Here is a 115343-nt window from a genome sequence, read left to right as displayed (position 1 = left end):
TAGTAGATATACCATCATTTGATGTATTTACAAAAATAACATCTGCTTCATTTGGTGAAAACCTTGGATCTAAATCATTTGTTCCATCATCTTTCCCTGTTGATATATCTGTAACAGACGCTGCTGCAAAATCATAAACAAAAATATGAGTATCTAATTGTCTATTATTTGAATTCTGATATTCGGAGATATCATAGGTATATAATAATAGTTTATTGTTAATAGAAATATTGAGTCCACCAGCAGCACCATTTATACCTGATAAAACTGTATCTATTATATTTCCTGAAATATCTATAGTAAATATGGAAACATTATAACCTGTAATATCGTTTGTTTTAAGCGCAATTAAACTTTCATCATTACTCCAATCGCATTCAGTAATAAAACTTCCATCAGATGTCTGATAAATTTTTCTAAGTCCGCTACCATCTTTATTGATCAAATATAGTTTATCATAATGTGAATATATTAGTCTATCTCCATTTGAAGCCCAAGCATAATCAATTTCATTTAAATTATATCCTGTAACAGATACCGCTGACGTAACCTGAGAAGCATTTGAACCATCTTGATTCATCGTAAATAAATGAGTTTCATTATTTGCTGTTCTTAAAAAGGCTATCAAATTAGATGCTTGGTTTTTTCTAGGTCTCCAACTATTTTGATCTTCGGTTGTTAATTGTATTTCATTTTCTTGGGTATCATCATCCTCATTATATCCTGAAGAATAAATTATATTGTTATTATTATCAGCTTTTTTAACATAAAAATATCTGTTTTCAGGATTAACTTTAGTTTTAAAAGTACTAACTGTACTTAATACTTCCGGATTGATATCATCATTAGCTGCAACTTGCCAAAAATATTTGGTTCCATATCTTAAATCAGATACTACATATGTAGTGTCTGTTAAATCTTGAACCTCAATAATTTCGTTATTGTAATCGTTTTTTATTTCTATTCTATATGTAATTGGATCTTCTTCAGGGTCAGTCGATTCCCATATTAACTCTACAGAAATTTCTTGCTCCTCAATTCCATCGGTTGGTGTAACTAAATTAGGAGTAGTAGGAGGTCTATTTAAAGCTGTTTCAATCTCCATCTCAAAAATTACATTTATTTCTAAATTTGCAGTTACTGTTGCTGCTTCGAAAGTAGTTAGATAACCTTCTTTTGTAGCGCTGACTGAATACTCACCTTCTTCAACATTTTCCATAATAAAATAACCGTCTGCATCTGAGAATACAGTATTGTTCGAAGGGCTCAGAGATACTTTTGCATTTGCAATTGGTTCGAAACTTTTTGCCATTACAACTCTACCTGTAACAGTTCCTAAACCTACATAATCGACAGTATCTTCACCGCAACTTATAATTAAACTAAAAGCGACTATAATTAATATTTTAAATGTTTTTTTCATTTTTATTTTTTTAATTATTCGAACATTACTGACTTTACTCTCTTATAAGGTTTCCCAAAATAAAAATTTAGTCCAACCCCTACTCTCCAAAAATAATCATCTCTTTTCCCATTTTCAAAACCATCTAATTTATCACTAACTAATAAATTTTGTTCACCAAAAATTTTAATTCCAACATTATTTACCGGTAAATATTCAAGTCCTAAACCATATTGAAATTTAAAAAATGGATTTTTTATATCTAAGTCTGATACTGTTCCTAAACCGCCGTAAATAAAAGGGGACAAATCATCATAAGGTAACATATCATATTCTAAATTTATATCAAAAGACATAAAATCTTCTTTAAATACTCTTTCATTTTCCAATTGAAAATATCCTAATCCAACATTTAAATTTAAAGTTGGTTGATTAAAATAAAATTTATACGCAGCACTACTACTTATTTTTCCATTAGGATCAGAATAATCTCCAGCTATAAAAGCAGAACCTCCAGAAATACTAATTGCTGTTTTTCCTCTTCTATCTTCTAATTTTCTATCCAGTAAAACTGTTGATTCAGCCTCCTCATTTTCCTTTTCATATCTTTCTTTTATAGCATCAACTACAGGCTGTCCACCTTGAGGTTTCCATAAACCATCAATTATGCCTTCAACAATTAATGTTTCAACTGCCTTATCTATAGCTTCTTTAACAGCTAATTGTGTTGGTTCATTTCTTGTAACTCCTGTTTCAACTTCAAGCAATCGTTTTAAAGATACATATCTAAATAAGTTTGCTGAAATACCTTGTGAAAGAATTGTTTTTGAAGTATAAACTGTTTTAAGTATTTGTCCGTTAGAAGTAGAAACAGCTCTTAGATATATAGTAATTCTATCCTCTCTATATTCTACAGAACCACCTGCTCCAAAATACCTAGCTCCAGAGCCTCCTGTAATAATATTTGAATCGTAAGAAACAACTCCTCCTTCTAAAAGAACACCTGCAAATAATAAAGGCGGTATTGAGGTTACCTGATCACTATCATTATTTTTTGTGTACTCTTGCCTTGTAGATCTAATTATTTGTCTTTCATTTAATAAATTACTAACATTTTCCCTTTCTATTGGTGTAAACCACTTAGAATCTTCAAGGGATTTTAATAATATTGAGGTACCTCCTTGAGTTATTGCAGTACTCCAACTTGTACCATTTTCCACTAATTTATACTGCCCGGTTTGATCTCTAAATTTATAAACACCAACAATTGTAGGTGTTATTGGTAATACACCTTTCAGAATTTCGTTATTACTACTGGTATTTTCACCTAACCTTGCTCTACTAATTTTTAATGGTTGATTAAAATATGCTCCACAACTTGAAAATAATAAAAATAAAAAGAGGGAAAGTAATACACCAACATTTATCTTATTCATAGAATATTTAGTTATTTGGGATTATAATTTGAGTTTGATCGCCTGTTTCTGTATCTAATACATTAATAGACAGACCTCCAGTTGTAGGTGTAATATCAACAACTAAACTCCCAAAAACATAGGTTCCAACTGTTAATGCATCATCTCCAAACTCTTGTTGAAATAAGTCTTGTGATAACGAATTTAACAATTGTCTATTTAATGTTTCTGTAAATTGCTCTAATTCAGTCTTTTCCTCATAACCTACATCTGTTTCTTCTTTAAATTTATTTTGTGCTTCTGCTGAACTCAGTAACCAATTATAATTATACGTATTATTACCTCCAAAAGCTGGGTTAATAGGCTTATAAACTAGTTGTTGAGCTTTTAAAAAAAAGGGAAAACTAAACAATATTATAAATGAGAGTAATTTTACTTTTTTCATACCACAATATATTAAAAAGTTTTAAATTTTTGTGTTTTTATATAATAATTTTCTTTGTATAGAATAATTATTAATGTAGTATAATGCCTGATTTGCAGCCTCTAAGATATATTCATCATCAGGTTTAGTCATAAATTCAAACAATATTCTATCATCTACATCTATGGATACCTTACTTCCTCTACCAATACTTGGTTTTTCAGTAATATTAATAATGAATGGGTATTTTAATCCTGATGTAGTATATTTTTGATATAAATAATCGTAAAAATCTTTGCCTAATTTAGTTTTTACATCTTCTATAATTAAACCTTTAATTTCAATTTCACTTTCTGCAATATATTTTTTTTCAACAGTTCTCTCTGCCGAATAAATTATTGTGGAATCTTTAGAGATTAATGAATCGTCCTTTCTTATAAATAAATAAACCTTACATTCTTCTCCTTTTTGAATATTAATTTTTAAAGTAGATAATTCTTTTTCTTCATTTGGTTGTAATGAAAACTCTCCCGACTGACTATTTCGTGAATAATTTCCTTTACTTCCCTTTTTAATTGAAAATAGCAAATATGTGTAACCTTCTTTATAAGTTACTTCCATATTTTGTGCCACAGCTTTAATATCAATTAAATTATCAACTGTTCTACTTACTATTTTAGCTTTAATATCATCTTCTTGAGAAAAACATAAACTCCCTTTTATTATTAAAAAGAAAAACAATATTATGTTTAATATTTGTTTCACAAAAATTAATAATTAGTTATAGTAATTGTTTTAAAATCAGATTTTTGAATAATTTTCATATTATCTATAAGTGAATTTTCACCTAAAACTTGTATGTAATTATTATTACCTATTTGTTGAACTTCAAAATTTAAATCGCTTCTACCATAATAAGTAAGAAATTCATAATTATTATAATTACCAACCTGCCCTATATCTTGATTAATTGAATTGGATTTAACATTTATATAATTATAATTACCAAATTGTACTATGTTTAAATCTGCTTTATTTGCTATATTGTAGTTAATTGGTTCCTGATTTTGATTAAGCGATTTAGATTCTGTTCCTAATAGTTGCTCAGAATTATTAATATTTTGAAAATATTTATTAATTATATACGTATTTTCATCAGTTTGTTGAGCATTAATTTTGAAAGATAATACACAAAAAACTAAAAAAATTATAAGCAATATGTTTCTATTATTTTTCATCTTATCTCAAATTTAAGAAAAAAGAGGGATATATAATCCCCCTTTTATCATCTGTTTTAAAGAACTTATATTTTTTCTTATTGAGGAGTATAACTAGATTGTCCTCCAAATTGAGCAACAAATGCCATATTACCATTTCCTGTTTGAGTAATAATACTAGTATTTGCTCCTCCTAATTGAGTTGTTAATGCCAAGTTGTAAGCTCCTGTTTGTGTAGTACTTGCTACATTTTGCCAACCTGCTTGTAAAGTTCCACTTACGTTACCCCAACCATCTTGCATTGTAGAAGCTTCATTTTCATAACCTAATTGTAAAGTTCCTGCTAAGTTAAAACCTCCCATTTGTTTTGTAGAAGCTTCATTACTTTCACCTAATTGTGCAGTAACACTCATATTACTAAAACCATATTGTTTTGTATAAGCTTCATTACTTTCACCTAGTTGTGCAGTAACACTCATATTACCAGCACCATATTGTTTAGTTTTAGCAGTATTATCATCACCATATTGTAAAGTAGATGCTAAATTAAACATTCCTTTTTGTTTGGTTTTTGAGAAATTATCATCACCTTCTTGGTAAGTAAATGCTGTATTAAACATTCCTTTTTGGCTGGTAAATTGCATGTTATCATCACCTAATTGGTTAACAACGCTAAAGTTACCAAAACCTTTTTGTGTACTCCATGAGAAATTACCATCTCCTACTTGGTTTTCGTAAGATTTATTTCCTACTCCTTTTTGCCAAACAGCAGCATAGTTACCGTCACCCTCTTGAATTTGAGTAGCTAAATTAAACCAACCATCTTGAGTTGCAAAAGCAGTATTCATTTCACCAAATTGATATTGAGAAGCCCAGTTTCCTAAACCTACTTGGAAAATAGATGCAAAACTTCCAATAGCATGATCTGTACCTGTTGCTTGTTCTTGTTCAGCATAGTTTCCAAAACCAAATTGTGAAATAAAAGCTGTGTTATTATCCCAACGTTGTAATTGATCCGCTGTGTTATAACCACCAACTTGTAAAACTGCAGCAAAGTTATATTCTGCTTTACCTGCATCACCTAATTGTTGGTTTGAAATATTTCCAAATCCTAATTGAGTAGCCAATGCTACATTTTCATCACCTTGTTGGTCTATAACTGATTCGTTATCATATCCAACCTGTGTAATACCTGCATAATTGGAATCTGCACCGTAACCGTTTAATACACCATCTTGAGTAATAGTAGCGCTATTTAAATCGCCCACTTGTAATACAACACCCATGTTGTCGTTTCCTGTTGAAGTAACAGCACTTGTGTTCTGAGCAAAGATTAATGAAGAACCCATTAAAAATGCTGCCAAATAAAAAATTTGTTTTTTCATAATAATAAAAAATTTAAACATTAGTAAATAAAAATAAATTAGTAAATCTCACAAATTTATAGGGGATTTGAACTTCTTTAAACGATATAACTATACCATAAAAAGTTCTATAAACTTATAATTTGGGGCAAAACAATAATTGGGGTTTAAACAGTGGGGTAATGTTTGTTAATTTATGGGGATATTAAAATTATAATTTACAATATGTATTTTACAATTTTTTCTCACGACTAATGTACATACATAATTGTGTTTTTCAAATTTTTTTTCACTAAAATATATGAATAGTACATTTTATACAGTAAATAGCATAAAATTTGAAAAAAAAAGCTTATTTTGGGTTATTATCGGGTAAATAATAATTCTCTGTATTTTGTTAATGGCCAAATTTCATCATCAACCATTAATTCCAATTTATCACAGTGATATCTAATTTCATCAAAGAAAGGTTTTACTTTAAAACAATAGGCTTCAGCTTTAGCAACAGCATTTTCAATTTTATTAGCTTCTTTACGTGCAGCTATCATTTCATCAATTTTTGAATGAATTGCCTCTATATGTTCAGAAATTTTTTCGATCAACAAAATTTGTTCGCTGGCGTATTTTTCGAAATTGTTGTCAAATATTTCTTTTAATCCTGAAACATTTTCAATTAACATATTTTGATAACGAACTGCTGTTGGTACAACATGATTACCTGCTATATCTCCTAAAACCCTAGATTCTATTTGAATACGCATAGTATATTCTTCAATTTCAATTTCATAACGAGCTTCAATTTCTACTCTACTCATCACATCCATTTCTTCAAATAATTCTATTGCTTTTTTAGAAATTCTGGCTTTTAATGCTTTTGGAGTAGTTTTATTATTGCTTAATCCTCTCTTTTTAGCTTCTTTTTCCCATTCTTCACTATAACCATTTCCTTCAAATAAAATATTTTTTAAAGATTTGATATATTCTCTCAATACATTAAATATAGCTTCGTCTTTTTTCAGTCCTTTCTCATCAATTAAAGCATCTACTTCTAATTTAAAATCTTTTAACTGTTTTGCTACAATTGAGTTTAAAACAGTCATTGGATTAGCACAGTTTGCACTTGAACCAACAGCTCTAAACTCAAATTTATTACCTGTAAAAGCAAAAGGAGATGTTCTATTTCTATCAGTATTGTCTAACAATACATCAGGTATTTTACCAACTACATTTAATTTTAATTCTGTTTTTTCTTCTGGAGATAATTTACCTTTAGTAACACCTTCCAGTTCATCTAAAACTTTAGAAAGTTGCTCTCCAATAAAAACAGAAATTATGGCAGGAGGTGCTTCATTGGCTCCTAATCTATGATCGTTACTTGCAGATGCAATAGCTGCTCGCAATAATTCTTCATAATTATATACTGCTTTAATAGTATTAATAAAAAAAGTTAAAAATTGTAAATTACTCATTGGTGTTTTGCCCGGACCTAATAGATTAATACCCGTATCAGTTGAAAGTGACCAGTTATTATGTTTACCAGAACCGTTAACTCCAGCAAATGGCTTTTCGTGTAATAAAATTTTAAAATTATGACGAGAAGCAACTTTACCCATTATATCCATTAATAATGAGTTATGGTCTACAGCTAAATTACATTCTTCAAAAATAGGTGCTAATTCAAATTGATTTGGAGCAACTTCATTATGACGTGTTTTTACAGGAATTCCTAACAACATCGATTCCGTTTCTAAATCTCTCATAAAATTGAGGGCTCTACTTGGAATTGATCCAAAATAATGATCATCTAATTGTTGGCCTTTTGCCGGTGAATGTCCTAATAATGTTCTGCCAGTTAAAGTAATGTCCGGTCTACTTCCTGCTAATGCTTTATCAACTAAAAAATATTCTTGCTCCCAACCTAAAGATGAAGTTACCTTTTTTACGTTTTTGTCGAAATATTTACAAACTTCAGTTGCAGCTTTATCAACTGCGTGAAGCGCTTTTAATAACGGTGTTTTATTATCTAAAGCTTCACCGGTATACGCAACAAATATGGTTGGAATACATAAAGTTGTTCCATAAATAAATGCAGGTGAAGTAGGATCCCAAGCTGTATAACCACGCGCTTCAAAAGTATTTCTAATACCTCCGCTAGGAAAACTGGAAGCATCGGGTTCTTGTTGTGCCAATTGATCTCCATCAAATCTTTCAATAGCCAAACCTCCTCCAATAGTTTCAAAAAATGCATCGTGTTTTTCTGCAGTTGCACCCGTTAAAGGCTGAAACCAATGAGTATAATGTGTTACTCCTTTTGATAAAGCCCACTCTTTCATTGCTGAAGAAACTTGATTAGCAATTTTACGGTCAATTTTTTTACCATGTTCAATAGCACTCATAACACCTTTCAATGCTTCTTTAGTTAAATATTGGCGCATTGTACTTTCATTAAATACATTTTTACCAAAAATTTCTGAACGCTTATTTGTTTCTTTTACATCTATTGGATTTCTACTTTGAGCCAATTCAATGGCTTTAAATCTTAGCTGTCCCATTTACTTTATAGCTTAAAAATTGAAGTAACTAAGATACATAATTTTTTAAATTATTTTTTTAATGTATTATATTTTAATTTTTTATTATTTTTTTAAAAATATTTCATTTAACCCTAAAAAAAATAGGGTATCAATAAAAATATTAAATCTATATTTAAAAAATACCCTTAAATTTTAGAGGTTAAAATCTTTTAAATTATATTTGCGATTAATTTTTTACGATATTTATAACTAAACACTATTATATTATGAGCAAATCTAAACTTGAATACATTTGGCTTGACGGTTACCAACCTACTGCAAACCTTAGAAGTAAAACAAAAATTGAAACTGATTTTACTGGCAAGTTAGAAGATTGTCCTTTGTGGGCTTTTGATGGAAGTTCAACTAGACAAGCCGAAGGCGGTTCTTCTGACTGTTTATTACAACCTGTAGCTTTATATCCGGATCCGGCAAGAAAAGATGGTTTTTTAGTAATGTGTGAAGTTTTAAATGCAGATAGCACACCACATGTAACTAATGGGAGAGCTACTATTGATGATGATGACGATGATTTTTGGTTTGGATTTGAACAAGAATACTTTTTATGGGATCCGGAAACAAATTTACCTTTAGGTTTTCCAAGAGATCAAACACCTCAAGGTCAATTTTATTGCTCGGTAGGAGCAAAAAATTCTTTTGGAAGAGAAATGGTAGAAAGACATATTGATTTATGTATTGAAGCAGGTATTAATATAGAAGGTATTAATGCCGAAGTTGCTGCCGGACAATGGGAATTCCAAATTTTTTCAAAAGGAGCAAAAGAAGCCGGAGATCAAATTTGGGTAGCACGTTATTTATTGGAAAGATTAGGTGAAGAGTATGGTTTGGCTGTTAATTGGCATCCAAAGCCATTAGGTGATACTGATTGGAATGGTTCTGGTATGCACGCAAACTTTTCTAACGAAGTATTAAGAACTTGCGGTGATAAAGCTATATACGAAAAAATATGTGAAGCATTCCGTCCTGTTGTAAACGAACATATAGCAGTTTACGGTGCTTATAACGATCTACGTTTAACAGGTAAACATGAAACTGCTGCTATCACAGACTTTAGTTTTGGTGTTTCAGACAGAGGAGCTTCAATACGTATCCCTATTATGACTGTTGAAAGAGGATGGAAAGGTTGGCTAGAAGACAGAAGACCAGCTTCAAACGGAGATCCATACAAAATTGCTGCCAGAATAATTAAAACAGTAAAATCAGCAGTATAAGATTTTTTAATTAACTAATTCAAATAAAAAAAGCCCTGAAATATTTCAGGGCTTTTTTATAGTTATAATTTAAGTTATCATTTGAAAAATAAATACTCCGTACAACAAAATAAGTATTAAACCTTCTTTCCATGTTAATTTCATTTTAACAGGTATGAAAACCAGTGGAAATATTAAAATTGCAAAACAAAGCATCCAGTAAATATCACTTGTTAATAAGCCTTGATCTGTTACTGTTATTGGTGTAATAATTGATGTAATTCCTAAAACGGCCAAAATATTAAAAATATTCGATCCTATTAAATTTCCTAATGAAATTGCTTTTTCTTTTTTCAATACTGCAATTACAGAAGCCGCTAACTCAGGTATACTTGTACCAATTGACACAATGGTAATACCTATAACTCTCTCACTAATATTAAAGGTTTTTGCCATTCCAACAGCCCCATCAATTAATAGTTCTGATCCTCCCCATAATCCAACTCCACCAATAATTAAAAACAAAACATCTTTATACAATGGTAAATCCTCTTCTTCAAAAGATTCATCAACAACTGCCGGTTTTTGAAATTTTAATAAGTAGATAAGAAAGATGATTAATGATGAAAATAGTATAATACCTTCATATTGCTGCAACTCACCATCAAAAGCAATAAAACCATATAATAATAACGAAGATATCATCATCACAGGCCAATCTGTTTTATAAAAGCTTTTTTCAACACTAATAGTTGAAAGTAAAATTGTAATAGCAAGTACTAAGCCTAAATTAGCAATATTTGAGCCTATAACATTTCCTAAAGCAATATCTGCATGGCCTTCTAAGGCCGATTTTATACTTACTATTAGTTCAGGAGCCGAAGTAGCAAAAGAAACAATGGTCATCCCAATAACAATTTTTGGAATATTTAAGCGTAATGAAAAGCCTACTGCCGATTTTAACAACCAATTCCCTCCTAAAATCAACAATACCAATCCAAGTACTATAAAAAGTAAATTCATAAAAAAATATTTTTGCAAATATAATAGAATTAAACAGGCTTTTAAGTTCTACTCAAAATTAAGAAAACCTAATTTTTTGTTAAATAACTAATTTTATAGTTGTACAACTAATTTTATAGTTTATATTTGTTTAAAAATTTATAAGAAATGGACAAACTTACAAGTAAAGAAGAAGAAATAATGCACGTTTTATGGAAATTGAAAAAAGCTTTTGTAAAAGAAGTAATTGCTGAACTTCCAGACCCTAAACCGCACTACAACACTGTTTCAACAGTAATTAGAAAAATGGAAGATAAAGGTTTTATAAATCATGATGCTTTTGGAAATACTCACAGATACTTTCCAACAATTTCAAAAGAAGAATACCGAAAAAAATATTTTTCGAATGCTATTCATAATTATTTTGAAAATTCATATAAAAATGTGGTTTCATTTTTTGCTAATGAAGAAAAAATTAGTGCTGATGAACTTCGGGAAATCATTAAAATTATAGAAAATAAAAAAAATAATTAGTATGGATTATTTACTTAAAGCAAGTGGATTGGTAATAATTCTGTTTTTATTTTATTACATCTTCTTAAAAAATGAAACATTTTTTAAATCTATTCGCAGTTATTTTTTAATTGGATTAGTAATTGTGGTTTCCATACCTTTAATAGAAATACCAATTTATATAGAAAATGTTGCCACACAACTAAGTGCTATTAACTTAGATGAAATAAATTCAAATCAATTAAATGAAGTAAATTCTTTTGATTGGATTCAAATTTTATCATTTATATATATAATTGGTGTTGTTATTTTTAGCATCAAATTTTTAATCCAGTTTATTTCATTAGGTTATTTAATTTCAAAATATAAATTAACTAAACAAGGTGAATTTTATTATGTGGAAACCTCTAAAAACATTTCGCCTTTTTCATTTTTTAACATTATCGTTTACAACAAATCTCAATTTACTGCAGAAGAATTAGAACAAATATTAAACCATGAAAAAATTCATGTACTACAATGGCATTCATTAGATACCATTTTAGCACACTTATTAGTAATCACTTTATGGTTCAATCCTTTTGTATGGCTTTATAAAAAGGCAGTTCAGCAAAATTTAGAATTCTTAGCGGATGCGGATGCTCTAAAACTAACGAAAAATCAAAAATTATATCAATTTACTTTATTAAAAACCTGCAATACCAATTATTGTACAGAAATAACAAATAATTTTTACAATTCATTAATCAAAAAACGTATCGTTATGTTACACAAAAAACAATCAAAAAACATAAGTCAATGGAAATACGCTTTGTTAGTACCATTATTAGCTACTTTTGCCTTTACTTTTAATACCAAAGTAATTGCTCAAGAAAAAGAGGCTTGGGAAATTAAAGTTGGAAATGCTGAGTATGTAATTTTAATAGATAAAAATTCTACTAATGAGTTTTTATCTAACGAAAAAGTAAATTTAAAAAAAGAATTTAATCTTGATTTTACATACAAAGGAATTAAACGAAATTCAAAAAATGAAATTATAGCTATTAAAATAGATGTTAAAGGAAAAGACTTAAAAGCTTCTTATAATACTTCTGGTAAAAAGCCAATAAACCCAATAATTATATCATACAATCCTAGTGAAAATTCCATAAAAATTGGAAATTTAAATGATGATACCGATCAATATTCATATATAACAGAACAAAATGAACTAAATAACAATGTTACAGCTAAAGATATTGAAATTATTGAAGTTGGAAATCATAAAGTGAAAGTACTTCACGAAAATAATGAGATTAATATGAATGAAAATAATACAATAGGAATCGTCAAAAAAGATGGAAAAAACTTGTATTTAATTAAAAACAAAGACGAAAAAACAACGAAATTTGACGATGCTTTATACATACTTGATGGTAAAGAAATTTCAAAAGAAAATATTGATAAATTACAACCTAATAGCATAGAAAAAATTGAAGTTTTAAAAGGAGATAACGCTACTGAAAAGTATGGCGAAAAAGGTAAAAATGGAGTTATAATAATTACCACTAAAAAAGAATAGTTCTTTTCAATCTTAAATTTTAAAATCCTACATTTTGTAGGATTTTTTTTATTTGTACTTTTACCTAATGAAAAAACAATTTTTTAAACTAATAGCCCAAATAAATAAAATTATACTTCCTAATTTTACAAAAAAAGGGCTAGATATGGCAAAAGCTAAAAAATGGCAATTGGCAATTATTGGCTGGAAATATTTTGTAACAAAAAATTGTTTGTAAATAATTAAAAAGTGCTATATTTGCACCCGCTAAAAGGCCTCGTAGCTTAACTGAATAGAGCACTTGATTACGGCTCAAGAGGTTGGAGGTTTGAATCCTCCCGAGGTCACAACAAAAAAAGAGTTACAAATTTGTAACTCTTTTTTTGTACATTTTATTTTCTATAAAATTAAAACTGAGTTTTCTTCAGCTCCAATTCCATTACTAACATATTTATCTGCCTCACCATCATTTTCCCATTTTTCACCATCAATTAAATATTTAAATTGATATTCGGCATGTACAGGTAAATCCATCACAACTTTGAAAGTACCATTTTTATATTTTTTCATTTCAATGGCATTTTTAGCATCCCAATCATTAAACTCACCCAAAACTTGTACTTTTTGAGCATTAAACACCTCTTCTTTACTCAAAGAAAAAGTTACTTTACAAATCTGTTTACTTTTTAAGTATTGTTTTTTTAAACTCATGGCGAACTTTTTAACTTTTGTAATAAAAATATATAAATCAATCTATTTCACAAGCAATTATCCTCATTTATAAACTTTCTTAATAAGTGTAATTACTAAAATAAAATACATTTAAAAATCTATATCAATATAACTATATTTATTAACATTTTTTTCTTTTTTTATCAAAAAAATAAACTTTAAAAATTGATTTTAAACAACTTAAAAAAGATATTCCTTTTAAATTCTAACTTAATTAAGTAATTTTATAATAAGTAATATTTTATATTTTATTAAAATCATACCTAAGAAATTCAACTACTATGCAAAAAAAATTTACAGTAAAAGTTGATGAATCTTTTAAATACAATTTTAAAAGTTCTGATTTAAATAATTTAGACCTCCTAAAAATATCCAATTCCAAATTTCACTTAATTAAAAATAATAAGTCGTATAAAATTGAACTTTTAAAATCTGACTTTTATAAAAGAGTTTATACTCTAAAAATAAATAGTAAAATCTACAACATTAATATTGCCAACCAATTAGACTCCTTAATTAACGAAATGGGATTTTCTATAGGTATTTCTAAAAAATCAGGTGATATTAAAGCACCAATGCCGGGTTTAATATTAAATATAAATGTTAAAGAGGGCCAAAAAGTTAAAGAAGGTGATACATTATTAGTTTTAGAAGCTATGAAAATGGAAAATGCTATAAGTGCTCAAGTTGATGGAGTTGTTAAATCTATAGAAGTAAAAAAAGGCTGTTCTGTTGAAAAGGGAGAATTAATGATTCAAATGGATTAAATCACAGTCGTTATTCAAACAATTATTAAATAAATTTGTATGAAAAAAATACTTATTGCAAACAGAGGCGAAATTGCCATTAGAGTAATGAAAACAGCTCACAAAATGGGAATTAAAACAGTTGCAGTTTATTCTGAAATTGACAGAAATGCTCCTCATGTTAGATTTGCCGATGAATCTGTTTGCATTGGTGAAGCTCCATCAAACAAATCGTACCTTTTAGGAGACAAAATTATTAAAGAAGCTAAAAGACTGAGTGTTGACGGCATCCATCCCGGTTACGGATTTTTGAGTGAAAACGCCGAATTTGCCGAAAAAGTTGAAAATAACGGACTCATTTTTATTGGTCCCAAATCCAATTCAATAAGAATTATGGGAAGTAAATTAGCAGCCAAAGAAGCTGTTAAAAAATACAATATCCCAATGGTTCCGGGAATTGATAAAGCTGTAACAAACGTTAAAGAGGCATCCAAAATTGCAAAAGAAATTGGTTTTCCTATATTAATTAAAGCATCGGCTGGTGGTGGTGGTAAAGGTATGCGCATAGTTGAAAATGAAAAAGATGTTGAAAAACAAATGGCACGTGCTATTAGCGAAGCAACTTCAGCTTTTGGTGATGGTTCTGTGTTTATTGAAAAATACATTACCTCTCCCCGCCATATTGAAATTCAAATTTTAGCAGATACTCACGGTAATACCTTTCATATTTTTGAAAGAGAATGTAGTATTCAACGGCGTCATCAAAAAGTAATTGAAGAAGCTCCCTCATCAATTTTAACATCAAAATTAAGAGCAAAAATGGGAGAGGCAGCTATTAAAGTAGCAAAATCGTGCAATTATATTGGTGCAGGAACTGTAGAATTTTTAGTTGATGAAAAACTAAACTTCTACTTTTTAGAAATGAATACCCGTTTGCAAGTTGAACATCCTGTAACAGAACTTATTTCTAATTTAGATTTGGTTGAAGAACAAATTAATATAGCAAGAGGCAAAGAAATTTCATTCAAACAAGAAGACTTAAAGATAAATGGACACGCTCTCGAATTACGTGTTTATGCTGAGGATCCAATGAATGATTTTTTACCAAGTGTTGGACATTTAAACACTTATAAATTACCCGTTGGTAAAGGAATTAGAGTTGATAATGGTTTTGAAGAAGATATGGACATTCCTATTTATTACGATCCAATGCTTTCAAAATTAATTACTTACGGAAAAACTCGTGAAGAGGCCATTCAATTAATGAAAGAAGCTATAGATAATTATATTGTTGAAGGTGTAAAAACAACATTACCTTTTGGAAAATTTGTGTGTGAACACGAAGCTTTTGCTTCAGGAAAATTTAATACTCACTTTGTTAAAAATTACTATACTCCTGAAAAATTAAAGGCTGAAATTGAAGAAGAATCTAGAATTGCTGCCCTAATTGGACTCAAAATTTATTTGGAAGACCAAAAAAAGTTAAGGATACCTAATTACTAAATCCTATTATTCTATGGAATCAAAAATTGAAAAATTAAATAGCAGAATTGCTTTAGCACATTTAGGCGGAGGTGAAGAAAGAATTAAAAAACAACATGCTAAAAAGAAATTAACAGCAAGAGAACGTATTGAATATTTATTAGATGAAGGCTCTTTTGAAGAAATGGGTGTTTTGGTTACACACCGTACAACAGATTTTGGTATGGAAAACGAAATTTATTTTGGAGATGGAGTTGTAACCGGCTATGGAACTATTAACGGCAGATTAGTGTATGTATTTGCCCAAGATTTTACAGTTTTTGGTGGCGCTCTTTCTGAAACTCATGCCGAAAAAATATGTAAAATAATGGATCAGGCAGTAAAGGTTGGAGCTCCTTTAATTGGATTGAACGACTCCGGTGGTGCTCGAATACAAGAAGGTGTACGATCTTTAGGTGGTTATGCCGATATTTTTTACAGAAATGTACAAGCGTCTGGTGTAATTCCTCAACTTTCAGCTATTATGGGTCCTTGTGCCGGTGGTGCTGTATATTCGCCTGCAATGACAGACTTTACATTGATGGTTGAAAACACAAGCTATATGTTTGTTACCGGCCCAAATGTTGTAAAAACCGTTACAAATGAAGAAGTAACCTCCGAAGAATTAGGAGGTGCAAGTACACATGCAACAAAATCGGGTGTTACACATATAACCTCTGCCAACGATATTCAATGTTTAGAAGATATTAAAACCCTTTTAAGCTATATCCCTCAAAATAATAGAGAAACCACTAAAAAATCACCTTATGAGTTAGGCGATGAAATTAGAGAGGTTTTAGAAGACTTGGTCCCTGAAGATACTCATAAACCTTACGATATGCATACTGTAATTAAGGGTATTATTGACGAAAATTCTTTTTTTGAAATTCATAAAGATTTTGCAAGTAATATTATTGTTGGATTTGCCAGAATTGCAGGCAGAAGTATTGGTATAGTTGCCAATCAACCTATGAGTTTAGCCGGATGTTTAGATGTTGACAGCTCTATAAAAGGAGCTCGTTTTACACGTTTTTGCGATTGTTTTAACATTCCTTTGTTGGTTCTGGTTGATGTTCCTGGATTTTTACCGGGAACGGATCAAGAATGGAATGCCATTATTACCAATGGAGCCAAACTTTTATATGCTTTAAGTGAAGCTACAGTTCCAAGAGTTACCGTAATTACACGAAAAGCTTATGGTGGTGCTTATGATGTAATGAACTCTAAGCATATTGGAGCAGATATGAACTTTGCCTGGCCAACTGCTGAAATTGCCGTAATGGGAGCTAAAGGTGCTGCTGAAATAATTTTTAAAAAAGAAATTAAAGAAGCTGATGACCCTATTGAAAAATGGAAAGAAAAAGAAGCCGAATATGCTAATAAATTTGCCGATCCATACAGAGCAGCAAGACGAGGTTTTATTGATGAGGTTATATACCCAAAAAACACACGTAGAAAATTAATAAAAGCGTTTCAAATGCTTGAAGGAAAGGAAGTAAATAGGCCTAAAAGAAAGCACGGAAATATTCCTTTATAAATAAAAAATCCCGAATCATGATTCGGGATTTTTTATTTTATTTTTAGAGAAATCTATACAATTTCAGCAGATAAACCTCTAGTTAATAAAGCAGTACAACGAGGTTTTAAATCGTTATACTCACCTGTTTTAACTGTACATTTTCCTTTATAATGAACTAAAATAGTACATTGTTCTGCCTGTTCTAATGTATGTTCACAAACTTCAATTAATGAGTCAATAACAAAATCAAAAGTATTTACATCATCATTGAACAAAACAATTTCATGTTGCTCTGTTTCTTGCTCCAAAACCTCAACTTCTTCTTGTATTTTTCTTTTTGTACTCATGCAGCTAAAATATAAATTATTTTAAATACTTCAAAGCCACCCAGTTATTACGTTCAATAATTTCATCAATCTTTAAATCGTATTTTGAAACTTCAGCATCAATAACAGGTATATCTTCATTGTAAAAACCACTTAATAAAAGTATTCCATTATCATTTAAACAATTAGCATAGGTTTTTATATCATTCAATAATATATTTCTATTAATATTTGCAATAATCACATCGTATTTTTTATTGATAAGCAATGAAGCATCTCCTTCATAAACTGAAATATGTGTACAGTTGTTTCTTTCTAAATTTTCAATTGAGTTTTCAAAACACCAACTGTCAATATCAATAGCATCAATAGGTTTGGCTCCTTTCATTTCAGCAAAAATGGCTAAAATTCCGGTTCCGCATCCCATATCCAACACTTTTTTATTTGTTAAATCCAGTTTTAATAAATGCTGAACCATCATATGAGTTGTTTCGTGATGACCAGTACCAAAACTCATTTTAGGTTCAATTACAATATCATACTTTAAGTTTGGATTTTCATGAAAAGGAGCTCTAATGCTCACCAAATTATCAACTTGAATTGGATTGAAATTTTTCTCCCATTCGCTGTTCCAATTGGTTTGTTCTATAACTTCTTTTGTGTAAGAAATTGTAAATTCATCAGATTTTAAACTATAAATATCATCTAAAATATGTTCATTCCAATCCTTTTCTTGAATATACGCCACTACTCCATCTTCATTTTCAACAAAACTCTCAAAACCGGCAAATCCTAATTCTGCAATTAAAATTTCGGTTCCGGGCTCTTTTGGAGTTACAGTAAAATTATATGATATATAAATATTATCCATTAATTAAATTGCATCAATAATTGCTTTAAAATCGTCTTTATTCAATGCCGCACCACCAATTAAGCCACCATCAACATCCGGTTTTGAAAAAATTTCTTCGGCATTAGCAGGTTTTACACTTCCGCCGTATAAAATTGAAACATCTTCAGCAACTTCACTAGTATATTTTTCAGCAACAATTTTTCTGATAAATGCGTGCATTTCTTGAGCTTGTTCAGGTGAAGCGGTTTCTCCTGTACCAATAGCCCAAACAGGTTCGTAAGCTAAAATAATATTTTTCCATGCTTTAGCTTCTAAATGAAATAAAGCATTTTTAATTTGACTTTCAACAACATCAAAATGTTTACCCGATTTTCTGTCTTCCAACACTTCACCAAAACAGAAAATTACTTCCATTTTATTTGCCAAAGCAGTATCTACTTTTTTTGCTAATAAAGCGTCAGTTTCACCAAAATATTCTCTTCTTTCAGAATGTCCTAAAATCACAATTTTTACACCAACAGATTTTAGCATTTCAGCAGAAACTTCACCGGTAAAAGCTCCATTTTTTTCAAAATGCATATTTTGTGCAGCAACTTCAACTTTAGTTTCTTTAGCAATTTTTGACACTTTATCTAAACTAACAAAGGTTGGAGCCACAATAACTCTAGTATTATTTAACGATTTCTTTTTAATACTTTTTGCTACTTTTTTTACCAATGATTTTGATTCCTCTAAATCGTTATTCATTTTCCAGTTACCAGCTACTATTTTTGCTCTCATTTTATTCTTTTTTTAATTAAATTTTATGTACAAAAATAATCAATATTACAGTGGTATTAAAAATTACTGTACATTAATTATACGAATTCGTTTTCGTGTGAACAACTTAGTTTAATCTTATTTTAGGATCTAGCAATCCATAAATAATATCAACCAAAATATTGATAATTATAAACATTAACGCAATTACCAACACGCTGGCCATAATTACCGGCAAATCTAACGTGTTTAAAGCGTTTACAATTTCTTTTCCTAAACCGTTCCAATTAAAAATATACTCTACAAAAACTGCACCGGCCAACATAGAAGCAAACCAACCTGAAACCGCTGTTACAACCGGATTTAAAGCATTTTTTAACGCATGTGTTTTTATTATTTTATAGGTTGAAAGCCCTTTTGATTTAGCTGTTCTAATATAATCTTGGTCTAAAACTTCTAACAAAGAATTTCTCATTAACTGAATAACAACCGCTAAAGGTCTGCTTCCTAAAACAATTGCCGGTAACAATAAATTTTTCCACTGAATATATATTTTCTCTCCAAAATCATCTACTTCATACAAACTGCCTGTCATGTTTAAATTAGTGTATTTATGCAATACAAAACCGAAGAACCAAGCAAATAAAATGGCTGAAAAGAACGATGGAACACTCATTCCAAAAGTACTTACTACCGAAATAATTCGGTCAAAAAAAGTATCTTTATACAAGGCTGAAAGAATTCCAAAAAATATGCCAACTACTATTGCAATTACAATTGCTGAAACAGCTAGAACAAAAGTATTAGGCAAAGTTTCTGCAATAACTTCCGAAACATTTTTATCATTTTTTTGAAATGATTTTCGCAAATAAGGATATTTTAGGGCTACTGTTCTATTTCCAACAGTAAACAACGATTTAAAAGTGTATTTATCATTATCTAAATAAGTGTAATTACCCGGATTTGTATTATGAATTGAAATAGGAGACAAATCGTTTAAATAATACAAATATTGCGTAAATTTTGGTTGATCAAATCCGTATTTTTTTCTGATATTTTGAAGCTGCTCACTATCCTCTCGCTGATCTAACATCATACGTGCAGGGTCACCGGGAATCACATTAAAAAGAAAAAAGATAACCGTTACCACACCAAAAAGGGTGAGCAATCCGTAAAAAAATTTATTTATAATATAGCTTAACAATTCCTATTATTTGATAAACAAATATAACTTAAAGTATTAAAATTAGTACTTTTGTTAAATTCTTTATTTAAACTCTATGACTAAACAAGAGCTAATTTCTCAAATTCAACAAAAAAAATCGTTTTTATGTATTGGTTTAGACGTTGATTTAGAAAAAATACCACCTCATTTATTACAAGAAGAAGATCCTATTTTTGAATTTAACAAACAAATAATAGACGCTACGCATCATTTAGCTGTTGCCTACAAACCCAATATCGCTTTTTATGAAGCTTATGGTTTAAAAGGTTGGAAAGCTTTAGAAAACACAATCAATTATATCAACAAAAATTATCCCGAGGTTTTTACAATCGCCGATGCAAAACGTGGAGATATTGGAAATACTTCTACAATGTATGCCAAAGCTTTTTTTAAAGATTTAAATTTTGATTCGGTTACTGTTGCACCTTATATGGGAAGTGATTCCGTAGAACCTTTTTTAGCTTTTAAAAATAAATTTACCATTTTACTTGCATTAACTTCAAACAAAGGCGGATTGGATTTTCAAGGATTAAAAACTGAAAAAGAAGAATTATATAAAGAAGTTATTAAAACGGCTTTAACTTGGAAAAATGCTGAAAATTTAATGTTTGTGGTTGGAGCTACCAAAGCTGAATATTTTACTGAAATTAGAAAAATTGTACCAAACCATTTTTTATTAGTTCCAGGAATTGGAGCCCAAGGCGGAAATTTACAAAATGTTTGTAAATATGGTTTAACTAAAGATTGTGGTTTGCTTATAAATTCATCCAGAGGAATTATTTATGCCGGTAATGATGAAAATTTTGCTGAAGCCGCTCAAGAAGAAGCATATAAACTACAACAAGAAATGGAGCAAATTCTTTTAAAATAAAGAAGCCAAGGTTAATGACTCCTTGGCTTGTATTAATTCAAACAATTACATTGCAGCTTTTCAATTTTATAAATTAATTCAAACAATTATACAATTGAAAACAAAGTTTATGTAATCATGTATCTAATTTACAACTAGATTTTCCTTAAAAAACTTATTTGATTTGAATTGCATTGTTTTTGATGTAAGTATAGACATAGCAATATTTTTCAACAAAAGAGGTCTTAAAGACCTCTTTTTAATCACTTTACAAAACTAATATCCCGGATTTTGAACAAGAGAATTGCTTTTACGCATTTCTTTTTCAGGAATTGGAAAAATTGTTCTATGATCTGAATTTGTTAAACCTGTAGGAACTCCAAGTAAATGTCTTCCTCCTTCCCTAACAACTGTTAAATTATTTCGCATAAGATCAAAAAATCGATGCCCTTCAAGTGCTAATTCTTTCCTTCTTTCTGTAAGTACATCATTTAAGTTAGGAGATGCCGGAACAATAATAGTTGGGTTAGCTCTTGTCATTATATTTCCCAAATACATATTAGCTTCGCTTGGTTTATTTGTTTTAACAGCGGCTTCGGCTGCGTTTAAATAAACTTCTGACAGTCTAATTACAGGTATATTATTTGTAACTACGGAACTACCTAATTTACCAGGCCATTTTTTAAAATATCCTTTTGCATTACCAGAATCATCCTCATCAAACATTAAGTTTCTTACATCATTAGGTTCAGATGAAATTAAATCTTCAAAAACTTGAGTGGTAATAACTGCTCCATAACCTCCTGTTGAAAAACTTGGTCCTACAACATAACCAATAGTTTCTCTTTGACCCGGATTATCAGCTTCGGTATTAACTATCTCAAAAATTCTTTCAGAATTAAAATCTACTCTAAATGAACCTACATATTCAGCATTTGGAACCAATGAGTAAGGACTATTATTTATGACATCTTTAGCGATGGTAAGTGATTCCGCATTTTTCTCCATATATAGATATACTCTTGATAACAAAGCTTTAACGGTCCATGTATTAAACCTTCCATCATTAATTCCAGTTGGAAGTAAATTAAGTGATTGTGTAAAATCTGAAACAACTTGATTGTACATTTCAGAAACTGTTGCTCTGGCAGGATCATCATCAACCGTTTGAACTGTTATAACCAACGGAGCTGCTAAAGCCGAGTTATCTACACTATAAGGTTTTCCAAATATACGTGCAAGATCAAAATGAATTAGAGCTCTCATCGCTAATGCTTCTCCTTTATATTGATTTTTCAAAATTTCATCGTCAGCTGTTTCAGTTTCAACAGCGTCAATATTTTCAATAATTGAATTTGCAATATTTAATACATAATATGCCTGATCCCAAAAATCACCGCCTCCATTTGTAGCTTCAGGAGTTTCATTAAACATATATAAACCTTGAGTTCTTTTACCTGTTTGTCTGGTTTGAAAATCATCACCCTTAACTTCCGGTACGGCCATCATAAAATAGCTATAGTACTCTGCTTCTTGCAAGCCACTATACATACCCAATACCGTTTGGCTAATTGCTGTTAAATCTTTAAAAGCTTCTGTAGGAGGTAAAGATTCTGATGGAGATACATCTAAAAAATCTTCCTCACAAGATGCAATAACAAGACTTAATATTAATATTGATATAATTTTTTTCATCTTTTATAAAATTTAATTTTTAAAATTGTAACTGTACATTAAAAGAATATGATTTAGTTGCAGGAATTCCTGTTCCTGTTTGACCTCCAACAAGTACCTCCGGATCATAAGCTTCATCTTTAGCCCAAGTCCATAAATTTGTAGCATTTATAGAAAACCTGATATTTGAAAATATTCCTGTTTTATCCAATACTTCTGTTGGTAAATTATATCCTAACGTAATATCTTTTAATCTTACATAAGTTCCATCATGTAATCTTCTGCTAGATTGAAAGTTAGCATTTGAAGCATCACCATATACTCTCATAGGATTTGATGCTTTATCTCCAGGTTGTTGCCATCTATCCAACTGTCCTTTTGGAATACCTTGATAAGGAAAACGTCCATCATTATTTAAATAATATGCGTAGTCATCATAGGTTTTTCCTCCAATGGTATAATTAAATAAAAATGTTAAATCAAAATCATTGTATTTAAATGAGTTTCTAACACCTCCAAAAAAGTCTGGATCCCATTTACCAACAACAGTACTTTCAGCTTCTGAACTCACAGAAGTTTTCTCTCTACCTGAAATAACATTTCCATTTTCATCAGTAGTATTTTTATACCACTCCCATTGACCTGTTTCAAGATTAACACCTGCTGCTTCTCTTAAATAATACGTATATCTAGACTTTCCTTCTCTTAAAATATATGGAAAATCTTGTATTTCTTCGCCGTTATACAATTTCTCAATTGTATTTTTATTATGTGCACCGGTTAGAGTTGTTGTCCATGAAAAATTCTCTTTTTCAATATTTTTAGATGTTATAGAAAATTCGATTCCCTTATTACTCATTTCACCAACGTTTTGCAGTATTGATTCGAAACCTGTTGATGTTAAAATTGGAACATCTTGTAATAAATCTTCTGTATATCTACTATAATATTCTACTGAACCGGAAATTTTATTATCAAACAAACCAAACTCAATACCTATATCATAATTTTTATTGGTTTCCCAAGTTAAATTTTCATTTGCTAATTGTGATGGATAAGCAGCTGTTTGATTATTATAACTTGCTGAGAAAGCATACAACGGTAAAGCACCTGTAAAACTATTTGGATAAGTTGCCGTTGTACCATAAGAACCTCTTAATTTAAGATAATTAACAAACTTATTATCTTTTAAGAAATCGTCTGAAAGCACCCAACCTCCTGAAACTGACCAGAAAGTACCCCATCTATTATCTTCACTCATTCTTGAGCTTCCATCATATCTAATAGATGCACTTAAATAATATTTATTATTATAGTTATACTGGGCTCTTGAAATATAGGATATTAACTTATCTTCTTGGAAATTAGTATCAGTATCTAACTCTTCTGCAGCTGTAGAAAAATCTTTCAATACATTATTTGGAAAATCTTGAACATCTGCAGCAAAATCGTCATATTCAGCCTTACTAACTTCGTATCCTGCCATTACATCTACATTGTGTTTATCGCTAAAAGTTTTTGTAAAGTTTAATGTGTTTGAAGTTGTTAAGGTTGATATTGTATTATGCGCTCTATATGCATAACCATTATAGTTTGAACCATCATTAGACTCTGGCCCCCAATATAATTCATCTTTATTAAAATAATAATCCCAACTATTTATTGATTTAAACATTAACCAATCGGTAAATTTTAATTGTATGTATGGTGTTGCAGAAATTCTAATTTGTCTTGAACCTTGTTCTGTTTGCCCTCTCTCGTACTCAGGGTTTGGAAATTGATTTTGAATATATGGCAGTAATTCTCCATCACTATTTCGAGTTGGATCTGTTGGATTATATGATATTAAATATGCAGTATATGGATTTGCATAAAACAAACCTTGATCCGGTACAGTATTTTGATCGGTATAACTTAATGTTGTATTTAATCCAAAAGATAATCTATCGTTGGCAGTATGATCAATATTACTTCTAATAGAATATCTTTTAAAATCAGATTCATAAACAACCCCTTCTTCATCATGAGCACCTATACTCATAAAAAATTTGGTTTTTTCTGTACCTCCCCTTACACTAAATTGATGTGATTTTACAACTCCTTTTCTAAAAAGAATTTTTTGCCAATCAGTATATCCATTTTCTGGTATTGGGAAAAGTTGCTCTAAATATAAATCTGCATTTTCATTAGACGTAGCTTCATCTTCGCCTTCAATATATTTAAATAAGTTGTAAATAGATTCTCTGGCAAGTTCTCTATAAATTTCACCTCCAACCATTTTTCTGTCTGTATTTTTCATTGCAATATCTGTTTCCCCAAAAGTTGATCTGTATTCAAAAACAGTTTTACCTAACTTTCCTTTTTTAGTTGTTATTACAATTACCCCATTTGCAGCTCTTGCTCCATATAATGATGCTGATGCTGCATCTTTTAAAACCGTAATATTTTCAATATCATTAGGATTTAATGTTGAAAGAACATTTGATGTTGAACTTGTAAAATTAGATTGATCTCCGGTAACTATTGGAACACCATCTATAACGTACAAAGGATTATTACTGGCATTTAACGAACCTACTCCTCTTAACCTTACAGAAGGAAAAGATCCTGGCTGTCCACTTGTTGAACCTACTTGAATACCTGAAATATTACCTTGTAAAGAATTTTGTACTGAAACCACCGGACTTTCTTTTAAAATATCATCAGCTTTTATACTTGAAATTGCACCTGTTGACTCTTTAAGCGTTGTAGTTCCATAAGCAACAACAACAACTTCATCTAATAAATTACTTTCAGCTTTAAGCGTAATATTAATTGTATTAGATACACCAACTGTTTTTTCAATAGTAGACATTCCTACATAACTAAATTGAAGTATATCTCCAATATTGGCCATTATTGAGTAATTACCATCAAAATCAGTTAAAACTCCTTGACTTGTGCCTTTAATAACAATATTAACACCTGGCAAAGGACCGCTTTCTTCAGATACTACTGTACCTGATATTGTTTTCTCTTGACCATAAATACTTATACAAGTACCTAATAAAAATAGTAGAGAAATCAAAAATTTGTAACCTAGATTCATGAATTTCATTTTAAATTAATATTAAGCTAATATATCAAGGTTAACCAGGCGTTGAGTTTACGGTGAAGTGAGTTGATACTTTTTTGATGTAAAATTGTATAGTATTTATTATGAAGAACTTAATTAACTATACGATCAAAATGACATAAATTTAAAGGGCTTTTTTATCTTCTTTTTTAGTTTATAGTTAAATTTGACCTATAAATATTTTAATTTAATGCTTTTCATTTTACAAAAAAATGATTTAAAGAGGATGTTATTTGATTTGTATACCTGTTTTTTAGGTTTTAAAATGTAGTTTTTAGATTTAAATTAACATTTATCAATTCCACAACTATTATTTAAGTCTTTATTTTGTAAATAATTAATATCTACCAAATACCAATATTAATTTTATGTTATGAAAATAAGTACTCTGATAGTTGATGATGAAGCACTCGCAAGACAACGTTTAGTTAATTTGGTTAATGATGTACCTAAACTAGAATTGATTGGGGAATGTGCTACCGGTAAAGAGGCTATAACCGCAATTAACGACCTTGAACCCGATGTGGTTTTTTTAGACATTCAAATGACTGATATGAATGGTTTTGAAGTACTTGAAAAAATCATCGTTGATAAAAAACCTATCGTGGTTTTTGTTACCGCTTATAACGAATATGCTCTAAAAGCTTTCGATTTTTTTGCCTTTGATTATTTGCTTAAACCTTATAAAGACGATCGCTTTTTTAAATCAATAGACAATATTATTAACTTTATCAATAATAAAACACACAGCCCGTTTGAAGATAAAATTAACGATCTGCTAAAATATGTTAAAGCAGGCGAAACCAATACTTGTTACTCAGAGAAAATACCTGTTAAATTAGGAAACAAAGTTCATTTTATAAATGTGTGCGATGTAAAATATATTCTTGCTTCAGGTTATTATGCTGAAATATACACAAATGAAAAAAAACATTTATTAAGAGAATCGCTAAGTAATTTAATTGAACTACTTGATCCTAATAAATTTATACGAATTCATAGATCTACCATAGTAAGTTTAAATGAAATAAGTGAATTAATTAACTCTAATTATGGAGAAATTGATGTTAAAATGAATGATAAAACCATGTTTAGAGTTAGTAAAAGCTACAAAAAATTATTTTTAACAAAAATGGGATTATAAAAAAATGAAAAAATATATTGATAAAAGACTGCTAAAAATACTTATCCTTTTTTATACAATTACATCTATAATTTCATTTTTAAAAATTGTTTATTTAAAAGTTAATGGCTATGGTTATGAATTTTCCGAATGGAAAGATATCATATTTGAAGGGGTAATTTTAGACTGGTTAATTGTAATCGCTTTTATGTCAATTATTGCAATAACCACTAAAATTATGATCAACAAAAAAATGAAATGGAAATATATTATAAGTATTCATTTGTTTTTTTCATTGTTTATAGGTGTTGTAATCTACTTTATTTCATCAATTATTTACCTAATAACCGGACAAATTACTTTTGCTGAAATAGATGTTAGAAGTCATTTTGCTGGAATAATATCAGTAATAGATTTAAATTTTTTAATCTATTTTTCAATGATTAGTATAGTTTACTCATTCTATTATTTTGAAAAAACAAAAAAAACAGAACTCGAAAAATCTCAATTAGCAAATCAACTTACAAATGTTAAAATGAATGTTCTTAAATATAAGTTACACCCTCATTTTTTATTTAACACACTTAACAGTATTTCTTCATTAATTGAAACCGACACTAAATTAGCTCAAAATACAGTTGCTGATTTTGGTGATTTATTAAGAGATTTATTAGATTTAAAAGACACCAATCTGATACCTTTAAAAGAAGAAATAAGCATTGTAAAAAGGTATTTAGATATAATGTCTCTCCGATATTCCGATCATTTAACCGTTAAAATTAATTTTGACAAAAAGCTCAACAAAATTTTAGTTCCCAGTTTAATTTTATTACCTATTGTAGAAAACTCCATAAAACATGGTTATTCATACGATTTCACAAATTTAACTATAGAACTATCTATTATAAGAAAAGATGAAAACATTGTGTTTACAATTAAAAATAATGGAGCTCCTTTAAATACAAGAAAGAAAAAATATGGGAATGGATTACAAAATACTATAGACCGTTTAAAAATTTTATACAATAACAACTTTACATATACAATGAAAAATGTTGAGAATAAAAAAGGTGTTATTACCACTATAAAACTACCAATTACATAAATTAACATTTTTTGAGATTAAAAGTTAAAATATGGTTAATGTAGTGTTAAAGCTGTAACATAAGCATCTCTTTTCAGTCATTAAAATATAACTTTAATCAAACTCAAAAAATTATATTATGAAAAATCTATTTTTTTTATTAGTATTTCTTTTTAGTACAGCAACTATTAATTTACAAGCCAATACAATCCCAAATACAACTCCAATAAATAAAATTATAAAATCAAACCCTGTTAAAAAGGTAAACTCAAAAGCTGATAAAAAGAACAATTCTTTTTTATTATGGAGCAATCCATATAAGTTAAGTACTTTTTGTAGATTGATACAATTAGGAAATTACGAAGCTGTTAAGAATCTTATTAAAAGTGGTGAAAATGTAAATAAAGAATCTAACAAGCTTACTCCTTTAATGTACGCTGCCAGACATAATAGAGTTGAAATTCTTCAATTACTTATAAATAGTGGAGCTAATTTAAAAGCAAAATCAAATAAAGGTTATACAGCTTTAGACTGGGCCAAAATGTCTGATGCTAAAGAAGCATATATTGTACTTCAAACAGCATTAAAAAAACAAAAAAAATAAATCACCCCTCTATATAAAAAATAGTTTAAGTACTTTTATATTTTATTTTTGAAGATAAAATATGAAGACTTTTAAAGACCAATTAGGAAGAGAAATCTCTTTAAAAAATACCCCAAAAAGAATAATTTCATTAGTTCCTTCGCAAACCGAATTATTGTGTGATTTAGCTCTTGAGAACGAGCTGGTTGGTATTACAACTTTTTGCGTACACCCTTATCATTTAAAATCTACTAAAGCTATTGTTGGTGGTACAAAAAAAGTAGATTTCGAAAAAATAATAGCCCTTAAACCCGATTTTATTTTATGCAATAAAGAAGAAAATACCTATGATTTTCTACCTAAATTAGAACAAATTGCTCCTACCTACTTTTCTGATGTAAATTCTATTGATGACTCTCTTCAACTAATAAAAGATTTAGGAACTATTCTAAATAGAAGAACCGAAAGTACCAACCTCATTCAAAAACTTGAATACAAGTTAAACAATTTTAAAGAGTTTATAAAAGATAAAGAAACTAAAAAAGTTGCTTATTTTATTTGGTTTAAACCTTGGATGGTTACCGGAAATGACACATATATAAATGAAATATTAAAGCTTAATAAATTTGAAAATATTTACGCTAATATGAGTCGTTATCCAAAAGTAGAAATTGATAAAATACGACATGAAGGCGATCCTGATATTATAATTTTATCCTCAGAACCATTTCACTTTAAAGATGAACATGCAATTGAAATTGCAACATTTACAAACCGTTCAATAACTGTTTTTGGAGACGGACAAATGTTTAGTTGGTATGGCTCTCGCCTTCTTTTAGCTTTGGATTATTTTAAAGAACTTCATAAAAAATTAGAAAGTCATTTTTAGTTGAATATAAAACATTGCTGCATTTTATCATGGCTTCGACTTCGCTCAGCCACCAAATATTTAATCTTGTAAAGCAAAAACCTGTTTTAATAAATTAGAGGTTCGTTTATTTACATTTTCTCTAATACCCTTTTCTTCAACTTCAACCATAGTGTAAACTCCTTTTAAAGCTTCACCTGTAACATAATCGGTTAAATCAGGATTTACATCGGTTGTTAAAGGTAAATTATTATACTTTGTAATTAAATCTGTCCAAATTTTATCGGCTCCAACTTTTTGAAAAGAACTATTAATAATGGGTTTAAATTTTTGGTAAAGCTGGGCTGATGTAGTGTTTTTTAAATACTGTGTTGCCGCATCGTCATTTCCTAATAAAATAGTTTTAGCATCAGTAAAAGTCATTCCTTTTATAGCTTCAACAAAAATTGGAATGGCCTCACCTACAGCATCTTCTGCTGCTCTATTCAATAATTTAAGTCCTTCATCTGCTACACTTGACAACCCTATATTACGCAACGTATTATCAACTTTTTGAAGTTCAGCCGGCAACATAATTTTAACCAGTTCATTTTTATAAAAGCCATCTTGTACCGCAAGAGTACTTACTTGATTGGTTATACCTTTATTTAAAGCTTCCTTTAAACCACTGGCTATTTGTTCATTTGTTATACCTCCACTGGTTGGTAGTTGACTCACAACTTGTTGTAATTCTGCACATGCACTAAGCTGAAATACAATAATTAACGCAATTACTTTTTTCATTTTTTTTTATTATATATTATTTTTAAAACTATCGGTTTTTTTATCATAACCGTAAGGACAGTGTTTACAACCACTTTTACAGCAATAACCTCTTTTTAAATGATAGTGTTCTGTAAAAACTCTATACCCAACTTCATTTATATAATAATCTTCTTCAGAAAAATTATTTAATTTATTTTCTATCATAGTGCTAAAGTAATTTTTTTAGTCATCAATACAAACTCTTTTCTGTTTTAACAATTACAAAACAAAATAGTATTCATCTATATTAAAATAAAAATAATCAATTTTTATTATCAAAAATTTATACATAAATTTACATAAAACCTAAAATTAAATACTTTGTGAATACTACTACTATTGACTTATATATATCTTATATATTTCAAGCGCATATTTTATAAAAATATAAACACATTATATTCAGTTATTTAATTAAAATAATTACTATTTAACTAAAAATTTAAAAATGGATCCTTCACTATTAAAATGCGTATTTATATCAAGCAAAAGATATAAAAAAGAGCTCTTAATAAATCAAAATGAAGTTTCAATTTTATATTCATTTATCAAAAACATCATAAATAATGAAGTTATGATACTAAATACCAATTTAGGATTGGATATTTATTATCTTTCTTCAATAGACTGTAAAAATATAATTGAAAATTCCTTTTTTATTATTACAACAAAAAAACAAAATAGAGCAAATGAATATAGAGTTAAAACATTAACTACTTTGACTGAAATTTCGAATAGATTTTTTGATTTATCAACTATGCCTATAGCATTTACCTGCTATTCAAAAAACTTGGTTTGCCAATTAAAAACCCTAAACATTCACAATAAACAAATTGTTGATCTTCTACTTAAAATATGGCAAAAAACAACAAACTTAAGTGTATTAAACGCATTAAATTCTAATCAATCAAATTCTGTAAAAAACTTATTAGTAAAAAATTCTTTGAATCCAATTAGGAATAATTAAAAAAATTAAAAAACATAAAAAAAGCAACTTAATAAGTTGCTTTTTTTATAAAATTTATTTTTTATTTCCAGGCGGATAATTTGCTAAAATCTCAGCTACAAATTCTTTAATTCTTTCTTCTTTTTTAGCAACATCTCCACTAGTATTTAAAGCTCCACTACCTATACCTTGCCAAGCTAATTCTTTCTTTTCAGCATCAATTAAATCAATAAACAAGGTTCCTTCAGTATAGTTTGAAATATGAGTTCCATAATTTGGTCCATAATACCAAGGATACCAACCATAATACATATTGTCATTATAAATATCAACTTTTTGACGTGATTTTGTAAAAATATTCACTAATAAATCAGGGTTTTCAGATTTTGTAAAGCCTTTAGCTAGCAATTCACTTTCAACCGCTTTTAAAATTCGTCTTTTATCCAAATCAGAAATATCAACTTTATCAATACCTTTTTTATAAAAAGCAAAAGTTTTGTATTGAGAGAAGTCGGCTTTAGTATCGTAATCAGTAGTAACTTTAACTGAACTACACGATGCTACTAAAAAAAGCAGCAACAACGGAAATAATTTTATAACTCTCATATAAATATAATTTTAACAGTTAAAACAATTTATGTAACAACGTATCTTCAACTAAATTTGGTAAGGTAACCTTTAATTTAGGCTCAACTTCCATTGCCCTTTTAATTGCAAAAGTTGCGCCATTATTACGCGCCCAATTTCTTCTCGAAATACCATTATTTACATCCCAAAAAAGCATACTTTTTAAACGCTTTTCTGCTTCTATACTACCATCAAGAACCATACCAAAACCACCGTTTATAACTTCTCCCCAGCCTACTCCTCCTCCATTATGTATTGACACCCAAGTTGCGCCTCTAAAACTGTCGCCAATTACATTTTGAATAGCCATATCAGCCGTAAATTGTGAACCATCATAAATATTTGAGGTTTCTCTGTACGGAGAATCAGTACCGGAAACATCGTGATGATCGCGTCCTAAAACAATTGGTTCACTAATTTCTCCGTTTTTTATAGCGTTGTTAAAAGCTTCAGCAATTTTCATTCTTCCTTCTGCATCGGCATATAAAATACGCGCTTGTGAACCCACTACCAATTTATTTTCCTGAGCTCCCTTAATCCACTGAATATTATCGGCCATTTGTTGTTGAATTTCTTCCGGTGAATTTTTCCTAATCTCTTCTAAAACTTCACAAGCTATTGCATCAGTTTTTTCTAAATCTAAAGGATTAGCACTGGTACATACCCAACGGAAAGGTCCAAAACCATAATCAAAACACATTGGACCCATAATATCTTGCACATAAGAAGGGTAAGCCCATCTCTCTATCTCTTCCCCAAGGGAAGAAAAGCTTTCTTTGTCATAAAAATTACCTTTTGAATCTTTATAAATTTTAGCCCCTGCTCTACTGGCTTCTAATAAAAAAGCATTTCCATAATCAAAAAAGTAAGTACCTTTTACTGTGTGCTTATTAATTGCTGCCACTTGTCTTTGTATACTTTCCTGAACTTTTTCTTTAAACAGTTTAGGATTTTCAGCCATCATTTTATTGGCTTCTTCAAAAGAAATTCCAACTGGATAATAACCTCCGGCCCAAGGATTATGTAAAGATGTTTGGTCGGAGCCTAAATCAATGTAAATTTTTTCTTCATCAAACTTTTCCCAAACATCAACTATATTTCCTAAATAAGCTATCGAAACAATTTCTTTATTCACTTTCGCTTTTTTCACTCTTAAAACCAAGTCGTTCAAATCATTAAAAACTTCATCAACCCAACCTTGCGAATGACGTGTATGTACGGCTTTTTGATTTACTTCAGCACAAACTGTAATACAACCTGCAATATTTCCTGCTTTTGGTTGCGCTCCACTCATACCGCCCAAACCGGATGTTACAAATAATTTTCCACTTAAATCTTCTCCATACTTAGCTATTTTTCTACCGGCGTTCAAAACTGTAATTGTTGTTCCGTGCACAATTCCCTGCGGACCAATATACATATAACTTCCGGCAGTCATTTGTCCGTATTGTGTAACTCCCAAAGCATTGTATTTTTCCCAATCATCTTGTTTACTGTAATTTGGAATCATCATCCCGTTAGTTACCACAACTCTTGGTGCATTTCTGTGTGAAGGAAATAAACCCATTGGATGACCGGAATACATTACCAATGTTTGGTCTTCGCCCATTTCACTCAAATACTGCATTGTTAATAAATACTGCGCCCAATTTTGAAAAACAGCACCGTTTCCACCATACGTAATTAGTTCGTGAGGATGCTGCGCTACAGCAACATCCAAATTATTCTGAATCATGTGCATAATGGCTTTTGCCTGTTTACACTTTCCGGGATATTCATTTATAGGCCTTGCATACATTTTGTAATCAGGTATAAAACGATACATATAAATTCTACCGTACGCATTCAACTCTTCAGCAAACTCTTTAGCTAAAACCGTATGATGCTGTTTATCAAAATAACGTAATGCATTTTTTACAGCTAACTCCTTTTCTGTTTTAGTTAAAATATCTTTACGCTTTGGTGCGTGATTTAAAGTAGTGTCGTATGTTTTTTTTAAAGGTAATTCCTTTGGTATTCCTTGTTGTATTTGTTCTTTAAATGATATCATAATTGGTATTTTAGAACGTTGTTTTTTGTAAAACCAACATCTTATTAAATTTTATGTGAAGTATAAAATAGTTAAATATCTTATTATTGCATCTTAAACAAAGATACTATATTTTGGTTTGATTTTTGTTAATGATGATGTACTATGATTGTTATTTTTAAACATATAATTCCAAAACCATACAGTGGCTTAACAATTTTTCCTTTCATTTTTTTGAAAAGTAAAAACTATAAAATGAATGCAATTTTAGTAAATCACGAAAAAATTCATTTAAAACAACAAATAGAACTATTATGGATTTTCTTTTTTGTTTGGTATTTAACGGAATATGCTTTTCTTCTTATAAAATTCAGAAAACACGATATGGCTTACAAAAACATAAGTTTTGAAAAAGAAGCTTATGCTTTTGAAAATGATTTAACTTATTTAAAAAGAAGAAAACCTTATAATTTTTTTAAATTTATCAGGTAAAAACCACTGTTTTATTATTAAATACCATCACTTTACGTTTGGTGTGCAAATTAATAGCTCTTGATAAAACTATTTTTTCTAAATCTTTTCCTTTTAAAATGAAATCTTTTATGGTGTGCGTATGAGAAACTCTGGTAATATCTTGCTCAATTATTGGACCTTCATCTAAATCTTCGGTTACATAATGGCTGGTAGCTCCAATAATTTTAACACCTCTTTTATAAGCCGAATGATACGGTTTTGCTCCGGGAAAAGCAGGTAAAAACGAATGATGTATATTGATAATTCTATTAGGATATTCTTCTATTAATTTTGATGAAAGAATTTGCATATAACGCGCCAAAACAATAAAATCAATAGTATGTTCTTTCAATAATTTTAATTGAGCATCTTCAGCTTCTTGTTTCGTTTCTTTTGTAACTCTTATATAATAGTAGGGTATTTTAAAACTCTTTGCAATATGTTCTAAATCAGGATGATTACTTATTATCAAAGGAATTTCAACCTCTAATTCACCCGAACTGTACCTGCTTAAAATATCATACAAACAATGGTCGTATTTTGAAACAAATAGTGCCATTTTAGGTTTTTGGTCAGAATCAAACATCCTCCAATTCATTACAAATTTTTCAGCAACTGTATTGGTAAAATACGTTTTTAAACTATTTAATGAAAATGTTTCTTTTGAAAATTCACATTCCAATCGCATAAAAAACATTTCATCTATTCTATCAACATGCTGATCTATATACACAATATTTCCTTGTTGAGCATGAATAAAACTTGTTACTGTTGCTATTATTCCCTGACTGTCTTTACAATTTATAAGTAATGTAATTCGTTTCATTTTACACAAATAATTAAAGTTTAAAATTATATAAAAAAAGTACAGCCTTCTGTAAATTTTTAAATCTTTGTAATTTGACAATATTTTTATTGTATTTTTAAAAAATTCATAAATTGCAATTAAAATACAAGCTTATTTTACGAAATGAAAAAAATATCAGCCTATAAACCCATAAATAAAGTACGAATTGTAACTGCTGCTTCGCTTTTTGACGGCCACGATGCTGCCATAAATATTATGCGTAGAATTATTCAGGCAACCGGAGTTGAAGTGATTCATTTGGGACATGACAGAAGTGTTGAAGAAGTTGTAAACTGTGCCATACAAGAAGATGCTAATGCCATTGCTATGACATCTTACCAAGGAGGTCATAATGAGTATTTTAAATACATGTATGATCTATTGCAAGAAAAAGGTGCTTCTCAAATTAAAATTTTTGGCGGCGGTGGCGGTGTAATTCTTCCTGAAGAAATTAAAGAATTAATAGATTATGGAATTACACGCATTTATTCTCCTGATGATGGAAGAGAAATGGGGTTACAAGGAATGATAAATGATATGATTGAAAAGTGCGATTTCCCTGTCCCATCCTTAATCCTTCCCAAAGGAAAGGAAATAGAAAAAAGCTTAAAAAACAAAGACGTAAATACCATTGCTCGTTTAATTTCAATAGCTGAAAACAGACACGATGAATATCTTTCTTTATTTTCCTCTTTAGAGAAATTTAAGAATAATAAAGGAGTGGTTTTAGGAATTACAGGAACAGGCGGCTCCGGAAAATCATCAATCGTTGATGAGTTAGTGAGACGTTATTTAATTGATTTTCCGAAAAAAACAATTGCAATAGTCTCTGTTGATCCTTCAAAACGAAAAACCGGAGGTGCTTTGTTAGGCGATAGAATTAGAATGAATGCAATTAAAAATAACCGTGTTTACATGCGTTCGTTGGCTACTCGTCAATCTAATTTAGCATTATCTAAACACGTTAGCGATGCTGTTGCAATTTTAAAAATTGCCGGTTTTGATTTGGTGATTTTAGAAACTTCAGGTATTGGACAAAGTGATACTGAAATTTTAGATCATTCTGATGTTTCTTTATATGTTATGACTCCCGAATACGGTGCTGCCACGCAATTGGAAAAAATTGATATGATTGATTTTGCAGATGTTATTGCGCTTAATAAATTTGATAAACGTGGTGCTTTGGATGCATTACGAGATGTTAAAAAACAATACCAACGCAATCATAATTTATGGGAAAGAAATATAGAGACAATGCCTGTTTACGGTACAATTGCCTCTCAATTTAATGATCCGGAAACTAATGAATTGTACGCAATCATCATTCAAAAATTAAATGAAAAAACAGAAGCTAAATTTGAGAGTTCACTTGAATTATCAGGAAAATTAAGTGAAAAACAGTTTATTATTCCACCTAACAGAACGCGCTATTTATCTGAAATAACTGAAACTAACAGAGCTTACAATAAAACTGCACAAGAACAAAAAGAAGTTGCTCAAAAATTATACGGAATTTATAAAACCATTGAATCTGTTTCAAATATAAACATTGAATTAAATCAAATTGGTTTAGATGAAGATGAGATTCTGAAACAAGTTCAGAATGACGAAAAGAAGGAATTAATTGCTCTTTTATTAAAAGAATTTTCAAGAGTAAAAATGGATTTAAATCCACATAACTGGAATATTATTATAAATTGGGAAGCTAAAAAACAAGCCTACAAAAAAGATATTTATTCCTATAAAGTTAGAGGTAAAGAAATAAATATTAAAACACATAGTGAGTCTTTATCTCACATTCAAATTCCAAAAATTTCGTTACCGAAATACGAAGCTTGGGGAGATATTTTGCTTTGGAGTTTAGAAGAAAATGTTCCCGGTGAGTTTCCTTTTACTTCCGGTCTTTTTCCTTTTAAAAGAACTAGTGAAGATCCAACAAGAATGTTTGCCGGTGAAGGTGGACCTGAACGTACCAACCGACGTTTTCATTATGTGAGTTTAGGTTTACCTGCCAAACGATTGTCTACAGCTTTTGACTCGGTAACTTTATACGGAAACGATCCTCATATTAGACCTGACATTTATGGAAAAATTGGTAATGCAGGAGTTTCAATTTGTTGTTTAGACGATGCTAAAAAACTGTATTCGGGATTCGATTTAACAAATCCTATAACTTCTGTTTCTATGACAATTAACGGTCCGGCTCCAATGATGCTTGGCTTTTTTATGAATGCAGCTATTGATCAAGAATGTGAAAAATATATTATTAAAAATGGCTTAAAAGATGATGTTGAAGCGAAAATCACTTCAATTTATAAAGAAAAAAATGTTGAACGTCCTCAATATCAAGGTGAACTACCGGAAGGAAATAACGGTTTAGGATTATTCCTTTTAGGTGTTACAGGCGATGAAGTTCTTCCTTCAGAAATTTATCAAAAAATTAAAGCTGAAACTATTTCGAAAGTTAGAGGAACTGTACAAGCCGATATTTTAAAGGAAGATCAGGCGCAAAATACTTGTATTTTCTCTACTGAATTTGCACTGCGTTTAATGGGCGATGTACAGGAATATTTTATCAATAATAATGTTCGAAACTTCTATTCGGTTTCCATTTCCGGCTATCACATTGCAGAAGCCGGAGCAAATCCAATTTCACAATTAGCATTTACTTTGGCAAATGGTTTTACCTATGTTGAATACTATTTATCAAGAGGAATGGACATCAATAAATTTGGTCCAAATTTGTCATTCTTCTTTTCAAATGGTGTAGATCCTGAATATGCCGTAATTGGCAGAGTTGCCCGTAAAATTTGGGCAAAAGCGATGAAAAATAAATACGGAGCAAATGAAAGAGCTCAAATGTTAAAATATCATATTCAAACATCAGGCAGAAGTTTACATGCGCAAGAAATTGATTTTAATGATATTCGAACTACGCTCCAGGCTCTATATGCAATTTACGACAATTGTAATAGCTTACACACCAACGCGTATGATGAAGCTATTACAACTCCAACCGAAGAAAGTGTGCGCCGAGCCATGGCAATTCAGTTAATTATTAATAAAGAATTAGGATTAGCCAAAAATGAAAATCCTATACAAGGCTCATTTATTATTGAAGAATTAACCGATCTGGTTGAAGAAGCCATTTATGTTGAATTTGATAGAATTACTGAGCGTGGTGGTGTGCTTGGAGCTATGGAAACCATGTACCAACGCAGTAAAATTCAGGAAGAAAGTTTGTATTATGAAACCTTAAAACACAATGGTGAATTTCCTATTATTGGTGTAAATACATTTTTAAGCAGTAAAGGTTCTCCAACTATTTTACCTCAAGAAGTAATTAGAGCTACTGAAGAAGAAAAACAATATCAAATTAAAGTTGTTGAAAATTTAAATAGTGGGAATTCTTCAAAAGTTGAAGAGCAACTTAAATTATTAAAACATAAAGCCATCAATAATGAAAACATTTTTGAACAATTAATGGAAGCTTGTAAAGTTTGTTCTATTGGACAAATTACAGAGGCTTTATTTGAAGTTGGCGGACAATATAGAAGAAATATGTAGTTTTTTTTAATTTAAATGCATCTTTTTCGTCTATTTCAAGTCTATTAGGTGAATTTAAAATTTATAAAAATGAAAAAACAATGCGAATGTACTTGTGACTCTTGTAATGAAGGAAATTGTAAAAGCTGTTCTTGCAAAAATTGTACATGTACAAACTGTAACTGCTAAAATATGACTACAAATCAAGTTTGGAATAATTATTCGGCAGACTTAAAACAATTTATCATCAGCAAAGTAAAAGACTCATCTATTGCTGATGATATTTTGCAGGATACTTTTATTAAAATCCATACAAAACTTCATACACTAAAGGATTTAAACAAATTAAAACCTTGGATATTTTCTATTGCCAGAAATTCAATTTTAGATTATTTTAAAACTCGAAAACAAACTTTTGATTTACCTTATTTAGCAACGGAAATAGAACCTGAAGATAAAAATCATACTGAAAAAGATTGTTTAAGTGGCATTTTAAAAAACCTTCCAAAAAAATATAGAGATCCTTTATTTTTATCTGACATTAAAGGTCTCAAACAGAAAGAAATTTCTAAAACTTTAAACCTTCCTTTACCAACTATTAAATCTCAAATTCAACGGGCAAGAAAACTAATTGCACAAGGGTTTATAGATTGTTGTGGCTTTGTTATTAATGACAAAGGAGTTCTACAAGGTGAGATAAAAGATAAAAAAGACTGTGTAGTGTTTGTAAGTAAAATTACAGTATAGAATTCACATAATTTTTATGAATTTTACGTAATGATATTAACTCTTTGCGTAACATTCTAACAAAATCTTTTCCGTGAATTCTTGTACGTTCCAAGTTTAAACAATCTTGGTAAATTTTATCAATAAAATAACGAAGACGTTTGGCGTATTTCAACTTTTTATCTGTAGAAACTTCAGTTTCAACCTCTACAACTTTTGGAACTAATTGAAATGAATTCATAATCAAGTTATCAGCATAATTATCAGTTTTTTCTCCAGATTTATACATCGAGATCACACTTTTATCATCAGTTATATACGCTGCAACTCTTCTAGATAATTGAAAAATATCTAAAGATTTCTGATAAATAGGCGATAAATTTAAATCTATATTAACTGCTTTCATTTTTTAGTAACTAATAGTACTCAAATTTACATAGTAAACATTTAGAATACATTTAAATATTAAAGCACAAGGTGTATTTTCTTTAAATTTTAATATTTTTATACTTAAATTCATTAAAAATGAAATTAGACTCTTTAAACTGGAAAATTCTTGAATGTTTACAACAAAATGCGAGACAAACAAACACTCAAATTGCAAAACAAGTTGGTATAAGTTCTCCTGCTGTATCCGAACGAATAAAAAAAATGGAAGACATGGGAGTTATTGAAGGTTATTTTGCTAAAGTCTCCCACTTTGAAACTGACCACCAGCTTAAAGCAATTATTACATTAAAAGCCTTTATGGGAAGACTAAAGCCATTTTTACAAACTGTTTCAAATTTTGATGAAATAGTAAATTGTTATCGAATTACAGGGGATGAAAATATTGTGATGGAAGTTGTTTTAAAAAACCAAAAGCATCTAGAAAAATTTATAGATCAATTAATTACTTATGGTGAAACAAGTACACATATAGTGCTATCTAATGTTGTAGAAAACAATCCAATAATTAAAAGAACTTAGTTCTTAAATTAAAAGTTTTAAAAATTAACTCACAACCTGAAATATAGCAACTGCGTAAATTGCAAATCTAACAAAACGCAATAAGCCAAAAAGAACTACTCCTTTTAACGGATACTTAATCATTCCTGCAGCTAAGCAAGTAATTGAAAAAGGAATTGGTAACAAAGCACCTACAACAATTAAAAATCCGCCCCATTTTTTAGTGTTTTTCAAATGTTTAGTCATCTTTGTTTCAAGGTAATTTTTAACTCTTTCAATTTTTAAAATTGCTTTTCCTAAAAAATAAGAAATTATACCTCCGGTATATGAAAATAATGCCAGCAATGTTAAGTTAAAAATTGGTTCAGAAGTTTTCTTGGTCCAAGCAATAAATATTTCTGGCGGAAGCAATCCTAAAAAAATTTCAGAAAGAAAAAACACTACAAATACTTGAACATTGCTAAATGTATCGGTAAAATGTTTTAAACCTTCATTAACATTATAAATATAATTATTAAACAGAAATAAAATAGCAATTATTGCAATTATTGGCCAAATAGCTTTTTTTAAACTTTTACCAACAAAAGCGTAAAATCCAGTATAAGAATAATACTGGTGTAACAATTTAATTCTTGATTTTTTTTGTGTTTTAGTAGTTTCCTTCATTTATATTTCTTCAATCTGCATTAATCGCAAAAGTATGTAGAATGATTTTAAATAGGAAACTATTTTTAAAGCAATTTATTTATTTAAAGAAAATTTAACATAAAAATCTACATAAAGAAAAATTACCCTTCTTTATCAATAATTGTTAAAGCCAAACGAATTTTAAAATACTCTATTTCTGCATTAAAATACTCAAAATATGGTTTTAAAGCTTGTGGACTTTCTAATTCATCTTTCGCTTTACTCACTTGCTCTACCTCATCTTTAGTTACAAAATTATAAATATCAATATCTTTTCCATCAGTATATAGTTTAGCTAAATGAGAAAAAATAGTGGTAGTTTTTAAATTACGCTTTTCGGCAATTTCATCTATAGATAAACCTTCTTTATACAACTCGTAAGTTACTTTGTGTGTATCGTTCTTTTTACGTTTTTCTACTTTTTCATTCATAAATGAAGTGATTTCAGCAATAAACTCATCCCCATAAACTTCTAACTTTCGCTGTCCTACGCCGTTAATTTCCAACAAATCCGCTTCACTCATTGGTCTGGCTCTTTCCATTTCTTTTAAAGTGGCATCACTAAAAACCAAATATGCCGGAATATTTTCATCCAAAGCAATTTTTTGACGTAATTTACGTAAACGTTCAAATAATGTATCCTTTTTTGCTTTGGTTGTTTTTGGTTCTTTTTTATTTATGATTTGCTCTTGTATTTCTACCGGACGAGTTAAATTCACAACTTCATTTTCGAACAAAACTTTTTTTGAAAAACCGGTTAACTGTAGCGCATTATTTTTATGAAAAGCCACTTCGCAATAGCCTTGATTTATTAATTGAATAATATATTGCTGCCAATCTCTCCAGGAAATATCCTTACCTATACCATGCGATTTTAATTTATCGTATTTTTTATCTAAAACAGTAGCATTGTGAGCACCTCTCAAAACATCAATCACAATTCCTGTTGCTTCATTTTCTTTTAATCGGGTAATTACTGAAAGTGCTTTTTGTGCAATAATTGTACCGTTAAAAAATTGAGGTGGATTTATACATACATCACAATTTCCACAGTTTTCATATAACAATTCTCCAAAATAGCTTAACAAAATTTTTCTTCGACACGTAGTTGCTTCAGAAAATTGTTTCATCCGTTCCAACTTAGCAACTTGAACATCTTCATTACTAACTCCACTTATAAATTTCCGAAGTTGAATAACATCTGAATAACTATGAAACAATAAAGCATTTGCTTTTAAACCATCTCTTCCGCATCGCCCAATTTCCTGATAATAACCTTCAATATTTTTTGGCATATTGTAATGTATTACCCAACGTACATTCGATTTATCTATTCCCATTCCAAAAGCAATAGTAGCACAAACTACTTGTGTTTTATCATAAATAAAATCTTCTTGAGTTTTTGTTCTCTCCACAAAATTTAATCCGGCATGATATGCAGCAGCCGAAATCCCATTTTGCTTTAATTTTAAAGCCAATTGCTCGGTAGATTTTCGGCTTAAACAATAAATAATACCAGCTTCATCAGGTTTTTTATTGATAAATTTTATGATTTGTGAAACTCTATCATTTGCAGGACGAACTTCTAATTCAATATTTTTTCGATCAAATGAAGATAAAAATTGTGTTGCATTTACAATATTTAATTGCTGAATAATATCTTGCCTTGTAGCTTTATCAGCTGTTGCTGTTAAGGCAATAATTGGTGTATTGGGTAATGATTGTTTTAAAAATCCCAGTTGCTGATAAGATGGACGAAAGTCGTGTCCCCAAGAAGAAATACAATGTGCTTCATCAATAGCAATACAACTTATATATTGTTCTGTTAAAATATTTCCCAACAAGCTTAAACTCTCAGGAGCAACATATAATAGTTTTATTTCTTTGTTAATTACTTTATCAAAAATAGCATTTTGCTCATGACTTTCCTGACTACTATTAAAAAAATCTGCTGAAATTCCATTTGCATTTAAGCCATCAACTTGATCTTTCATTAAAGCAATTAACGGAGAAATCACCAAAGTTAATCCTTCAAATAATAATGCAGGTAACTGAAAACAAATTGATTTTCCTCCTCCTGTTGGCATAATAACCAAATTATCGTTTTTGGAAAGAACAGATTCAACTATCTTTTGTTGTTGATCTCTAAAACTATCATATCCAAAGTATTTTTTTAAAACAGGAAGTAGTTTTTCTTGAGTTTCCTTTAATAGCATGTTATTTTTCAATATTTAAAACTTCACAGCAAATGTATGTTTTTATTTTAACAGGATAATTGAGATTACTGCATACTAAGAAATGGCAAAAGGAATTCTGATTATACTTCTACTATGCTCAGTAACCATCTATCTAATAAAAGGACATAAAAAAATCCGGTTTAAAACCGGATTTTCTTCAAATTTAAATTAAAAAACCTTTATTTAACATATGCATCAGAGTGTACTTTTGCTACAGCTCTTCCTGATGGATCATTCATATTTTTAAAACTTGCATCCCATTCCAAAGCAATTTTAGTACTACAAGCTACCGACGCTTCTTGAGGAACACTTAAAGCGGCTGCATCTGAAGGAAAATGCTCTGCAAAAATTGAACGGTAATAAAATTCTTCTTTATTGGTTGGTGTTTGAATTGGAAACTTATATTTAGCATTTGCCAACTGATCGTCAGTAACTTTTTCATTAACAATTTCTTTCAAAGTGTCAATCCAACTGTAACCAACACCATCAGAAAATTGTTCTTTTTGTCTCCAAGCTACGCTTTCAGGTAAATAACTTTCAAAAGCTTTACGCACTACCCATTTTTCCATACGTTCACCGTTAATCATTTTATCTTGCGGGTTAATTCGCATGGCAACATCCATAAACTCTTTGTCTAAAAACGGAACACGACCTTCAATTCCCCAAGCTGCAAGACTTTTATTTGCTCTCAAACAATCGTACATATGTAATTTACTCAATTTACGAACAGTTTCTTCATGAAATTCTTTTGAGTTTGGCGCTTTATGAAAATATAGATAACCTCCAAATAGCTCATCGGCACCTTCACCTGATAATACCATTTTTATTCCCATAGATTTAATAACTCTAGCCATTAAATACATTGGAGTTGAAGCTCTAATTGTAGTTATATCGTATGTTTCAAGGTTGTAAATTACATCTTTTATAGCATCTAAACCTTCTTGAATTGTAAATTTAATTTCGTGATGTACAGTTCCAATATGATCTGCAACTTTTTGTGCAGCAGCCAAATCAGGAGAACCTTCTAAACCTACTGAAAATGAGTGTAATTGTGGCCACCACGCCGCTTGTGTGTCATCAGACTCTACTCTTTTACCGGCATATTTTTTTGCAATTGCTGAAGTAACCGAAGAATCTAAACCTCCTGAAAGTAACACACCATAAGGCACATCAGACATTAGTTGACGATGGACTGCTGCCTCTAATGCATCGTGAATTTCATCAATACTGGTTTGATTTTCTTTTACTGCATCGTACTCCATCCAATCTCTACTGTACCATCTTTTCAATTCACCATCTTTACTTGATAAATAATGTCCCGGAGGAAATAACTCAATTTTAGTACAAACACCTTCTAAAGCTTTTAATTCGGAAGCAACATAAAATGTTCCGTTAGCATCCCATCCCATATATAAAGGAATAATTCCCATATGGTCACGAGCTACAAAATATTCATCTTTTTCGACATCATAAATTGCAAAACCAAAAATCCCATTCATTTCATCAATAAAATCAGTACCTTTTTCTTTGTACAACGCTAAAATCACTTCACAATCAGATTCAGTTTGAAAATTATATTTTCCTACAAATTGTTTACGTAATTCTCTGTGATTATAAATTTCACCGTTTGCAGCCAACACCAATTTACCATCTTCGCTATACAATGGTTGTTTACCCGAAACCGGATCAACAATTGAAAGTCTTTCATGAGCCAATATGGCTTTTTCATCGGCATAAATTCCACTCCAATCCGGTCCACGATGACGTACTTTTTTAGACATTTCCAATAACTGTGGTCTTAACACATCAGCTTTCTCTTTTAAATCGAACGCACAAACTATTCCGCACATAATTTTATTTTTATTTTATTATTTTAATAAGGCAAAAGTGCATTTTTAGTTTATATCTAAAAACACTATATGCTGTTTTAATTACATTTATAAATAATAAAGTTAATTTTAGTAATCATTTATAAGTAATTACATCTTTATTTATTCCTATTAATTAATATTTGAAATATGGTAAAATGTATTATCGAAAATAAAATTATATGCTATCAATTTATTCTTATTTTTGAAATTAATTATAAATCATTAATTAATGACTTTATTCACATTACTTTTTGCAAGTATTTTAGGAGGCTTAGCTGTTATTTTAGGTGCATTTGGAGCACATGCATTAAAAAAAATACTAACTGAAGAGCAGTTAAAGAGTTTTGAAACTGGTGTAAAATACCAAATGTACCATTCAATAGTATTATTAATTATCGGCTTTAATTTTAATCTAGAAACTACTGTAGAAAAATATATGATCTATAGTTTTGTTGCAGGCATAATTTTATTTTCTTTTAGTATTTATGGCCTTGTAATTTCTTCTGCAAAAAATAAAAAATTGCGTTTTTTAGGTCCGATTACACCTATTGGAGGTTTATTATTGATTATTGGTTGGTGCCTATTGTTTAATTCAATTTTAACTATAAATTATTAATATCACCCTTCATTTATTATTATATACCTAAACAATAAAAACAAACCTGTGTTTATTGCAAAAAATAAAATAGAGACAACAATAATAAACACCCAAATTAACATCTTTTTATATTTGTTTTTCATTGTTGTCATTACACCATTCACTCTATTTGTTTAAAAATTCATTTTTTTTCTGCTAATTGTTAAAACGCTACAATAGTGTTTTGTGTTAAATAATATCAATCAATTCAACTTCAAATTTCAAGATTGAAAAAGGTAGAATTTTTTCAGATATCAATTTATTTTCTAAAAGATCTTCCCTAACCATCTCTGGAAATATCTGCAAGCTTTCATCATAAGCTAAATGAGATGGAATAATTAAAATTGCTTTTTCTCCTTTTTCCATTAATTTAACTCCTTCTTCCAAACCTTTAATAACAGAATTACTTCCTATTTTAAAACTAAACTGTGTACCATCTTCTGTACTATCAATAACATCTCCATTTAAATATTCTACTACAAATTGAATTTTTACAGTTTTTAGATCTACAGGTTTTTCACCATCACCATCACTTACCTTTTTATAATAAAGTCCTGATGAAGTTCTATCCATATTTTCGATACTATTATCTGCTATATAATTATCAATGGAATCTTTTTCTATTTCTATCTGTTCTTCTTCAGTCTCAATTTTGACAATTTCATTTTCAATAATAAATATTGCATTGGATGGTATAATATCTTCATAATAATAATCGGCATAAGCTAATTGTGATGGAATGTAAAATTTAAATTTTTCACCTTCCTTCATTTTAGTTGATCCAAATCTTAAGCCAACAGGTATAAGTGAACCTCCTGTTATTTTATATTTTGCAGGTTTTCCTGAACCCGTATCTTCAGTAATGCTATCAATTTTTTTACCATTTAGAAGACTCATTTTATAGTAAACTGATACTATATCATCTTCTTCAACTTTTTCACCTGAAGTATTAGAATTAATTATTGTATAATAATAACCTTCTTCCGCTTTTTCAGCATTAATGTTATTACTATTTAAATACTCTAAAATTAATTTATCATCAATTTTTCTTTGATCTTTATAGTCGTTGTCATCATCTAAACAACTTTGTAAAACAACTAACGAAACCGACAATAGCAAAACCATCAATAGTAATTTGCTAAATTTTAATTTATTTTTTTCCATAAGTATGTGTTTATTTAAAATTGATTTATATAAACATTACGAAAATTGATGGCTAAACGCTACAAAACTAAATAACAGTTTACTGATTTATTTTGTTGTTTATATTTATAATAAGAAAAACCTTAATATGATGTTTTTTTGTAGATTTGACATCTTAATCAATCATATTTTAAATGAAACATTTCTTTTCTAGACTATTATTTATATTTTTTATAAGTTTTTTAGTAATAAATTGCAAAAAATCAAATTCAGAAGAAAAAGAAATAAATTACGTTCAGCAAAATTATGATAAAATAGAAACCACTATTACTATGCGTGATGGTGTAAAACTGTTTACTACCATTTATTCACCAAAAGATAAAAGTGTGTCTTACCCTATTTTACTTATGCGAACTCCATATAGTTGTAGTCCCTATGGACAGGATAAATACAGAAAAAACATAGGCCCAAACCAACACTTAATGAAAGAAGGAAATATTATTGTTTATCAAGATGTACGCGGACGTTGGATGAGCGAAGGTACTTATGACAATATGCGTGCTTATATACCAAATAAGAAATCAAAAAATGATATTGATGAAAGTTCCGATACGTATGATACTATTGATTGGTTAGTAAAAAACGTTGAAAATAATAATGGAAAAGTGGGCACTTGGGGAATTTCATATCCTGGTTTTTACAGTACTTATTCAACAATTGATGCACATCCTGCATTAAAAGCTGCTTCACCACAAGCTTGTATTGGCGATTTCTTTTTTGATGATTTTCACCATAACGGTGCGTATTTGTTAAGTTATTTTAGAGCTACAGCTCTTTTTGGAACACCTAAAAACAAACCAACCGATACTGCTTGGTATAAAATTCCCGATTTAAAAACCCAAGATCAATATCAATTCTTTTTAGATGCCGGACCGTTAAGCAACCTTAACAAGTATTTTCAATATGAAAAGTTAGATGATCCTACGCTTCAAAATAATGATAAAGTAGACGATTTTTTTTGGGAAGAACTTAAAGAGCATCCAAATTATGACACTATTTGGCAAAGCAAAGGAATTATTCAGCATTTAAAAAATATTAAATCTTCAGTCGCAACTATGATTGTTGGCGGAGAGTTTGATGCTGAAGATTTATATGGCCCATTAGAAACCTATAAAACCATTGAAAAATACAATCCTGACAATTACAACACCTTAGTTTTTGGACCTTGGAGCCACGGACAATGGGCAAGAACTAATCCGGAAAATAGTGTTGGAAATTATTATTTTGGCGATTCAATTTCATTAAAATTTCAAGCACAAATTGAAACAAAATTCTTTAATCATTTCTTAAAAGGAAATGGAAATAAAGACTCAGGGCTGCCTGAAGCTTATGTGTTTGATTCAGGTAAAAAAGAATGGAATTCGTACAATTCTTGGCCACCTGAAAATACACAAAAACAAACGCTTTATTTATCTGGAAATCAAAAACTAACTTTAACTAAAGAAAAAGAAACTGGTATTACTTTTGTTAGCGATATTAAAAAACCTGTTCCCTATTCAGAAGATATTAAAACAGTTTTTACACCAAAAAAATACATGACTGACGACCAACGTTTTGCAGCCAGAAGAAGTGATGTTTTAATTTTTGAAACTGATGTTTTAACTGAAAATCTAACTTTAGCCGGAGATATTTTAGCCAACTTACAAGTAGCCACTACAGGTACTGATGCTGACTGGATTGTGAAAATTATTGATATTCATCCTTCTGATGTTGAAGAAACAAATGAAAATATTCAAAATCATTTAAAACTAAGTAATTATCATTTAATGGTAAGAAGTGAAGTAATGAGAGGTAAGTTTAGAAATAGCTTTACGCATCCGGAGCCATTTGTTCCTAATAAAAAAACAACTGTAAATATCAAGTTACAAGATGTGTATCATACCATAAAAAAAGGACATAAATTACAAATACAAGTGCAAAGCACTTGGTTTCCTTTAATAGATTTAAATCCGCAAACGTATGTAGACAATATTTTTAAAGCAAAGCCTGAAGATTTTAAAACGCAAACTCATACAGTATTTACATCTTCAAATATTGAGTTTACTATTTTGAAATAGAACAGTAAAAGCTATTAATTATCAATGTTTTTAAGTGTTAAAACTCTACCTTTTGCTTTAATTTCTTCAGCAAATTCCATAATGGTTTTATCTCTGAATTTAGCCATTATATTTTTTTTAAAAGGCTCTACAATAAAGTGTACAGGACATGGGTTTTCAGAATCACAAGCATCTAAACCTAAAAAACACTCGTTTAATTTATTTAAACCATCAATATTTTCAATAATATCGCAAACGTTTCTATTACTATTCTTTTTTGTCAGATAAAAACCTCCGTTTGGACCTTTAGTTGAAGAAATTATTTTTCCACGAACTAATTGTTGAAATAATTTTGCCAAAAATGGACTTGGCACATCTATACTTTTTGATATTTGCTTTACACTTATTTTTTTATCTTTACTTGAATGTTCCGCTAAATACAGTGTTGATAATATGGCATATTTACTAGCACGTGATAACATAATTTATCTTTTTTTATTTTCTTTTGTTGTAAAATTAACAAAAAAAGATTAAAGAGTATTATATCTTTTTATATTTAGCCGTAAAATGCCTCATTATTGGAGCTTCTTCTACAATAACATATCCGGATTTAGCATCTTTCCTTGTATCATAAATATTTTTTAATGTTGCCGCAATGTAATCCATATGGTTATTTGTATACGTTCTTCTTGGTATAGCCAACCTAACTAATTCTAACTCAGGATACCTGTTTTCTCTAGTAACAGGGTCTCTATCTGCTAAAACTGTTCCAATTTCAACACTTCTAATTCCGCCAACAATATAAAGTTCTATTGCTAAAGCCTGGGCTCTGTATTCTTCTCTTGGAATTGTGGGCACAAATTTATTTGCATCTAAAAAAATAGCATGGCCACCAAATGGTTGTTGTACCGGCACTCCAAATTCAACCAATTTATTTCCTAAATAAGCAACTTGCTCTACCCTGCTTTCTAAATAATTAAACTCTGTAGACTCGTTTAAACCAACTGCCAAAGCACCCATATCACGTCCATTCATTCCTCCATAAGTAATAAATCCTTCAAACATAATATTAAAAACCGTTGCTTGTTTGAACACTTCTTTACTATTAAGAGCAATAAAACCTCCCATATTTACCAGTCCGTCTTTTTTAGCGCTCATAGTCATTCCATCACCATAAGAAAAGAATTCTTTAGCAATTTCTTTAATGGTTTTGTCTTGGTAACCAAGTTCACGTTTTTTAATAAAATATGCGTTTTCTGCAAAACGAGCTGCATCAAAGTATAAAAGAATTTCATATTCCTTACATAATTTAGACACTTCTTTTATATTTTGAATAGAAACCGGTTGTCCACCGGCACTGTTACACGTAATTGTTACAATTACAAAAGGAATTTTCTCTTTAGGATATTTTTTAAAAACTTTTTCTAATTTATTCAAATCTACATTTCCCTTAAAAGGATGAATTATAGAAGTATCAAAAGCCTCATCAATAGTACAATCTACAGCTGTAGCTTTTCTGAACTCAATATGTCCTTTTGTGGTATCAAAATGTGAATTTCCCGGTATAATATTCCCTTGTTTAACTAAAGCTGAAAACAATACATTTTCGGCCGCTCTACCTTGATGTGTTGGCAAAAAATACTTAAATCCGGTAATTTTTTTTACAGTTTTTTTAAGTTTTTTGAATGAAAGTGAACCGGCATAACTCTCATCTCCAACCATCATTTCTGCCCATTGTTTATCGCTCATTGCTCCTGTACCCGAATCGGTAAGCAAATCAATAAAAACTTTATCAGATGATAAATTAAATAAATTGTAATGCGCTTGTTTAATCCATTTTAAACGTTGTTCTTTTGTTGAGCGTTTAATTTGCTCAACCATTTTTATTTTATAGGGTTCTGCATATGGTAATTCCATAATAGATATTATTTAGTTTGAAGAATTGTATGTAAAAAGAAATTAATTTTTGTTGAAAAGACAAAAAGTAATTATATACTAAAGCATTCCGGGCGCTTTATGTTTAAATAGTGATTGAAGTATTTTTTATAAAAACTCAACTTTTTCATGTAATTACAAATTTATTGAATTTTAAAATCAATAACTAAAATTTTCGGTATTTTAAAGCTTTTTTTTTAATGACAATAGTCATTAAAAGTAACAAAAGTTACAATTATCTTTGCTATTGCATTGGTACATATAAATTTGTCTTAAAAATTTGATAATAAAACAGTAATATGACAATTATCATTACTTTTGCAAAACATTTATTTTAATAATAAAATCTATATAATGAACAAACTTCTTTCCGCAATATATTCAACCCGTTTAATGGCTGTTTTGTTTCTAGTTTTTGCTATATCAATGGGAGTTGCAACATTTATTGAAAATGATTATGGAACTGAAACTGCAAAAGCTTTAGTATACAATGCTTGGTGGTTTGAGGGAATTATGATTCTATTTGCCATAAACTTTTTTGGAAATATATTTAAATACAAATTATACCGAAAAGAAAAATTAGTAGTTCTGGCTTTTCACTTGGCCTTTTTTTTAATTTTAGTTGGCGCAGGTATTACCCGATATATAAGTTTTGAAGGTATTATGCCTATTAAAGAAGGTGCTGTAAGCAACACTTTTTTAACTGAAAAAAATTACATAAGTACTGTTATTAATGATGGCAATGAACAAAAAACACCTGTGCATCATAGTATATTGCTTTCTGCAATTGGCAACAATAATTACAAATATAATACCGATTTTAAAGGTCAGGAAGTTTCTATAAAACTAACTGATTACATTCCAAACGCTACCGATGTTTTTGAAGAAAATGAAAATGGAGATGAGTATTTACTTTTTGTCGAATCCGGTGCCGGTGGTAGACACAACCATTATATTAAAAAAGGAGCTTCAGAAATTGTACATGGCGTTTTGGTAGGTTTTGACGCACCTACACAAAATACAATAGATTTTAAAACTGTTGATGGTAATTTAAAAATTAAATCTGTAACCGATGGTTCATTTTTTAGAATGGCCGATAATTTTCAAGGTACCATTGTAAAAGATTCTATTCAAGATTTTTCATTATTAGCAGTACATTCAATTGCAGGTTTACAATTTGTGATTCCTAAAAATCCTATTAAAGGAAATTATAAAACCGTTTCAGGTAATAAAGATCAAAACTCTTTGGCTCAATTGGAATTTGATGTTACAACCGGTGGAGAAACCAAACATATTAAATTACGTGGCGGAAAATTTGCCATACAACAACCTACTCAATTTAGTGTTGGTAATCTTAATTTTAGAATGAGTTATGGCGCTATGCAAAAACAACTTCCTTTCAGCATAAAATTGAACGATTTTCAATTAGACAAATATCCGGGTTCTGAAAGTGCCATGTCTTACGCCAGTGAAGTAACTGTTATAGCTCCTGAAGAAACTTTTGATTTTAGAATTTTTATGAATCATATTTTAAATTATAAAGGATATAAATTCTTCCAGTCAAGTTACAATATTACTCCAGAATATGAAGAAACTCACCTTTCTGTAAATCACGATTTTTGGGGCTCAACAATAACTTATATTGGGTATTTTCTTTTATACGCAGGACTGATTTTAATTTTATTTATGAAAAACACACGTTTTGATTTTCTTAGAAAAAGTTTACAGAAAATTAGAACGAAAAAAGCAACTATATCAACTATTGCTTTGCTACTAATTTCATCTTTTACGTTTGCCCAACAACATAATCACGAGTTATCTGAATCTCAAATAGATTCGTTACTGTTAGCTAATAAAATTGATAAAATCCATACTCAAAAATTCAGCAAATTAGTAATACAAGATGCCGGTGGTAGAATGAAACCAGTACACACATACGCATCAGAATTATTAAGAAAAGTAAGTAAACACGATACTTATAGAGATTTAAATGCAACTCAAGTATTTTTATCAATACAACAAAACCCAAGAATGTGGTTTCAAATGCCTATAATTTATATAGAAAAAGGAGACACAAAACTAAGAGATTTAATTAATATACCTCACGATCAAAAATATGCTACATTGGCAAACTTTTTTGATGAAAAAGGAATGTATAAAATAGCTGAAGAACAACAAAAAGCTCAAAAAAGCAATATAAAAAGTAAGTTTGAAAAAGATGTGATTAATGTTGATAGACGAGTAAACCTACTCTATTCTGCAATAACAGGTGATATTTTAAGGATATTCCCTTTACCAAATGATGCTAACAATACTTGGGTTTCTCAAAACAGACTCAACACAGCCAACTTTAAAGGGCAAGATTCCGTATTTGTTCGTCAAATACTTCCTATTTATTTACATACATTATCAGAATCAAAAGCAACCAATGATTATTCTAAATCTGATCAAATATTAGACGGACTTACAAATTTCCAAAAGAAATACGGAAGTGCTGTTTATCCTTCAGAAAAGAAAATAAATTTAGAAATAGCGTACAATAAATACGATGTGTTTAAAAAGCTATTTAGCTACTATATGTATATTGGTACGTTAATGTTCTTTTTTGTAATATTCCAAATATTCAATAATAATAAAGTCATCAACTTTTTAATAAAAGCAAGTATTGCAATTATAATCGGGTTGTTTTTAATGCATACCGGAGGTTTAATTGCTCGTTGGATTGTTAGTGGACATGCACCTTGGAGTAACGCTTACGAATCTATGATTTACGTTGGATGGGCTACCATGTTATTCGGCTTTATTTTTGGAAGAAAATCATCTATGACCATTGCAGCAACAGCATTTTTAACAGCTTTTATTTTAATGGTTGCACATTGGAATTGGATGGATCCTGAAATTGCAAATTTAGTTCCTGTACTTAACTCGTACTGGTTAATGATTCATGTTGCCATAATTGTTGCGAGTTACGGACCTTTTGCTTTGGGTATGATTTTAGGTTTAATTGCCTTAATCTTAATGATTTTAACAACTGAAAAAAATAAGAATAAAATCGGTTTAATGATTAAGGAAATGACCATTATTAATGAAATGTCATTAACCGTAGGTTTAATAATGTTAACCATTGGTAACTTTTTAGGTGGCCAATGGGCAAATGAAAGCTGGGGGCGTTACTGGGGATGGGACCCAAAAGAAACTTGGGCTTTAATAAGTATAATGGTTTATGCCTTTGTACTGCATTTACGCTTAGTACCGGGATTAAGAAGTAAATTTATATTCAACGTTTTTTCAGTAGCTGCTTTTGCTTCTATTTTAATGACTTACTTTGGAGTTAATTTCTACCTGTCAGGCTTGCATTCTTATGCCAGCGGAGATAAAGCTATCACTCCAACTTTTGTTTATTACTCTGTTGCAATAGTATCTGTAATTTCAATTGTTGCCTACTTTCAATATAAAAAACATTATAAAAAATAAGTAAAACCGTTGCAAAAATGTAACTTTGCAAACCAACTAAAAATAATTTTTATAGTATGTTTAATAAGTATATAAAATTAGTAATTGCAGCCGGAATAGTAGTTTGGTCAATATTTCAATTTATTGACGGAAATATAATGAATGGTATTTCATTAGTATTATTAGCCGGTATTTTTGTGTTATTTTATTTTAAAAATGAATTTATATTATTAGCCTTTCTTCAATTGAGAAAGCAAAATTTTGCAGGTGCAAGTAAATGGCTGTCTTATATTAAAAAACCAAGTAGTGCTTTAGTTAAAAAACAAGAAGGTTACTATAATTTTTTACAAGGAATTATGGTGTCACAAACCAATATCAATCAAGCTGAAAAATACTTTAAAAAAGCTTTAAGTTTGGGGTTAAACATGAAGCATGATACCGCGATGGCTAAATTACAATTAGCTGGTATTGCAATGAGTAAAAGACGTAAACGTGAAGCTACAACTTTAATTAATGAAGCTAAAAAATTAGATACTCAAAATGTTTTAGCAGATCAAATTAAAATGTTAAAACAACAAATGAAAAAAATATAAAGTTTTGATATTAAAAAAAACGCAACCAATGGTTGCGTTTTTTTATTTTTTTATTCTAAAATAACAGCTTCCAAATCTTTATTATATTGAATTAGAAATACTCCGTTATTTTCAAAACTTCCAAATAACTTTTTATTATAATCAAACGTTGAAGAAATTCTTGTTGATTTCCCAGCTTTTAAACCATCCTCTAAATTTTTATTACTTGCTATTCTTACAATAGCGTCGTATGCCACATCAAACCCTCTAATTGCATACTTTGAAGGTATCGCATTATTTTTAGATTTGTATGATTTATAAAAACCTCTTGTATTTTTAGTATCCAAATCATAAAAATCGGTTGTAGGGAAAACAAAATTCAATTCTCCTAAAAAATTATTATCAACCTTATCAAAATTCTCTCCTTTATCTAAAGCAAATAATGTTATTTTAAACTCTTTATCTAAAACTTTTAAATTATTTACTGTAGCGGCAGTAGTTAAAACTTCATCACTCAATAACAGTACCCAATTATCACTGTCATTTTTTAATTTTTGAGAAATTTTTTCACTTGCTATATATCCTTTTTCAGGTTTTATTACAGCTATATTTTGAATGGAATCAAATGATTTTAAAATATTAACTATACGCCAAAGTTTACTTTGAGAATCAGTTTTACCATCGTTAACAACTATAATATTTTCTCCATTGTAATTTTCTTCTAAATAGCTTAACATTTTTTTTTCTAACAAATCCTCTTCCGGTGCAGATTTTATCAAATTAGAAGCCGATAATGTATTTTGCTTTTTAGAATAAACAGGTGCAATTACAGGAGCAGAAACATGTTTGGCAACCCAATATGCATTTTCAAAAAACAATGGACCTATAACTGCATCAACCTTATCAAAATCAATAGAATTAACAATAGATTTTAATTTATAGCTTGAGTTTTCAGTATCAACATAATTTACATGTATTTTAACTCCTTTTTTCACTAACGAATCAATAGCCATTTCAACTCCCAAATGAAAATCTGTTGTAATATTTAATAGTGAATTTGTTTTACTAAAATTAGAGATTACGGTAGAATCTATCAACTTATTTAATTGATATGGTAACATTACTACAACATTAATATCTTTATGCAAATTTAAATTTTCATAAAATATTTCAGCTTCGTTGCTATCAAGTTCTTCTTCTTCAATATTATTGGTTTCTTCAATCTCAGTTACGGGTTTTATTTTTAAAACCATTCCTAGTTTTAAACCTTCAACAAGTGTAGGATTTAAAGAAAGTAGCTGATCTACAGTAACATTATAACGTTTGGTTAAATTATATACGGTATCATCCTTAACAACAGTATGTATAACATAATTTAAAGTTTCTGTGGTTTTTGTAACATTTGCTTTCGGAATAATTAATTTCATTCCAACTTTTAATCCTTCTTTTAAACTCGGATTTTTAGCTATCAGATCATCAATGGTTACTCCAAATTTCTTTGAAATACCAAATAGAGTTTCTTTAGGTTTAACTAAATATAAATTATCGTCAGTTTTAACTTGTTCAACAACTTCTTTACCATAATTTTTATTGGGAACAATAATTACAGTATTTGGATCTGGTTTTCTACTTATTCCGGGATTTAATTTAAGTAAATCTCTTGTAGATAAATCGTACTCTTTAGCTATACTTTTCATAGTTTCGCCTTTTTTAACAGAGTATGAAATATACTTTTTTTGTTGTGCTGTTATTACTGCTGAAAACAAAAAAAGAAAGACAATTAAAAGTTTTATTCTTTTCATAAATTATTTTTTAAGCCGGGAATTTATTCCCACTCAATTGTTGCCGGTGGTTTAGAACTAATATCGTACACTACTCTATTAACGCCTTTTACACCATTTATTATTTGATTAGATGTTTTTTGTAAAAATTCGTATGGTAAATTTACCCAATCGGCTGTCATACCATCAGTAGATTCAACGGCTCTTAAAACAACAGCTTTCTCGTAAGTTCTTTCATCACCCATAACTCCTACCGAGTTTACAGGTAATAACATTGCACCTGCTTGCCAAACGCTATCATACAAACCCCATTCTTTTAAACCATTGATAAATATAGCATCTACTTCTTGTAAAATTCTAACTTTTTCAGCTGTTACATCACCTAAAATTCTGATTCCCAATCCAGGTCCCGGAAATGGGTGTCTTCCTAATAATTCATCATCAATCCCTAAAGATCTTCCAACTCTGCGAACTTCATCTTTAAATAACATTTTTAAAGGTTCAATAACTTTTAATTTCATAAAATCGGGTAAACCACCTACATTATGGTGCGATTTTATAGTTGCCGACGGTCCTCCATTTACCGAAACTGATTCTATTACATCAGGATAAATTGTTCCTTGCCCTAACCATTTTACATCTCTTAGTAAATGAGCTTCATCATCAAAAACTTCAATAAAAACCTTACCAATAGCTTTTCGCTTTTCCTCTGGATCAATTTTACCTTCCAATTCTTTCAAAAAACGTGCCGAAGCATCAACACCTTTAACATTAAGTCCCATATCTTTGTATTGCTCCAATACATTTTCAAACTCATTTTTTCGCAATAATCCATTGTTTACAAAAATACAATACAAATTATCTCCTATTGCTTTACTTAGTAGTGTTGCCGCCACAGTTGAATCAACACCTCCCGACAATCCTAAAACAACTTTATCATTTCCAACTCTTTCTTTCAGCTTTTTAACTGTTGAATCTACAAAAGACTCGGGAGTCCAAGTTTGAGCTATTCTAGCTATTTTAACTAAAAAGTTTTCAAGAATTTTCAATCCGTCTTTAGAATGATATACTTCCGGATGAAACTGAATTCCATAAGTAAGTTCATTTTCAATTTTAAATGCTGCATTCGCAACATCATGTGTACTGGCAATCAATTCAAAATGTTCAGGTAAATCTACAATGGTATCACTATGGCTCATCCAAACCTGACTATTTTCATTTACGCCATCAAAAAAAGGCTCGTTGTTTTTTATAAATGAAAGATTGGCTCTGCCATACTCACGTGTATTTGAAGCTGCTACTTTTCCACCAAAATTATGAGCCATAAATTGTGCTCCAAAGCAAACTCCCAACAAAGGTAATTTGCCTTTAATTGAAGTTAAATCGGGATGTGGAGCATCTTCAGCTCTAACTGAAAAAGGACTGCCTGATAATAGTACAGCTTTGTAATCTTCAATCTTAAAATTTTTACTGTTATATGGGAAAATCTCACAAAATATATTGAGTTCTCTAACTCTTCTCGCAATTAATTGCGTGTATTGTGAACCAAAATCTAAAATAAGTACCTTTTGTTGCATTCGCAAAAATAATATTTAAATAAATATACCATAAAACTTTAGCATTTTTTTTAGCGAAGTTATATTTTTTTCCACTAATTAAGTTATTAAAAAAATATTATGCTTCAAAATACTTAAATTTAACGCATTTAATATTCTACAACTCAAAAAAACATCATTAAAAAATAGTAAAATCTATTTTAAGGCACTTTTTAGCGGCTTTAAGAGACTTTTAATCATCTTACAAATTGTTGATAACTTAAAGCCTATAAACCTCAAATTCAATTTAATTAACAACTTGTTTCATTATATTTGTAAGTCATTTTTTATATAAAAAAGAACATATAGATTTTAAATATGAGTGAAGAAGCAAAAAAACACAATTATTCTGCCGATAGTATTCAGGCATTAGAAGGAATGGAGCATGTACGTATGCGTCCATCAATGTATATAGGTGATGTTGGTGTAAGAGGTTTACACCATTTAGTTTATGAAGTAGTTGATAATTCTATTGATGAAGCAATGGCAGGTCATTGTGATACGATAGATGTTATTATGAATGAAAATAATTCCATTTCGGTTAAAGATAACGGTCGTGGAATTCCGGTTGATATACATAAAAAAGAAGGTGTTTCTGCACTTGAAGTTGTTATGACTAAAATTGGTGCCGGTGGTAAATTTGACAAAGATTCTTATAAGGTTTCCGGTGGTTTACACGGTGTTGGTGTTTCTGTAGTAAACGCACTTTCCGATCATTTAAAAGCAACTGTATATAAAGACGGGAAAATTTGGGAACAAGAATACGAAAAAGGTAAAGCCTTATATCCGGCAAAATCAGTTGGTGAAACTTCTGATAAAGGTACAATGGTCACCTTTTTACCAGATAAAACCATTTTTAAAGAAACCATTGTTTTTAGTTATGATACTCTAGCTACACGTTTGCGTGAGCTTTCATTTTTAAACAAAGGTGTTACCATTACTTTAACTGATAAAAGAAATACTGATGATGAAGGTAATTTTATTTTTGATAAGTTTTATAGTGATGAAGGGCTACCTGAATTTATAAAATATTTAGATGCTACCAGAGAACAGCTAACAGCCGGTGTAATTGCAATGGAAGGTGAAAAAAATAGCATTCCTGTGGAAGTTGCTATGGTTTACAATACCTCTTACAATGAAAATTTACACTCTTACGTAAACAACATCAATACACACGAAGGTGGTACTCACTTATCCGGTTTTAGACGTGGATTAACCAGTACGCTAAAAAAATATGCTGAAACATCCGGAATGCTGGACAAACTTAAATTTGATATAGCCGGTGATGATTTTAGAGAAGGATTAACCGCAATTATCTCGGTTAAAGTTGCTGAACCTCAATTTGAAGGACAAACTAAAACAAAATTAGGAAACCGTGAAGTTACAGCTGCTGTTAGTCAAGCTGTTTCAGAGATGCTGAATGACTATTTAGAAGAAAATCCGTCAGATGCAAGAACAATTGTACAAAAAGTAATTTTAGCTGCACAGGCACGCCATGCTGCACGTAAAGCCCGTGAAATGGTACAACGTAAAACCGTTATGTCAATTGGCGGTTTACCAGGTAAATTAAGTGACTGCTCAGAAACAGACCCTGAAAAATGTGAAATTTTCTTAGTTGAGGGAGATTCAGCTGGTGGTACAGCAAAACAAGGACGAGACAGAGCTTTCCAAGCAATTTTACCTTTAAGAGGTAAAATATTAAATGTTGAAAAAGCTATGCAGCATAAAGTTTTTGAAAACGAAGAGATAAAAAATATGTTTACTGCTTTGGGTGTTTCAATTGGCACCGAAGAAGACAGTAAAGCATTAAACTTAGAGAAGCTTCGTTACAGTAAAGTAGTAATTATGTGTGATGCCGACGTAGATGGTAGCCACATTGCTACATTAATTCTTACATTCTTCTTTAGATATATGAAAGAATTAATTGAAAACGGACATATTTTCATTGCAACACCTCCATTATATTTAGTTAAAAAAGGACAAAAAAGAGAATATGCTTGGAATGATGACCAACGTGATTTAATTGCTCAAAAAATGGGTGGTGGTGCTTCAATCCAACGCTATAAAGGTCTTGGTGAAATGAATGCTGAACAATTATGGGATACAACTATGAATCCTGAATTTAGAACATTACGCCAAGTTTCAATTGATAATTTAACAGAAGCAGATAGAGTTTTCTCTATGCTGATGGGAGACGAAGTTCCTCCTCGAAGAGAATTCATCGAGAAAAATGCTGTTTATGCTAATATTGATGCGTAACATTCATTACACAACTTTGAAAAGACTGCTAAAAAGCAGTCTTTTTTTTATATATTTAAAATCAAAAGAAACTTTTTTTTCATTAAAGTTTAAAGTGCTGAAAATAAAATTATAAAAGCGTTAAAACAGCAATAACGATTTCGTAATTTCCCTGCATTTTAAAGATTTTTTTTTATGAAAAATAGTATTTTTACCAATAATTATAACTAAAAATAAACCTTAAAATATGAAAGTAACAGTAGTAGGAGCAGGTGCAGTAGGTGCAAGTTGTGCTGAGTACATTGCTATTAAAAACTTCGCTTCAGAAGTAGTCCTGATTGATATTAAAGAAGGCTTTGCCGAGGGTAAAGCTATGGATTTAATGCAAACTGCTTCTTTAAACGGATTTGATTCAAAAATTACAGGAGTAACAAATGATTATTCTAAAACTGCCGATAGTGATGTAGCAGTAATAACCAGTGGAATTCCTCGCAAACCGGGTATGACTCGTGAAGAATTAATTGGTATAAATGCCGGTATTGTTAAATCTGTTTCAGAAAGCTTAATCAAATATTCACCAAACTTAATTATAATTGTAGTTAGTAACCCTATGGATGCTATGGCTTACCTAACTCATAAATCTACCGGATTACCAAAAAATAGAATTATTGGTATGGGTGGAGCTTTAGATAGTGCACGTTTTAAATATCGTTTAGCTGAAGCTTTAGAATGTCCTCAATCTGACGTTGACGGAATGGTAATTGGAGGTCATAGTGATGTTGGCATGGTACCTTTAACAAGTTTAGCTGTTAGAAATAGTGTTCCTGTTACAGAATTTCTATCTGAAGAAAGATTGACTCAAGTTGCTGAAGAAACAAAAGTTGGTGGAGCAACTTTAACAAAATTACTAGGAACCAGTGCTTGGTACGCTCCAGGAGCTGCAGTATCAGAAATGGTAAAAGCAATTGCTTTAGATTCTAAAAAAATATTCCCTTGCTCTGCTTTATTAGATGGAGAATATGGTTTATCAGATATTTCAATAGGTGTACCTTGTATTATTGGTAAAAATGGAATTGAAAAAATTGTTGAAGTTAAGTTAACCGAAGCTGAAAAAAACAAACTTGCAGAAAGTGCTGTAGGTGTTAGAAATACTAACAGTTTATTAGGTTAATTTATACAATTAAACATTTTTTATAAAACTCCTCAAAATTTAAGTTTGAGGAGTTTTATTATTTTTATGACAATCCTGATATTATTCCATCACTATCAATAAACATATTTTCTGAAGCAGGATGCGAAGGTAAACCCGGCATACGCATCATTTGCCCTAAAATTGGAATAATAAACCTGGCTCCTGCTGCTATTTCAATTTCACGAACAGTAACAGTAAAATCTTTTGGCCGGCCTCTTAACACTTCATTATCTGAAAACGATTTCTGTGTTTTTGCCATGCAAATTGCAAAATCATTAAAACCAAGTGCTTCAATTCTATTTAGATTTAGTTGGGCTTTTTTATCAAAATCAACTTTTTTGGCCCCATAAATTTCTTTTGCTATAATTTCAATTTTTTCTTTTACCGGTAACTTCCAATCATAAAGAGGTTTAAATTCTTTTGAATTCGACTCAACAATATCTACAACTGCTTCTGCCAACTCTATTGTTCCTTCTCCTCCTTTTTCCCAACCTTCAGAAACCACAGCTTTAACACCTAATTTTTTGCAATTTTCAATTATAAATTCAACTTCTTCAACGCTGTCATCTATAAACGAATTTATTGCAACTACAGGTTCAATATTAAATTTTCTAATATTTTCAATATGTTTCTCCAAATTGCAAAAACCTGCTTTTACATAATCTAAGTTTGGCTTACTATGCTCTTCTTTTTTTGCACCTCCATGATGGCGTAAGGCTCTGATTGTAGCAACTAAAACAACGGCCTTTGGCTTAAGCCCGGCTGCTACACATTTTATATTCAAAAATTTCTCTGCACCCAAATCGGCTCCAAAACCGGCTTCTGTTATTACATATTTTGAAAGAGACAACCCCATTTTAGTTGCAATAATAGTGTTTGTTCCTTGTGCAATATTAGCAAAAGGACCACCGTGAATAATTGCAGGATTCTCTTCTAAAGTTTGTACTAAATTTGGCTTAATAGCATCTTTGAGTAAAATAGCCATAGCATTTTCAGCTCTTAAATCACGTGCAAAAATTGGTTGTTTATCAAAAGTAAATCCAACAAAAATATCACCTAAACGCTTTTTTAAATCGTTAAAATCATTAGCCATACATAGTATTGCCATAATTTCTGATGCCGGCGTAATATTAAATCCATCTTCACGCGGAATTCCATTGGCAGTACCTCCAAGTCCAACAATAATATTCCTCAAAGCTCTATCATTCATATCAATAACTCTTTTCCATAAAATTGTACGAGGATCTATATTTAAATTTCCTACTTTACTTTGTAAATTATTATCAATTAATGCCGAAAGTAAATTATTTGCTTTTTCAACAGCATTAAAATCTCCTGTAAAATGAAGATTGATATCTTCCATAGGCACAACCTGAGAATAACCTCCGCCTGCTGCACCACCTTTTATTCCAAAAACCGGTCCCAACGAAGGTTCTCGTAAAACAACTGTAGCTTGTTTTCCTATTTTATTTAACCCTTCTGTTAAACCAATAGAAACAGTAGTTTTACCTTCTCCTGCCGGTGTTGGAGTTATTGCTGTTACTAAAACTAAGTTATTATGCTTAATTTTTTCTTCATCAATTAACGATAATGGCAATTTAGCTTTGTATTTTCCATACAACTCTAAATCGTCTTCTTTTATTCCTATTTTTTTTGCAATTTTCTTTATAGGTTTTAATTCTTTTCCTTGTGCTATTTCTATATCTGAAAAAAGTTTCATTTTCTAAAAATTTAAGACTCAAATATATAAATTTCATATTTTAGATTGACAATAAATAAACAAGTGATAATTTAAAGCCATAAAAAGCGAAAAAGAATTGTTAGTTCCTGTTTGAAATTATATATTTGCACGTTTATTACAAATGAAGTTTATTAAATTAATTTAAAATGCAAAACAAAGGACTTATAAAGTTATTCGCTATTCTATTTGGATTAGTAAGTTTATATCAGCTATCATTTACCTGGTTTACTAATGGAGTTGAAAAGAAAGCAAAAGTTTACGCAGAATCTAGATCGGATGATGGTAAGGAAATAGCAAGATTAGAAAGAGTGTATTTAGACTCTGTTGCAAACAAACCGGTAATTAATTTAGGTTTTGCAAAATTCAGTTATAACGATATAAAAGACAAAGAATTAAACTTAGGATTAGACCTTAAAGGTGGTATCAACGCTATTTTACAAGTATCTGTTAAAGATATCTTGATAGGCTTATCTAATGATTCTAAAAATCCTGTATTTAATGAAGCTCTGGCAAAAGCAACTGAAGCTCAAAAAAACAGTGATAATACTTTCTTAAATTTATTTTTTAATGAATTTGAAAAACTAAGTAATGGTACCGTTAAATTAAGTGATCCCAGCATTTTTGGTAACAAATCGCTTCGTGATAAAATTAATTTTAAATTAACTGACGCAGAAGTAAAACCAATTATTGAAGCAGAAGTTACCGGTTCAGTAAATACAGCATTCGAAGTACTACGTAGTCGTATAGATAAATTTGGTGTTACACAACCTAATATTCAACGTATTGGAAAATCTGGTCGTATTTTAATTGAATTACCTGGCGCAAAAGATATTGATCGTGTTAGAAAATTACTTCAAAGTACTGCTGAATTACAATTTTGGGAAGTTTATTCAAACCAAGAAACAGCAAATTTCTTTTTTCAGGCAAATTCTGTAGTTGAGAATTTATTAAAAGATGAAACTGAAGAAACTGACACTATTTCTACTAAAGATAATTTAGATGATTTATTAGGTGAAGTTTCCGATTCTTTAGCAACTAAAGAAGTTAAAAATTTATTTTCTGTTTTAACACCTAGCATTCCACAATCGCAAAATCAAATATCTTCTGTTATTGGAACTGCTAAAATAGCTGATACTGCAAAAGTAAATTCATATTTAGCAATGAAAGAAGTAAGATTATTACTTCCTAATGATATGAAATATACTAAGTTTCTTTGGGATTCTAATTCATATATAGCTACATTAACAACAACAAATGAAGAAGTTGAATTAATCAACTTATACGCCATAAAATCTAACCGTGAAGATGTACCACCAATTGAAGGTGATGTAATAGATGATGCAAGTCAGGAATACGGACAAACCGGAAAACCAGAGGTTAGTATGACCATGAATGCTACAGGTACAAGACAATGGGGTAAAATGACTACTGAAAATGTTGGTAAATTTGTTGCAGTAGTGTTAGATGATAATGTACATTCAGCTCCTATTGTTAATACTCCAATTACAGATGGTAGAACTTCTATTTCCGGAGGAAGTATGACTGTGAGTGAAGCGCAAGATATTGCAAACGTATTAAAAGCCGGTAAATTACCTGCTGCTGCACACATAATTCAATCTGAAGTTGTTGGGCCATCATTAGGCCAAAAAGCTATCAATAGCAGTATGAGTTCATTTGCATTGGCTTTAGTTTTAGTTTTACTATGGATGATTTTCTATTATGGTAAAGCAGGAGCATTTGCTGATGTGGCTTTATTAGTTAACCTACTATTCATATTTGGAATTTTAACTGCATTTGGTGCCGTATTAACATTACCTGGTATTGCCGGTATTATTTTAACAATAGGTATGTCGGTTGATGCCAACGTAATTATTTTTGAAAGAATTAAAGAAGAGTTAAACAAAGGTAAAGGTTTAAAAGCTGCAATCAGTCACGGATTTAGTTATGCCGGAGCATTATCTGCAATTATTGATGCCAATATTACAACTATGCTAACAGGTGTAATTCTTTATGTATTTGGTACAGGTCCGGTTAAAGGTTTTGCTTATACGTTAATGGTAGGTATTGTAACATCATTATTTACAGCAATTTTTATTACACGTTTATTAATTGATTGGTACGCTGCAAAAGGTAAAACATTTACGTTCAATACAGGTATAACAAAAAATTGGTTCAAACGTATTGATATTGAGTTCTTAAAAAGACGTAAAATAGCTTATATTATTTCTGGGCTTATTATTGTTATTGGTTTAGGATCATTAGTAACTAATGGATTAAATTATGGTGTAGATTTTATTGGAGGAAGAAGTTATGTTGTTAAATTTGACAAAACTAATAGTGCTACAGATGTTGCAAACACTTTAAAAGATGTTTTTGGTAGTGCGCCTGAAGTAAAAACGTATGGTGAAGAAAGTCAATTAAAAATAACTACTAAATATAAAATTGATGAAGAAGGAAATCATATTGATGATGAAGTACAAGAATTACTTTATAAAGGTTTAAATAAATATTTACCTGAAAATTTAACATTAGACGAATTTAAGCCTGGTTTTGAGGGTGATAAAAAAGTTGGTATAATGAGTTCTATAAAAGTAGAACCAACTATTGCCGATGATATTAAGAAAGCTGCAGGATGGGCTATATTGGGTTCTTTATTAGTAGTATTTCTATATATTTTATTACGATTTAAAAAATGGCAGTTCAGTTTAGGAGCAGTTGTAGCTGTTTTCCACGATGTGTTAATTGTAATGGCAATATTCTCATTATTTTATAAAGTTTTACCGTTTGATATGGAAATTGGTCAATCATTTATAGCCGCTATACTTACTGTTGTTGGATACTCACTTAATGATACGGTTATCATTTTTGATAGAATTCGTGAGTTTACAGGTATACATACATCATGGAAATTTAATAAAACTGTTGATACTGCACTTAGTAGTACACTTGGAAGAACATTAAACACCTCTTCAACTACTTTAGTTGTATTGATAGCAATTTTCTTATTTGGAGGCGACTCTATAAAAGGATTTATGTTTGCTTTAATAGTTGGAATAATAGTTGGAACATACTCATCATTGTTTATTGCTGCACCTATTACTTATGACACTATTAAGCAACTTGATAAAAAGAAAAAATAATTTTATTTGTAACTAAAACAGTACAAAAACCGTTTTGATTGGTCAAAACGGTTTTTGTATTTCAAATTAGCAAATTAATTGAATTAAAGAAGCTATATTATTTATTGATTATTAAATTTGTAACAAAGCACAAAAATGAGCATCATTAAACTACACGACAAATACTTTAAAAAATTTATAACAGAGAATCAAATTGAAAACGCAATAAGCTTATTGGTAAAACAAGTTTCTGAAGACCTAAAAGATGAAACTCCTATATTTATTGGTATTCTTAATGGTTCGTTTATGTTTGTGGCCGATTTTGTGCGTAAATACAATTATAATTGTGAGGTTTCTTTTGTAAAATTATCATCTTATAACGGAACTAATTCCACAGGAAAAATAAAACAACTTGTTGGTGTTAACGAAGATTTAGAAGGTAGAACCGTAGTTATTTTAGAAGATATTATTGATACAGGTAATACGCTTCAAGAAATCTATGAAATTTTTAAGGATAAAAAATTAAAACAACTTAAAATAGCTACACTTTTTTTTAAACCTGATGTATTTAAAAAAGAATTACCTATTGACTATATTGGAATATCTATACCCGATAAATTTATTGTAGGATATGGTTTAGACTATGATAATTTGGGAAGAAACTTGGCAGATATTTATCAACTTACAACAGAACCAAAAATGAAAAACATAGTTTTATTTGGACCTCCCGGAGCAGGAAAAGGAACTCAGGCAGACTTGCTAAAAGTAAAATATAACTTAGAACATATTTCAACTGGTGAAGTTTTTAGATATAATATTAAAAATGAAACTGAACTAGGTAAGTTAGCTAAATCATTTATGGATAAAGGAGATTTAGTTCCTGATAATGTTACCATAGATATGTTAAAAGCAGAGGTAGATAAAACTCCTGATGCGAATGGATTTATTTTTGACGGTTTCCCTAGAACAGAATCTCAAGCCAGTGCACTTGATGAATTTTTAGAAGAAAAAGGTGAAACCATAAGTGGTATGGTTGCTTTAGAAGTACCTGAAGACTTATTGGTTGAACGTTTGTTAGAACGTGGTAAAACAAGCGGAAGAGCTGATGACCAAGATGAGAGTAAAATTCGTAATCGTTTTAATGAATACAACACAAAAACTGCAATCTTAAAAGATTATTATCAAACTCAAAATAAATATTTTGGAGTTAATGGCGTAGGTGCAATAAGCGAAATAACTGAGCGTTTAAGCGAAGTTTTTGATAAACTATAAATAAGAGTTTCTAATTTAGTGTATAATACTAATACACTACTAAACAACTCTGCAATTAAATATATATTAATGACTGAAGGGAATTTTGTTGACTATATAAAAATTTACGCTTCTTCTGGAAAAGGAGGCCGCGGATCTGCTCATTTGCATAGAGAAAAATACATTGCAAAAGGTGGTCCTGATGGTGGTGATGGAGGAAGAGGTGGTCATATTATTGTAAGAGGGAACAAAAATATGTGGACGCTTTATCCGTTAAAATTTAAAAAGCACTTTAAAGCAGAGCATGGTGGTGACGGTAGTAAACAACGGAGTACAGGTAAAGATGGTGAAGATATTTATGTTGAAGTACCTTTAGGAACCATTATTAGAGATGGTGAAACACAAGAAATTCTATTTGAAATAACACCAGATAACCCTGAACAAATTTTATTGGAAGGAGGAATGGGTGGCCTTGGAAACTGGCACTTTAAATCATCAACAAACCAAACACCTCGTTATGCACAACCCGGTATTGAAGGCAAAGAAGGATGGTTTCAACTTGAACTAAAAGTATTGGCTGATGTTGGTTTGGTTGGATTTCCTAATGCAGGTAAATCTACCTTACTATCTGTAATAACAGCGGCAAAACCTAAAATTGCCGATTATGCTTTTACAACTTTAAAACCAAACTTAGGGATTGTAACCCATCGTGATTTTCAAACTTTTGTAATGGCTGATATTCCCGGAATTATAGAAGGAGCTGCTGAAGGAAAAGGGTTAGGTCATAGATTTTTACGTCATATTGAACGAAATTCATTATTACTGTTTTTAATTCCGGCAGATTCAGAGGACATTCAAAAAGAATATAAAATTCTGTTGAATGAATTAAAAAAACACAATCCTGAATTATTAGATAAAGCCAGATTATTAGCTATCTCAAAATCAGATATGCTAGATAATGAACTGATTGAAGAAATAAAAAAAGATCTTCCTAAAGATATTCAAACCTTATTTATTTCATCAGTAGCGCAACAAGGCTTAACGGAATTGAAAGATACGTTGTGGAAAATGTTAAATGACTAATTTTAATTTTTCAAAACTATTGGTAAAACAAATTCAGTAGTTACAGGCATATCTCTTTTTATTGCAGGTTCTAAAAGTGGTAAATTTTGAATACTTACCATAACAATACTGTCAAATTCAGGTAAAAGTTCTTTTGTTTTTGGTGCTATTTGTATACTTGATAAACTTGTTTTTCCTTTTGAATCAACTTTTAATTGTACCAAAACAGTATCATTTACAACTTCTTTTGAGTTAAATGAATATTCTTTAAGTGAAGCATAAATATGTTGCGACATTTCTAATTGAAAACAAATTTGCTGTTTATCTCGTGATGGTATTTCTTTACAATTAGGAAATAAAGGAAAAGCATCTACGCTGTTAAAATCAACAATAGTGTCTATCTCTTGAATAGAAGCATTTTTTACCTTGTTTTCAAAAAAAGAACAAGATAAGATTGAAGACAAAAATAGAAGTACAAATAGCTTCTTAAACATTTACAATTGTTTTGCAATGTGAAAATACAATATTTTTGTTAGTCAACAATTTCTCCTTTTATAAAAAGCTCTTTTTTAAGTTTATCAATACGTTTATTTGCATAAAGAGTCATTTGTAAATCTTTATTTTCAAATCTTTCTATGTATTTTTTGTAATGTAATAATGCTATTTTGGAGTCTTTATAGTAAACATCAGAAGTAGTTGCTATCTCAAATAAAGCTTTAAAGTTTTTAGAATTATTTTGAAAAGCTTTTTCAAAATTTGTGAGAGCCTGTTTAAAATCATTTTCTTCTTTAAAAATAGTACCCAATAAAAAATACTGTTTATCTAAATCGGGCTTTGCATACATAATCGACATTGTTAAATAGAGTTTCGCCAGTTTCATATCTTCTTTTTCATAATACAAATTTGCCATTCTATAAAGTATTTTAGGGTTATTTCTGTCTAATCGTATTGCTTTTTTAAAGTACGTTTCAGCCGAGTCTAATTCTTTTAAATTATAGTAACACATTCCGAACATTTCATAAGTATTTAAGGATATAAAGTTTAAACTATCAAGCCTAGATAAATACTTTAAAGCTCCATTAAAATCTTTTAAATAATACAATTCATTTGCTTTTAACTGATTGAAATTAAGGCTGTTTTTATCAATTTGTAAACCTTTATCAATAAAAAGCATGGTAGAATCCTTATATTTCAATTTTTTAAAAAACTTTGCCAGTTCATAAATACTTTTAAAATGAAGCGTATCCAAATTATAAGCATCTAAGTAACTTTGCCCTTGTTTTAAAAATTTATTTTGAAGCCCTAAAGACTCTCCTATTTGATACGAATAATTTGGATTGGTTGGGTCTTTTTCTTTTAAAAACTTATAGATTTTCTGAGCTTTTTTAGGTTGGTTAACACCCAAATACAATTTCCCTAAGTTGTTGGCTACTAACAAATTTGTTGAATCTTTCTGTAAAATAGTCTCATACAGTGTAATAGCTTTATCAGTTAAGCCCTGAGCCTTTAATACCTTTGCTAATTTTATTTTTATAATGTTATTATCCTCATCTTCAAGAGCTTTCGTATAAAATTCATTAGCTTTTGTATAATTACCTATATCTTGGAAAATATCAGCCATTTTATCAAATACCTGAGTGTTTTTGGGTTCATTTTCTAATAAACCCAAGGCTTTTTGATAATTTCCTTTAAGCAATAAACTATCTACAACGCTAAAAACCGAAGTTTGAGCTTCGGTTTTTAGGACTGTAAACAAAACAATACTTACAATTAAAATCTTTTTCATAAAATTTAAATTTTATTCAACTTTGAAAGCTATTGGTAAACTGTATTTAACGCCAACAACTTCTCCTTTTTGTTTTCCAGGAATCATTTTTGGTAAACTTTCAATAACTCGTATGGCTTCATCGGCTAAACTTTGATGAGGTGCTCGTGCTTGAACATCGGTAATAGTACCATCTTTATCTATTTTAAATAGTACAAAAATTCGTTTAACACCCTGCTGTAAACCAAGGTCATTGGCTAAATCTGAATTAAAATTAACACTAACATATTCTGTAATTTTCTCTTGTAAACATTTTCTTAATTCTTCTTGAGTTCCTTCACAACCCGGAAATACAGGAACCTCATCAATTATTGAAAATGGTACATCTTCTCCCTTTTCGTACTCATACGTTTTTTGTGTTGTAACAGATTTAAAATTCGTTTTTAAAAACAACACTCTATCTCCATTAGTATCAATAACTATCTTCATCTCAAGATTTGGAAAATCTTTATCGCTGAATTTATCAAATAACTCCTTTTCTTTTTCCGTAAAGTCTTCATACATAACTTCTTTTCCTGCTAAACTGGTACCTAAAAACATTTTACCGTTTTTTCCTTCAAAATATTTTCCATCAGAAATTACGTTTTCTTTATTTAGCGCATTTTCAACATCTTCTAATTCAAACTCTACTCCTTTTGTACAAGACATATAAAGCAACATACTGAACAACAGCGGAATTAACAGTAAATATTTTAACTGTTTCATTTTTTGCGATTTGTTTTTTGTAATCATAGCTATTCGTTTTTTGATTAATGATTGTTTATAAAATTGATTAATGAATGAAATATGTTCTACATTAAATGTTTCTGCTAATAATTTATTGAAATAACTTTTTTTATCTACTTCTTTTACAACCTCAGCATCAGAAATATACTCGTGTAAAACCGTAATTCTATGTTGAAAAACATACACAAGCGGATTAAACCACATGGCTATTTTTAAAATTTCAAAAAGTAATAAATCAACTGAATGGTACTGCTTACAGTGCACCAATTCGTGCTTAATAATTTGTAAATCTTCTTTTTCTAAAAACGATTTATGTATAAAAATAAAGTTGAAAAATGAAAAAGCTGATTGTTTTTCGTTTAGCAAAACCAACTTATATGTATTCTTATTTATAACTTTATGAGTATTGATTAACTTTACTATTTTAAATAAACGCACAAAAAATAAAAGTATAAACAGTACAATTCCTGCATAAAAAACAGTTGTTAAATTGATTAAAGATGAAGGCGTTTTTACTGTAGTTTCAAGTACAGCCTGCGGATTTATGATAACTGTTGGTAATTGCACAATATATTCTTGAGGAACAGTATTAGTAAAACTTGCAAATTTTAATAAAGGTATTATAAAGGCTAAAAAAGGTGTTCCTAATAAATACAACCTATTCCACTTAAAAAAAGTTTCTTTTTTCAAAAAGAAATCATAAACTGCTAAAAATAGAGCTTGAAAAAGCATTACTTGAATTGTATAATTTATCATTTTTCATTCTTTTTTTCGTTAATTGTATTTAAAATAGTTTCCAATTCCTTTAAATCCACCTCATTTTTCTTTACAAAAAATGACACCATATTTTTAAAAGAACCTCCAAAATAACCATCAACCAGTTTATGCAAACTTTGATTACTATATTCATTTTTTTGAATTATAGGAAAATAAATATATCCTCTACCCTTTGCTTTGTGGTCAACAAATTTTTTAGTTTCTAAAATCCGAATTATTGTTGAAACTGTGTTGTATGCCGGCTTCGGCTTTGGTAGTTTTTCAATTATTTCTTTAACATTTGCTTCTTGTAACTCCCATAAAACTTGCATTATTTGCTCTTCTGCTTTTGTTAATTGTTTTTCCATTTTTCAACTAAGTTTTTAGTTTAATAATACAAATATAACTAAATATTTAGTTTAAACTAATTTTTTAGTTAAAAAATTTGCACGATAATTGCTAAACATTGAGTATATGATAAATTTAAAACTTAAATTAGCGTATGGATATTTTTTTATTAATTATAGGATTTTTATTTGCGTTGCTGGGTATTATTGGTTCATTTTTACCTATACTTCCAGGACCTTTTACCAGTTGGATTGGCTTACTTATTTTACATTTAACCAAAATAGTACCACTCAATTGGACATTTTTAGGTATTACTTTAGGTGTAGCCATTATTATTTGGGTAATAGATTATTTTATCCCGGCTTTGGGAACTAAAAAATTTGGAGGAAGTAAATATGGTGTAATTGGCACCATGATCGGTTTACTTATAGGTATACTATTTTTAGGACCTTTTGGCATAATTATAGGTCCTTTTGCAGGAGCTTTTGTTGGTGAATTGATAAAAGACAGTAAAGATTCAGCCAAAGCACTTAAAGCTGCATTTGGTTCATTTATAGGGTTTTTAACTTCAACCTTTTTAAAATTTATTACAGCAGTAATATTTACAGGTTTTTATATTTCAATTTTTTGGGAATATAAAGATGCTTTTTTCAATATAGGGCAATAAAAAAAGAGTTAAAATAAAAAAAGCGTCCCGGTTTTCGGGAAGCTTTCCATTGGTTTTAAAAACCTGAACGTAATTAAACGTTCTAACAACACAACTAAATCGCACATAATGCGATAGGCAAATATATGAATTTTTATTTGAATACAAATTCATAATACTTTTTCTTTCTAAATTACCTATTTTTCTGAATTGATTGTATCTTTGCGAATTATTAAATTAACGTATTTAAAAAAAATCGCATAATGCAATTAACACCACTTGAAATAATTAGAAGGGAATCTCTACTAAAATTACGTGAATTAGGTATAAACCCCTATCCTGCAAATGAATTTAAAACTACTGCCACAGTTAATGAAATAGTTTCAAATTTTGATAAGTTTGAAGGTAAAGAAGTTGTAATTGCAGGTAGAATGATGAGCCGAAGAATTATGGGAAAAGCTTCTTTTGCTGAATTAAAAGATTCAAGTGGAAGAATGCAAATCTACATCAATCGTGATGAAATTTCTACAGATACTGAAGGAACAATGTACAATACCGTATTCAAAAAATTATTGGATATGGGAGATATTATTGGTATTAAAGGCGAAGTTTTTAAAACTAAAGTTGGTGAAGAATCTGTAAATGTTAAAGAGTTAACAGTACTTTCTAAAAGTTTGCGTCCTCTACCTGTTGTTAAAACGGATGCCGATGGTAAAGTTCACGATGCTTTTTCTGATGCTGAACAACGATACCGCCAACGCTATGTAGACTTAATTGTAAATGACAATGTAAAAGATACTTTTATAAAACGTACAAAAATAACCAACTCAATACGTGAATTTTTTAATAAAAAAGGATATCTGGAAGTTGAAACACCAATTTTACAACCAATACCCGGTGGTGCAACTGCGCGTCCTTTTATTACACATCACAACACTTTAGATATGCCTTTGTATTTGCGTATTGCAAACGAGTTATATTTAAAACGATTAATTGTTGGAGGTTTTGATGCAGTTTATGAATTCTCTAAAGACTTTAGAAATGAAGGAATGGATAGAACTCACAACCCTGAATTCACAGTTATGGAATTGTATGTTGCATATAAAGACTATAATTGGATGATGAATATGACGGAAGAATTATTGGAAAAAGTTGCTTTGGATTCTAATGGAACAACTGAAGTTAAAATAGGCAAAAATAACGTTAGTTTTAAAGCTCCGTACCCAAGAGTTCCAATTTTAGAAGCTATTAAAATACATACCGGTTATGATGTTGCAGGAATGAATGAAGATGAGCTTAAAGAAGTTTGTAAAAAATTAGATATAGAAGTAGATGATACTATGGGAATTGGTAAATTAATAGATGAATTATTTGGCGAAAAATGTGAACACCATTACATTCAGCCAACATTTATTACAGACTACCCAAAAGAAATGAGTCCGTTAACCAAAGAACACCGCACTAATCCTGCTTTAACTGAACGTTTTGAATTAATGGTAAATGGTAAGGAATTAGCTAACGCATACTCTGAATTGAATGATCCTATAGACCAACGTGAACGTTTTGAAGATCAATTAAAACTTTCAGAAAAAGGTGATGATGAAGCTATGTTTATTGACCAAGACTTTTTGCGTGCTTTAGAATATGGTATGCCACCAACTTCCGGAATTGGAATTGGTATTGACCGTTTAGTTATGTTTATGACCAACAATAGCTCTATACAAGAAGTTTTATTCTTCCCACAAATGAGACCGGAGAAAAAAGTTGTTGAATTAAGTGAAGATGAAAAAGCTGTTTTCAACTTACTTAAAGGTAGCTCTCCTATGCTGTTAAACGACTTAAAAACTCAATCTGGTTTAAGTAATAAAAAATGGGATAAAACTATAAAAGGTTTAACTAAACACAGTATTGCAAAAGTAAATAATACTGACGAAGGTTTGTTTGTTGAGCTAGTAAATTAAAAACATCGTTCATTCTTAACTTGTTATAAAGAGTTTAAAAAGGAATTACATTAAATGTGTAATTCCTTTTTCTTTTTTTAGTATATAGAATAACCACAAATTAAAATACTTATTCATTCTCTCATATAGCCTTCAAAAAAATGCTTAACAAATTTATTTAATACATGTTTTAAATTTTTTTATTTTTACAATAATTTGAATTTTTTATAAAAAACATATATATGATAAGTTGAAAATATTTGTAAAATATTAATGTGATATTTGAAACAATGATATACGAACCTTTTATAAAAAACGTTTGGTTACATTGTTTATTTCCCCACTTTTAAACAAACAAGAATGAATCAAGCTATTATAATAGGATTATTACAAAACGTTGCTATATTATTAAGTTCTTCGCTATTTTATCAAAATTTCTGGATTAAAAATGAAAACACAAAAAGTCTTTCTTCCAAAATTTTGACGGGTTTTATTTTAAGTGGTATTGTTACTATTTTAATGTTTACACCTTGGACATTGTTACCTGGTATAACCTTTGATACCAGATCGGTTATGCTTTGTATCTCCGGATTGTTTTTTGGTCCAATCCCTACATTAATTGCAATGCTAACAGCTAGCATAATAAGAATAATTATGGGTGGAGATGGTATGTGGATGGGTTTGGCTGTTATTATTACATCAGGCTTTATTGGATTATTATGGAGAAAGTTAAGACCAAATTGGAAAACTAATAATTATTATCTTGAATTATTAGCAATGGGATTTATAGTACATCTTACTATGTTATCATGCACAATACTAATGCCTCCAGAGAAAATTACTCAAACTTATAAGATTATAGTAATCCCAATTATATTCATTTATATTCCGGCAACAATGCTTCTTGGTATTTTAATGCTAAGGCAATATACAAACTTTCAAAATTCATTAGCTCAATTAAAGTTAAAAGAATCTGAACGAAGATTTACACAAATTTTAGAAAGTGGAAATATCGTATCTATCATTTTCAATAATGATGGAAGTATAAATTTTTGCAATAATTATTTATTAGAAATCACAGAATATTCACAAGAAGAAATACTAGAAAAAAATTGGTTAGATTTATTTGTACCGAAGCATTTAAAAGAAAAAATATTTACAAATGGCATTCTTACTAAAAGTGTATCAACAAATTATGAAAATAAAATACTGACAAAGAGAGGTAAACCATTATATATTTCTTGGTATAATATAACACTGCATTCCAACTCTAGAGAAATATTAGGAATTGCGAGCATTGGTGTAAATATTACCCAGATTAAGAAACACGAGAAAAAGTTGAAAGAAAAAAATATCGAGTTACAAAAAGCTAAAGAGATTGCTGATGAAAATAACCGTTTAAAATCTGCTTTTCTTGCAAACATCAGTCATGAAATTAGAACTCCTATGAATGCTATTCTTGGCTTTTCCGACTTATTAAAAACACCAGATCTAACAGAAGATAAACGTCTTAAATTTATTAATGTAATTGAAAATAGCGGTAAACGAATGCTCAATACAATTAATGATGTTATTATCATTTCAAAAATAGAATCAGGGACAATAGAGATAAATACTACTGAAAAAAATTTAAACGAACAAATAGAAAATATATACATACTTTTTAAACCGGAAATTGAAGAAAAAGGAATTATTTTTAACTTTAAAAATTCCTTACCTTCAAATCAAGCCATCTTTTTAACGGATTATGCAAAAATCAAAATTGTACTTACAAAGCTTCTTGAAAACGCTATCAAATTTACCAATAAAGGTTCTATAGAATTTGGATATCAAAAAGAAGGGCAATTTCTTAAGTTTTATGTAAAAGACACTGGTGCAGGAATTCCTCAAGAACAAAAAGACGTTATTTTTGAAAGATTTAGACAAGGTAGTGAATCTTTAACCAGAAATTATGAAGGAACAGGTTTAGGACTCTCTATTTCAAAAGAATTTGTAGAAATATTAGGTGGTAAAATTTGGTTTGAAAGTGAATATAATGAAGGATCAATATTTTACTTTACTGTTAACTTAAAAAATAAAAAAAAGAAAATAAGTTCTTAAATTAGTTTATTCAAATTTAATTTTAGAAAAAAAGAACTGCATTTAGATTTCCTATTTATTTTTTTAATTCACTTAAAGTCACTAAATTGTATAGTCAAATTTAACTTAAATTTGTGAGCCATGATAAAACAACTAACATCTATATGTAAAAAACCTCTGGCAACATCAGTCCTTTTGCTTATTTTTTTTATTGGGTTTCAAAACCATAACTACGCTTCTAATAAAATACTAAATGACACTCTTAAATTTAATAGATATAAAGGTTCTGTATTAGACAGTAAATCAAAAAAACCATTAATATTTGCTTCATTAACTATTAACGGAACTAATATTAGTACTGTTACAAATACACAAGGTGAATTTTTATTGAAGGTTCCTAAAAAATATGCTAACAACAGAGTAACAGTATCTTTTTTAGGATATACAAGCAAAGTTATTAGCTTGTTAGATTTAACAAAAAACAAAAACATTATAAAACTTGAAACCTACATTGAAGAATTATCTGAAGTTAATATTAATATAAAAGATGCTAAATTATTAATTACTGAAGTTTTAAAACGAAAAGGGAAAAATTATTTAGATTTTCCTACAGATATGACTGCTTTTTATAGAGAAACAATAAAAAAAAGAAGAACGTATGTTTCGCTTGCTGAAGCTGTTGTTGAAATAAATAAACAACCTTATATAAGCGGCAAAAATGATTTTTTAAAATTGTATAAAGCACGTAAAAGTACCGACTATAATAAATTAGACACTATAGCTTTAAAGCTTAGAGGTGGTCCTTTTAGTATGTTGCATTTGGATTTAATAAAAAATGAACCGGATTTTTTAGATTCCGATTTAATGAATGATTATATTTTTACATTTGACACCTCTACTAAAATTGATAACAGGCCTATTTACGTAGTTAATTTTAAACCAAAACCAGAAATTACTGAACCTCTTTACTATGGCAAATTATACATTGATGCCAAATCTTTAGCATTAACAAGTGCAAAATTTAAACTAAACATTGAAGATAGAGTGAAAGCCAGTAAAATTTTTATACTAAAAAAGCCCAGACAAGCTGAAGTATGGCCTATAGAAACTTTCTATCAGGTAGATTACAGAACAAAAGACGGAAAATGGTATTATGGTTATAGCAGAATTGAACTCGGTTTTAAAATTAATTGGGATAAACGTTGGTTTAATTCCGTTTACTATTCTACAAGTGAAATGGCTATAACCAACTGGGAAAAGAACACTACTAAATCTTTTATAAAACCAAAAGAACGGTTAAAATCTTCTATAATTTTAAGTGATGAAGCTGAAGGCTTTTCTGATCCTGAATTTTGGGGTGAATACAATGTAATTGAACCCGAAAAACCTATTGAATCGGCCATAAAGAAAATTCAAAAACAACTGAAAAAGATTTAATAATAAAAAAGGCTGTCTAAAAAAGTATTAAACATCGTCATTCTGAATTTATTTCAGAATCTCAATATGCTGATTTTTAATTATTATGAGAACCTGAAACAAGTTCAGGTTGACTGAAAATACACTTTTTATACAGCCTTTTTTTTAGTTTTCATCTTCAATATAAATCCCTACCTATCCTTCGGCTCCGCTCAGTATCCACGACGAAATAATAATATCTTTTTTTTATTTCTCTAATCCTAAAATTTGTACACCTTGTTCAAAAATAACATCAACAGGAATATTAGCTTCTGCCAATTTATCTAAATCAGATTGTAAATCTTTCGGTATTTTACCTTTTTCTTCAACTAATTTTGCAACACCATCATAATCTCCATTGCCTTGTAAAGTTAAAATTAAGTTAGAAAGTTCTTTCATAGCTTCTTCCATTTTATCATAATTTACTTTATAAGTACCATCTTCATTTTTAGTAAAAGCTTCTTTTTCTTTAAAGAAATTAAAACGAATCATATTTGCTTTTCCGTGAGCACTTGATGCTCCAAAACGTACGGAACGGAAAATTCCGGCCATAAAAGTGGTCATATAATCTTTCATATCTCCGTCAATTTCACCTTTTTTATGCAATTGCTGTACCATATACAATCCTAGAATATCAGCTTTTCCTTCTTCTAATGCTGAAGCTAATTCTTTTAACGAAGTTCTAACCGTTCCTTTATTATTTATGGTATTTTTTATTCCCAAACCATGAGCAACTTCATGAAACATTGTGTTTGCAAAAAAAGCATCAAACGTAATGTGTTTTCTTTGGCTTTTATCAATTAATTGCTCTGCAATAGGCACTAAAATTTTATCAAATTTAGCTCGCATTGCATTTTTTAATTGTAATCTTCTAGTTCCTTTTTGTAATTGAACCTCTTCATCATTTGGTAAATTAATGGCAATTGTTTTACTACCGGCATTGCAATCGCCTGCATAATAAACAACATCATACGCATTTAAATCAGAGTCGGTACCCGGAGTTTCTTGTTTGTAAGCATCTTCTACAGGAAGTCTCTTTTGTAATTCAGGCAAAAATTGTGTAAAGTGAGCCAGTTTTTTACTCCATTCCTGATCTTTTATTAAAACATAACCTTCATGTGAAGCTTTATTTCCAAAAAGTTGGTCTTCGTAAGTTTCAATTGGGCCAATTACAACATCAATAGTATTTGTTTTCATGTCCATCCAAGCTAAATCACTTGGTTGGTAATTATCATCCAAAAACGCTTGTGAACGTAATTCTAAATATTTTTTTAAGCCTTCATCTTCAGCTAATTTAGAAGCTTCTAACAATAAGCTTGAAACTTCTTTTACTTCAGCTTCAAATTGTTTGTGATATGGTATAGTGAATAATTCTCCTTCATCATTTCTTCTTAAAAAAGTGTATAAACTTGACTTATTTTCATCATTAAAATCTTCAAACTCTTCTTTGGTCATATCAGTTGGGTAATAATTTGCTCCGGCAGGTTTCTCCCCTATTCCTTCAACAAAAGAGGCATTACCGTCCAATCTGTCCCAAGGTCCATAATTAATTTCAACAAACTTTTTAGCATCCACATCGGTAATTGAATTTAATAATTCACTTTTATCACCATAAGCCTCATACCAAAACAAATCATTCATTTTAGCTGCAGCTTTAATTAAAATTGGCAACATTTTTTGCTCATTTTCTGTTAAAACACTTACATCTGAAGTTAATTTAAACGAAACGTATTTATTTAGTTTTTTTTGCATATCACTTGTATTTTCTTCAACAGTAACTTGTTTTGTTGGTTTACGTGCTTCATTATTATTTTTACAAGAAAACAAAACCGCTAAAACCATAAGTGCCAGTATTTTTTTCATTATTGTTTTATTTTTTATTAATATTATCTATTATTTGTTGTATTCTTTTGTCATCAATATCATAAACAGTAGCTAAACTCTTTTTATCCGGAAATTGTTCTATCATAACTGTTGTTGAAGGGAAAGCGAATTCTACACCTAAATCAGCTGCCAATTGTAATACAGCCATGTGTAAACTATGTTTTGAAGCCTGTTCAATATTCCAATCTAATTGAGTAAAATAAACATTTAACATAATTAGCAATGCTGAATCTCCAAAACCTATAAACTCAACATTATAAGCATCTTTTCTGGTTTCAGGATGCAATTCAATTATTTTTCTAATTCCTTTCACAAAAGCATCTATAAGTTCAGGAGGTGTATCATAACGTACTCCCAAATTAGTTGAATACCTTCTGTAAGCACGTAATCCTTTATTGTTTACTACCATTTCAGATAAAGCACTGTTAGGTATTTGATAAACTGAAGTATCGGCCGCACGAACAGTTGTAGATCTAAAACCAACAGTTTCAACTGTACCTACAACTTCGCCCGCTTCAATCCAATCACCAATATGGAATGGTTTATCAACAAAAATCATTACAGTTCCAATAAAGTTTTTAACGGTATCTTGAGAAGCTAAGGCTATGGCAATACCTCCAATTGAAGCTCCTGCAAAAACAGTAACAGGCTCTACTCCGAAAAGAGTTAATAGTTTTAGTATTCCTAGAAATACTACAACTCCTTTAAAAAAATTATTTAGAATTGGTGCTAATTGATCATCTAACTTATTGTGAGTGCTTTCTGCAAATTGTGTGTAAATATCCATTCCAACATTTACCAATTTTAAGAAAACATAAATCCAAAAAACAGTAACCATAATGTTTAATCCTAAAAATAACAGGCTATTCACATTTAGGTCTAACATTAATGAAGGCAAAACTGTTTTTACAAACCAAATTAATAACAAAAGTACTATTGGGCGTGTAAGTTTTTTTAATGATATATCTATTGCTTTGTTTAACTTATTATGCGTTATACTGTTTAAAGTTTTGCGTAAAATATAAAAAACACCCTTTTTTAAAATATAGAAAAGGCCTATACAAATTACTATAATAATTAATATTCCTATAAATTGCCACAACTCTATTTTAAATACTTTTTTATGTCCCAATTCAGGAATAATTTGCTGTAGTTTTTCGGTATACCAAGGAAATACTTTTTTGTATAAATCATTAACTTTGCTTGTTGTTTCCGAAGAATAATACCAATTATTACCAACTCTTTCCACATAAATTTCAGGCATTCTATAAGGAAACAATACATATCTGTATTTTTTACCTAAACTATACGTTTCTGTATAACTTGTAATTCCTGTTGAATCTGCATACATTGCATCGGAAGGAACTTTGGTAAAATCTACTTTAAGTCCTTTTCCATCTAAAATTTTCTTCAACTTAATGGCTATTTCTTCTGCTTCTTTTCCAGAATAACCATAAATGGTTTTTGCTGCCTTAGCAGGATCATACGACTCTGGTTGTAAAAAATATAAATGAGTGTAAATTGTTGAATTTGGATTACTTAAATCAACTTTTACATTATTTTGAGCAAAAATTGAAGAAGAAATTAATATAAAAAATAAGAGTATTTTTTTCATTCTTAATATATTGTTTAACTAATTTTCAAATTTAAGATTTTAATTATTAGTTAGCATAGCAAGTTAAATGTAATTATTATCTTTTTTTGGTTTTGTTGAATCGCTTTTTCTTTCTTGAAGTGAAAATTACTGTGTCATTAAATGTATCTTTAGCTTTTTCACCTTTATTTTTTCTCCAAGAATTAGTTGAAGGAATTAATTTTTCAAGCAAATCGGTTCTACCAACTTTTGATAATGTATTTTTAATCCATTGTTGATTTTCCTTTTTATACCAAAAGAAAAATCTATGTTGCTCATCTCTCTCAATTTTAGTTTTTGGAGATTTCATTGGTTTTAAAGTGTACGGATGGTAACCACTGTAGTAAATAACCGTAGCGACTGTCATTGGAGTTGGTGTAAAACCTTGAACTTGCTCTAATTGAAAACCCATATCTTTTGTTTCGGCAGCTAAATTTGCCATGTCTTCCAATTCACACGCCGGGTGACTTGAAATAAAATACGGAATTAATTGTAAGTTTAATTTTTTACGAATGTTTATTTTATCAAATCGCTCTTTAAATTTATGAAAATAGGTGAAAGATGGCTTACGCATTAACTTTAATACATTATCAGAAGTATGTTCCGGAGCAACCTTTAATCTTCCTGAAACGTGGTTGGTCATCACTTCTTCAGTATAATCATCTAATTCTTTCGGATCAGCTTTTTTATTGAATTCAGGCACTAGCATGTCGTGTCTAATTCCACTTCCAATAAACGATTTTTTAACTTTTGGATGCCTATCTACAGCCTTATAAAGTTCCGTTAATGGTTTATGTGAAGTATCTAAATTATGGCAAATCACCGGTGAAATACATGAAGGAGAAACACATTTATCACAAATTTCTTGAACCTTTCCTTTCATTTTATACATATTTGCCGAAGGTCCACCAATATCCGATAAATACCCTTTAAAGTCAGGCATGTTTGCCACCTTGTCAACTTCTTTTAAAATAGATTCCTGGCTCCTACTTGCTATAAATTTACCCTGATGTGCAGATATGGTACAGAAACTACATCCTCCAAAACAACCTCTATGAATATTAATTGAAAATTTAATCATTTCAAACGCAGGTATTGGTCCGCGCTTGTTATATTTTGGGTGTGGTAAACGTGTGTATGGTAAATCGAAAGACGCATCAATTTCAGTTTCAATCATTGTTTCATACGGTGGATTAATTACCAAAGTAGAATTACCCACTTCCTGAAAAATTCTGTCGGCATATAATTTATTAGACTCTTGTTCAATTATTTTAAAATTTGATGCGTATGCTTTTTTATCTTTTAAGCATACTTCATGAGAATTAATAGTAACGTCTTTCCAGTTTTTATTTTTTGGAACTTTTTCATCTTTATGCAATAAAAAAGCAGTTTGTTTAACCGTTCTTATACTCGAAAAAGGAATTCCTTTTTGTAAAAGGGTTACAATTTCACGTAAAGGTTGCTCACCCATTCCATAAACCAATAAATCAGCTTTTGAGTCTTTTAAAATGGTTGGCTTTAATGTATCGCTCCAATAATCGTAATGTGTAACTCTACGAAGCGAAGCTTCAATTCCTCCTATTAAAACAGGAACATCAGGAAATTTATCTTTTAAAATAGTTGAATAAACTGTTGTGGCATAATCGGGTCTAAATCCTTTATCTCCATTTGGTGTATATGCATCATTATCTCGTCTTCTTTTACTAGCCGTATAATTACTCACCATTGGATCCATACAACCTCCTGTTACACCAAAAAATAATTTTGGTGTTCCAAGTTTTGTAAAATCTTGTAAATTATCATGTACGCTAGGCTGCGGAACAATAGCAACCCTTAATCCGTAACTTTCTAAAATTCTACCAATTACCGCCGGTCCAAATGCTGGATGATCTACATAAGCATCGCCGCTAAACAGGATAACATCTAGTTCATCCCATCCGCGTAGCTTTACCTCTTTATTAGTAGTAGGTAACCAATCTGAAAGTTTATTCATTCTCATATTTTGCAAAAGTACATTAAATTAATCAATTCCAATTTTTTAGCTGAAAACTGTATAATCTTCATTAAAAGTATGTTAAAATGTAAAAATATTTCACTTAAGGTTAAACCATTTTTCATTTAAAATGTCAAAGGTGTATAAAAAATAAATCATTAAATCATGAAAAAAATAGCAATCTTTTTAGTAGCAACAGTATTATTTTCTTCTGTAATTTATTCACAAGGAAGAAATCAACGATTCAGAAACAGTGATAATTACACTCCAGAGCAAATTGCAGAATTACAAACTAAACGTTTGGTTTTACAATTAGACTTAACTGATAAACAGCAAAAAGAAATTTACAATTTAAAAATAAAACAAGCAGAAGAACGTGATAAATTTGTTAAAGAATACCGTGAAAAAAGACAAAACGGAACGTTGACCTCTGATGAGCGTTTTGCTTACAGTAACACAAGACTTGAAAGACAATTAGAAGTAAAAAAAGCGATGAAAAATATTCTTACAAAAGAACAATTTGAAAAATGGGAATTAATATGTCAACCCAATAATGATAATTTAAGAAGAAATTTTAGAAATTATAACAACCCTAATTGCCCTTATGGTAATAGAACTTACAAAAATAAATTATAAAGTTTAAATAGGTTAATTGAATTGTTTGTTTGGAAAAAACGCTGCTTAAAGCAGCGTTTTTATTTTGTTAGTCTTCCTTTTTTATTTGCAGTAATATAATTTTAAACAGTTTAACCTTTAACCATAATTTCTTTTTCTTGTTTTAATTCTTTTAAAACAGCTTGAAATTCATCATAATTAATTAATTCTGCCTCAAAAAGCCCTTCTTTTTTCTCAAAAAGAACATCATTTACCATAGTAAACATCTCTTTTTGATAAAATTCTAAATCATCTGAATTAACTGAAGTAGGATTTTCTTCATAAGCCAACTCAATTTTCCACAAACTATCCATAAGTTCATTTCCAACAAGTAAATGTTTGCGATAAATAATATGAACTGCTTTTTTTTGATGAGGATACCCAATAAAATAATGATATTCCCTTCTTGGTGCTTCTATTTTTGAATTGATATAATACTGGTTATTTTCAAAGTCATTTCTTCTGCTACAACCTAAAACATACGAAACCACATCTCCTACAGTATGATCTTTACTGCTAATTAATATAAAATCTCCTCTTTCAAGAGTATCTTTGCCTTTTGACAATAAGTTTACTGCAATTTCAGAAATTTTATAACCTCCTGCTCCACATAAACAAACATGTCCTAAGTACTTAGAAACATCATTAAAGCTTACTTCTGTAGTTTCTTTATTTTCAGGATAACTTTCTGCTAATACACCATGATCATAATGAAAGGTAATAGGATTTATATCATAAATAAAATCATATTTTTGATGCCAAGTTTTGGAATCAGGTGTTTTAGTTTTTTGACAACTGAAAAGTAAAGAACCAAAAAATAAAAAAATCAGAACATACTTACCTAAAAAAGTTATAGCATTTTTTACTTTTTTATATTGATAATTTTTCATACTTCTTTATTTGTGAATTTTATAAATACGTCTATTCGTATTTATAACCATTCGATTAAATTCAAAAATAAAAAATACATATTGCTGTTATCATGATTATTATCATAACAACGCTTAAAAAGTTGTTATTTGGTGTTTATTGATATGAATTTTATTTCAACCTACTTTAAAATCAGTGTTTATCCAATGTCAATATTATTGAATTAAGCAATTTTGGTTATACATTGTAGGTTGCAAGTTTTTATCAACTTTTTCTAATTGCATAAATTAATTCATCTAAGTATTTTCCTCCTTTATATAGGGTTTTCTCAAATTTTCCTTCTAGAACAAATCCTGCTTTTTCTAAAACTTTCCGAGAGCCAATATTTGTTCCAAAAGGACGAGCAAATATTCTTTCTATTGCAAAATTTTTAAACCCATAATCTATTATTTGTCTTACAGCTTTACTCATTATTCCTTTTCCCCAATAGGGTTCAGCTAACCAATACCCAAGTTCTGCATTTTTTTTATGAATATCAGTTTGAAGATGTAATCCAATTCCTCCACAAGCCTCTCCATTAATTTCTATTGCAAAAATACTTGTAGGATTGTTTTTAGTTGCCTTTTGAATAAAAGCTTTTCCATTTTCTCTAGTATATGGATGTGGAAATTGGTCAGTTAAGTTTGCTGCAATTTTTTTATTATTAGCATACTTTACTAAGCTATCAATATCGTTTAGATTCCATTTTCGCAATTTAAATTCCATAATTAGTAGTTTTTTAACTTGCAACCAACAACGCTTAAAAAGCTGTTATTTGGTGTTTATTGATATAAATTTTATTTCAATCTACTTTAAAATCAGTGTTTGTCCAATATCAATATTATTAGAGGTAAGTCCGTTCAACCGTTTAAGTTCATCTACAGTTAATCCGTATTTTTTTGAAATAGAATACAATGTATCACCTTTAACAACTATATGCTTTGTAGAATTATCAGTTCCTTTTTTAACAATCTCCCTCTCAAAAGGTTTTCCTAAAACTTGAGTATCAAATTTATGAAGATCATATTTTTCAATTAATCCAATCAATTTTGCAGGATAACGTCTGTCGGTTGCATAACCTGCTTCACTTAAACCTTGTGCCCAAGCTTCATAATCTCCTGGTTTCAATCTGAATAATTTTGAATACCGTTTTCTTTCAACTAAAAATAATGAATGATCTTCAAAAGAAGTTCTTGGATCTTTATATTTTCTGAAACACTCTCCGCTACTATCATCATCATGATATACTTTTTTCCCACTCCATCCGGTATGGCATTTTATACCAAAATGATTATTAGATTTTAGCGTTAATTCACTATTCCCACTCCTTGATTCCAAAATTCCTTGTGCCAACGTAATACTGGCCGGAATTTTATATTTTTTCATTTCTTCCATAGCAATATCTTTATATTTATTAATATACGCTACTGTAGAAATTTCGAAACTCGATTTTGTTGATTGCTTTGAAATTATTTCATCAACTTTACTTTCGTCTTGTTTTAAAATTACTTCTTTTTTAGTTTTATTATTTTTTTCGGCAGCTCTTTTTTTTGATTTGCAACTATTTAGTAAAGCAATGGCAATTAAGCCAATTAAAATATATTTCAACTTCATTATTAATCTATTAATGGTAATTTTTTCTTTTTTAAAAATGTATTCATTCCTTCAATTCCTTGTAAACCTCCTGTATGGATTGCTAAAATTTTGGTTCCTTTTTTAAAGGTATTTTTTTTAATTAAATCTACAATTCCAAACATCATTTTTCCTGTATAAACAGGATCTAAAGGTATGTTTGTTTCACTTTTAAATTTATTGATAAAAGTAATTAATTCTTCTGAAATTTTTGCGTAGCCTCCAAAATGATAGTTAGTATTTAAACTCCAATTATTATTTTTTAGTACATATTTTTTTATTTCATGTTGCAAAAAATCACCTTTTAAAGCAGGAAAACCAATTACTGTTTGATGCTTTTTTATTGAATTTATAATTCCTGAAATAGTTCCGCCCGTACCAATTGCACCACAAATAACGTCAAACTTTTCATCATTTTCAGTTAAAATTTCTTCACAGCCTTTTATGGCAAATGTGTTTGTACCTCCTTCAGGAACCAAATAAAAATCTCCGAATTTTTCTTTTAATGAAGCAATAAATTTTGATGTTGTTTTTTCTCGATAAGCGCTTCTGGTAACAAAATGAAAATCCATATTATGCTCGTGCGCAAACTTTAACGTAGGATTGGTTTGTAAAACTTCATCTAAATTATTGGCTAATTCATCACCACGTATTACACCAATAGTTTTAAAATTATTTTCAAAACCTGCATAAGCTGTTGCTGCAATATGATTTGAATATGCGCCTCCAAACGTAAGTAAGGTAGTTTGCTTTTGCTTAAGAGCTTCCTCTATATTGTATTTTAATTTTCGATATTTATTTCCTGAAATAAATGGATGTATTTCATCTTCTCTTTTCATAAAAAGTGAAATTTCTTTATTTTCTATTTCTGAAAAAAATACTTGCTGATTTTTAGTTTCTTCTGATAAACCAAACATTTAAACGGATGCTTTTCAGCAAAAATAACTAATAAAACAAGAAGTACTATGCAAGTTTAAAAATATTACATTGCTGCCCCAACACTATCTATAATAATTTCTTCTTTTTTAGTTTTCACTTTTCTAAACCTATAGCCTTTAATAGATTCTCTATTAATAATTTTTTTAATTAAAATCAATCTGCGATAATGAAGCGCATTAAAACGCAAAATTGTAAGATAGGTTAAAACAACAATACCTCCAATTATGTAATAACCGTACATTATTTTTGTTGCTGCTATAATAGACTGTATTTTCACTCTTTTGTAAACTGCCATTCCTCCTCCTTGAGGTGCTAAATTTACGGTATCCATTCCTACAGATAAATCACTTAAACTAACTAACTGAAGTTTGTAGTAAAACCAGGCAACTATTGCGCTAAAAAATCCTACACCTAAAAACGACCTTATCACTATTAAAAAGGTGGCTCCGGGTAAAAAATCACTCATGCCTAAATCTTTGTATGAATAATACCAAATTCCAATATACAAAACTGTCATTCCCAAACCTTTCAAAATCATTGGAATAATCAGATATTCAAAATCTATTACTGTTGTAACAACAAAGTACATATAAATGGCATACAGCGTAAATGAAGCAAAACCGAACATAATGAAATATTTCATAGACAGATTTCTTTTAAAGCCATAAAAACTAATAAATCCTGCCATTACAACTCCAATAACCATAGCAACATTCAACAAACTATTGGTTACAGAATCATATCCTAAAACACCTGATGTATAAGTACTTTGTATAGTTCCTGAAGAAAGAAATAACCCTAAAAACATAAGTAAAGAAAACCCTTGCAAATAACTTTTCTTTGTAAATATACCTAATGAAATATAAGGTCTTTTTAATTTTGATTGCCTGTAAAAAAACCAGATTATAAAAAAGAAAAATGCTATTAAAGAAATTTTAATATTAAAAGAATGGAACCAATCCTGTTGTTTTGAAAATGAAAAAATATAATTTAAAAACATTAGAGATACCACATATAGCAACATACTGAACCAATCAAAATAATAGAGCGGAACCTTTTTTGAAAATCGTAAATTATGCATAAAAATTACAGCAAGTAAAACTAAAACAAGTAATATAATTGCCATTATTATATAAACTGATTGCCATTGAAGATTATACGCTATTTTTGCGGTAATAAATGTAGATATTTGACCTGAACTTATACTTAAAGGATAAAAAATAGAATAAAACATTCCTCTTTCTCCTGATGGACTGATAATAACCATCACTATCATTACAACATCTAAAAGAGCTAATAATTTAAAAATTCCTATAAAAAATGAAGAGAAAATAAGTACATAAGGGCTACTTGTTGTTGCACAAACAATTGAAAGTAACGCAAGCATAGATAAACAAGTAATCATCATCTCTTTAGATCTCAAATACGTTTTTATCCTTCCCATTAAAGGAAGTATTACTCCCATTCCAATATACATTGCATACCTAGCCATTGATATGTGTTCAGGTAAAATGCCCAAATCACTTATCATTTGACTACTGTTACTAGCGTATATTCCACTTACAAATAATATTGGAAATAGAAATACAATAAGTAAAAGTAACATTACAGGTTTTGGAACCCAATCATGAAACAACCCTTTATTATACACTTGCTGTTTTATTTTAAAGTAATATTCACATTCATTCCTACTCTTAGCATATCTATACTTTCCGGTGTATTAGCTTCTGTAAATTCTATTCTAACAGGAATACGTTGTTGTACTTTTACAAAATTACCGGTAGAATTATCAACAGGAACTGATGAGTATTTTGATCCTGTTGCTGCAGATATAGCTGTAACAATTCCTTCATATTTTTTTCCATCAAGCGCATCAACCTTAACATTTATTTTTTCACCTATTTTAATTTTTCTCATTTGAGTTTCTCTAAAATTGGCTACTACCCATTTTTTATTATCTTCAACTATAGTTGCTACTTGCTGACTTGGTTGTAGTAATTGCCCAACGTTAACTAATCGTCGTCCCATAATTCCGTTATATGGTGCCGTAATAACTGTATAAGAAAGGTTAAGTTTAGTCATTTCCAATGCTGCTTCGGCTTGTTTAACAGTTGCTTTACTCATATCAACTCTCCCTCCCATTTCTTGGATTGAATAGTCAACCGATTTTAGTTGCCCTTGTAATGATTTATACTGTGCTTTAGCTGCATCATACTGTGTTTTTATAGCATCGTATTGTTGTTGGGTAACAGCTTCATCCTGCAATAAATTTTTATAACGTTTAAGATTCTGTTCTGCATTCCATAAATTTGATTTTGCGCCTACTATGTTTGCTTCAATAACATTAGAATTGTTAGCAATTGTATTTATAGAAGATCTTGTGGTTTTTTCAGCAGCTACAGCATTTAAATATGCTGCTTCAGCTTGCATAAGTTGTGTTTTAAGCTCACTATCATCCAATAGTATTAAAGTATCGCCTTTTTTTACTTCTTGGTGTTCTTCAAATTTGATTTCCTTAATATAAGCTGAAACTCTTGTATTTACGGGATTTATATAGGCCTCTATTTGAGCATCATTCGTAAAATTTCTATCACCTATATGAAAATAGAATTTTATCGCCCAAATTAAAGCTATTAAAGCCACTACAAATACGAATAGATTTGTAAAAAAAACAAGTCTTTTATTTTTTTTTGCTTTTTTAGAATGCTGTTTTTGTTTTTCTGACATTGTTATTAATAATTAAAGTTTTAAACCTACAGCTTACCTATTGTTCTTAATAAGTTGTAATATGTATATAAAATATTTATTTCTGAATTGGTATAATTAAGTTCTGCATCTAATTTTGCATTACTGGCATCTAACATATCTACTGCTAAAGCCAATTGATTCAAGTACTTTTTTTCTATGATATAGTAATTCTCTTCTGCCAAACGTTTACTCTCTACAAAAGTATTGCTCTGTGATACAGCATCTTGATATTTTAAATAAGCTGCTTTTATTTCTACATCTAAGTTTTGTTTTTGCAATAGTTCTATTTCTTTCATTTGATCTAACTGCAAATTGTTTAATTTTAATTTTTTAGGTGTTTTATATAATGATTCTATATCAAAAGACAATCCAACACCTACTTGCCAACTATTGCTATACATATCTAAAGCTGGTGAAGTACTTGTAATGGGACGTTGCATATTATAACCTCCAAAAGCAACAAAAGCCGGTAACATTTCAGATTTAGTAATTTTAGCAGTTTTTTTAACCAATTCTGTTTGTACTTGAGTTGTTTTAATTTTAGGATTGTTTGCGAAACCCTCTCCACTATAAAAATCAAAATCCTGTACAATTGGCTTTTCTTCTAATAATGATTCATCCGGTAAAATAATTGTAGCATCAGACAATCCAATAGCAGTAGCTAGTTGCTTATTTAAAATAGAAATATTATTACTAATTGTTTCTACTGCTTGTTTTAAATTGGTTAATTGAAGTTCGCCTCTAATTACTTCATTTCTGGTAACCATTCCTTGATTATAAAAATTATTTATGTTTTTTAACCGTTCTTGTGCTAATACAATATTTTGATTATAAACCGTTTTTTGATTATATAATTTGAATAAATCTAAATATGTTGCTGTTACCAAAAGACGGATACTTAATTCGTCATCTCTATAATCAAGTTTAGCCAACTCTTCTTGTAAAAAACCTATTTTAATAGCATTATTTACAGCATTTCCTTTAAAAATAACTTGACTTGCCTGAACAGAAAATGTATTACCAAAATGTGGCATATCAACAGTAGTTGAATTTGAAAAATCTTTATCTAAAATTAATACATCACCTATGTATGAAGCATTTACAGAAGATGAAATATTTGGTAATTGCTGTAGTTTGTTTATTTCAGTTTGTTGTTGTGCAATACTTATATATTTATCTGAAACTTTTAATGCTTGGTTATTTTTTAATGCTAATTGAATAACTTCTTCTAATGTTAATTTACTTGTTACATTTTCCTGTGAAAAAGTAACACTTGTAAATACCAGAAATAATAAGACTGCTATATAAGATGTTTTATGAATACTATACCTCATTTTTTACCTTTAATTTAAACAAGGTGCAAATGTATGTAGCCTTATAGGTGCTTAAAATAGTTAATTTGCTTAAAAAGATGTGTGAAAGTAAGATTACTTATTTTCTATAGGTTTTGCATTCATTCTAAATTCTGAAGGACTTTGACCTGTATATTTTTTAAAAAAATTGCTAAAATAATATTGATCGTTAAAATGAAGCTCTTGTGCTATTTCACTAATTTGTTTTTTTGATGATCGAAGCAATATCTTTCCTTCAGTAATTACGGATTGGTGAATCAATTCATTTGCGGTAAAACCGGTAACTTCTTTTAACGTTGCTGATAAATGTCTTGATGTAATAGAAAGTAATTCTGCATAAAATTTAACTTCTCTTTTTTCCTTAAAATAAATGGCTAAATTCTTTAAAAAACCTAAAGCTATTTCTTCTTTTCTTGTAATTTCTTTAGCATTAATATCAATATACTTATTTACAATATCAATACTCAAATAAATAATTGAAAAAAATAAATGACGGTTGATATGACTACTAAAAGCAGTTCTTTTTTTAGACAAGTTTTCTTCTAAAACACTTATTAAATTCCACATTTGACTCAATTCAGAATCATTAATTGAAAAATAATTTTCAGAAGCCAACATTAATATTTGATACGTATTAAATCTATTAAAATTCAGCGCTAAATTAGAAACTAAGCCAGTATCAATAACAAGGACTTTAAGTTCAATATCACTACTAAATTCAACAAATTCGTAAACACCTTTTGGGTATAGATAAAAAATTGAATTGTGTACTAATTTAAGTTTTTGAAGATTATTTTTTAAAAAAATATACCCTTTTTTAATAATAATTATAGCAGAGTTTTTAGGATGGTAAGGCCTACCTACTACTATGGCTTCAAGAATTTTTTTCTCATTATAAATTTTAATATTTTTATTTATTGTTTTCCCCATCCTTAAACAATTAACTTATAACAACAAATTATTAATTTAACGTAAAGTAGATTAATTAAAAACAGTTAATACACTATTAATAAGCTTATTATATTTTTTATCCCTGTGAAGACAGAAATCTATCCTTTTGCATTTTAAAAGATTCCTGCATCCTCAGGAATGAACTGTACTTAAATGCAACTATTTAATTGATAATTATCAAATATTTTTAAGCCGCACTCACGTTAATTTACTTATCTAAATCCGAAACTTTTAACTCAATCTTTTCCCACTCTTCCATCAACGCTTCTATTTTTTTCTTTTTTGCGTGGTAATTTTCAAAAAAATCAGGTTGGCTTGAAATTGCCTCATAATCTTCTTCTAATGCAGCATCTGTTTCTAAAATTTCCCTTTCTAAATTATCTATCTGAGTTTCTATTTTAGACAGTTGATTTTTTAATTTTTTAAGTTCTTTTTCTTCTTCTTTTGAATGTTGATAAACTTCTTTTTTAACAACTTCTGGTTTTTTAGCAACAACAGTTCTCTTTTCAGCTTCTCGTAAATTTTCAAGCTGATGCTGTTCTAAGAAAAAGTCAATATCACCTAAATATTCTTTAATCACTTTGTCTTTAAATCCGTAAACCGTAGTTGCTAATCCTTGTAAAAAATCTCTATCATGCGACACTAAAATAAGTGTTCCATTAAAGTTTTTTAAAGCCTGTTTTAATACATTTTTTGAAGCTATGTCTAAATGGTTTGTAGGCTCATCCATTATTAAAACATTAAACGGCGATAGTAATAATTTACACAAAGCCAATCTGTTCCTCTCACCTCCGGATAACATTTTAGCTTTTTTATCTACTGCGTCACCACTAAATAGAAATGCTCCCAGCATGTCTCTTACCCTGGCTCTGTTAGTGTCAGTTGCAGCATTTTCCATAATTTCCAAAACAGTTTGCTCAGGTTCTAAATATTCTGATTGATTTTGTGCAAAATATCCTATTTCTACATTATGTCCAAGTTTTAAATGACCTCCATGAGGAATTTCTCCCACTAAAATTTTGGCTAAGGTTGATTTTCCTTGCCCATTTTGTCCAACAAAGGCAATTTTGCTATTTCTTTCAATCAATAAATCTACATTCTCCAACACGTGCTTGTCTCCATAACTCTTCGATAAATTTTCTGCCTCAATAACTATTTTTCCCGGCTCTTTAGAAATCTGGAATCGGATATTCATTACCGCATTGTCTTCATTATCAACTTCTATACGCTCAACTTTATCTAATTTTTTTATTAAAGACTGAGCCATAGATGCTTTATTAGCCTTCGCTCTAAATTTATCAATTAATACTTGTGTAGCCTTAATTTCTTTCTCCTGATTCTTTTGTGCTTGTAATTGTTTTTCTTTTATTTCTCCTCGTAATAACAAGAACTGAGAATACGGTTTTTTGTAATCATAAATTTTACCTAATGAAATTTCTATCGTTCTATTAGTAACATTATCTAAAAACATTTTATCGTGAGAAACAAGTACAATAGCTCCTCCGTAACTTTTCAAGAAATTCTCCAACCAAATAATAGATTCAATATCCAAATGATTGGTTGGCTCATCTAACAATAAAATATCATTATCTTGTAACAGTAACTTAGCTAACTCAATACGCATTCTCCAACCACCCGAAAAAGTATCGGTGAGTTTATCAAAATCTTCTCTTTGAAAACCTAGACCTTGTAATATTTTTTCAGTATTCCCTTGATAATTATAACCACCAAGTAATTCGTATCTATGCGTAAGTTCGTTTAGATCAACCATCAAATCATGATAGTATTCACTTTCATAATCTGTTCTTTCTACTAATTCTTGGTTTATTTTTTCTAACTTAACTTCAATCTGCTTTATTTCTTCAAATGCCTGATAGGCTTCTTCTAAAATGGTTCTTCCTTCAACAAAATCAATATCCTGACGCAAAAAACCTATCCGTACATCTTTATCAAATGCCATAGTTCCACCAGTACTTTCTATATCTTTAGAAATTACTTTTAGAAGTGTAGATTTTCCTGCTCCATTTTTTCCTATTAATCCAATTCTATCACCTTTATTCAACTTAAAAGTAATTCCTGAGAACAAATCGGAACCGGCAAAAGAAACGGTTAAGTTATGTACGTTAAGCATTTGTGTTTTATAATTTAAATATAATTTTATGTATTTTTAAAAACGCTACAAACTTACTATAAATAAATTTGGCACTCAATTAAAGTTTTTATTTTTATAATTTAGCAAACTGATTAAAAATTCAATAAAAAATGTTTAAAAAAGGAACAAAGTTATACAGCATTTTATTTAATAAATGCCCTAAATGCCAAGAAGGTGATTTTATGAAGGAAAAAAATATATTCAAACTTCATAAAGCATTTACAATGAATGAAACATGCTCAAATTGTGGTTTAAAATATATGATGGAACCTTCCTTTTTTTACGGTGCTATGTATGTAACTTATGGAATTACAGTAGCCATAGCAGTTGCTACATTTGTAATAGCTACACTGTTTTTTAATTTAAGTTTAATTGAAAGTTTTATACCCATTGTAATTGTTTTAATATTGACTGCTCCTATTTCTCTCAGGTTGTCAAGAATAATTTGGATTAATATTTTTGTTCATTTTGATCCAAAATCGAATAAAATTAATAAAAACGAGTAACTGAAATTTCTTTATCAAGTTCTGAGCCCTTTTCTAAATGATTGTACAGCTCTTTTGCTACTGTTGGCGCAATCATTACACCTCGCGTACCTAAACCGTTTAAAATTGCTAAATTTTTATATTGGAAGTGTTTTCCAACAATGGGTCTTCTATCTTTAATAGTTGGCCTGATACCGGCAGAATGTTCAACAATTTCATACGGAACTGTTATAAAAGATTCTAACTTTTCAACAAGTTCTTTTTTACCATCTTCAGTAGGTAATTTTGATTTATCTCTCCAGTTAAATGTAGCTCCAACTCTGTAATGGTTATTTCCTAAAGGAAGAACAAAAACAGGTGCTTTAATTAAAAAATCTATATTTAAATCAGGTGCATATATTGTGATTAATTCTCCTTTTGCTTCTTGCATTGGTAATTCGTTAAAAAAAGGATTTTGCTTCATTCCAAAACCTTCACAAAAAACAATTTTAGAGGCTTTTATATTTTTATATCGAATTTTTTCTTCTGAGATACTCAATTCTGAATACTTAAAACTTTCATTTTTAAATATTCCCTTTTCAATTAACAAATTTCTATAATCATTAAGTAATCTTTTTGTGTCTATTCTCCCTGTATTAATTAATTTACCATAACCATAATCTGCTTTAATTCCATAAAAGTTCTCTTTCACAATTTTTGGAATCATATAATTTGAAAGTGATGGTTTATCACAAGCAAAAAACCAATTATTTTGCTCTTCAACAGATTTAAATATTCTATAAATATCTACTGGATAATCATATTTTTTATTGAATTGAATTTCTAATTCTTTATAAAAAGGTAAAGCAATTTTAAGCTGACCAACGGCATTCCAAACAGGTGTAAATCTTTTTAGAATTACCGGATTATACATACCGCCTGCAACTATAGATGAATTTTGAGAGTTATCTTCAAAAACTACATAAGATTGATTGTTTTTGTCTAATTCTTTAGTAAAAGCCAAACCGGCTAAACCTAAACCTACTATTATATAATCTACTTGCATTTTAACAAAGTTAATTTTAAAAACAAAAAACTCTTGCTATTTGCAAGAGTTTTTTAAATTGTATTTTACAGAATCTTAATAGTTCCACATATCAAGTTCTTTATTTCTAATTTCTTCTTTAATTTTATTAGACTCAAGTACTTGAAATAATGCGTTTCCTTTTACATAATTTGCAACATCTCTATCGCCATAAATATTTTCTTCTCTATAAATAATTGAATTAAATCTTCTGGCATTTAGCAAATGATCAAATGAAATTGGATATGCTGAATTTTTTTGATTAAATACTTTCATTTTATGAAGCAAATCCCTTGCGTCTGGGAACCACACCCAAAATAATGGCAATTGTTCAGAAATATCAATATCTTCTCTACCCATAATTTGCACATCTGGTGCAACCGGAGCTAAAGCCAACAAACGATATTTTAATTCACCTTGACGTTTATCAAAATACCAAAGACCTTTTATTTTAAAACCTTCAATATCTTGTGATGTTAAGTTGATCTTATCTATATATTCATCAATATTTGTAGCTCCTGCATTCAATTCATCAAAACCGGCATCAGTAGTATCAATTCTGTAAAGCTTACTGTTTATTTCTTTTTTGGTCATTTTTGCGGTAAAATAATCATCATCATAAATTTCAGTAATTTCACCTTTTCTTATACCTCGAAGTAATGTATCAAATAATGAACGACGATTGGCTGATACATTTATGGTATCAACCGGATAGTAAAATGGCAAATTAATACGCTCATTTAAATCAATATATTCCCATACAACTTTAGACCATAAAATATCTCTGTCATCTAAATAACCGTATTCCAATGGCTTATCATTATCAAATACTGATTGTTCTACCGTTTTTTTACCAATATCAGAAGGTTTTTTAGCATTTAGCAAGTTTGATTGTGCAAAAGTTGCATTAAACAGCACAAATGCCAAAATAAAAATCCCAATATTTCTCTTATCCATCATTTAAACTTTTTTTATTGTATTTCAATACTTACTGCTGAAGCATTTTTAATTTTATACGAGCTGTTACCAGATAACGATGATTTTATATCGAATATTGTAACAACATCACCTCTTTTAGCTTTTGAAATAGCTTTTCGAGCCTGACCATTCATTCTACTTCCACTAACAACAACAGCAGATTGCCCCGGCACTTTAATAGTAAATCCTGTTGTATTTAAAGTTAAATCAAAATCAAAATCTGGTAAAGCTGCTCCTACTGTTGAGTTTTCTAAACTTGTTTTAGGCATTTTAACATAACCGTCTTGCTTTCTAATTGTACCTACCGGTGATGGTATGTCTTTAATTCTAAAATTTTGAGAAGTACTTACTTTTTGACCATTTGGTAATGTTCCTGTAACACTAATTGTAACTTCTTTTCCAGAAGCTGGAGTCATAATATATTTTCCTGAACCGCTGCCTCTTCTTAATCCATTTCCATTTGCTGTAACTAAATTATCAGGTATTCCTGGTATTGAAATTGTCATAGGGTTAGCAATACCTCTGTATACTACATTCATTTTATCAGCAGATATTACAGCGCTGTTTGGCTTTGGAATTACAGCATACGAACTGTTAATTTCAATTTCAACCGGTTTTCCATTTTCCATAAAAACAAATTTCCCTTTCACATCTCGCTCACCAACAGCACCGGCCGGAAAATCTAAAATTGCACCACCATCTTCAATAGTAGTAATATTATTTCCATTAACAACAACTTCCGAAGGTTTTAAAGAAGCATCATAACGTCCTAAAACAACTTTCCCCTTAAAATTTTCACCTTGAAAAAAGGCAGATTTTTCAGGTATTAAAATTGTTTTGTAATTAGACATTGAAACGTCACTTTCTAACTGACCGCCTAAAAGACTGTTATAAATTTCAAATTGAGTAGTTTTTATGTCAGTTTGCATTGATGTTAAATTAGTAACCGTAGAAATTAAAGGGAAACCTTCATATCTATTTTTTAACCATGCTTGTTTGCCATCTTCAGTCTCCTGATCTGAAGTATCAAAACGTTTTTTTATGTTAGCAGCTAAAGGACTGTTTTCTCCAATAAGCCTTATTATTTCATCTCTATAACCATTAATATGGTTTAAAAATTCTTCTCCTGCACTTGTGTACAGATCACCTTCAAAAAAATGTTCATCAACAATTCCGGTTTTATCCATTGCTTCATAATCTTTAACGTCTTCTTGTCCTTCAAGAAAAAATGTTTTCTTCGATTCTAGATAATCATTAAAATTTTTAGATAACTCGTTTACCTTACTTGCTGTATCATATAATGGCTTATATTTTTCAGGTTGTTCGCTAGCCTTTGTTGCTAAATTTTCTAAAGTTGCAGTATTTTTTACAGTTGCTGTTAAATTATTATCAGTTAGTTTTTCATTCATGTAACCAAAAGCAGATAGTACTTCTTTAGACATTTGCATTGCAATCATAGCAATGAAAATTAAGTACATTAAATTTATCATTTTCTGCCTTGGTGATAATTTACCTGAAGCCATTTCTAATTAGTTTTTGGTTAATAATTAAATTTAATAAACTACTAATTAGTGTTTACTTGACATTGCAGATAACATACCTCCATAAACTCCATTAAGTGAAGATAAATTTGTTGCCAGCGATTCCATTTGTTCTTTAAGTTTACCTGCATTTTCAGCAACTTGTTGATTAATTTCTGCTTGTCTGCTTGTACTTTCTAATTGAACTTTGTATAAACTATTTAAAGATTCCATTTGAGCTGCAGCTAAAGATAATTGTTCACTATATTTAGTTGTTGCAGCTATTGAATCTACAGCTGGAGCAATATTTTCTGCAGCTCCCTTAAAATTTTGTATACTTTCACTTAAACTCTGCATTAAACCCGCATCTAATTTAGCATCTTTAAGCATTGAATCGAGTTTTTGTGACAATAAACTTTGAACTTCTTTCGATTCTTCTCTATCCTTATCGCGTTCATTTCCTTTAGCTAATTCAGGATATACCAAAGACCAATCTAAATCTTCTTCAACAGAATCAAATGCCGATATAAAAAATACTAATGCTTCTACACCCATACCAATTGTTAGCATTAGCCCTCCGTAAGGCCAATGTTGAATTTTAAAAAGAGCTCCTAAAATTACTATCGCAGCCCCTATACCATAAGCATAGTTAAATAATTTTTTAGTGTTTCTTGTTTGTGCCATGATTAAAGTTATTATGTTAGTGTTTAAGGTTGATTTTATTTACCATTTATATTGGAACCTAGAAAATCTTGAACTGTTCTAAAACCAATATAGCTCCTTGCAGAATCTGCATACTCATAATCTCGAGTACTTACTTCTAAAAAGTACGCAACGTCTTTCCAAGAGCCTCCTCTTATAATTTTTCTATGATTTTTAGCATCTTCCACGTTTGGGTTCATAGTCGAACCTATATAGTAAGATGCTTCATTATAAGCTGTATTTGTCCATTCTGATACATTTCCTGCCATATTATACAATCCATAATCATTTGGATTGTACGATTTTGCTTCCATTGTATATAAAGCTCCATCAACGGCATAATCACCTCTAGCAGGTTTGAAATTAGCTAAAAAGCAGCCTCTATCACTTGTTGTATATGGACCTCCCCACGGATATGTGGCATAATTAAGACCTCCCCTTGCAGCATATTCCCATTCAGCTTCGGTAGCTAATCTGAAATAAGGTACTGTACTTGATTTTTTCTTAGATTTTAAAAAATCATTTTTCTTTTTTGTTCTCCAACTGCAAAACGCTTTTGCCTGGCTCCAATTTACACCAACCACAGGGTAATCTTCATAAGCTACGTGATAAAAATAATCTTGATGCATAGGATCATTATATGAATAGTTAAAATCTCTAATCCACACTGTTGTATCAGGATACACTTCTACAATTTCTCGTTTTATAAAATCTTTTCTGTCCCCTTTCGCTCTGGCTGCAGCTTCTCTGTCTAACCATGCATAGTTAAATTTTAGTTTTTTTGTATCAAGTATCCTTTTCCCATCAAAACTGTTTTCAATTGGCAAATACATAGAATCCATTACTTCAGAATAATATTCGTCAGGAAATTCATTAGGATCCCAAGTTAAATCTTCTTCCCAATTAAGTAATCTACCTTGTAAAGGTGAATTTACATCTCCTAAGCTACCATAATTATACATCATGTACTTTTGGTATGGTGTCATATCTGAAGTATCCGGAATTTTAAATTGATAATCTTCTAAAACAATATTATTTTCATCAGACATTAATTCTGATAATAAAGCTAATTGACTTCTAACTATTGAATCGCGTACCCAAAAAACAAATTCTTTATATTCTGCATTTGTAATTTCAGTTTCATCCATATAAAAAGGGCGAACTGTAACAGTTCGCGTTGGAGAGTTTAACGCTCCGGCAATATCTTCATCTTCCTTTCCCATTGTAAATGAACCTCCCGGTATCAAAACCATACCTAGTGGTTTTTTTGAATGCCATTTTGTTCTTGATTTTGCTCCAACCAATTCTCCCTGATCATTGGAGCCACAACTATAAACAAACAAAGCTAATAAAATATACAATGATATTTTCTTCATAATAATTTTCTTAATCTATTTAGGCAAACCTATTACTAATTATTTTAAAAAACAATATTTTCTTTAATCTGATTAAAACTAAAAAAAACTCATTTTATTACATTAAAATGTACATTTTTTACTATATCAATTTTTTTAAAGTCCTTATCCATCGATCTGGGATTTCTTGATTAGTAGCACTAATATAATCTTGGTAAGTACATGGTATTAACGCATGTCTCTTAAATTTATTATTTTCATTTAAAGTAATTTCCATCCACCAACGACCACTTTTATTACTTTTATAAAAATTTAATGCCTGATCTTCAATTGGAACTATATATTTTTGATAGTTATCTTTTAATCCAAAAGGATAATCATTCGCTCTATAATTTACACCTTCAATAAAATACCAAATCATTTGAGAAATCAACTGAGCTGTTTGATTTTTTACATCAAATTTTGAATTATACTCATAAATTCCAAATGATGTTACCTTATCACTAATTCCGGCATAACGTGAAATTGCACAAATTTCCGCTCCGTTTAAACCATTAGGTGTTGCGTTATTATTTGCAGGTGCATCAGCATTTTTAACTGAAGACATATCTATACTAACAATATCGGCATCTCGTAAAATTGGTTCAACAATTTGGATTGAATTTGTTACTTCCCCTAACCTGTATGCTTCAAAAAATAAACTGTCTAATAAGTCAATTTCATCCTGAGAATTAAAATATGTTTGGTAACCTATATTACTGTAATTGAACAGATTATTTGGCTGATTCATTACAATTTTACTTAGGTATGATTGAGAAGTAAGCTCATCTTCAATTGTTCCTAAATCAAATTTATTATCTACAGCTACAATATTAACAGTTTGCTCTAAATTGTCGTAAGCTCTGTAATTTGCATAGGTTAAATCTTGTCCACCTCCAATAATAACCGGAATTATTTTATTTTTAATGAGATGCGTTAACAACTCACTTAGTGCAAAATAGGTGTCTTCAATTAAATTTCCTTGAGAAATCGTTCCCAAATCAACCACACTAACCGGCCAATTCCCCGGATACAACTTATAAAGTTCTTTTCTAATTTCATCTAAATTAGTACCGGTACCATAATTTCCTAATGATGCTCTTCCTTCTTCAACACCAACAATCGCAATTTTTTTGTTAGTTATATCAGGAAAATCATTTTGTGAAGTGTAAATCTCTATACATTGACCTAAAGATTTATTTGGTTGCATTTTTGCATATGCTAATAATGCAGTATCAACAGGTTTAAGGAATTCGAAATTCATTTATTTGGATTCTCTTTTATCTCTTTATAAGGGAGCAAGATAACCAAAAAAAATTATTTTTTACTAGTTTTACGCTTAGTAGTCTTCTTTTTTGGAGCGTTTTTTTCTATAATCTCTTTTACTTCGTTAAGTGTTAATTTACTAGCATCAACAGTTTTTGGTAATTCAATTTTAGTTTTACCTTTTAAAATATTTGATCTTCCCCAACGAGCTTTTTCTACTTTTATTCCTTCTTCTTCCCAGTTATGAATCACTTTTTCAATGTCTTTTCGCTTTTTATCTTCAATTAATTCAATAATATCAGACTCTGCTAAATTATCAAAGTCATACTTTTTACTAACATTGATAAAAGTGTTATTCCACTTTATAAAAGGTCCAAATCTTCCTACTCCTTTTTGTACAGGCATTTTTTCATAGTGTGCAATTGGAGCGTCAGCTTTTTGTTTTTCTTGTATTAAATCTATAGCTCTGTTGATATCAATTGACATTGGGTTTTCATCTTTTGGTATTGACACAAACATTTTTCCAAATTTAATATAAGGTCCAAACCTACCATTTGCTACTATTACATCTTCATTTTCAAAACCGCCTATTTTTTTTGGAAGTTTAAATAAATCTAAAGCTTCTTTATATGTTATTGATGCTAAGGTTTGATCTCCTTGTAAACTTGCAAATTTTGGTTTTTCATCATCTGTTGCCTCTCCAATTTGCACCATAGCTCCAAATCTGCCTAAACGTGCATAAATATTTTTACCACTTTCAGGATCAATACCCAACAAACGCTCTCCTTTTGCCCTTTCTGCGTTTTCTGCAACATCTTCAACCATCGGATGAAAAGTTTTATAAAAATCTTTGATCATTAACGACCAATCTTCTTTTCCTTCAGCAATATCATCAAATTCAGATTCAACTTTTGCAGTAAAACCAAAGTCTAAAATATTTGAAAAGTTTTCAACTAAAAAGTCATTTACAATATTTCCTATATCCGTAGGGATTAATTTTCCTTTATCCGAACCAACTTTTTCTGTTAAGGTTTTGGTAGTAATTTCACCACCTTTTAATTTTAACTCTGTATAATTTCTGTCTTCACCATCAATAGTTCCTTTTGTAACATATTCTCTTCTTTGAATTGTTGAAATTGTTGGCGCATACGTTGAAGGACGTCCAATACCCAATTCTTCAAGTCTTTTAACTAATGAAGCTTCTGTATAGCGATATGGTGCTTTTGTATAACGCTCTGTTGCAGTAATGTGCTTATTCGTTATTTGTTCACCAGTTTTTAAATTCGGTAACATTTTAGACTGCTCTTCTTCTTCATTGTCTGAACCTTCTATATATACTTTTAGAAAACCTTCAAATTTTAACATTTCACCGTTTGCAGTTAAAATATGGTTATTGTTAGAGTTAGATATTCTAACGTTAGTTCGTTCTAACTGAGCGTCGCTCATTTGAGAAGCTATAGTTCTTTTCCAAATTAAATCGTACAATCTATCTTGATCATAATCTACTGAAATAGATTGGGTACTCATATTAGTTGGCCTAATAGCTTCGTGCGCTTCTTGTGCTCCTTTAGACTTAGTATTATAACTTCTTGGTTTACTGTATGCTTTACCAAAAGATGAGATAATTTCTTCTTTAGCTTCATTAATAGCATCGTTGGATAAATTAACGCTATCGGTTCTCATATAAGTTATTAATCCTGCTTCGTATAAACGTTGAGCAATCATCATTGTTTTAGCTACAGGAAAATATAATTTACGAGATGCTTCTTGTTGTAAAGTAGATGTAGTAAATGGTGCTGCCGGCGATTTTTTTGCAGGTTTCTTTTGTAAATCATCTATTTTAAATTGGGCTCCAACACAAGAATTCAAAAACTTTTCAGCTTCTTCTCTTGTATCAAAATTTTGAGGTAACGATGCTTTGAACTTTTTATCTTCTCCTGTTATAAATTGAGCAACAACTTTATAAGATGCTACCGGTTTAAAGTTAATAATTTCACGCTCTCTCTCTACAATTAACCTTACTGCAACAGATTGTACACGTCCGGCTGACAATCCGCCTTTAACTTTTCTCCAAAGAACCGGAGACAACTCATACCCAACCAATCGGTCTAAAACTCTACGAGCTTGTTGTGCATTTACTAAATTATAGTCAATACTTCTTGGATTTTCTACAGCTTTTAAGATGGCTTTTTTAGTAATTTCATGAAAAACAATACGTTTTGTTTTAATGTCTTTCAATTTTAACTGCTCAAATAAATGCCATGCAATTGCTTCCCCTTCACGATCTTCATCGGAAGCTAACCAAACTGTTTCCGATTTTTTGGCTAAATCTTTTAATTTTTTTACAATTGCTTTTTTATCAGAAGGCACTAAATATTTTGGCTTAAAATCACCTTCAACATCAATTCCAATTTCTTTAGAGGGTAGGTCTGCTATATGCCCAAAACTAGATTCTACTTGAAAATCATTTCCTAAAAACTTTTCTATTGTTTTTGCCTTAGCAGGTGACTCTACTATTACTAAATTTTTCGCCATTTTATTTTTTTTGAGGGTACAAATGTATGAGAAAAAAAATATATCGTCCTAATTTAAATGTATAACACTTATTTTTTAAGATATTTTTTTAGACCAAAACATCAACTATATTTCTGATTATCAGCTACTAAAAATTATAACTCATTTTTAAATTTCCGTAAATATGTCCTTGAGCTTGTGAAGTTTGTTTTGTATTGTAATGATAACTTATCCCAAATTGAATTTTATTGATAAGAAATTTGACACCGGCTTCGGCTAAAAATAGATGCCGAACAACGTCTTTAGTTAAAGGGGCATTGTTATTCCAAATACTACCTTCTATTAAAGCATCATATCCTACAAATCTATATTTAACAGCTGTATATGCCGAAACTTTTTTTGACACTGCTAATTGATTAAATTCTTTTAAATTTTCAAAAAATGAAAAATAGAAACCCTGCTGAAAAAATACATCTTTTGTTCCCAATGTAGCAACAGATTCAGCAAACATATTATTTAATACTTCTTTTTTATAAACAGAAGAAAGATTAAACATAAACTCTGATGGAATTTGATCTTTCCAAATCGGAATTTCACTAAAATTAAATGCTCTGTGAAACCACCTATGCAAAGCCTTGCTTTGTGAAGCATTTCCGGTTACACCCAACTCTAACCCTATACCAAAAATTTGATTTTCTTTTTGTTTAGAAGCATCTATTGAAGCAAACAACCATCCTGCAAATGGTCTGTCATAAACTTCAACAATATCAATATCAGAATCAGAAGGTGTATACATTTTTTGTCCAAGCGTAGTTTTCACTACAATTTCTCCACCCGATTTTAACAACGGAAATTTGTTTGCATTAAATTCATAATGAACAAAAATTCCTGACGTATAGTATTTATCCCCTCGCCTAAGTACAAAAGAATCATTATCAACTTGGAGTGTTAACCTGTGAAGGTTACTTTCTTGAGCTAACCCACTAATAGCTGAACTCAAAAGAATAAAAAGAAATATTTTTCTCAATTGTAATTTAAAAGTATCAAATATACAAGTAAATTAAACTTTACAAAAAATATCTTTCTTTTAATTTTTATTTCAAAATAACATGAGAAAATTGCATTTTATTTAAAAATATGGCTTAATATAAACTAAACGTACTTAATAAATCAATTGTATTATTTTGGTAAGTATATTGAAACAACGTATTATCTCCAATTAACAACAAATGACTATCCATTGGAATAACGTCAAACGCATTTATATTTTCAAATGTATTTAATAGTTCTAAATTTTCAACATCTGTTTTATTATAAACTTTTAATCCCGAGGTTCCATCACAAATAAAAAGTAAGTTATCTTTAATACCTAAACCGTACGGGTTATCCATTGCATAAGATTTTACAAGTTTAAGATTGTACAAATCTGTAATATCAACAATTTCAAGACTACTTTCAAAAGCACCACACAAATTACCTGCACGCAATGTTATATACGCATAATTATCATCTACAACAACAGGATCGCAAGCTGTACCGTGTTGAAACTCAGAAATAAATGCTGGTGTTGCAGGAGATGAGATGTCATAAATATACATTCCGCTCATACTTCCCAAAAACAAATGATTTCCTTTATTAAATATTGTTTCAATATCAAAACCGGCTTGAACATCTTCTAATTCTATAGGCGATTCCAAATTGTTAATATCAAAAATATTGATACTATGACTATCAACTGCATATAAATAATTATTCACAATTTTAAATCTTGCCAACGAACCTCCTTGGCCTGTTGCTTCTGCTGAAGCAAGCGCTGTTTCAAAAAGCACGTCTCCATTATAACCTTTTTGTATATCTCCTACTTTCCTTTGTTCTTCTGTAATGTTCCAACCAACAATTATTTCACCTGAATTATGCCCATTTTCACCATAATCAACAACTAAATTCTCAACTAATGGTAAAGTAATATAATCGGGAAATACATTTTCTAACCTCGCCACTTCTTGTATATTTTCTTTATTTGAAATATCAAAAACCAGCAAATCCATTAAACTATCTGCATATAAATAATCGCCTTTTACTTCCATATCTTTATTGGACACAATTTCAATAAAAGCAATTTTTACAGGATTTTCAGGATTAGAATTATCTATAATATGTATTCCGCTATTAATATCATTCACAAAAACTAAAGAGTTATATGCATAGATTTTTCCGGATTCAACAATTGCCTTTGGCGAAGTAATTTTAACTGATGACCTAAATGCATCTAAAGACATATATTCAGGAGTTGCAACATTTACATTTTCATATTCATCATTGTTATTATCGCATGATAACATAAAAATTAAAACTGCAACCAACAAAAATAAGTTTCTGGTTTTCATTTGTATTGAATTTAAGTTTGATTAATTAGCTTAAAAAGCCTTTAATGATATAAAAAAACACTTCTTATTTCTCAAGACCTATTAACTACAATACGTTAAAAAATAGTAAAACGCTACAATGGTTTTATTTTTTCACTTTTCTAATATCCTAACTATATTAATACTTTCATATTTCTAGTTATACTTTTTGATTGTTAAAATTCTGCCAATTTGGCACATTTTTAAAAAATTGGTTATACATTTGCAATCCAATAAAAACATATATGGGTAGCGAAAAAGTTATAGAAGAAAAAAAGCAAGGACAAGCACTTTTAACCAACTATATAAACGGTAATACTAAAAAGCTGTATATAGAAAGTTATGGGTGCCAAATGAACCTGAATGACAGTGAAATTGTTGCTTCTATTTTATCTGAACAAGGGTATAATACAACTCATTTATTAGAAGAAGCCGATTTGGTTTTGGTAAATACTTGTTCTATTAGAGAAAAGGCCGAACAAACTGTTCGTAAACGTTTAGAGAAATACAATGCCGTAAAAAAAATAAATCCAACAATGAAAGTTGGCGTATTAGGCTGTATGGCCGAACGTTTAAAAGCCAAATTTTTAGAAGAAGAAAAAATAGTTGACTTGGTTGTTGGACCAGATGCCTACAGAGATTTGCCAAATCTTTTAGCTGAAGTTAATGAAGGACGTGATGCCGTAAATGTAATTTTATCAAAAGAAGAAACCTATGGCGATGTGTCTCCTGTAAGATTAAACAGTAATGGTGTATCTGCTTTTGTATCAATTACCAGAGGTTGTGACAATATGTGTACTTTTTGTGTGGTTCCATTTACTCGTGGACGTGAACGAAGCCGTGACCCGAAAAGTATTTTGGAAGAAATTAAACAATTAGATCAAAAAGGTTATAAAGAAGTTACGCTGTTGGGTCAAAATGTAGATAGTTATCTTTGGTATGGAGGCGGATTAAAAAAGGATTTCAAAAATGCTTCTGAAATTGCCAAAGCTACAGCGGTAGATTTTGCTCAATTATTAGATTTAGCAGCTACTGAATTTCCTAAAACACGTTTTCGTTTTTCTACTTCCAATCCTCAAGATATGAGTTTAGATGTTATTCATACAATGGCTAAACACGAAAATATTTGTAAATACATTCATTTACCTGTTCAATCAGGCAGCACTAGTGTTTTAGAAAGAATGAATCGTCAGCATACTCGTGAGGAGTATATGGAGTTGATTGATAATATTAGAAAAATACTTCCAGAATGTGCTTTATCACAAGATATGATTACAGGTTTTTGTGGTGAAACAGAGGAAGAACATCAAGATACTTTAAGCTTAATGGAATATGTAAAATACGACTTCGGTTTTATGTTTGCTTATTCTGAAAGACCTGGAACGCCTGCAGCAAAAAAAATGGAAGATGATGTACCAAACCACGTTAAAAAAAGACGTTTAAATGAAATTATTCAACTGCAGCAAAAACACGGTTTATATCGCATGGAGCAATTTGTTGGTAAAACTGTTGAGGTTTTAATTGAAGGATCATCAAAAAAATCTGATTTACATTGGAAAGGCAGAAATTCACAAAATGCCGTAGTAGTTTTCCCAAAAGGAAATGAACAAGTAGGTGATTTTGTTAATGTATTTGTTGAAGATTGTACATCGGCAACACTTATAGGAAAAAAAATATAAAATTATGGAATCGTTACAAGGTATAAAACAACGTTTTGGAATAATTGGTAACGATAATCATTTAAACCGAGCTATTGAAAAAGCAATTAGAGTTGCGCCAACAGATATTTCGGTTTTGGTTACCGGTGAAAGTGGTGTTGGTAAAGAAAGTATTCCAAAAATAATTCATCATTTATCACACCGTAAACATGCAAAATATATTGCTGTAAACTGTGGTGCTATTCCAGAAGGAACTATTGACAGTGAACTTTTTGGTCACGAAAAAGGTGCTTTTACAGGTGCTACTGCCACCAGAAAAGGTTATTTTGAAGTAGCTGACGGCGGTACCATTTTTTTAGATGAAGTTGGAGAATTACCTCTAACAACACAAGTTAGATTATTGCGTGTACTTGAAAATGGCGAATTTATTAAGGTAGGCTCATCACAAGTTCAAAAAACGAATGTGCGTATTGTGGCTGCAACAAATTTAAACATGCACAATGCCATTAATAAAGGTAAATTCAGAGAAGATCTTTACTATCGTTTAAGCACTATTGAAATTAATTTACCTCCTTTAAGAGAAAGATTAGAAGACATACATCTACTTTTTAGAAAATTTGCATCAGATTTTGCTCAAAAATATAAAATGCCTACCGTTAGACTTTCTGATGATGCGGTTAAAATTTTAGAAAACTATGGCTTTCCCGGAAATATTCGACAACTTCGAAATATTGCCGAAGAAATATCGGTAGTTGAAGAAAATAGAAATATTACTGCAGAAAGGTTGTTAAGATATTTGCCTAATAGAGGAACCAATTTACCTACTGTAATTGATGGTAAAAAATCAAGTACCGATTTTGCTACCGAACGAGAAATTATGTATAAAATATTGTTCGATATGCGAAATGATATTAACGATTTAAAAAAGTTAACACTTGATTTAATGAAAAGTGATGATTCTGCCAAAGTACAAGAAGAAAATAAAAAGCTTATTCAGAAAATTTACAAAGAAGAGCCTGAAATTTCGCAAGAAGAAAATCATGTAGAAGTTGTTAGAATAAACGAAAATTATAAGAATTCTAAAGATTATGAATTTGCTGAAACCATTGATGCTGATGAAAGCCTTTCAATACAAGAAAAAGAAATTGAATTGATAAAAAAATCACTCGATCGTAATAACGGGAAACGCAAATTGGCAGCAAAAGAATTAGGTATTTCAGAAAGAACCCTATATCGAAAAATAAAACAATACGATTTATAGTTAATTTATTTAACTTTGAATTCATTTTTTTTCTAAGCATATAAATGAAAAAACTTAATTTTATTACTTTAATCATATTTATACTATTAACACAAAGTTGTGGTATTTATTCATTTACAGGTACAAACTTACATCCTGATGTAAAAACAGTACAAATTGATTATTTTCCTAATAATGCTGTTTTAATTGAACCTTCTCTTAGTCAGGAATTTACTACTCAATTTCAAGATTTGTTTCTACAACAAACCAATTTAAGTTTGGTAAAGTCTGGTGGCGATTTACAATTTGAAGGAGAAATTACCGGATATAAAATTAATCCGATGACTGCAACTGCTGAACAAACAGCTGCTCAAAACCGTTTAACAATAACTGTTAATGTTCGATTTTTTAATAACTTGGCAGAAGAAGATAATTTTGAACGTTCATTTTCTCACTATTATGATTATGATGGAAATGCTCAATTAACAGGAAGTTTGATGGATGATGCATTTAATGAAATTATTGAACGAATTACCCAAGATATTTTTAATGCTTCGGTAGCTAAATGGTAGTTTATGAATAGTGCTGAATTTACTTTTTTATTAAAAAATCCTGAAATTATTGATGCAACTAAAACGCAACAACTAGAAGAAATATCAGCGGTATTTCCTTATTTTCAATCTATTAGAGCAATTCAACTAAAAGGTTTTAATAAAATAAATAGTTTTAAATACAATCAGGCATTAAAAAAAACAGCAGCATATACTATAGACAGAAAAGTACTTTTTAATTTTATTACATCTTCTTCATTTAATAATAATCGCACAAATAAAAATGTTGAAATTTTAGAAGAAATTGAAGTTATTGAACCTGAAACCATTGAAACACTTCATAAAAAAATATCAGAAACCTCTTCTAAAAAAGAATTAATCAAAGAACAAGAGTCTGAAAACGAAGAAAAAGAAAGCGCCAATACTTTCCTAGAAATTGGAAAACCAATTCATTTTATCAGTTCAGAACCACATTCTTTTAATGAATGGATGCAATTAATTTCCCAAAAACCAATTATTAGAAACAAAAATTCAATTGTTTCAAACAAAAAAAGCACAAACTCTGATGATAAGTTTTCTTTAATTGATAAATTTATAGAATCAAATCCAAAAATTAAACCAGCCGATAAAACTGATTCTAATTTTGATATCTCTAATGAAAGTTCAAACGAAAATGAAAGTTTAATGACAGAAACATTAGCCAAAGTTTACCTTGAACAAAAAAAATACGATAGTGCTATTAAAGCATATCACATTTTAAGTTTGAAATATCCAGAAAAAAGTAGTTTCTTTGCAGACCGAATTAAAGCTATTAAAATTTTACAAAAAAATAAGTCATGACATATACATTATTTCTAATATTAATTATGATTGTAGCATTATTGCTAATATTAATTATTATGGTACAAAATCCTAAAGGAGGAGGTTTATCATCTTCATTTGGTGGTGGTGGAACTCAGGCATTAGGTGGTGTTCAAAATACAACTAACTTTTTAGATAAAAGTACTTGGACACTTTCTGTTATTTTACTTGCACTAATTTTACTTTCAAATTTTGCTGCACCTAAAGTAAATGCTGTTGATACAAGTTCAGAAATTGAGCAAACACTTGAAAACCGTGAAGTTCAAGACACTCCGGTACAACCTAGTACAACTACTTTAGATACCGTTCAATAATAGTTTTTAATAAAAATCATACAAATGCCAACGAGAAATGACACGTTGGCATTTTTTGTTTTAACAAATTTCATTTTAAAAAGCATATTTGTCAGTTTTAAACAACTGGCACACTTTTAGCAATTTTAATTCGCAGAATTAATAACTTAAAAATAATTACAAAATGAGTAAACTTAATATTAAACCACTAGCGGATAGAGTTTTAATTGAACCGCTTCCTGCTGAGACTACTACAGCTTCAGGACTTATTATTCCGGATTCAGCTAAAGAAAAACAACAAAAAGGAACTGTAATTGCAGTTGGCAATGGTACTAAAGAAGAGCCTATGACAGTTAAAGTTGGAGATACTGTTTTGTATGGTAAATATGCCGGAACCGAGATTGTTTTAGAAGGTACCGAGTATTTAATAATGAGAGAAAGCGATATTTTAGCAATTGTTTAATATTTAAAAAATAAAAATAAAATGGCAAAAGATATAATATTTGATATTGAAGCGCGCGACGGTTTAAAACGCGGAGTAGATGCTTTAGCAAATGCTGTTAAAGTAACATTAGGACCAAAAGGAAGAAATGTAGTTATTGGTAAAGCTTTTGGCGGACCTACAATTACTAAAGATGGTGTAAGTGTTGCCAAAGAAATAGAATTGGAAGACACTCTTGAAAATATGGGAGCCCAAATGGTAAAAGAAGTAGCTTCAAAAACTAGCGATTTAGCCGGTGATGGTACTACAACTGCTACTGTTTTAGCACAAGCTATTGTAAAAGAAGGATTAAAAAACGTTGCTGCAGGAGCAAATCCGCTAGATTTAAAACGCGGAATCGATAAAGCTGTTGAAGCAATTGTTGCTAATTTAAAAGAACAATCTCAAGTTGTTGGAAACAATTCTGATAAAATAAAACAAGTTGCCTCTATCTCGGCAAATAATGACGAAACCATTGGTGAATTAATTGCACAGGCTTTCCAAAAAGTTGGTAAAGAAGGTGTAATTACCGTTGAAGAAGCAAAAGGAACTTCTACGTATGTTGATATAGTTGAGGGTATGCAATTTGACAGAGGTTATTTATCTCCATATTTTGTGACAAATGCTGACAAAATGTTGACAGATTTAGAAAATCCTTACATTCTTTTATTTGAAAAGAAAATAACAAACCTAAAAGATTTATTACCAATTTTAGAGCCAGTTGCCCAAAGTGGAAAACCATTATTAATTATTGCTGAAGATGTTGAAGGTGAAGCTTTAGCTACTTTAGTAATGAATAAATTACGTGGTGCTTTAAAAATAGCAGCAGTAAAAGCTCCTGGTTTTGGTGATAGAAGAAAAGCAATGTTAGAAGATATTGCTATTTTAACTGGTGGAACAGTAATTTCTGAAGAAAGAGGTTTAACCTTAGAAGGTACAACTCTTGAAATGCTTGGAACTGCAGAAAGAATTACTATTGATAAAGACAATACTACTGTTGTTAACGGTGCCGGTAATCATGAAGATATTAAAGCCAGAGTTAGTCAAATTAAAGCACAAATAGAAACTACTACTTCAGACTATGATAAAGAAAAACTGCAAGAACGCCTAGCAAAATTAGCAGGAGGAGTTGCAGTATTGTATGTTGGTGCTGCCAGTGAAGTTGAAATGAAAGAAAAGAAAGATAGAGTTGATGACGCGTTACACGCTACACGTGCTGCTGTTGAAGAAGGTATTGTTGCCGGTGGTGGTGTTGCTTTAGTAAGAACCAAAGAAGTATTACAATCAATTACTACTGATAGTTTAGATGAATTAACAGGAATTAAAATATTAAACAGAGCTATTGAAGAACCTTTAAGACAAATTGTTGAAAACGCCGGTGGTGAAGGTTCTGTTGTAGTTGCAAAAGTAATTGAAGGTAAAGACGATTTTGGTTACAATGCTAAAACTGATGAATATACTCATATGTTAAAAGCAGGAATTATCGATCCTACAAAAGTTACAAGAATTGCATTAGAAAATGCAGCTTCTGTTGCAGGTATGATTTTAACCACTGCATGTACTTTAGTTGATATTAAAGAAGATGCACCTGCAGGTGGAATGCCTCCAATGGGTGGTGGAATGCCGGGAATGATGTAATAATAATTAATTTACTATATAAAAAAAGCCACTTAAATTTAAGTGGCTTTTTTTATTACTTGACACTGTTTCACACAGTGTGTAAGTATAAAATATCGAGGGTTTAGCTAATTATAGCTGGACCCTTTTTTCAAATATGACAAGGAACTGATTTAGGATAATGCCCCAATTTTGGATTGGCATTGACCATTTTTTGGTAGCTTCTCTCAAAGCCAAATATACGGATTTCATTACAGATTGATCAGATGGGAATGAAAGTTTGTTTTTGGTGTACTTTCGGATTTTCCCATTCAGATTCTCAATAATGTTCGTTGTGTAGATTATTTTTCTGATTTCCAGGGGAAATTCAAAAAATACGGTCAGGTCTTCCCAATTGTCTTTCCAGCTTTTAATGGCGTAGGAATATTTATCTTCCCATACGGCTGCAAAATCGTCCA

The 115343-nt window shown here is 29.8% G+C and carries 95 protein-coding genes and 1 tRNA gene (1 of these 96 running past the window's edge); 40 read left to right on the top strand and 56 right to left on the bottom strand.

The annotated features are described in order from the left end of the window. From HGB55_RS07810 to HGB55_RS07780, 7 genes are all read right to left on the bottom strand, one after another. Nucleotides 1–1423 carry the 5' portion of a carboxypeptidase regulatory-like domain-containing protein gene (locus tag HGB55_RS07810; protein WP_211047370.1) on the bottom strand. It extends 83 nt beyond the left edge of the window, so only the first 1423 of its 1506 coding nucleotides appear in the window; its start codon is at nucleotides 1421–1423; its stop codon lies off the left edge, out of view. A 14-nt stretch (nucleotides 1424–1437) separates the two neighbouring features. After that, complete coding sequence (locus HGB55_RS07805; protein WP_168816298.1) at nucleotides 1438–2838, bottom strand: CsgG/HfaB family protein; 1401 nt, start codon at nucleotides 2836–2838, stop codon at nucleotides 1438–1440. A gap of 7 nt (nucleotides 2839–2845) precedes the next feature. Continuing rightward, the gene (locus tag HGB55_RS07800; protein WP_168816296.1) at nucleotides 2846–3262 is read right to left on the bottom strand and encodes a curli production assembly/transport component CsgF; all 417 of its coding nucleotides are present in this window, start codon (nucleotides 3260–3262) and stop codon (nucleotides 2846–2848) included. Between the two features lie 21 nt (nucleotides 3263–3283). Beyond that, nucleotides 3284–4006: a curli-like amyloid fiber formation chaperone CsgH gene (gene csgH, locus HGB55_RS07795; RefSeq protein WP_168816294.1), complete on the bottom strand. Its 723-nt coding sequence runs from the start codon at nucleotides 4004–4006 to the stop codon at nucleotides 3284–3286. A gap of 5 nt (nucleotides 4007–4011) precedes the next feature. After that, nucleotides 4012–4479, bottom strand: coding sequence for a hypothetical protein (locus HGB55_RS07790; RefSeq protein WP_168816292.1), 468 nt, complete (start codon nucleotides 4477–4479; stop codon nucleotides 4012–4014). Nucleotides 4480–4556: 77 nt separating this feature from the next. Beyond that, nucleotides 4557–5843 (bottom strand): hypothetical protein, encoded by a 1287-nt coding sequence (locus HGB55_RS07785; RefSeq protein WP_168816291.1) that lies wholly within the window; start codon nucleotides 5841–5843, stop codon nucleotides 4557–4559. Nucleotides 5844–6187: 344 nt separating this feature from the next. Then, nucleotides 6188–8374, bottom strand: coding sequence for a glutamine synthetase III (locus HGB55_RS07780; protein WP_168816289.1), 2187 nt, complete (start codon nucleotides 8372–8374; stop codon nucleotides 6188–6190). A 248-nt stretch (nucleotides 8375–8622) separates the two neighbouring features. On the opposite strand from HGB55_RS07780, the gene HGB55_RS07775 reads away from it, so the two are divergent. Beyond that, nucleotides 8623–9627, top strand: a complete 1005-nt coding sequence (locus HGB55_RS07775) for a glutamine synthetase beta-grasp domain-containing protein (RefSeq protein ID WP_168816287.1) — start codon at nucleotides 8623–8625, stop codon at nucleotides 9625–9627. A gap of 69 nt (nucleotides 9628–9696) precedes the next feature. Here HGB55_RS07775 and HGB55_RS07770 read toward each other — a convergent pair whose 3' ends face one another. Continuing rightward, complete coding sequence (locus HGB55_RS07770; protein WP_168816285.1) at nucleotides 9697–10629, bottom strand: calcium/sodium antiporter; 933 nt, start codon at nucleotides 10627–10629, stop codon at nucleotides 9697–9699. A gap of 147 nt (nucleotides 10630–10776) precedes the next feature. Here HGB55_RS07770 and HGB55_RS07765 point away from each other — a divergent pair, with 147 nt between their 5' ends. The 4 genes from HGB55_RS07765 (at nucleotide 10777) to HGB55_RS07750 (ending at nucleotide 13008) form a co-directional block, all read left to right on the top strand. Beyond that, nucleotides 10777–11142, top strand: coding sequence for a BlaI/MecI/CopY family transcriptional regulator (locus HGB55_RS07765; protein WP_168816282.1), 366 nt, complete (start codon nucleotides 10777–10779; stop codon nucleotides 11140–11142). A 1-nt stretch (nucleotide 11143) separates the two neighbouring features. Beyond that, entirely contained in the window at nucleotides 11144–12682 is a 1539-nt protein-coding gene (locus tag HGB55_RS07760) for a M56 family metallopeptidase (protein WP_168816280.1), read from the top strand. Between the two features lie 67 nt (nucleotides 12683–12749). Continuing rightward, a complete protein-coding gene (locus HGB55_RS07755; protein WP_168816279.1) occupies nucleotides 12750–12899 on the top strand; it encodes an SsrA-binding protein in 150 nt (49 codons plus the stop codon). Between the two features lie 35 nt (nucleotides 12900–12934). After that, nucleotides 12935–13008: transfer RNA gene (locus HGB55_RS07750), tRNA-Arg, on the top strand. A 52-nt stretch (nucleotides 13009–13060) separates the two neighbouring features. Here the strand turns inward: HGB55_RS07750 and HGB55_RS07745 are convergent. Further along, nucleotides 13061–13372: an isoamylase early set domain-containing protein gene (locus HGB55_RS07745; RefSeq protein WP_168816277.1), complete on the bottom strand. Its 312-nt coding sequence runs from the start codon at nucleotides 13370–13372 to the stop codon at nucleotides 13061–13063. A 302-nt stretch (nucleotides 13373–13674) separates the two neighbouring features. Here HGB55_RS07745 and HGB55_RS07740 point away from each other — a divergent pair, with 302 nt between their 5' ends. The 3 genes from HGB55_RS07740 to HGB55_RS07730 are packed head-to-tail and all read left to right on the top strand — an operon-like array spanning nucleotide 13675 to nucleotide 17197. Continuing rightward, a complete protein-coding gene (locus tag HGB55_RS07740) occupies nucleotides 13675–14160 on the top strand; it encodes an acetyl-CoA carboxylase biotin carboxyl carrier protein subunit (protein ID WP_168816275.1) in 486 nt (161 codons plus the stop codon). A 39-nt stretch (nucleotides 14161–14199) separates the two neighbouring features. After that, nucleotides 14200–15642, top strand: coding sequence for an acetyl-CoA carboxylase biotin carboxylase subunit (gene accC / locus HGB55_RS07735; protein WP_168816273.1), 1443 nt, complete (start codon nucleotides 14200–14202; stop codon nucleotides 15640–15642). Nucleotides 15643–15655: 13 nt separating this feature from the next. Continuing rightward, complete coding sequence (locus HGB55_RS07730) at nucleotides 15656–17197, top strand: acyl-CoA carboxylase subunit beta (protein ID WP_168816271.1); 1542 nt, start codon at nucleotides 15656–15658, stop codon at nucleotides 17195–17197. 53 nt (nucleotides 17198–17250) lie between these two features. Here the strand turns inward: HGB55_RS07730 and HGB55_RS07725 are convergent, their stop codons facing one another. The 4 genes from HGB55_RS07725 to HGB55_RS07710 all read right to left on the bottom strand — a co-directional run bounded on the left by HGB55_RS07725 (nucleotide 17251) and on the right by HGB55_RS07710 (nucleotide 20321). After that, a complete protein-coding gene (locus HGB55_RS07725; protein ID WP_168816269.1) occupies nucleotides 17251–17526 on the bottom strand; it encodes an ATP-dependent Clp protease adaptor ClpS in 276 nt (91 codons plus the stop codon). A gap of 16 nt (nucleotides 17527–17542) precedes the next feature. After that, nucleotides 17543–18376 (bottom strand): 50S ribosomal protein L11 methyltransferase, encoded by an 834-nt coding sequence (gene prmA / locus HGB55_RS07720; RefSeq protein ID WP_168816268.1) that lies wholly within the window; start codon nucleotides 18374–18376, stop codon nucleotides 17543–17545. 3 nt (nucleotides 18377–18379) lie between these two features. Then, nucleotides 18380–19138 (bottom strand): triose-phosphate isomerase, encoded by a 759-nt coding sequence (gene tpiA, locus HGB55_RS07715; protein WP_168816266.1) that lies wholly within the window; start codon nucleotides 19136–19138, stop codon nucleotides 18380–18382. A 106-nt stretch (nucleotides 19139–19244) separates the two neighbouring features. Continuing rightward, nucleotides 19245–20321, bottom strand: coding sequence for an ABC transporter permease (locus HGB55_RS07710; protein WP_168816264.1), 1077 nt, complete (start codon nucleotides 20319–20321; stop codon nucleotides 19245–19247). Nucleotides 20322–20397: 76 nt separating this feature from the next. On the opposite strand from HGB55_RS07710, the gene pyrF reads away from it, so the two are divergent. Beyond that, on the top strand, nucleotides 20398–21213 hold the full coding sequence (pyrF, locus tag HGB55_RS07705) for an orotidine-5'-phosphate decarboxylase (protein WP_168816262.1): 816 nt from the start codon (nucleotides 20398–20400) through the stop codon (nucleotides 21211–21213). A gap of 255 nt (nucleotides 21214–21468) precedes the next feature. Here pyrF and HGB55_RS07700 read toward each other — a convergent pair whose 3' ends face one another. Together HGB55_RS07700 and HGB55_RS07695 are read right to left on the bottom strand one after the other, a co-directional pair. Beyond that, nucleotides 21469–22887, bottom strand: coding sequence for a RagB/SusD family nutrient uptake outer membrane protein (locus tag HGB55_RS07700; RefSeq protein WP_168816260.1), 1419 nt, complete (start codon nucleotides 22885–22887; stop codon nucleotides 21469–21471). 19 nt (nucleotides 22888–22906) lie between these two features. Then, nucleotides 22907–25954, bottom strand: a complete 3048-nt coding sequence (locus tag HGB55_RS07695; protein ID WP_168816258.1) for a TonB-dependent receptor — start codon at nucleotides 25952–25954, stop codon at nucleotides 22907–22909. Between the two features lie 400 nt (nucleotides 25955–26354). Here HGB55_RS07695 and HGB55_RS07690 point away from each other — a divergent pair, with 400 nt between their 5' ends. The 4 genes from HGB55_RS07690 to HGB55_RS07675 all read left to right on the top strand — a co-directional run bounded on the left by HGB55_RS07690 (nucleotide 26355) and on the right by HGB55_RS07675 (nucleotide 29660). Further along, a complete protein-coding gene (locus HGB55_RS07690) occupies nucleotides 26355–27125 on the top strand; it encodes a LytTR family DNA-binding domain-containing protein (RefSeq protein ID WP_211047369.1) in 771 nt (256 codons plus the stop codon). A 4-nt stretch (nucleotides 27126–27129) separates the two neighbouring features. Then, nucleotides 27130–28209: a sensor histidine kinase gene (locus tag HGB55_RS07685; RefSeq protein WP_168816256.1), complete on the top strand. Its 1080-nt coding sequence runs from the start codon at nucleotides 27130–27132 to the stop codon at nucleotides 28207–28209. A gap of 118 nt (nucleotides 28210–28327) precedes the next feature. Continuing rightward, nucleotides 28328–28792: an ankyrin repeat domain-containing protein gene (locus HGB55_RS07680; RefSeq protein ID WP_168816255.1), complete on the top strand. Its 465-nt coding sequence runs from the start codon at nucleotides 28328–28330 to the stop codon at nucleotides 28790–28792. 61 nt (nucleotides 28793–28853) lie between these two features. Continuing rightward, a complete protein-coding gene (locus HGB55_RS07675; RefSeq protein ID WP_168816253.1) occupies nucleotides 28854–29660 on the top strand; it encodes an ABC transporter substrate-binding protein in 807 nt (268 codons plus the stop codon). A gap of 60 nt (nucleotides 29661–29720) precedes the next feature. Here the strand turns inward: HGB55_RS07675 and HGB55_RS07670 are convergent, their stop codons facing one another. Both HGB55_RS07670 and HGB55_RS07665 read right to left on the bottom strand, forming a co-directional pair. Beyond that, the gene (locus tag HGB55_RS07670; RefSeq protein WP_168816251.1) at nucleotides 29721–30422 is read right to left on the bottom strand and encodes a DUF4197 domain-containing protein; all 702 of its coding nucleotides are present in this window, start codon (nucleotides 30420–30422) and stop codon (nucleotides 29721–29723) included. A 9-nt stretch (nucleotides 30423–30431) separates the two neighbouring features. Continuing rightward, nucleotides 30432–30608, bottom strand: a complete 177-nt coding sequence (locus tag HGB55_RS07665; RefSeq protein ID WP_168816249.1) for a DUF5522 domain-containing protein — start codon at nucleotides 30606–30608, stop codon at nucleotides 30432–30434. A gap of 283 nt (nucleotides 30609–30891) precedes the next feature. On the opposite strand from HGB55_RS07665, the gene HGB55_RS07660 reads away from it, so the two are divergent. Continuing rightward, nucleotides 30892–31410 carry a hypothetical protein gene (locus HGB55_RS07660; protein WP_168816247.1) on the top strand — a complete coding sequence of 173 codons (519 nt, stop codon included), beginning with the start codon at nucleotides 30892–30894 and terminating at the stop codon, nucleotides 31408–31410. Nucleotides 31411–31464: 54 nt separating this feature from the next. On the opposite strand, the gene HGB55_RS07655 is transcribed toward HGB55_RS07660, so the two are convergent. Both HGB55_RS07655 and HGB55_RS07650 read right to left on the bottom strand, forming a co-directional pair. Next, on the bottom strand, nucleotides 31465–31995 hold the full coding sequence (locus tag HGB55_RS07655) for a DUF4136 domain-containing protein (RefSeq protein ID WP_168816245.1): 531 nt from the start codon (nucleotides 31993–31995) through the stop codon (nucleotides 31465–31467). A gap of 19 nt (nucleotides 31996–32014) precedes the next feature. Then, nucleotides 32015–34063, bottom strand: a complete 2049-nt coding sequence (locus tag HGB55_RS07650; RefSeq protein WP_168816308.1) for a urocanate hydratase — start codon at nucleotides 34061–34063, stop codon at nucleotides 32015–32017. Nucleotides 34064–34210: 147 nt separating this feature from the next. On the opposite strand from HGB55_RS07650, the gene HGB55_RS07645 reads away from it, so the two are divergent. Beyond that, nucleotides 34211–34537 (top strand): hypothetical protein, encoded by a 327-nt coding sequence (locus tag HGB55_RS07645; RefSeq protein WP_168816243.1) that lies wholly within the window; start codon nucleotides 34211–34213, stop codon nucleotides 34535–34537. On the opposite strand, the gene purU is transcribed toward HGB55_RS07645, so the two are convergent. Further along, complete coding sequence (gene purU / locus HGB55_RS07640) at nucleotides 34530–35384, bottom strand: formyltetrahydrofolate deformylase (RefSeq protein ID WP_168816241.1); 855 nt, start codon at nucleotides 35382–35384, stop codon at nucleotides 34530–34532. The genes HGB55_RS07645 and purU overlap by 8 nt on opposite strands. A 144-nt stretch (nucleotides 35385–35528) precedes the next feature. Between purU and HGB55_RS07635 the strand changes: the two genes are divergently transcribed. Next, entirely contained in the window at nucleotides 35529–38972 is a 3444-nt protein-coding gene (locus HGB55_RS07635) for a methylmalonyl-CoA mutase family protein (RefSeq protein ID WP_168816239.1), read from the top strand. A 171-nt stretch (nucleotides 38973–39143) separates the two neighbouring features. Then, nucleotides 39144–39698, top strand: coding sequence for a sigma-70 family RNA polymerase sigma factor (locus tag HGB55_RS07630; protein ID WP_168816237.1), 555 nt, complete (start codon nucleotides 39144–39146; stop codon nucleotides 39696–39698). Here the strand turns inward: HGB55_RS07630 and HGB55_RS07625 are convergent. Further along, entirely contained in the window at nucleotides 39688–40083 is a 396-nt protein-coding gene (locus HGB55_RS07625; protein WP_168816235.1) for a hypothetical protein, read from the bottom strand. The two genes, HGB55_RS07630 and HGB55_RS07625, sit on opposite strands and share 11 nt — an antisense overlap. Before the next feature lie 119 nt (nucleotides 40084–40202). On the opposite strand from HGB55_RS07625, the gene HGB55_RS07620 reads away from it, so the two are divergent. Then, nucleotides 40203–40646 (top strand): Lrp/AsnC family transcriptional regulator, encoded by a 444-nt coding sequence (locus HGB55_RS07620; protein WP_168816233.1) that lies wholly within the window; start codon nucleotides 40203–40205, stop codon nucleotides 40644–40646. 24 nt (nucleotides 40647–40670) lie between these two features. On the opposite strand, the gene HGB55_RS07615 is transcribed toward HGB55_RS07620, so the two are convergent. From HGB55_RS07615 to asnB, 3 genes are all read right to left on the bottom strand, one after another. Next, entirely contained in the window at nucleotides 40671–41291 is a 621-nt protein-coding gene (locus HGB55_RS07615) for a YqaA family protein (protein WP_168816231.1), read from the bottom strand. Nucleotides 41292–41413: 122 nt separating this feature from the next. Further along, entirely contained in the window at nucleotides 41414–43528 is a 2115-nt protein-coding gene (gene recQ, locus HGB55_RS07610; RefSeq protein ID WP_168816229.1) for a DNA helicase RecQ, read from the bottom strand. Nucleotides 43529–43728: 200 nt separating this feature from the next. Next, complete coding sequence (gene asnB / locus HGB55_RS07605; RefSeq protein WP_168816227.1) at nucleotides 43729–45399, bottom strand: asparagine synthase B; 1671 nt, start codon at nucleotides 45397–45399, stop codon at nucleotides 43729–43731. 250 nt (nucleotides 45400–45649) lie between these two features. On the opposite strand from asnB, the gene HGB55_RS07600 reads away from it, so the two are divergent. Then, nucleotides 45650–46036, top strand: coding sequence for a DUF423 domain-containing protein (locus HGB55_RS07600; protein ID WP_168816225.1), 387 nt, complete (start codon nucleotides 45650–45652; stop codon nucleotides 46034–46036). Between the two features lie 210 nt (nucleotides 46037–46246). On the opposite strand, the gene HGB55_RS07595 is transcribed toward HGB55_RS07600, so the two are convergent. Beyond that, nucleotides 46247–47221 carry an FKBP-type peptidyl-prolyl cis-trans isomerase gene (locus tag HGB55_RS07595; RefSeq protein ID WP_168816223.1) on the bottom strand — a complete coding sequence of 325 codons (975 nt, stop codon included), beginning with the start codon at nucleotides 47219–47221 and terminating at the stop codon, nucleotides 46247–46249. 173 nt (nucleotides 47222–47394) lie between these two features. Between HGB55_RS07595 and HGB55_RS07590 the strand changes: the two genes are divergently transcribed. Continuing rightward, complete coding sequence (locus tag HGB55_RS07590; protein WP_168816221.1) at nucleotides 47395–49317, top strand: CocE/NonD family hydrolase; 1923 nt, start codon at nucleotides 47395–47397, stop codon at nucleotides 49315–49317. 14 nt (nucleotides 49318–49331) lie between these two features. Here HGB55_RS07590 and HGB55_RS07585 read toward each other — a convergent pair whose 3' ends face one another. Next, nucleotides 49332–49778 (bottom strand): Rrf2 family transcriptional regulator, encoded by a 447-nt coding sequence (locus HGB55_RS07585; protein WP_168816219.1) that lies wholly within the window; start codon nucleotides 49776–49778, stop codon nucleotides 49332–49334. 58 nt (nucleotides 49779–49836) lie between these two features. Continuing rightward, nucleotides 49837–51213 (bottom strand): tryptophanase, encoded by a 1377-nt coding sequence (locus HGB55_RS07580; protein ID WP_168816217.1) that lies wholly within the window; start codon nucleotides 51211–51213, stop codon nucleotides 49837–49839. Nucleotides 51214–51585: 372 nt separating this feature from the next. Between HGB55_RS07580 and ccsA the strand changes: the two genes are divergently transcribed. Continuing rightward, the gene (gene ccsA, locus HGB55_RS07575) at nucleotides 51586–54705 is read left to right on the top strand and encodes a cytochrome c biogenesis protein (protein WP_168816215.1); all 3120 of its coding nucleotides are present in this window, start codon (nucleotides 51586–51588) and stop codon (nucleotides 54703–54705) included. Nucleotides 54706–54761: 56 nt separating this feature from the next. Next, nucleotides 54762–55277 (top strand): DUF2892 domain-containing protein, encoded by a 516-nt coding sequence (locus HGB55_RS07570; RefSeq protein ID WP_168816207.1) that lies wholly within the window; start codon nucleotides 54762–54764, stop codon nucleotides 55275–55277. 50 nt (nucleotides 55278–55327) lie between these two features. Here HGB55_RS07570 and HGB55_RS07565 read toward each other — a convergent pair whose 3' ends face one another. Together HGB55_RS07565 and guaA are read right to left on the bottom strand one after the other, a co-directional pair. After that, complete coding sequence (locus tag HGB55_RS07565; RefSeq protein ID WP_168816205.1) at nucleotides 55328–57058, bottom strand: LysM peptidoglycan-binding domain-containing protein; 1731 nt, start codon at nucleotides 57056–57058, stop codon at nucleotides 55328–55330. A gap of 23 nt (nucleotides 57059–57081) precedes the next feature. After that, nucleotides 57082–58614 carry a glutamine-hydrolyzing GMP synthase gene (gene guaA, locus HGB55_RS07560; RefSeq protein WP_168816203.1) on the bottom strand — a complete coding sequence of 511 codons (1533 nt, stop codon included), beginning with the start codon at nucleotides 58612–58614 and terminating at the stop codon, nucleotides 57082–57084. Nucleotides 58615–58950: 336 nt separating this feature from the next. On the opposite strand from guaA, the gene gyrB reads away from it, so the two are divergent. Together gyrB and mdh are read left to right on the top strand one after the other, a co-directional pair. Continuing rightward, on the top strand, nucleotides 58951–60891 hold the full coding sequence (gene gyrB / locus HGB55_RS07555) for a DNA topoisomerase (ATP-hydrolyzing) subunit B (protein WP_168816201.1): 1941 nt from the start codon (nucleotides 58951–58953) through the stop codon (nucleotides 60889–60891). 226 nt (nucleotides 60892–61117) lie between these two features. Beyond that, the gene (gene mdh, locus HGB55_RS07550) at nucleotides 61118–62041 is read left to right on the top strand and encodes a malate dehydrogenase (RefSeq protein WP_168816199.1); all 924 of its coding nucleotides are present in this window, start codon (nucleotides 61118–61120) and stop codon (nucleotides 62039–62041) included. Between the two features lie 64 nt (nucleotides 62042–62105). Here the strand turns inward: mdh and HGB55_RS07545 are convergent, their stop codons facing one another. Next, a complete protein-coding gene (locus HGB55_RS07545; protein WP_168816197.1) occupies nucleotides 62106–63782 on the bottom strand; it encodes a formate--tetrahydrofolate ligase in 1677 nt (558 codons plus the stop codon). Nucleotides 63783–63949: 167 nt separating this feature from the next. Between HGB55_RS07545 and secDF the strand changes: the two genes are divergently transcribed. The 3 genes from secDF to obgE all read left to right on the top strand — a co-directional run bounded on the left by secDF (nucleotide 63950) and on the right by obgE (nucleotide 69256). Next, nucleotides 63950–66943, top strand: coding sequence for a protein translocase subunit SecDF (gene secDF / locus HGB55_RS07540; protein WP_168816195.1), 2994 nt, complete (start codon nucleotides 63950–63952; stop codon nucleotides 66941–66943). Between the two features lie 135 nt (nucleotides 66944–67078). Beyond that, nucleotides 67079–68194: an adenylate kinase gene (locus tag HGB55_RS07535; RefSeq protein WP_168816193.1), complete on the top strand. Its 1116-nt coding sequence runs from the start codon at nucleotides 67079–67081 to the stop codon at nucleotides 68192–68194. Nucleotides 68195–68263: 69 nt separating this feature from the next. Further along, on the top strand, nucleotides 68264–69256 hold the full coding sequence (gene obgE, locus HGB55_RS07530; protein ID WP_168816191.1) for a GTPase ObgE: 993 nt from the start codon (nucleotides 68264–68266) through the stop codon (nucleotides 69254–69256). 2 nt (nucleotides 69257–69258) lie between these two features. On the opposite strand, the gene HGB55_RS07525 is transcribed toward obgE, so the two are convergent. From HGB55_RS07525 to HGB55_RS07510, 4 genes are read right to left on the bottom strand one after another with little or no spacing between them, the layout of a single operon-like run. Further along, complete coding sequence (locus HGB55_RS07525; RefSeq protein WP_168816189.1) at nucleotides 69259–69729, bottom strand: hypothetical protein; 471 nt, start codon at nucleotides 69727–69729, stop codon at nucleotides 69259–69261. Between the two features lie 38 nt (nucleotides 69730–69767). Further along, nucleotides 69768–71021: a tetratricopeptide repeat protein gene (locus tag HGB55_RS07520; protein WP_168816187.1), complete on the bottom strand. Its 1254-nt coding sequence runs from the start codon at nucleotides 71019–71021 to the stop codon at nucleotides 69768–69770. Between the two features lie 12 nt (nucleotides 71022–71033). Beyond that, nucleotides 71034–72542 (bottom strand): M56 family metallopeptidase, encoded by a 1509-nt coding sequence (locus HGB55_RS07515; protein ID WP_168816185.1) that lies wholly within the window; start codon nucleotides 72540–72542, stop codon nucleotides 71034–71036. Continuing rightward, nucleotides 72539–72910: a BlaI/MecI/CopY family transcriptional regulator gene (locus tag HGB55_RS07510; protein ID WP_168816183.1), complete on the bottom strand. Its 372-nt coding sequence runs from the start codon at nucleotides 72908–72910 to the stop codon at nucleotides 72539–72541. The genes HGB55_RS07515 and HGB55_RS07510 overlap by 4 nt, the downstream gene beginning before the upstream one ends. Before the next feature lie 134 nt (nucleotides 72911–73044). Between HGB55_RS07510 and HGB55_RS07505 the strand changes: the two genes are divergently transcribed. The 4 genes from HGB55_RS07505 (at nucleotide 73045) to HGB55_RS07490 (ending at nucleotide 78992) form a co-directional block, all read left to right on the top strand. Next, nucleotides 73045–73557 carry a DUF456 domain-containing protein gene (locus tag HGB55_RS07505; RefSeq protein WP_168816181.1) on the top strand — a complete coding sequence of 171 codons (513 nt, stop codon included), beginning with the start codon at nucleotides 73045–73047 and terminating at the stop codon, nucleotides 73555–73557. 242 nt (nucleotides 73558–73799) lie between these two features. After that, complete coding sequence (gene lysS / locus HGB55_RS07500) at nucleotides 73800–75497, top strand: lysine--tRNA ligase (protein ID WP_168816179.1); 1698 nt, start codon at nucleotides 73800–73802, stop codon at nucleotides 75495–75497. Between the two features lie 339 nt (nucleotides 75498–75836). After that, nucleotides 75837–77576 (top strand): LytS/YhcK type 5TM receptor domain-containing protein, encoded by a 1740-nt coding sequence (locus HGB55_RS07495; RefSeq protein WP_168816177.1) that lies wholly within the window; start codon nucleotides 75837–75839, stop codon nucleotides 77574–77576. Nucleotides 77577–77696: 120 nt separating this feature from the next. Further along, nucleotides 77697–78992 (top strand): carboxypeptidase-like regulatory domain-containing protein, encoded by a 1296-nt coding sequence (locus HGB55_RS07490; RefSeq protein ID WP_168816175.1) that lies wholly within the window; start codon nucleotides 77697–77699, stop codon nucleotides 78990–78992. Between the two features lie 225 nt (nucleotides 78993–79217). Here HGB55_RS07490 and HGB55_RS07485 read toward each other — a convergent pair whose 3' ends face one another. The 3 genes from HGB55_RS07485 to HGB55_RS07475 form a co-directional block, all read right to left on the bottom strand. Beyond that, the gene (locus HGB55_RS07485) at nucleotides 79218–80873 is read right to left on the bottom strand and encodes a Zn-dependent hydrolase (protein WP_168816173.1); all 1656 of its coding nucleotides are present in this window, start codon (nucleotides 80871–80873) and stop codon (nucleotides 79218–79220) included. 7 nt (nucleotides 80874–80880) lie between these two features. Beyond that, nucleotides 80881–82509, bottom strand: a complete 1629-nt coding sequence (locus tag HGB55_RS07480; RefSeq protein ID WP_168816171.1) for a mechanosensitive ion channel family protein — start codon at nucleotides 82507–82509, stop codon at nucleotides 80881–80883. Nucleotides 82510–82585: 76 nt separating this feature from the next. Beyond that, nucleotides 82586–84526 (bottom strand): YgiQ family radical SAM protein, encoded by a 1941-nt coding sequence (locus tag HGB55_RS07475; protein ID WP_168816169.1) that lies wholly within the window; start codon nucleotides 84524–84526, stop codon nucleotides 82586–82588. Nucleotides 84527–84685: 159 nt separating this feature from the next. On the opposite strand from HGB55_RS07475, the gene HGB55_RS07470 reads away from it, so the two are divergent. Continuing rightward, the gene (locus HGB55_RS07470) at nucleotides 84686–85156 is read left to right on the top strand and encodes a hypothetical protein (RefSeq protein ID WP_168816167.1); all 471 of its coding nucleotides are present in this window, start codon (nucleotides 84686–84688) and stop codon (nucleotides 85154–85156) included. 110 nt (nucleotides 85157–85266) lie between these two features. On the opposite strand, the gene HGB55_RS07465 is transcribed toward HGB55_RS07470, so the two are convergent. The 9 genes from HGB55_RS07465 to HGB55_RS07425 form a co-directional block, all read right to left on the bottom strand. Next, complete coding sequence (locus HGB55_RS07465; protein ID WP_168816165.1) at nucleotides 85267–86064, bottom strand: hypothetical protein; 798 nt, start codon at nucleotides 86062–86064, stop codon at nucleotides 85267–85269. Between the two features lie 244 nt (nucleotides 86065–86308). Beyond that, nucleotides 86309–86809, bottom strand: a complete 501-nt coding sequence (locus HGB55_RS07460; protein ID WP_168816163.1) for a GNAT family N-acetyltransferase — start codon at nucleotides 86807–86809, stop codon at nucleotides 86309–86311. Between the two features lie 81 nt (nucleotides 86810–86890). Then, nucleotides 86891–87697 (bottom strand): glucosaminidase domain-containing protein, encoded by an 807-nt coding sequence (locus HGB55_RS07455; protein ID WP_168816161.1) that lies wholly within the window; start codon nucleotides 87695–87697, stop codon nucleotides 86891–86893. Nucleotides 87698–87699: 2 nt separating this feature from the next. Further along, nucleotides 87700–88632, bottom strand: coding sequence for a 1-aminocyclopropane-1-carboxylate deaminase/D-cysteine desulfhydrase (locus HGB55_RS07450; protein ID WP_168816159.1), 933 nt, complete (start codon nucleotides 88630–88632; stop codon nucleotides 87700–87702). A 65-nt stretch (nucleotides 88633–88697) separates the two neighbouring features. Next, nucleotides 88698–90305, bottom strand: coding sequence for an MFS transporter (locus HGB55_RS07445; RefSeq protein ID WP_168816157.1), 1608 nt, complete (start codon nucleotides 90303–90305; stop codon nucleotides 88698–88700). 8 nt (nucleotides 90306–90313) lie between these two features. Next, nucleotides 90314–91381, bottom strand: coding sequence for an HlyD family secretion protein (locus HGB55_RS07440; RefSeq protein ID WP_168816156.1), 1068 nt, complete (start codon nucleotides 91379–91381; stop codon nucleotides 90314–90316). 26 nt (nucleotides 91382–91407) lie between these two features. Beyond that, a complete protein-coding gene (locus tag HGB55_RS07435; protein WP_211047367.1) occupies nucleotides 91408–92736 on the bottom strand; it encodes a TolC family protein in 1329 nt (442 codons plus the stop codon). Nucleotides 92737–92829: 93 nt separating this feature from the next. Continuing rightward, the gene (locus HGB55_RS07430; RefSeq protein ID WP_168816155.1) at nucleotides 92830–93684 is read right to left on the bottom strand and encodes a helix-turn-helix domain-containing protein; all 855 of its coding nucleotides are present in this window, start codon (nucleotides 93682–93684) and stop codon (nucleotides 92830–92832) included. Between the two features lie 229 nt (nucleotides 93685–93913). Next, a complete protein-coding gene (locus HGB55_RS07425; protein ID WP_168816154.1) occupies nucleotides 93914–95836 on the bottom strand; it encodes an ABC-F family ATP-binding cassette domain-containing protein in 1923 nt (640 codons plus the stop codon). A 131-nt stretch (nucleotides 95837–95967) separates the two neighbouring features. Here HGB55_RS07425 and HGB55_RS07420 point away from each other — a divergent pair, with 131 nt between their 5' ends. Beyond that, nucleotides 95968–96363 (top strand): DUF983 domain-containing protein, encoded by a 396-nt coding sequence (locus tag HGB55_RS07420; RefSeq protein WP_168816153.1) that lies wholly within the window; start codon nucleotides 95968–95970, stop codon nucleotides 96361–96363. On the opposite strand, the gene HGB55_RS07415 is transcribed toward HGB55_RS07420, so the two are convergent. From HGB55_RS07415 to HGB55_RS07375, 9 genes are all read right to left on the bottom strand, one after another. After that, a complete protein-coding gene (locus HGB55_RS07415) occupies nucleotides 96347–97387 on the bottom strand; it encodes an FAD-binding oxidoreductase (protein ID WP_168816152.1) in 1041 nt (346 codons plus the stop codon). The genes HGB55_RS07420 and HGB55_RS07415 overlap by 17 nt on opposite strands. 75 nt (nucleotides 97388–97462) lie before the next feature. Beyond that, nucleotides 97463–98365: a gliding motility protein GldN gene (gene gldN, locus HGB55_RS07410; RefSeq protein ID WP_371807809.1), complete on the bottom strand. Its 903-nt coding sequence runs from the start codon at nucleotides 98363–98365 to the stop codon at nucleotides 97463–97465. Nucleotides 98366–98376: 11 nt separating this feature from the next. Further along, nucleotides 98377–99906, bottom strand: coding sequence for a gliding motility protein GldM (gene gldM / locus HGB55_RS07405; RefSeq protein WP_168816151.1), 1530 nt, complete (start codon nucleotides 99904–99906; stop codon nucleotides 98377–98379). Between the two features lie 45 nt (nucleotides 99907–99951). Continuing rightward, nucleotides 99952–100587, bottom strand: a complete 636-nt coding sequence (gene gldL, locus HGB55_RS07400; protein WP_168816150.1) for a gliding motility protein GldL — start codon at nucleotides 100585–100587, stop codon at nucleotides 99952–99954. Nucleotides 100588–100622: 35 nt separating this feature from the next. Then, entirely contained in the window at nucleotides 100623–101981 is a 1359-nt protein-coding gene (gene gldK, locus HGB55_RS07395; RefSeq protein ID WP_168816149.1) for a gliding motility lipoprotein GldK, read from the bottom strand. 121 nt (nucleotides 101982–102102) lie between these two features. Continuing rightward, nucleotides 102103–103263 (bottom strand): formimidoylglutamase, encoded by a 1161-nt coding sequence (locus tag HGB55_RS07390; protein ID WP_168816148.1) that lies wholly within the window; start codon nucleotides 103261–103263, stop codon nucleotides 102103–102105. A 53-nt stretch (nucleotides 103264–103316) separates the two neighbouring features. Further along, nucleotides 103317–105800 (bottom strand): type I DNA topoisomerase, encoded by a 2484-nt coding sequence (topA, locus tag HGB55_RS07385; RefSeq protein WP_168816147.1) that lies wholly within the window; start codon nucleotides 105798–105800, stop codon nucleotides 103317–103319. Nucleotides 105801–105927: 127 nt separating this feature from the next. Further along, the gene (locus tag HGB55_RS07380) at nucleotides 105928–106806 is read right to left on the bottom strand and encodes a lipid A deacylase LpxR family protein (RefSeq protein ID WP_168816145.1); all 879 of its coding nucleotides are present in this window, start codon (nucleotides 106804–106806) and stop codon (nucleotides 105928–105930) included. A gap of 115 nt (nucleotides 106807–106921) precedes the next feature. Beyond that, nucleotides 106922–108166: an LVIVD repeat-containing protein gene (locus HGB55_RS07375; RefSeq protein WP_168816143.1), complete on the bottom strand. Its 1245-nt coding sequence runs from the start codon at nucleotides 108164–108166 to the stop codon at nucleotides 106922–106924. 263 nt (nucleotides 108167–108429) lie between these two features. On the opposite strand from HGB55_RS07375, the gene miaB reads away from it, so the two are divergent. From miaB to groL, 7 genes are all read left to right on the top strand, one after another. Further along, entirely contained in the window at nucleotides 108430–109863 is a 1434-nt protein-coding gene (gene miaB, locus HGB55_RS07370) for a tRNA (N6-isopentenyl adenosine(37)-C2)-methylthiotransferase MiaB (RefSeq protein WP_168816141.1), read from the top strand. Between the two features lie 4 nt (nucleotides 109864–109867). After that, nucleotides 109868–111103 carry a sigma-54-dependent Fis family transcriptional regulator gene (locus HGB55_RS07365; protein ID WP_168816139.1) on the top strand — a complete coding sequence of 412 codons (1236 nt, stop codon included), beginning with the start codon at nucleotides 109868–109870 and terminating at the stop codon, nucleotides 111101–111103. Between the two features lie 44 nt (nucleotides 111104–111147). Continuing rightward, complete coding sequence (locus HGB55_RS07360; RefSeq protein ID WP_168816137.1) at nucleotides 111148–111654, top strand: LptE family protein; 507 nt, start codon at nucleotides 111148–111150, stop codon at nucleotides 111652–111654. 3 nt (nucleotides 111655–111657) lie between these two features. Next, on the top strand, nucleotides 111658–112473 hold the full coding sequence (locus HGB55_RS07355; RefSeq protein WP_168816134.1) for a hypothetical protein: 816 nt from the start codon (nucleotides 111658–111660) through the stop codon (nucleotides 112471–112473). Then, nucleotides 112470–112808, top strand: coding sequence for a preprotein translocase subunit SecG (secG, locus tag HGB55_RS07350; RefSeq protein ID WP_168816132.1), 339 nt, complete (start codon nucleotides 112470–112472; stop codon nucleotides 112806–112808). The genes HGB55_RS07355 and secG overlap by 4 nt, the downstream gene beginning before the upstream one ends. Before the next feature lie 163 nt (nucleotides 112809–112971). After that, entirely contained in the window at nucleotides 112972–113250 is a 279-nt protein-coding gene (groES, locus tag HGB55_RS07345) for a co-chaperone GroES (protein WP_168816130.1), read from the top strand. Between the two features lie 21 nt (nucleotides 113251–113271). Continuing rightward, nucleotides 113272–114906 (top strand): chaperonin GroEL, encoded by a 1635-nt coding sequence (gene groL / locus HGB55_RS07340; RefSeq protein ID WP_168816128.1) that lies wholly within the window; start codon nucleotides 113272–113274, stop codon nucleotides 114904–114906. A gap of 111 nt (nucleotides 114907–115017) precedes the next feature. Here groL and HGB55_RS07335 read toward each other — a convergent pair. Further along, on the bottom strand, nucleotides 115018–115343 hold a 326-nt coding region (locus HGB55_RS07335), incomplete at its 5' end, for a transposase (RefSeq protein WP_168816126.1).

Origin of the sequence: Lutibacter sp. B1 (assembly GCF_012524075.1) — a bacterium.
Taxonomy (GTDB): domain Bacteria; phylum Bacteroidota; class Bacteroidia; order Flavobacteriales; family Flavobacteriaceae; genus Lutibacter.
The sequence above is the reverse complement of the archived record's forward strand: the minus strand, read 5'-3'. Positions and strand labels throughout refer to the sequence as shown.

What these genes read in the sequence shown, in the direction of transcription:
- HGB55_RS07805 (WP_168816298.1), bottom strand. Translation starts at nt 2,838, where the DNA reads ATGAATAAGATAAATGTTGGTGTATTACTTTCCCTCTTTTTATTTTTA.
- HGB55_RS07800 (WP_168816296.1), bottom strand. Translation starts at nt 3,262, where the DNA reads ATGAAAAAAGTAAAATTACTCTCATTTATAATATTGTTTAGTTTTCCC.
- HGB55_RS07790 (WP_168816292.1), bottom strand. Translation starts at nt 4,479, where the DNA reads ATGAAAAATAATAGAAACATATTGCTTATAATTTTTTTAGTTTTTTGT.
- HGB55_RS07785 (WP_168816291.1), bottom strand. Translation starts at nt 5,843, where the DNA reads ATGAAAAAACAAATTTTTTATTTGGCAGCATTTTTAATGGGTTCTTCA.
- HGB55_RS07780 (WP_168816289.1), bottom strand. Translation starts at nt 8,374, where the DNA reads ATGGGACAGCTAAGATTTAAAGCCATTGAATTGGCTCAAAGTAGAAAT.
- HGB55_RS07775 (WP_168816287.1), top strand. Translation starts at nt 8,623, where the DNA reads ATGAGCAAATCTAAACTTGAATACATTTGGCTTGACGGTTACCAACCT.
- HGB55_RS07770 (WP_168816285.1), bottom strand. Translation starts at nt 10,629, where the DNA reads ATGAATTTACTTTTTATAGTACTTGGATTGGTATTGTTGATTTTAGGA.
- HGB55_RS07765 (WP_168816282.1), top strand. Translation starts at nt 10,777, where the DNA reads ATGGACAAACTTACAAGTAAAGAAGAAGAAATAATGCACGTTTTATGG.
- HGB55_RS07760 (WP_168816280.1), top strand. Translation starts at nt 11,144, where the DNA reads ATGGATTATTTACTTAAAGCAAGTGGATTGGTAATAATTCTGTTTTTA.
- HGB55_RS07755 (WP_168816279.1), top strand. Translation starts at nt 12,750, where the DNA reads ATGAAAAAACAATTTTTTAAACTAATAGCCCAAATAAATAAAATTATA.
- HGB55_RS07745 (WP_168816277.1), bottom strand. Translation starts at nt 13,372, where the DNA reads ATGAGTTTAAAAAAACAATACTTAAAAAGTAAACAGATTTGTAAAGTA.
- HGB55_RS07740 (WP_168816275.1), top strand. Translation starts at nt 13,675, where the DNA reads ATGCAAAAAAAATTTACAGTAAAAGTTGATGAATCTTTTAAATACAAT.
- accC (WP_168816273.1), top strand. Translation starts at nt 14,200, where the DNA reads ATGAAAAAAATACTTATTGCAAACAGAGGCGAAATTGCCATTAGAGTA.
- HGB55_RS07730 (WP_168816271.1), top strand. Translation starts at nt 15,656, where the DNA reads ATGGAATCAAAAATTGAAAAATTAAATAGCAGAATTGCTTTAGCACAT.
- HGB55_RS07725 (WP_168816269.1), bottom strand. Translation starts at nt 17,526, where the DNA reads ATGAGTACAAAAAGAAAAATACAAGAAGAAGTTGAGGTTTTGGAGCAA.
- prmA (WP_168816268.1), bottom strand. Translation starts at nt 18,376, where the DNA reads ATGGATAATATTTATATATCATATAATTTTACTGTAACTCCAAAAGAG.
- tpiA (WP_168816266.1), bottom strand. Translation starts at nt 19,138, where the DNA reads ATGAGAGCAAAAATAGTAGCTGGTAACTGGAAAATGAATAACGATTTA.
- pyrF (WP_168816262.1), top strand. Translation starts at nt 20,398, where the DNA reads ATGACTAAACAAGAGCTAATTTCTCAAATTCAACAAAAAAAATCGTTT.
- HGB55_RS07700 (WP_168816260.1), bottom strand. Translation starts at nt 22,887, where the DNA reads ATGAAAAAAATTATATCAATATTAATATTAAGTCTTGTTATTGCATCT.
- HGB55_RS07695 (WP_168816258.1), bottom strand. Translation starts at nt 25,954, where the DNA reads ATGAATCTAGGTTACAAATTTTTGATTTCTCTACTATTTTTATTAGGT.
- HGB55_RS07690 (WP_211047369.1), top strand. Translation starts at nt 26,355, where the DNA reads ATGAAAATAAGTACTCTGATAGTTGATGATGAAGCACTCGCAAGACAA.
- HGB55_RS07685 (WP_168816256.1), top strand. Translation starts at nt 27,130, where the DNA reads ATGAAAAAATATATTGATAAAAGACTGCTAAAAATACTTATCCTTTTT.
- HGB55_RS07680 (WP_168816255.1), top strand. Translation starts at nt 28,328, where the DNA reads ATGAAAAATCTATTTTTTTTATTAGTATTTCTTTTTAGTACAGCAACT.
- HGB55_RS07675 (WP_168816253.1), top strand. Translation starts at nt 28,854, where the DNA reads ATGAAGACTTTTAAAGACCAATTAGGAAGAGAAATCTCTTTAAAAAAT.
- HGB55_RS07670 (WP_168816251.1), bottom strand. Translation starts at nt 30,422, where the DNA reads ATGAAAAAAGTAATTGCGTTAATTATTGTATTTCAGCTTAGTGCATGT.
- HGB55_RS07665 (WP_168816249.1), bottom strand. Translation starts at nt 30,608, where the DNA reads ATGATAGAAAATAAATTAAATAATTTTTCTGAAGAAGATTATTATATA.
- HGB55_RS07660 (WP_168816247.1), top strand. Translation starts at nt 30,892, where the DNA reads ATGGATCCTTCACTATTAAAATGCGTATTTATATCAAGCAAAAGATAT.
- HGB55_RS07655 (WP_168816245.1), bottom strand. Translation starts at nt 31,995, where the DNA reads ATGAGAGTTATAAAATTATTTCCGTTGTTGCTGCTTTTTTTAGTAGCA.
- HGB55_RS07645 (WP_168816243.1), top strand. Translation starts at nt 34,211, where the DNA reads ATGATTGTTATTTTTAAACATATAATTCCAAAACCATACAGTGGCTTA.
- purU (WP_168816241.1), bottom strand. Translation starts at nt 35,384, where the DNA reads ATGAAACGAATTACATTACTTATAAATTGTAAAGACAGTCAGGGAATA.
- HGB55_RS07635 (WP_168816239.1), top strand. Translation starts at nt 35,529, where the DNA reads ATGAAAAAAATATCAGCCTATAAACCCATAAATAAAGTACGAATTGTA.
- HGB55_RS07630 (WP_168816237.1), top strand. Translation starts at nt 39,144, where the DNA reads ATGACTACAAATCAAGTTTGGAATAATTATTCGGCAGACTTAAAACAA.
- HGB55_RS07625 (WP_168816235.1), bottom strand. Translation starts at nt 40,083, where the DNA reads ATGAAAGCAGTTAATATAGATTTAAATTTATCGCCTATTTATCAGAAA.
- HGB55_RS07620 (WP_168816233.1), top strand. Translation starts at nt 40,203, where the DNA reads ATGAAATTAGACTCTTTAAACTGGAAAATTCTTGAATGTTTACAACAA.
- HGB55_RS07615 (WP_168816231.1), bottom strand. Translation starts at nt 41,291, where the DNA reads ATGAAGGAAACTACTAAAACACAAAAAAAATCAAGAATTAAATTGTTA.
- recQ (WP_168816229.1), bottom strand. Translation starts at nt 43,528, where the DNA reads ATGCTATTAAAGGAAACTCAAGAAAAACTACTTCCTGTTTTAAAAAAA.
- asnB (WP_168816227.1), bottom strand. Translation starts at nt 45,399, where the DNA reads ATGTGCGGAATAGTTTGTGCGTTCGATTTAAAAGAGAAAGCTGATGTG.
- HGB55_RS07600 (WP_168816225.1), top strand. Translation starts at nt 45,650, where the DNA reads ATGACTTTATTCACATTACTTTTTGCAAGTATTTTAGGAGGCTTAGCT.
- HGB55_RS07595 (WP_168816223.1), bottom strand. Translation starts at nt 47,221, where the DNA reads ATGGAAAAAAATAAATTAAAATTTAGCAAATTACTATTGATGGTTTTG.
- HGB55_RS07590 (WP_168816221.1), top strand. Translation starts at nt 47,395, where the DNA reads ATGAAACATTTCTTTTCTAGACTATTATTTATATTTTTTATAAGTTTT.
- HGB55_RS07585 (WP_168816219.1), bottom strand. Translation starts at nt 49,778, where the DNA reads ATGTTATCACGTGCTAGTAAATATGCCATATTATCAACACTGTATTTA.
- HGB55_RS07580 (WP_168816217.1), bottom strand. Translation starts at nt 51,213, where the DNA reads ATGGAATTACCATATGCAGAACCCTATAAAATAAAAATGGTTGAGCAA.
- ccsA (WP_168816215.1), top strand. Translation starts at nt 51,586, where the DNA reads ATGAACAAACTTCTTTCCGCAATATATTCAACCCGTTTAATGGCTGTT.
- HGB55_RS07570 (WP_168816207.1), top strand. Translation starts at nt 54,762, where the DNA reads ATGTTTAATAAGTATATAAAATTAGTAATTGCAGCCGGAATAGTAGTT.
- HGB55_RS07565 (WP_168816205.1), bottom strand. Translation starts at nt 57,058, where the DNA reads ATGAAAAGAATAAAACTTTTAATTGTCTTTCTTTTTTTGTTTTCAGCA.
- guaA (WP_168816203.1), bottom strand. Translation starts at nt 58,614, where the DNA reads ATGCAACAAAAGGTACTTATTTTAGATTTTGGTTCACAATACACGCAA.
- gyrB (WP_168816201.1), top strand. Translation starts at nt 58,951, where the DNA reads ATGAGTGAAGAAGCAAAAAAACACAATTATTCTGCCGATAGTATTCAG.
- mdh (WP_168816199.1), top strand. Translation starts at nt 61,118, where the DNA reads ATGAAAGTAACAGTAGTAGGAGCAGGTGCAGTAGGTGCAAGTTGTGCT.
- HGB55_RS07545 (WP_168816197.1), bottom strand. Translation starts at nt 63,782, where the DNA reads ATGAAACTTTTTTCAGATATAGAAATAGCACAAGGAAAAGAATTAAAA.
- secDF (WP_168816195.1), top strand. Translation starts at nt 63,950, where the DNA reads ATGCAAAACAAAGGACTTATAAAGTTATTCGCTATTCTATTTGGATTA.
- HGB55_RS07535 (WP_168816193.1), top strand. Translation starts at nt 67,079, where the DNA reads ATGAGCATCATTAAACTACACGACAAATACTTTAAAAAATTTATAACA.
- obgE (WP_168816191.1), top strand. Translation starts at nt 68,264, where the DNA reads ATGACTGAAGGGAATTTTGTTGACTATATAAAAATTTACGCTTCTTCT.
- HGB55_RS07525 (WP_168816189.1), bottom strand. Translation starts at nt 69,729, where the DNA reads ATGTTTAAGAAGCTATTTGTACTTCTATTTTTGTCTTCAATCTTATCT.
- HGB55_RS07520 (WP_168816187.1), bottom strand. Translation starts at nt 71,021, where the DNA reads ATGAAAAAGATTTTAATTGTAAGTATTGTTTTGTTTACAGTCCTAAAA.
- HGB55_RS07515 (WP_168816185.1), bottom strand. Translation starts at nt 72,542, where the DNA reads ATGATAAATTATACAATTCAAGTAATGCTTTTTCAAGCTCTATTTTTA.
- HGB55_RS07510 (WP_168816183.1), bottom strand. Translation starts at nt 72,910, where the DNA reads ATGGAAAAACAATTAACAAAAGCAGAAGAGCAAATAATGCAAGTTTTA.
- HGB55_RS07505 (WP_168816181.1), top strand. Translation starts at nt 73,045, where the DNA reads ATGGATATTTTTTTATTAATTATAGGATTTTTATTTGCGTTGCTGGGT.
- lysS (WP_168816179.1), top strand. Translation starts at nt 73,800, where the DNA reads ATGCAATTAACACCACTTGAAATAATTAGAAGGGAATCTCTACTAAAA.
- HGB55_RS07495 (WP_168816177.1), top strand. Translation starts at nt 75,837, where the DNA reads ATGAATCAAGCTATTATAATAGGATTATTACAAAACGTTGCTATATTA.
- HGB55_RS07490 (WP_168816175.1), top strand. Translation starts at nt 77,697, where the DNA reads ATGATAAAACAACTAACATCTATATGTAAAAAACCTCTGGCAACATCA.
- HGB55_RS07485 (WP_168816173.1), bottom strand. Translation starts at nt 80,873, where the DNA reads ATGAAAAAAATACTGGCACTTATGGTTTTAGCGGTTTTGTTTTCTTGT.
- HGB55_RS07480 (WP_168816171.1), bottom strand. Translation starts at nt 82,509, where the DNA reads ATGAAAAAAATACTCTTATTTTTTATATTAATTTCTTCTTCAATTTTT.
- HGB55_RS07475 (WP_168816169.1), bottom strand. Translation starts at nt 84,526, where the DNA reads ATGAGAATGAATAAACTTTCAGATTGGTTACCTACTACTAATAAAGAG.
- HGB55_RS07470 (WP_168816167.1), top strand. Translation starts at nt 84,686, where the DNA reads ATGAAAAAAATAGCAATCTTTTTAGTAGCAACAGTATTATTTTCTTCT.
- HGB55_RS07465 (WP_168816165.1), bottom strand. Translation starts at nt 86,064, where the DNA reads ATGAAAAATTATCAATATAAAAAAGTAAAAAATGCTATAACTTTTTTA.
- HGB55_RS07460 (WP_168816163.1), bottom strand. Translation starts at nt 86,809, where the DNA reads ATGGAATTTAAATTGCGAAAATGGAATCTAAACGATATTGATAGCTTA.
- HGB55_RS07455 (WP_168816161.1), bottom strand. Translation starts at nt 87,697, where the DNA reads ATGAAGTTGAAATATATTTTAATTGGCTTAATTGCCATTGCTTTACTA.
- HGB55_RS07450 (WP_168816159.1), bottom strand. Translation starts at nt 88,632, where the DNA reads ATGTTTGGTTTATCAGAAGAAACTAAAAATCAGCAAGTATTTTTTTCA.
- HGB55_RS07440 (WP_168816156.1), bottom strand. Translation starts at nt 91,381, where the DNA reads ATGTCAGAAAAACAAAAACAGCATTCTAAAAAAGCAAAAAAAAATAAA.
- HGB55_RS07435 (WP_211047367.1), bottom strand. Translation starts at nt 92,736, where the DNA reads ATGAGGTATAGTATTCATAAAACATCTTATATAGCAGTCTTATTATTT.
- HGB55_RS07430 (WP_168816155.1), bottom strand. Translation starts at nt 93,684, where the DNA reads ATGGGGAAAACAATAAATAAAAATATTAAAATTTATAATGAGAAAAAA.
- HGB55_RS07425 (WP_168816154.1), bottom strand. Translation starts at nt 95,836, where the DNA reads ATGCTTAACGTACATAACTTAACCGTTTCTTTTGCCGGTTCCGATTTG.
- HGB55_RS07420 (WP_168816153.1), top strand. Translation starts at nt 95,968, where the DNA reads ATGTTTAAAAAAGGAACAAAGTTATACAGCATTTTATTTAATAAATGC.
- HGB55_RS07415 (WP_168816152.1), bottom strand. Translation starts at nt 97,387, where the DNA reads ATGCAAGTAGATTATATAATAGTAGGTTTAGGTTTAGCCGGTTTGGCT.
- gldN (WP_371807809.1), bottom strand. Translation starts at nt 98,365, where the DNA reads ATGATGGATAAGAGAAATATTGGGATTTTTATTTTGGCATTTGTGCTG.
- gldM (WP_168816151.1), bottom strand. Translation starts at nt 99,906, where the DNA reads ATGGCTTCAGGTAAATTATCACCAAGGCAGAAAATGATAAATTTAATG.
- gldL (WP_168816150.1), bottom strand. Translation starts at nt 100,587, where the DNA reads ATGGCACAAACAAGAAACACTAAAAAATTATTTAACTATGCTTATGGT.
- gldK (WP_168816149.1), bottom strand. Translation starts at nt 101,981, where the DNA reads ATGAAGAAAATATCATTGTATATTTTATTAGCTTTGTTTGTTTATAGT.
- HGB55_RS07390 (WP_168816148.1), bottom strand. Translation starts at nt 103,263, where the DNA reads ATGAATTTCGAATTCCTTAAACCTGTTGATACTGCATTATTAGCATAT.
- topA (WP_168816147.1), bottom strand. Translation starts at nt 105,800, where the DNA reads ATGGCGAAAAATTTAGTAATAGTAGAGTCACCTGCTAAGGCAAAAACA.
- HGB55_RS07375 (WP_168816143.1), bottom strand. Translation starts at nt 108,166, where the DNA reads ATGAAAACCAGAAACTTATTTTTGTTGGTTGCAGTTTTAATTTTTATG.
- miaB (WP_168816141.1), top strand. Translation starts at nt 108,430, where the DNA reads ATGGGTAGCGAAAAAGTTATAGAAGAAAAAAAGCAAGGACAAGCACTT.
- HGB55_RS07365 (WP_168816139.1), top strand. Translation starts at nt 109,868, where the DNA reads ATGGAATCGTTACAAGGTATAAAACAACGTTTTGGAATAATTGGTAAC.
- HGB55_RS07360 (WP_168816137.1), top strand. Translation starts at nt 111,148, where the DNA reads ATGAAAAAACTTAATTTTATTACTTTAATCATATTTATACTATTAACA.
- HGB55_RS07355 (WP_168816134.1), top strand. Translation starts at nt 111,658, where the DNA reads ATGAATAGTGCTGAATTTACTTTTTTATTAAAAAATCCTGAAATTATT.
- secG (WP_168816132.1), top strand. Translation starts at nt 112,470, where the DNA reads ATGACATATACATTATTTCTAATATTAATTATGATTGTAGCATTATTG.
- groES (WP_168816130.1), top strand. Translation starts at nt 112,972, where the DNA reads ATGAGTAAACTTAATATTAAACCACTAGCGGATAGAGTTTTAATTGAA.
- groL (WP_168816128.1), top strand. Translation starts at nt 113,272, where the DNA reads ATGGCAAAAGATATAATATTTGATATTGAAGCGCGCGACGGTTTAAAA.